Genomic DNA, 108,030 nt, shown 5'->3' on the forward strand with positions numbered 1-108,030 from the left:
TGGTTTCTGGTAATTTTGAAACCATGCTAAAAATGCTTCCAGGCGTTTCAACCAATAACGAACTGAGCGCCCAATACAGCGTTAGAGGTGGAAACTTTGATGAAAATCTGATCTACATAAACGATATTGAAATTAATAGACCGGTTTTGATTAGAAACGGACAACAAGAAGGATTGAGTTTCATTAACTCGGAATTAGTGAGCAAAGCAAAATTTTCTGCGGGTGGGTTTGAAGCCAAATATGGAGATAAATTATCGTCAGTTTTAGACATTAAATATGACAGACCTGATAGCAATCAAACCATTTTAAGTACCAGTCTTTTAAATACTTCTCTGACCACGAAAAGAGTTTTAAATCAAGGTTTTCTTTTAGCCAGTCTTCGATATAAAAATAATACGAACGTTTTAATCAAGCAAGATGAGCAGGGTAGCTATAACCCTAATTTTGGAGATGCACAGGTGATGTATCAATACAATTTCTCGCCTAAATTAAATGTGAGTTTTTTAGGGAATGTTAATCTCGGGCAATTCAAACTGGTACCAACCAATCGTGAAACCCAGTTTGGTACGATAAGTTCTACGTTGCGTTTGGATGTGGATTATACCGGTCAGGAAATAGACGACTACCGAACGATAGGAACAGGGGTTACGGCAAGCTGGTTCCCTCAACCTAATATCGTAGTAAAATTTATAAACAGTTACTTTAATACTATTGAAAGAGAGCGGTTTGATATTAATGGAAGTTATATTTTTGATGAGATCGGTCAAAGTTTGCCCTCAGGAAACACTGGACCTGTGAGTCAAAACCGAAGTATAGGAAGCTATTATAATTACGGAGATAATAGTTTAAATACGCAGATTTTTACTTCAGAAGTTAAGGTAGATCAGAATTTTAATAATCATGTATTTTCCTGGGGCTTGAAATATGACCGCTCGAATTATTCTGATCAGCTAAACGAATATAATTATACCGATTCGTCACGATTTGTCGTGCCGAATACAAGTAAGGATATTGTGCTTCAAAACGTTGTAGATGTTAAAAACCATATCTACATTGAAAATTATAGTGCTTACATCCAGGATAGTTACTCCCTTTCAAATTTTGCAGAGCTTCAGTTAGGTGCCCGGGCAACTTATAATTCTTTGAGTGAACAGCTAACGATTAGTCCGAGGATGTTGATTGCTTACCGTCCCAACTCCAATAATAAAATCTTACGATTTACAGCAGGTGTGTACAAACAACCTCCGTCTTACAGGACTGTTCGAAACTTTTCCGGAAATTTAAATGTTGATCAAAAAGCGCAAAGTTCTTACAACACTTCTGTTGGCTACGATTATGCATTTGATGCGTTTGGTACACGATTAAAATTTACTTCTGAAGCCTATTTTAAATATTCAGATAGGCTGATTCCCTACAAAATTGACAACTTAAGAATTCGCTATCTTGCTGACGAAGTATCTAAAGGATATGCAATTGGAGCTGATTTTAGTATAGGGGGTGAGTTTGTAAAGGATCTGGTTTCCTATTTTCGGATGTCGGTAATGCATGCCAATGAAGATCTTATTGGTGATAGCTATGTTCAAAACGGTAGAACTATTTATCCTGGTTATTTAAAACGTCCGACTGACCAACGGCTGAATTTTTCTGTTTTCTTTCAGGATAGGTTACTCAACAATCCAACTTATAAAGTTCATTTAAATGCATTGTATGGTTCCCGTTTACCCATCGGCCCACCACAAACACCGAAATATTTAGATAAATATTTTATTCCATCTTATAAGCGGGTTGATATTGGCTTTTCTAAAGATTTTTTGGATGATGTCGCTTTACACAAACCAAAATTTTTAGATAAAAACTTTAGCTCAGTGATATTATTTTTCGAAATTTTCAACCTGCTGAATATTGATAATACAGTTTCTTACCTCTGGCTAAAGGACATTAATAATGTACAATATGCTATTCCTAATTACTTAACTGGCAGACAATTTAATCTGAAGTTAATTGTGAAGTTGAAAAATAAACCATGATTGGGTTCTTTAATGACTGAATCGGTGGTTAAGCTATGATTCAAGTTGCAATAAGGCGAGTATGATTTCCTTTTTCAACTGAATCTATAATCATTATGGAAATTAACTCCAATGATTAACATTCCATATTAGATGAAGAACACTGAAGCGAACGCTAAGCGTAATAATCAAAAGCTATAACTTTAGCTTTTTCAACAGTGAAAATAAACCTTTACACGTTGATCAGTTTAATTACAAAAACTGCAACAAAACCACCGAATTAGATGTGATTTTTAACAAAATTTAATTTTTTATGATACGATTTTGTAGTTGGAACTGGCTTAAAAATTTTACATTTACGCCATAAAACATTATATAATAAGATGAAGCATAATTTTGGCGCAGGCCCTTGTATTTTACCTCAAGAAGTGTTTAAACAAGCTGCACAGGCAGTTTTAGATTTTAACGATGGATTATCAATATTAGAAATTTCGCACAGAACAACCGAGTTTGAGGCAGTTGTTGCTGAAGCAGATAAGTTGGTAAAAGAGTTACTAAACGTGCCATCGGGTTATTCCGTTTTATTTTTACAAGGCGGTGCAAGTTTACAATTTGCAATGGTTCCAATGAATTTATTGGGAGATGGGCAAACTGCAAGTTATTTAGACTCTGGTGTTTGGGCAACCAAAGCATTAAAAGAAGCTAAGCTTGTAGGTGATGTAAATGTTATTGCTTCTTCCAAAGATGCCAATTACACTTTCATTCCTAAAGATTTTGAAATTCCTGCTGATAGTGCTTATTTCCATTATACATCAAACAATACTATTTATGGAACAGAGCTTTTTACGGTTCCTGAAACGAGTGTTCCGATCGTTTGTGATATGTCATCAGATATTATGAGCCGCGTAATTGATGTTTCAAAATTTGATCTGATTTATGCTGGTGCGCAAAAAAATATAGGTCCGGCAGGCTTAACTATCGTAATTATTAAGGATGAAATTTTAGGTAAAGTAGACCGTAAAATTCCATCAATGTTGAACTATCAATCTCATATTGACAATGGTTCTATGTACAATACGCCTCCGGTGTTTTCTATTTATGTTGCATTACTAAATCTTCGCTGGTTGAAATCAAAAGGTGGCGTTGCTGATATTGAAAAAGAAAACAAGCAAAAAGCTGAAGCACTTTATAGAGAAATTGATCGCAATCCATTATTCAAAGGTACATGTGCGATAGAAGACCGTTCGAAAATGAATATTTGTTTTGTAATGGAAAATGCAGCGTTAGAGAAACCATTCTTAAAATTTGCTGAAGAGCAAGGTATCATTGGAATTAAAGGACACAGAAGTGTTGGCGGTTTCCGTGCTTCTATGTATAATGCTTTGCCAGTTACGAGCGTACATGCACTCATTGAGGCCATGCAAACCTTTGAAGAAAAACAGGCAAAAGCGAATTAATTTAAATTTTTACCACAGATTTATCGGTGAAATCGCTTAAATCTGTGTAATCATATATAACCATGATTAAGATATTAGCAAACGATGGAATAGACCCTATCGGAAAAGAATTATTAGAAAAAGCAGGTTTCCAGGTGGATACAGAAACCATTCCTCAGGATCAATTGGCTGAGGCTTTGAAAAACTATGATGCCATTACTGTACGTAGTGCAACAAAGGTTAGAAAAGAGTTAATCGATGCTGTTCCAAATATTAAATTAATTGGCAGGGGCGGGGTTGGTATGGATAATATTGATGTAGAATATGCACGTAGCCAGGGTGTTGCGGTTGTAAATACACCTGCGGCTTCTTCTTTGTCTGTTGCAGAATTGGTTTTCTCTCACCTGTTTAGCGGAATCAGGTTTTTACAAGATGCTAACCGAAAAATGCCCGTTGATGGCGCTACACAATTCAACAACCTAAAAAAAGCTTATGCAAAAGGAACCGAATTAAGCGGCAAAACCATTGGTATTATTGGCTTTGGTCGTATTGGTCGTGCAACTGCAAAAGTAGCTTTAGGTTTAGGCATGAATGTATTGGCTTACGATTTATATCCATCAGAATCTGAAATCACTTTAGCATTTCAAGGTGGAAAATCAGTGAGTATTCCAATTAAAACCGTTTCATTAGATGAGGTAATAGCTGGAAGTGATTTCTTTAGCTTACATACCCCATTCGCCGATAAGCCTATTTTAGGTGCTGAAGAGTTTGCAAAGATGAAAAACGGCGTTGGCATTGTAAACTGCTCACGTGGCGGAACAATTGATGAACCCGCTTTAATTGAGGCGTTAAATTCTGGTAAAGTTGCTTTTGCAGGTTTAGATGTGTTTAATAATGAGCCTACGCCTTTGGCAGAAATTTTGACTCACCCAAAAATCTCTTTGACTCCACACATCGGGGCTTCTACAAATGAAGCGCAAGAACGTATTGGTACAGAACTTGCGACTTTAATTATTGAGCATTTTAAGAAATAGTTTATTTTGGCGTTACTAACCTGAAATGTTAGTAACGCTTTTTCTAATCTAAAGCGTTCGTTAATACCCAGTAACGATAACCCAAAATGGCTTTTTGGAAAGTAGTCAACTTATTTGGGTCTTTCTGATATAAGCTTGGCAAAATAATTTTATTTATTCTGGCCAGGATTTTAAATATTCCCTTTTTCATAACGCTGAAGTTTATTATTAAAGAAAAAGAACATCGCTATTATGATCAGAATCAAAACGATGATAATGTATGTTGAAATCCCATATCCATCTTGCTTAGCTTCTTTTTGAAGTGCCGAATTTTGATCCTGAAGTTTCTTAATGGTTTGCATGTAACCTTCAATCCGATCCTGGGAATGATCTGCAACCGCTACCTTTTGCTGGTTTTGCAAATCCTTATATTCCATCAAAATTTTCAACTCTTTAAAAATGTTGTTATCCGTCAAAACTACCTGGCGAAGGATTTCATTTGAATTTTTGATATCCTTCTTCGTTTGCCAACCAAATATCCCGGTTCGTTGATTCAAACTCTCATCATATTGTCCGAACCTTTCACTCCGTTCTGTAAGTAGCGTATTTACTTTAACCCGTTGAGAAGCATAAGCGGAAGTATCTTGTTGCGCAAACGCCTGAAGATGAATCAATAAAACAGCGCACAAATAGATGTATTTTTTCATGTTCTATAAACGTAAAAAGAGTATAAGTTGTTTGGAATGGTTAATTAGTTAGTTCATTAGCCATTGGTTCATTTAACCTGACGCCTATTTATGCTTCCATTATTGAGCGTTGCGAGGCAATGACTAATATTATGTTGAATTTTGCTTTAACCGGCTAATCTAATGACTATTAAGCAAGTGGACCTTTCAGCTTTAATCTTTAGCCTTTAAGTTTGCTTTTTTCAAATGAACTACTGAACCAATGAATTTACTTACGAATGAAATTCTACCCTAACGATATCGCCCAGATGCAGGCCGAGTAATCCGCTGGCTTTACCTTTGTTAATTGCAATTTCCAGGTGGTTACTAATGCCGAACAAGCATAATTTCTCACCTTCCTGAACCTCATTATAATGCCAGCTTAACTGTGTAATGGTTTCACTCTTCCTGAAGTATAGAGTGAAGTCGCGATTTTTTTGAATTTTAGTGAACAGATCTTTTGTGATATTGGTAATTACATTGCAAAAAGTATCAATATAAACTACACTTCCACGAATGATATCACGCTCGATAACAGGATGTAAAAGCATCTTCTGCTCAATTTCTGCTACAGGTAAACCAATGTCTTTTAACCTGCCGCCTTTGGCCAAGTGTGTAGCTGCTTTTACAAAAATATCTACAAGTGGAAAATGAAGATATTTCAAATCCTGCATGATGTTTAATTCTACCACATCTTCAGGTACATCATCAAAAAGCAAAGAAAAAATACCGTTGTCTGCCCCAACGAAATAATGATCACGGTGCTTGATTGCAATGTATTTCGTGTTCTCGCTGTATACCGAATCAATGCCGATTAAGTGTACGGTGTTCTTCGGAAAATAAGGGTAGGCATTTTTTAGAACGAAAGCCGCATAGGAAATGTTAAATGACGGAACCTCATGGGTAATATCAACTAAATTAACATTAGGCATAAGACTTAGCAGACTACCTTTAAGGGCACTCTGGTAAAAATCTTTCGAACCTAAATCTGTTGTTAAAGTAATTATACCCATTAAAAATTCAATATTATTGCTTATTCTTGTGTAGAGGCCTAAGCGTCTGCAAATATTCAAATTTTAATTAATATACCCCGATAACTTTTTAAAATACTACAGTTTGAACGAATTAAAATTAACTCTGGATACCGTAAATCCTGCTCACTTCTGGGGAGCAAACAATGAGAATTACGAAATGATTAAAGGTGCTTTCGCGAAGTTGAAACTGGTTGCGAGAGGGAGTGAGATTAAGGTTCTCGGTGATGAACAGGAACTTAAGGCTTTCGAAGATAAATTCAGTCAGCTGGTTACACACCTCGAAAAATACAGTTCACTTACCAATAATGATGTAGAATCTATATTAGGTGCCAAAGCAAATGGTGTAGTGAAAAAAGATGTTGAACAACCTACCGGAGGAGGTGGAGAAGTGATCGTTTTCGGTACAAATGGACTATTGGTTAAAGCCAGAACTGCAAATCAGCGCAGAATGGTAAGCAGTATAGCAAAAAATGATATTCTTTTTGCTATAGGACCTGCAGGAACCGGTAAAACTTATACCGCGGTTGCTTTAGCCGTTCGTGCATTGAAAAACAAAGAAATTAAAAGGATTATTTTAACACGACCTGCGGTAGAGGCAGGGGAGAACCTGGGATTTTTACCTGGCGATTTAAAAGAAAAGATCGATCCTTATTTGCGTCCGCTATACGATGCACTGGATGATATGATCCCGGCAGAAAAGCTGAAATTCTATATTGAAAACCGAACAATTGAGATTGCGCCGCTGGCATTTATGCGTGGACGAACGCTAGATAATTGCTTTGTGATCCTTGATGAGGCGCAGAATGCAACGGATATGCAGTTAAAGATGTTTTTAACACGTATGGGCCCAACTGCAAAATTTATCGTTACGGGTGATGTTACACAAATTGATTTACCTAAAAAACAAATGTCGGGCTTATTTAATGGCCTAAGAATTTTGGAAGACATTAAAGGAATTGATATTATCTATCTAAGCGGAGAAGATGTTGTGCGCCATAAATTGGTTAAAGATATCTTAAGGGCTTACGGTGATATTCAGTAAAAAATAGTCTTTAGTCTGAAGTCCAAAGTCCAATGTCTTGAGTTGTTTTTTAGAGAAAACAACGAAGACTTTGGACTTTTTCATTTAATAACCGCCTACCGACTTTAGACTAGGGACTCCGGACTTCCGACTTCCCAAGTTTTTTCCTATTTTTATGCCCTCATGAAAGCACTAAAAGAAACTCATTTCAATTTTCCCAATCAGAGCAATTATTATAAAGGTAAAGTACGCGACGTATACACCATATCCGATAAATTTATGGTGATGGTGGTATCAGATCGTATTTCTGCATTTGATGTTGTATTGCCTGAAGCTATTCCTTTCAAAGGCCAGGTGTTAAACCAGATTGCTGCAAAATTTTTATCTGCTACGCAGGATATTGTTCCTAACTGGGTATTAGATGTCCCGGATCCGATGGTTACGATTGGCCGCATTTGCGAACCTTTCAAAGTGGAAATGGTAATACGCGGTTATCTTGCAGGCCATGCATGGCGGGAGTACAGTGCAGGTAAACGCACCGTGTGTGGTGTTTCATTACCGGAAGGTTTAAAAGAAAATGATAAATTACCTCAGCCGATTATTACCCCCACAACAAAAGCATCGGTAGGTCATGATGAAGATATTTCGAGAGAAGATATTTTAGCAAAAGGAATTGTATCCTTAACTGATTACGAAAAACTGGAACAATATACATTTGATTTATACCATAGAGGAACTGAAATTGCAGCGAAAAGCGGATTGATCTTAGTGGATACCAAATATGAATTCGGCAAGGCAGATGGCGTAATTTACTTAATTGATGAAATTCATACACCAGATTCTTCCCGTTATTTCTATGCTGAAGGATATCAGGAACGTCAAAATACTAATGAACCACAAAAGCAACTGTCGAAGGAGTTTGTAAGAAAGTGGTTAATCGAAAATGGTTTTCAAGGGAAAGACGGTCAGGTGATTCCGGAAATGACACCTGATATCGTTAGTTCAATCTCTGAACGGTATATAGAACTTTACGAGCAAATTGTAGGGGAGTCTTTTGTGAAAGCGGATGCCGATGCAATTTCAAACCGCATTGAAACGAATGTTTTAAAGGCCCTTGAAACACTTTAGTATTCGAAAGAAATTTATACTTTAGTAAAATAAAGATTAAAAAGCATGAAATTTTCAGTAGATAAACACGATAAATACGTAACCCTGGAATTAAAAGAACCCAGGTTTACGAATGAGATTGCACCAGGGGTTAAATCGGAATTGTATTTGCTTAATGCAGAAGGGTTTAAAAATATTATTGTAGATCTAAGCCATATTAAGGAATGCAATGATGCTCAAGATTTGAGTTGTCTGTTAGTTGGGGATCGGCTTTGCAAATCGGCAGGTGGGTTATTTATCGTAACCGGGATTAATGATGAAATTGCACCTATTATCGAATTGTCAAACATATTCCAATCTGTAATGTTTGTTAATACATTAGAAGAAGCTACCGATTTTATCTTTATGGATGAGTTGGAAAAGGAATTCAGAGGCGATAAATAATCAATATTTTTTTACAGCACTATAGCCTCGTAGTTTTTAAAATCTACGAGGTTTTTTATATCATACCATTATGAAATTTGAAGTTACAATTCTTGGAAGTAGTTCAGCAACGCCTGTTTTTAATAGGAATCCATCTGCTCAGCTTTTGAATTGTAACGAAAAATATTACCTGATTGATTGTGGTGAGGGAACGCAGCAACAGCTTACCAAGTATAATCTCAAGGCCGCCCGCATAGATCATATTTTTATCAGTCACTTACACGGCGACCATTATTTTGGTTTGATTGGATTACTTTCAAGCCTCCACCTAAACGGCCGGATAAAGCCCATGCATATTTTTGGGCCGAAGCCTCTTTTAGAAATTCTCGAAATTCAGTTTAAATATTCAGATACGGTTTTAAGATACCCAATTGAATTTACGCCAATTGAAGCTGATGAATCACGACATATTTTTTCGAACCAGGACCTGGATGTTAAAACTATTGTTTTGAATCATCGAATCCCAACTACCGGATTTGTATTTGAGCAGAAACCGAGACAGCGGAAATTAGTTAAAGAGAAAACTGACGAAATTCCGATGGCTTACTATGCGGCATTGAAAAAAGGTATAGATGTAGAGCAGCCCGATGGAACCATCCTGAAAAGTGGAGATTATACCACTCCTGCTGATGCGCCGAGATCATATGCTTATTGCTCTGATACGATGTACGATGAGCGTTATTTCGAGACCATAAAAGGTTGTGATACGTTATATCATGAAGCAACGTTCATGCACGAGCTTTTAGATCGGGCGAATGAAACGCACCATACAACGGCCAAACAGGCAGGTGAGATCGCCAGAGACAATGGAATTACTAAACTGTTGATCGGACATTTTTCTTCGCGTTATAAAACCTTACAAATGCTTTTAGAAGAAGCACAGTCTGTTTTCGAAAATACAGAATTAGCAGTCGAGGGTAGAACTTTTCAGCTTTAGATTATTTCATTTTTACCACAAGTACATAGAGAAAAGCTACAGTGGGCACACCGTTGGGTGCAGATTAATTATTTACATATAGTCTGCGTTTATCTTCTTAAATCTGGGGAGCTCCCATGGCTAAGTTATCCCCACTGATCGCGCTAATCAAGCAGGGTTAATTTCATCGTTCAAAGATTCTTCATTGCATTCAGGATAACAAAAGAACTGAGCTAATATTTCCATAAAATCTGTTTTTCCGTGGTAAAAGAAACTACGCACTAGAATTCTTGTCACAAAAAAAGCCTTACAATTTAAAACTGCAAGGCTTTCAGCATATATAGAAATTTCTATTACTTATCTTTTTTGTTCCCTCCACCAAAAACGGAGAAGTGTACATAACGTTTAGGATTTGCTTTTAAATCGATCATCAACTCATCAAGATTTTTAGATGCACTATTAAGATTATTATACATCTTATCGTCGTTAAGCAGTAAGCCTAAACTTCCTTTACCTTCTTTAATGCCTGAGATAACGCTTTGCAGATCACCAATTGCACTATTTGCTTTATCTAACGTCTCCTTGAAATTCGCAGCTGCAAATTTGTCTGTTACCGTGTTAATGTTGGTTAAGATATCGCTGATTTTTTTATTGTTGTTATTTAAATTAGCAGTGATGCCTTCAACGTTTTTAAAAATCGCTTCAATGCGCGCACTTTCAGATCCTACTAAACCATCTACTTTCTTTGATGTTGTTTCTAACGAAGCAAGAGTCCCGGCAATGCTGTTGAAACTTTTGTCTACGTTTTTCTGGAAGTTCGGATTCAGAATGGAATTAACACTACTTAAAATAGAATCCATTTTACCAATAATAAGTTCTGCTTTCTTTTGCACTGGCTGAACCTGCTCCATTAAACCTTTCTCCACATTTGCATTTAAGGTATAGCCATCTTCTGCAATCTTCTTTGAATTACCTAATGACATTACAATCGCTTTACTACCTAAAAGGTCTGTACCTTCTAATCTGGCGATACTATTTTCCGGAATGTCATATTTGCTGTTGATGCTTAGCGTAGCTAAAATTGTACCGCTCGGCTCTAACTGCAGCTTCGCAACACGACCAATCTGATAACCATTAATTAAAATAGGTTTAGAAACGGTTAAACCGTCAACACGTGTGTATCTTGCAAAAAGTGTAGTTTCACTAGAGAAAATGGAATTGCCTTTTAAAAAGTTATATCCAATAATTAATAAAGCAATGGCAAATGCAGCTAATATACCTACTTTGGTTTCGTTCTTAATTTTCATGTGTTTCTATTTATTGGCCGCAAATTTGTTTGTGATTCAAGATTTGGCAGAGCGCTATCATTTTTATTGTGCAAAGGTATTATAATTACATAATGTTTGCACCAACGATTTTGTTTGGTATTTGTTATAATTTTTCAATTATGAGCAAAACAACATTTATAATGCCAAATTAATTTACTTCCACATCTTTCTTATACCTTTTAATAGCGGCGAGTATAGATTCGGCAATTTCGCTTTGTCCGGTACTGGAATTGATATATTTTTCTTCTTCTTTATTAGATATGAAACCAACTTCTGTTAAGATAGCTGGCATTCCGCATCGTTGTAATACTAAAACTCCCTGTTCTTTAACGCCTCTGCTCGCCCGTTTATCCCTGCTGATATAGCTATTCTGAACAAATTTGGCAAATTTAATACTTTTATCCCGAAAGGTGTTTTTCAATAAAGACATCAATATAAAGGTGCCAGGTTTATTTGGGTCGTAACCATCATACTTGCTTTTATAATTCTTTTCCAATTTTATATCTGCGTTCTCCCTAATCGCTGCATCCTGTTCTTTTAAGCGATGAGACCCTGCAACCAATGTTTCTGCTCCCTTAATATGTTTATTTCCGGGAGGCATAGAGTTACAATGGATAGAAATAAATAGATCGGCATTGGCATTATTCGCAATTTCTGCCCTGCGGTACAGGTCAACATCAACATCTTTTGTTCTGGTGTAAATTACTTTTGTGCCAGGTATTTCTTCCTGGAGTTTAGCACCTAATTTTAAAGCAACTTTAAGTGCGATGTCTTTTTCTTTCGAAAAACTTCCCGAAGCACCAGGTTTTCTACCTCCATGCCCGGGATCTATTACGATGGTTTTAACTTTATATCCTTGAGCAAATAAAACCTGACCTGAGAAGAGTGTTAAGATAAAAACTGATGTGATTAGAAGTTTAATCTTCATTTTTAGGGTATTAGGATAATATTTCTGCTATCATGAGCAATTAAAATGAGGTTTCTGCTATTCGTTTATAATTTTTTATTGCTTTAATAATTCCATCCACAATCTCTTTCTGGCCTTCCGGCGAATTCATGTAGTCTTCTTCCTCCGGATTACTTACAAAACCGATTTCGGTTAAAACGGCTGGCATTGCTGCTCTTGCCAATACGGCCAGACTTTTCTCTTGTACGCCCCGGTTAATTCTTCCGGCAGCTACATATTCCTGCTGAAGTAACGATGCGAATTTTAAACTCCTGTCCCGGTTGGTTTGCTTCATTAAAGATAGCATAATATCATTTTCAGGGGTATTGGCGATAAAACCCTCATAATTTTTCTGGTAGTTGTCTTCTAAAAACATAGCAGCATTCTCGCGTTTAATCACGTCATCCTGTTCTCCAAGTCGCCGGGTGCCGGATACAAATGTTTCAGTTCCTTTTGTTGATGTACTTTTAGCCACAATGGATCTATAAACCGGAACACTTCTTCCTTTTACCTTTTTATAATAATCCACCACACGAGATACCCTGACAGGCATATCATTTAAGTGGATGGAAATGAAAAGATCTGCTTTCGCATTGTTTGCAATATTTATCCGCTCGTATAGAGGAATAAAAATATCAGTCTCTCTCGTATAAACAATTCTGATATCTTTTATACTATCCTGAAGTGCTTTTCCTAAATTTAATGCCGTTTTCAGTGCAACATCTTTTTCTTTCGAATACACGCCATGAGTGGCGCCGTCTTTCCCCCCGTGGCCAGCATCTATAACAATTGTTTTAATTTTATATTCTTGTGCAAAGGCTTGATTATCAAATGTATTGCTAAGTGCAAAGCAAATAATAAAGGTTAAAATGGTTTTAAGATACATCAATGGTATATTTTTCACTAATTTTGAACGTTTTTGATTAAACATCTGTGCAAAAATAACATTCAAATACGAATTTGAAACTTCTTAAGAGCTCTATTTTACTAATTTCTGTCATTTTATTAACACTTGCTGTTGGTAAAGCTAACGCGTTTTCCCGTTTTTCATTGCAGCAGATCATCCAGCAAGACACTTCTAAAAAGGATACTTCCAAAAAACAATCCAAAAATACCAGTGGTCTGGATCAAAAAGTGGAGTATAAAGCCGACTCGGTGAAATACAGTAAAAACAAGAGTATCATTTACTTATATGGCAACGCCAGGGTACTCTATGGTGATTTTGAACTGGATGCAGATTTTATTCGATACGACTCTGAAAAAAAAGTAATTTTTGCCAGTGGAAGGACGGATCCTAAAACAAATAAATATGTAGGCAAGCCGATTTTTAAGTCTGGTGCCGAAGGATCAGCAATTGCAGATTCGATTTATTATAATTCGGAAACCACTCGTGCAAAAGTTTTTGGTGTGTTTTCCGAGCAGGAGGGAGGTTTCTTCTCTGGCGGGCAAAGTAAAAAGCAAATTGATGATGAACTGCACATTAAAAATGTAATGTACAGTACTTGTAATTTACCACACCCGCACTTTGGTTTAATGATATCCAAAGGTGTGGTGACCGAAAAGCAGATCATTACTGGTCCGGTTTATATGATTATCGAGGATATCCCTACGCCACTGGGCCTGCCATTTGCCTTTTTTCCCAAACCGAATAAAAGAACCTCTGGTATTATTCTACCTTCACCGGGGGAAGATGCCACAAGAGGATTTTTCCTTCAAAATGGCGGTTATTATCTTGGATTAAATGATTATTGGGATGCAAAACTTTTAGGGAGTATCTACACCAATGGTTCCTATGAAACCAGTGTAAACTCGCAGTATATCAAGCGATATAAGTATTCGGGTAACATTGGTATCAATTATGCTAGTGTCAAAAACGGCCTCGAAGGTACAGAAGCGTTTGAAAATCCGAATAAAGATTTTAGTATCCGGTGGTCCCACTCTCAAAATGCAAATGCAAACCCGGGAACAACTTTTAGTGCGAGTGTAAACATTACATCAAGCAGTTATTACACCAATACAGCAGCCAACCAAACTTACGATATCAGGGCTATTGCAAACAACACTACTAATAGTAGTATCAGTTATGCCAGAACATTCTCCAACAATATGAATTACTCGTTATCCATGACGAGTAACCAAACGTTGAGTACCAGAGATGTTTCCATCAGATTGCCGGAAGCTACATTTAACGTTCCAACATTTAGCCCCTTTGATTCAAAAACAAGGGTTGGAGAACAAAAATGGTATCAGAAAATTACCGTTGGGTATGCCTTATTAGGAACGAACGCAATTGATACCAAGGATAGTTTATTATTTCAAAATGATGGATTGAAGCGATTACGATCGGGTTTCTCTCATAACATTCCCGTAAATATGTCTTTCACGGCATTGAAATATCTAAACTTTTCACTCGGTGGTACCTATAATGAGGTTTGGAATTTTCAGTCTATTCGTAACCGCTACACCAGGTTTGCCGATGATACTTATACAGCGAGAACTGATACCATTAGTGGTTTCAAAAGGGCAGGTAGTTATAATCTATCGACCAGCATGTCGACTAAAATTTACGGTTTGAAGGTTTTCAAAAATCTTGGAAACATTAAAGCCTTGCGACATGTAATGACACCGAATGTATCTTTCAATTATTCTCCGGATTTTACCAGAGCAGGAAAGGGACCGTTTGAAGCTATAATCGATCAGAATGATCGGCCTATTGTTGATGCCAACGGTATTCCACTTACTTATTCTACTTTTCAGGGAATGGCTTATCAAGGATCTTTTTCCGGTAAAAGCGCTTCAATAGGATTTGGCGTAGATAATACTGTTGAGTTAAAAGTGAAATCGAGCAAAGATACAACAGGTACAGGAGAACGAAAAATTCCGATTATCCAGGGGTTGAGCATTAACGGCTCTTATAATTTCTTAGCAACAAGAAATAAACTTTCTACCCTAGGTTTTAGTGGACGCTCACAGTTTACAGATAAATTGGGTATAAACTATAATGGTACATTTGATCCTTACGACATTGAAGAATCAAGAGATGCGGCCAATAACATCATCAGAAATGCTGATGGAACTCCCGTATACATTAGAAGTAACACCTATCTGTTAAAAAGAGGCAGATTGGCCAGATTAACATCGATAGGCTTCTCGTTTGATTACAGTCTAAATCCGGAAGCATTAAAGAAAAAAAATGAAGCAAATGATAAATTAAATGAAACAGCCAAGAATAAAGGTTTATCTCCGCTACAGTCTGAGCAACTTTCTGCTATCAGCCGTGATCCAAATGCCTTTGTTGATTTTAACATTCCCTGGAATTTTTCATTTTCTTATAGCTTTCAGTATTCCAATGATTTAGGCGTAAGCAGGACAAGTAATACACTTAACTTTAATGGCGATTTAAACCTGACACCCAAATGGAAGGTGACTTTCAATTCGGGATATGACTTTCAAAATAATGGTTTAACGCCAATGAACATTGGAATTTACCGTGATTTGCATTGCTGGGATATGAGTGTTAACTGGGTACCATACGGAGCTTATAAAAGTTATTCGTTAACACTTAAAGTAAAGGCATCAATTTTGCAAGATTTAAAACTGAGCAAGAGACAAGGTTTTTACAACACATATCAATAAATTTATGTTAGCTGAAATAATAACCATTGGTGATGAAATACTCATTGGCCAAATCGTTGATACCAATTCTGCCTGGATGGCTAAACAGCTAAATCTAATTGGTGTTTCTGTCAAACAGATTACCTCAGTTTCTGATGATGAAGCGCATATCCTGTCTTCACTTGCGCAGGCAGAGGAAAGGGCCGATCTGATTTTGATTACCGGAGGTTTGGGGCCAACAAAAGATGATATTACGAAAAAGACGCTGGCGAAGTATTTCGGTATGGGTTTTCGCAGTGATGCAGGTGCACTGGAAATGGTCACCTCTATTTTTAAAAAATACAATAGGCCATTAATAGATATCAATATTCAGCAGGCAGACGTTCCTGATGGTTGCGAGGTCATTGTAAACAAGAACGGAACCGCGCCATGTATGTGGTTCGAACAAAATGATAAAATATTCGTTTCAATGCCAGGTGTTCCATTTGAAATGATGTATTTAATGGATGATGAGATTTTACCCAGAATCAAATCCAGATTTACATTACCATCAATTGTTCACAAAACTATTTTAACCGCGAACATTGGAGAATCTTTCCTGGCAAAGGAAATTGAAGAAATCGAAGATATCCTTCCAGATCATATTAAACTGGCTTACTTACCGAAATTAGGACAGGTGCGTTTGCGTTTATCTGCCAAAGGAACTGACGACACAACTTTGAATCAAGAGGTTGAAGTTTATGCAAAACAAATCATATCGAAAATTCAGAAGTTTGTTGTTGTTGATGAAGATGTTCCGTTTGAAAAAGCGATTTTAAATATAATGAAAGATCGTGGAGTGACACTATCGACCGCAGAAAGTTGTACAGGTGGTTATATTGCCCATTTGATTACACAACATCCTGGCTGTTCATCAGTTTATTGGGGTGGGGCAGTGGCTTATGCTTACGCATTAAAAGAATCTATTCTCGGGGTTCAGGAAAGTACGCTGAATCAGTTTGGTGCCGTGAGTGAGGAAACAGTAAAAGAAATGGCAGAAGGTGCTATAAAACATTTCAAAACAGATTACGCCATTGCGGTAAGCGGCATAGCAGGGCCGGATGGTGGAACAGATGATAAGCCGGTGGGCACAGTTTGGATTGCCATTTCAAATAAAAATAAAACGGTAGCTAAAGTGTTCACCTTCAGCAACAAACGTATTCAAAATATCGAACGTTCTGCTGCATCGGCATTAACGATGCTCTTAAATCTACTTAAGGAAGACGGGTTGAAAGAATAAAAACTGTATTTTTGTGGCAATACCAATATAATATACTTTAGTTTAATATGGCTCAATACGAATTATTGTTACCAAAAATGGGTGAGAGCGTTGCCGAAGCAACGGTAATTAAATGGGTAAAACAGCCTGGTGATACTATTGATTTAGATGATACTATTTTAGAGATTGCAACCGATAAGGTTGACTCTGAAGTACCGTCGCCTGTTGCTGGTAAATTGGTCAAACAACTATTTCAGGAAAATGACGTTGCGCAAGTAGGTGATGTGATTGCAATTATAGAAACTGAGGGAACTTCTGAATCAAAGGCGGAAGACCAGGCAACTGCCCCCGCCACTCCTGAAGAAAAGCCAGCGCCTATTCCAGGTATTGCACAACTTCCGGTAGAAAATGTAACTGCACCAGCTAATTTTTCAGCCTCAGACCGGTTCTATTCTCCATTGGTTAAAAGCATTGCTTCTCAAGAAAATATCCCGGTTTCAGAATTGGATGCAATCAAAGGATCTGGTGCTGATGGCCGTTTAAACAAGGATGATTTATTAAATTATATTGCGAATAAAAATGGAGGTAGTCAAGTTCCTCCATCGCCTGTATCTGCTTCAACTTCTGTTCCTGTGGTCGAAATGCCTTCGCCGCCTAAAGTTGATCCTCCTGGTGCAAGTAAACCATCCACAACATCGGTTTCCGGTGGGGATGAGATTATTGAAATGGACAGAATGCGAAAACTTATCGCAGATCATATGGTGATGAGTAAAACGACTTCACCTCATGTAACTTCATTTGTAGAGGCCGATGTAACCAATATGGTACTATGGCGCAATAAGGTGAAAAATGCTTTCGAGAAGCGCGAAAATGAAAAAATTACTTTTACCCCGATTTTTATAGAGGCAGTAGCAAAAGCAATTAAAGATTTCCCTATGATTAATGTTTCTGTTAACGGAACACAAATTATTAAGAAGCGGGATATTAATATCGGCATGGCTGCTGCTTTACCAAGCGGTAACCTTATTGTGCCTGTAATTAGAAATGCGGATCAATTAAACCTGGTTGGTTTAACTAAGGCCGTAAACGACCTTGCTTTAAGGGCAAAAAATTCCAAGTTAAAACCTGATGAAACTCAAGGGGGAACATTCACGTTAACAAATGTTGGTTCTTTCGGGAATGTAATGGGTACGCCAATCATTAACCAACCTCAGGTAGCCATTTTGGCTGTTGGTGCCATTAAAAAGAAACCTGCAGTTTTAGAGACAGCACATGGCGATGTAATTGCTATTCGCCACATGATGTTTCTTTCACTTTCTTATGATCACAGAGTGGTTGATGGTTCTTTAGGCGGGATGTTCGTTCGCAGGGTTGCAGACTATCTGGAAAACTGGGATTTTAATAGAGAGATTTAAAAATAAAATTCACGAGGCCGAGGCTCATAAAAACGTTATCTACGCTCCGATTCATATTTTATGGATTGGAGCATTTTTATTTCAAGCGTAACTTCTCCAAACCATTCGAATTGCTTATTGTTTTTAGTAAATAGTAAATAGTAAATAGTAAATAGTAAATAGTAAATATGTCTAAATTTTCGGAATTAATAAATAGCGAAAAACCTGTTCTAATCGATTTCTTTGCCGAGTGGTGTGGCCCTTGCAAAATGATGAAACCAATTTTGGAGCAATTGAAAAGTCAGGTTGGCGATGCTGTTGCCATCATCAAAGTTGATATCGATAAGAATCCAGGTGCAGCATCGGCATATAATGTACAAAGTGTTCCTACCTTAATGTTATTTAAAGGGGGTAAACAATTATGGAGACAAAGTGGGGTGGTACAGGCAGCACAGCTGAAGCAAGTTATAGATTCGAATCGGTAGCTAAACTTCTAATACATTACCAGGCGTTACTGCAAAAATTCTTTCTTTTGTTTTAGGGTAAATGTTGTATAGTCCTGTGAATAAGCTAAATGCGGGCAAGACTGCATATTCATTGCCAAAATAAAAACAAGGGAATTTTAGGCGTTGTTTTGCTTTTCCAACAATGGTTACCCCCGGATGGATATGGCCACTAATGGGATAAAGTTCTTCTTTAGTATTTTGCGGAGCATCATGAATAAAACAAAAGGGACCTAAGCAAAAACTTGGTTCATGAATTTCAATATGCATGGCTGCATAATCTGCAGAAGTTAGCCGGTCGTGATTTCCTTTTACCAGTAACAGATGGAGGTTCTGATATTGCTTTTGCCAAACTGCAAAGTCATCAATATCGGCGTTTAAGCCATGATGAAACATATCGCCGTTGATCAATAACGTTTCTGGCTTATATTTTTCGATAAGTAAACTTAAGCGATGTAAATCGCTTTGTGCTATGGTAGATGGCACCTGAACACCTGCTTGCCGAAAGTGAGCAGATTTACCCAGATGCAAATCGCTAATGGCTAAAAGTTGGTGTTTTGGTAAGTATAAAGCCCTTTCCTTATCTAAAATCAGTTCTTCCCCGTGGCTTGTTATGGTCATTGTATTTTTTCCTATTGTCATCCTGAGCTTGTCGAAGGACTTTTGAGGTGTTTCGACAAGCTCATCATGACAGGTGATTTATATAATTTTCTCTGATTCGGCTTTCATTCTGGCGATTCGTTGTTCCAATTCTTCCGAGCTCATATTTTCTCTTAAACTATCAACTTTAATTGGAAAAGATAATGGCGTGAAACTTTCAGGATTGGTAATTATAATTGCTCCGTTCTGAATCCGGTCCAAAGCAGCGGCTAATCTTGGTTCTTCCAGTTGTTGGTAAAATACTTCATCGTATGCCTGGCGCAAAAGTAAATTATGTTTGTCGTAATCACTAAAAACATTAAAAAATAAACCTGCAGATGACTGGAGGTGTTTATTGGCTACGTATTTTCCCGGATAACCCTGGAAAACCAAACCAGATATACAGGCAATATCCCGGAATTTCCTTCGGGCCATTTCTGTTGAATTAATACTTAAAGTAATATCGTCTGTTAAATTTTTGGGCGAAAATACTTCGTAAGCGATGGATTCATCCATAGGGATTTCAGTTTCACTTAAGAGTTCAAAGCCATAATCGTTCATTGCGATGGAAAAGCTAATTGGTAGTAATTTACTTAAACGATAAGCGACCAAAGCTGCTAAAACCTCATGAACCAATCTTCCTTCGAAAGGATATGCAAAAAGGTGAAACCCTTCTTTATTGTTAATTAATTCGATCAGTAATTCATCATTTCTAGGTACATGCGATCGTTTTTCCTGCAGTAAAAATAGCGGATAAACGGAGTCAAGTTCCTCATCCTGATGGGTTTTGTCAAGTGCTTCATTGTATTTTCTACGTAAAACAGCACCCAGATTTGATGAGAGTGGCAATCTGCCCCCATTCCAGCTTGGAGAGATGGCATTTTTCTGTTTACTGTTTCTAACAATAACAGTCATGTCTTTCACCTGAACAAATTCCAATACCCGCCCGGCTAATCTGAAATTATCGCCAGCTTTCAGGCGGGTAACAAAATATTCTTCAACCATGCCGATATAACCACCAGAAAGAAATTTGACTTTTAACATGGCATCACTTACAATGGTACCGATATGTAATCGATGACGCATCGCTAATTGCCGGCTTTTAACTTTCCAAAGTCCATCTTCATCTTTCGTAACCTTTTTAAATTCATTATAAGCGCCTAAGCTATCGCCACCTGAAGTAATGAATTGCATTACCCATGACCATTCTTCCGGCAAAATCAGTTTGAAGGCATGGGTATTTTTGATTTCCTCAAAAATAATTTTATCATCAAAACCGTCTCCAATGGCAAGCGTAACCAGGTATTGAACCAAAGTATCAAATACCATAATAAATGGTTCACGGCTTTCTATATTATTATTTTTAGCGGCTTCTTTAATCGCTGCTGCTTCGACTAATTCCAAAGCATGCGTTGGCAGGAAATAAATTTTAGAAACTTCGTGAGGGGAGTGACCTGAGCGGCCGGCACGTTGCAAAAACCTGGCGACCCCTTTTGGTGATCCTACCTGTACAACTGTATCAACAGGTTTAAAATCTACTCCTAAATCTAACGAAGAAGTTGCGATTACGGCTTTTAATTGCCCGGTGTGTAAGGCATCTTCGATCCAGTTTCGGAGTTCAAAATCAATGGAGCCATGGTGGATGGCAATCCTGCCTGCAAGTTCTGGTTCGAGGTTTAGTAAATGTTGATACCACATCTCAGACTGCCCTCTGGTATTGATGAAGATTAAGGTTGTTTTGCTTTTTTCGATGATGGGTAATAACTTATAAGCTAATTTCAAACCCAGGTGGCCGGCCCATGGCAAGGTTTCAATATCATCAGGTATGATGGATTTGATAATGATTTTTTTTTCTAAATCTGCTTTTACAATAATCCGTTTAGCTTCCAGGTTTGGTTCTAAAACATCAAGTGCTTCTTCAATATTTCCGATGGTTGCAGAAATTCCCCAAACCCTTAAAAATTGGTTTTTCTCTAATTTTTGTAATCCTTTTATTCTCGATACAGCAAGTTCTACCAATACACCACGTTTACTACCTAGCAGTTCATGCCATTCATCGGCAACAATACATTTTAAGTTCTTGAATAGGGTAGAGGAACCTTTTTGTGCCAGGAGTAGATGCAGACTCTCTGGTGTAATTAATAAAATTTCGGGCATTGACTTCTTCTGCTGAACCTTTTCTGCCTGCGAGGTATCACCATTTCTTACGCCTACATGCCAGTCTAAATCCAGCTCGAGTAAAGTTTCTCTCATGGCTCTGGCTACATCTTTCGCCAACGATCTGAGCGGCGTAATCCAGATGAGTTGTAAACGATCTTTTGCTTTTTTGTTATTTATTTCGGATGCATTTAAAGCCTCAATAACCACTGCTAAAAACAAAGAAAACGTTTTACCAAAACCAGTTGGGGCATTTACCAAACCGCTGTAACCATTGAGATAGTATTGCCAGGCATCCTCCTGAAATTGAAAAGGCTTGCGCTTATTTAATTTCAGCCAGGATTTTATCTTTTTATAACCTTTGGTTTTGGTTTGATCCATGTTGATATGGGGAACTAATTTAAATCGTTTTTATGAGATTACTAAATCGCTAATGTTGTAGGGTGTTTCTTTCCTTTCATAATAAAGTTTTTAAAACGTAGATTCTAATAGCTGCCTCAAGTCTTCCAGTGTGTTAATTTCATCAGCCTTTTTATCTTTTCTCCAACGTAAAATGCGTGGAAAGCGAAGTGCTAATCCTGCTTTATGCCTTTTACTTTCGGCAATTCCTTCGAATGCAATTTCGAAAACTAATTCTGGTTTCACAGTACGTACCGGTCCAAATTTTTCAATGGCATTTTTAGTTACAAATGAATTTACTTCTTTAATTTCTTTATCCGTTAATCCCGAATAAGCTTTTGCAATGGTGACTAAATTTTCTCCATCCCGAACGGCAAAGGTATAATCTGTAAAGAAATTTGCTCTTCTGCCGCTCCCTTTCTGGGCATAAATCATTACCGCGTCTACGGTATAGGGGTTAATCTTCCACTTCCACCAATCGCCACGTTTTCTGCCGCTGTGATAATGCGAGCTCAGCTTTTTAAGCATAATCCCCTCGCTATTAATGGAGCGTGAGGTTTGCCTCAACTCTGCCAGTTCTTCCCAGCTTTTGCAGTTAATTACCGGAGAAAGTATTACAGCGCTTTCTTCTAAATTTCCAATTAACTGTTCTAAGACTGCTCTTCTTTCGCTTAAAGGGTGTTCACGAAAATCTTTAGCTTCAAACTCTAAAATATCATAAACAAAAAAGCCTATAGGAGCATCTTCCAATTGCTTTTTGTTAATTGTTTTACGATTTAAACGTTGCTGTAAAGTGCTGAAAGATAAAACCTGTTTATCTTGTACGGCGAGGATTTCTCCATCAATTACAACGCCGTCAGGTAAAACATCAATTAAAAAATATAACTCAGGAAACTGTTCTGTTACCAATTCTTCTCCACGACTCCAGATAAAAAGTTCACCATTTCTTTTCACAATCTGTCCGCGGATGCCGTCCCATTTCCATTCTGCTTGCCATTCTGAAATATCGCCTAACTTTTCGGGTTCCTGTTCCAGCGCATAAGCGAGGCAAAAGGGGTAAGGCCAGGAATTATCAGTATTCACGTGAACACCGTTGATCAGTTCATGAAAGGTAATTTCATATGGATTCCACTTACCCATAATGCTATGCATGATCTGAGCACTATCTAAACTGCTTTGTTTAGCCAAAGCATTCACAAGCATTTTATTGGAAACCCCTATTCTGAAATTTCCTGAAATGAGTTTATTAAAAATAAAGCGCTCCTGTGTTTCCAGGTGATTCCAGGCATTTAAGATGAATTCTTTTTTTGTTTCATCATCTTTCCCTTCTAAATCGTGCAGCTCTTCAATCCATTTATGTAATTGCAGATCTGATGTATTTTCGGCAGGCGGCAGGAGCAGGGCAATGGTTTCACTTAAATCGCCCACGTTAGCGTAACTTTCAGAAAATAACCATTCGGGTGTTTGTGTAATATCGATGGCCCAATATTTAAGTAATGCTGATTTAATCGGGCGTTTGGGTTTTTTACCCGTAAAAAGTGCAATTACCCAAATTTTATCTTTATCATCTGCATCGTTAAAATAATCTACCAATGCAGTGATTTTATCATTCGTTTTATTGCTCTGTTCGAGCTTTTGAATTAACCTGGCGAAACGTTTCATAATCTATTTATTATCGTTTTGTTCGGCTAAATCTACTTTATTCTCTTCATCGTCTTCCTGGCCAAATTTGGTCATCACTTCTTCTGATTCAATACCGCTGTCGTTTAAAAACCGACTAAATGCGGCAGTAAAGCCATGCGTTACATAAACCTTTTCTGCTCCCGTTGCTGTAATAGCATCCATTAATCCGGGCCAGTCTGCATGATCACTTAAAGCAAAGCCCGCGTCTGCACTTTGCCATCGTCGGTGTGCACGAACCTGCATCCATCCTGAGCAAATGCCAGTTACAGGATGTGATAAGTTTTTAATCCAACGGCTATCTCTCATCGCCGGAGGAACAATTACAATCCCTTTTTGTAACTCATCTTTGGTGGTTTCTGGCATAATGCGAATGGTGTCAGGCAAATTAACACCAGCATTAATAATCACCTCATTTAAGTTTGCAATGCTGTTGTGCACGTAAATGGGTACATTACCAGCAAGGTTTTTAATCAGTCGTTGTGCTTTCCCTAAGCTATAAGCAATTAATACACTTGTTTTTTGTGCGTCTATATTATCACTAACCCAGTTTTTGATACCATTGAAAACAGCATCTTGTTTTTGCCACTTATAAACAGGCAAACCAAAAGTGCTTTCAGAAACAAAAGAGTGGCATTTAACAGGCTCAAATACATCACTAATACCATCATCTTCCGTTTTATAATCACCGGAGATAACACATACTTCCCCTTTATATTCTAAACGAACCTGTGCAGAACCAATGATATGACCAGCAGGATAAAACGATATATCTACACCATTGCGAACAATACTTTCACCGTAGTTTAAAGTTTCTACGTTTAAATCTTCGCTAATGCGGCGTTTAATAATAGGTTTGGTGAGTGTATGGCATAGGTAATATTTGTTGCCAAACCTAACATGGTCGCTATGCCCATGTGTAGTTACGGCATAATCTACCGGCCACCAAGGGTCTACATAGAAGTCTCCTTGCTTACAATAAATGCCTCTTTTGGTAAATTCGATTAATGCCATGCATAGTAAACAACAAATCAGGCTTTAAGTTTTATAGTAATATCGGGTAATTAGCCGATAATCTTAAATATCGGGTAATTAGCCGATAATCCTAAATATCGGGTAATTAGCCGATAATTTTTGTATAATTAGAAATTTAAGGATATCTTAGTAAGATGATTTGCATTATAACAGGTGATATTGTAGGATCCAGAAAATTGAAGGACAGCTGGTTAGCTGATTTAAAAAGTGCCTTAAAGCTAGTCTCCAGGCAGAATAGCAAATGGGAGATATATAGGGGGGATAGCTTTCAGGTGGAGGTTGAACCCGAAAATGCGATTAAGACCGCTGCTTATTTAAAGGCATGTATCAGGATAAATAAGCCAGCTGATGTGAGAATGGGCATAGGTGTTGGAGCTATTAAGAGTAAGCGGAAAAAGCTTTCAGAATCTGATGGAGATGCTTTTGTGAACTCTGGTGCTGCATTTGATAGTTTAAAACAGGCAAAAGTTAATTTGGCGATCAAAACTGATTTTCCTGATTTTGATGAAGAAATTAATATAATGATCAGGCTTGCATTGATTGCAATGGATAGTTGGGGAATTGTAGCAGCAGAAATGGTAAAGCTTGCGTTAGAACACGAGAATTTATTGCAAAGTGAACTGGCTGCTATTTCGGGAAGAACACAATCGTCTGTAAGCGAGGCTTTAAAGCGTGCGCATTATTCAGAATTGATAGATATGGATAGGTTGTTTCGTAAAAAATTGAACCAAATATTAACCAAATAATGGATATTATTTTAATTAAACTTGTAATTGCCCATTTAATTGGAGATTTTTTTCTTCAACCAGGTTCCTGGGTAAAAGACAAAGAAACTAAGAAGCTAAAATCAGGCAAACTTTATTTACATGTACTGGTTCATGTGGCATTGATATTTCTAGTGTTTCTAGATTTTGGTATTTGGAAGGTAGCCTTAAGTATCGGTATAATTCATTTAGGGATTGATGCTTTAAAATCTGTATTTCAGACTAAAAAGAATGCCAGAATCTTATTTTTTGCTGATCAGGTTTTACACTTTGGCTCCATGATATGGATATGGCATATTTTTTATAATGGGTATTTAGATAGCAGTTATTTAAATGAAACTAAAACCTGGATTTTAATTTCAGGTGTGTTGTTTTTAACTATGCCTACGTCAATAATGATGAAAGTGATTATTGCGAAGTGGCTACCCGAAAGTAATGATGAAAGCCCTAAATCGTTGCAAAATGCAGGAAAATATATTGGAATTTTAGAACGTGTGTTAATTTTCGTTTTTATATTAACCAATCATTTTGAAGCTGTTGGGTTTTTGCTTGGAGCGAAATCTATTTTCCGTTTCGGAGATTTAAAAGAAGCGCACGACTTAAAACTAACAGAATACGTATTAATCGGAACCTTACTTAGCTTTGGCATTGCGATAGTTGTTTCATTGCTTACAGCTGGCATAACAGGAAATAAGCTTTAAGAAATTTGCATAGGCATTTAGCGATACAAACTTAAATAGCAGCACATGTTTTGCGTTCTAAACCCGATTGAAATGGAAATACTTTTTTAGTAAACCAGTAGTAGGGTTGAAAAAGATTGAAATGAAAAGCGGGGCTATCGAATCCGATTCCCCGCTGAAATTGCTTTACAGATATATATTATCTTGCTCCCGGAGGACAATTGTCTTTTAAGAACTTAGTATAAGTAAGCGACAGATGTTCACTAGTGCCTTCGCCTTCAGAAATGCTATGGGTGCGGTTTGGGTAACTCATCAATTGAAAAACCTTTTTGTTTTTAATTAATTCATTGATTAACATCTCCGCATTTTGGTAGTGAACATTATCATCTCCTGTACCATGAATGTATAATAAATTACCTTTTAAGTTTTTAGCATAGGTAACAGGAGAACCCTTAATATAAGCTTCTTTGCTTGGAAATGGCGTACCCATATAACGTTCCTGATAAATATTATCGTAAGTTAACTGGTTGCCTACTGCTGCAATGGATATCCCTGTTTTGTAAATTTCAGGGTATTGGAACATCAGGTTCAAAGTAGATGAACCACCACCGCTCCAGCCCCAAACGGCAACACGGTCTTTATCCATAAATGCATTGGTTGCCAATAGTTTTTTAGCCGCCATTGCCTGATCGCGAATATTTAGCACACCAATATTTTTATAAATACTTTTGCGCCATACTGCACCTTTTGGAACAGGTGCACCACGGTTATCCATTGAAATATAAATGTAGCCATCTTTCGCCATATCTCCGGCGTATAAACCATTTCTACCTGCACCATAAGTATCGGCAGCAGTTTGCGAAGCGGGTTCGCCATAAACATAGAATACAACCGGATATTTCTTATCAGGATTAAAGTTATCTGGTTTTTTCATCCAGCCATCTAATTCCACACCATCTTCTGTAGTTACTTTAAAAAATTCTACTTTATTTTTTGTAGTTTCTTGCTTAGATAATTGTGTGCTGATGCTTCCATCCATAGTGAATGGATTGCCGGTTGTAAAATTCATCCATTCCGTAATTGGTCTTACAACCGAACTGTTGTAAGTATGACGGGCAAATGCGGCATTCGGAGATATGTCATAATTGTGCGTTCCTGGTAAAATAGAAGGGGTTACTTGTTCTAATTTGCCTTTCCCATCCAACTTTGTTTTAAACAAATACTTCTGTGTTGCATTGGTTGGTGAAGCAGTAAAATAAACGTAATTGTTCTTCTCGTCTATTAATTTCACATCAATTACATCGTAATTTCCTTTCGTAACCAAAGTTTGTTTCTTACCATCGCGACTCATTCTATATAAGTGATTCCAGCCATCTTTATCCGATAGAATGGTAAACTCTTTATTGTCTGCTAACCATTCCCATTCATCTTGTGCATCTATCCAGGCTTTGGCTTTTTCGGTATAAATTGCTTTTGCTGTGCCAGAGTTAGCATCACAAATAAAAACTTTACTCTCGTTCTGCTCACGGCTTAATTGCTGTAAAATGATCTCATTGCTGTTTGGAACCCATTGCATCCGTGGAATGTAATGCTGAACATTATCTCCGGGAACATTTAGCCAGTTTGTTTTTGCTGATGCGATATCTACAACGCCTACTTTGCAAGCTGATGGATTTTCGCCAACTTTAGGATATTCTACAGGAATGGTATAAGGATAGATAGAATCGGTATTGTTGATCATCAAAAAGTTTTTAATTTTTGTAGCATCTATTTGCCAGTAAGCAATTGTTTTGCTGTCTGGACTCCATCTAAAACCATCGCGACAATTAAACTCTTCTTCGTAAACCCAATCAAAAGTTCCGTTAATCATTCGATCAGTTCCATCTGTTGTTAATGCTTTGGAACCAGTTCCATTAACATTTTCTACATATAAGTTATGTTTGCTTACATAAGCGACCTTTGTTCCATCGGGTGAAATTTTGGCAAACATTAAAGAGGAGGCAGGTCTGTCTTTTCCAATTTGAGTAATTTTATTGTTGGTTAAATCTGCTAACCAGTAGTCGCCACGGGTATCATAACGCCAAACCTTTTTACTATTGGTATAGATTAAGGCTTTTGTACCATCTGTAGAAAACTGAAAACTTCGTACGGCTATTGCGTTACTTTTTCCTGATGGAGTTAACAAGGTTTTTGAAACCACCGTTTTCTTATCATTTTTAGGAAGTGTTACTGAAATAATTTCTCCGCTTGAGATCTGATAATAAGAATTTCCATCTTTTGCCCAGTTTATACCTTGTGCTTTTGAGTCAAATACCGCAAAAACAACTATGGAAAGAAGTGATAATTTGAATAATAAGTTTTTAATCATATAAATTTTGGTCATAAAAAAAGCTTTTTAACTTTTCGGCTAATTTAGATAAAAAGCCGGCAGTTAAAAAGCCTTATATTAATTGAAAGTGGTTAATTATTCACCACCACCTTGCATTTTAGCCAGGTCCTCCATAGTAACTACTTCGTAACCACTTGGAACATCTTTAGAGATTGCCCCAACTTTACCTTCTGCAATAGATTTAAGGGTAGTAGTGGTTTCAATACCTCTTTGCACTAAAGTATATTTTACAGGGAAAGCTGCAAGACCTGGAAAGTAGTTTTGCGAACCAACGTTTGGTAAATCTACTTCTTTAGTAGCCCAAAGCTCATGAGCACCACCTTTATCATCTTTGAAAGTGTATTTTTCTGCGCTAAAACCACCAACAGTTTGTTTCTCGCCAGTACCTTTGAAATCTGAATATTTTGGTAAATCGCCCATTACTTTTGCAACATCTTCTTTAGATTGTTTAACCGCAAATTGTTTTTGAGCAACTGGTACATCAATTAAAAGTAAACCAGTTTTATCATTATTGTCAGAAACAATTCCAATCAATGCCGGCCCTTGTTCCATTTCTATTTTAGTAAGGCCGTTATTAAATTTAACCTTCAACTCTGCAGGTGGTTCCTGACCGCCCATTGCAGATTTTTGCTCGTCTGTTAATTTATATTCCAGACCGTAAGTAAGAGTGCCTTCAGTTATTTTTTTTTGGGCGTGAGCGATTACAGCTGTACCTACTAATATAAAGGCTACAACACTTGTTTTAATTGATTTGAACATGTTTTTATTTCAGTTTTAGTTATTTACCAGTTAATTTTTTCTTTGTTTAGAAATGCGGAAATACCCCTTTTAAAGTCGTCACTTTCACGAACGCGGGCATTAATCTGGACAGCAGTTTCTAAAGTTTTTTCTAAAAGTGGCTTCGTGGTTTGACTAATGAGTTGTTTTGTAATCATTAGCGAGTTCCCCGAACTCTCTTTACACAAACTTAAAGCAAATTCTTTAACCTTTTGATTAATTTCGGATGAATTTGTTACAAAATTTATCAGGTTATATTTTAGCGCCTGTTCTGCAGGGAAGATTTTTCCTGTCAGTAAAATTTCTCTGGCAATTGTTTCATTAACCTTTTGCATTAAAAAGCAAGAAACAATCGCAGGTACAAAGCCGATTTTAACTTCAGGATAACCAAAGCTACTTTCTGGCGTTGCGAAGATAATGTCGCAAATAGTTGCCAGGCCACAGCCACCAGCAATGGCATGTCCTTCTACCTGAGCAATGACAATTTTAGGTAAGTAGTAAATGGTGGTAAAAAGTTTCTTCAGGCGATTGGAGTCTGCAACGTTTTCTTCAAAATTATTTTTCTGAAGTTGTTGTAAATATTCTAAATCTGCTCCTGCGCTAAACGTACCACTATTGGCATTTAATACGATCACTTTTACCAATTCATCTTCTTCTGCCTGAAGAAAAGCTTCTGTTAGTGCTCCGATTAAAGCTGGATTTAATGCGTTACGTTTCTCAGGCCTGTTTATGGTTATTGTAGCGATTCTTTCATTTACGCTGTATAAAACCAGGTTTTCCATCAGTTTATAGTTGTTCTTTAAAGGTGATGAAGCTATCATCAGCATATTTATCCCTGTTTTGGGCGGTTTGCTTATGATGGTTCCATATCATTCGGTTAATAGAACCAAATATGCAGGATTTTTCTTTAAAACCTGAATAGGAATTTTATTATTTTTCGCGATTTTCCTAAACCATTCGATTTTGTAATCTTTGTTGGTAGCATCAATAATGATGTTTTGATATTCAAGTTCCTTCGGGAGTTTTTCAATTTTGAATTTTGGATTCCCGGTAAACCAGATGGCATTAAACTTCCCTCTGGACGCTAATTTTTTATCATTCCATAATTTATCAATGATCAGGATTTTATATTGATCAAAGATGATCTGCCCGTCTTTCAAAATGAAATGAGACGTCGTTAATGTATTGTTTGTAAGACTGATGATCCTGGTACGATCAACTTGTGCCTGATCTAAAGCAGGCTTAACAAAGAATTGGAAAGTTTTATCTTCCGGTTTTAGATCTGTGAGTAATATAGTTTGATTACCCCGAATAAAGGCCGCAGCATAATTCTTCCGAAGGCTAAAAAAAATGATTTTCTTCTGCCTGGCAGATAACCAGCTGTCATAAACAATCATAGCCTGATAAATAATGAAAATGGAAATTGATAAAAATAGCAAGCGTTTATTGTACTTAACTAAGGCAAAGACAAAAAACACAAGAGAAATACCAAGGAGAATTAGTTCCTGTGAGTTGATCCATATTGATGAAAAAGTAGCATAAGGCAAATCAGCTATCCATTTAAGCCCTTGATTTGTAGAAACGATTATCCATTCAAAAATTGATGAAAGTTGATCTAACGGGGGAATAAGTACAGCAATTCCTAAAATCAAGATTAGGACTAAAGGAATGGAAATAAACAAATTCCCTAAAAGGAAATAAACAGGGAATTGGTGAAAATAATAAATGCAGAGGGGAAAAGTCGCAATTTGCGCAGCAATGGAAAGCGCTATCAATTCCCATACTTTATTTATCCATTTATTTTCAATATACACCCAGCCATAAATTTTTGGTTGAAGATAGATAAGTCCCAAAACAGAAAAATAAGAAAGCTGAAAACCCACGTCCCATAGCAAGTAAGGATTGTAAACTAATTGACAAAAGGCCGCACAGGCCAAAGTATTATAGCCGTTTTTGTTTTTTGCAAAAGTTTTGGCGGTAATAAAAACGGTGATCATGATTGCCGAGCGAACAACGGAAGGGGACAGCCCTGTAATTAGTGCATACGACCAGATTAAAATGCAGATCAAGGCAAATTTTAATACCTTGAATGATCTTTTTTTATCAAGAAACTTTAATATAAAATCAAGAATAAAGAAAATGATGGCCACATGGCTTCCGGAAACTGAAAGCGCATGGATTGTTCCGGTTTTGGAATACGAGGCCAATGTTTCCTTGGATAAATCAGCACGGTAGCCCAAAATAAGCGTAGAGGCTACTGCGAAGGCCTCATTATCTTGAATAAGCTTTCTGTATTTATCCACTTGTGCCGCCCTTAAATTTAAGGCGAATTTTATAACAGGATTTCCAAGATTTCGATTCGTTTTTACCAATTGTTTTTGATTGATAAACGCCTGCTCATAAATATTTTGCAAGCCCAGCCAATGTTTGAAATCAAACTCTCCGGGATTATAAGGCGGCTCAACAGGTAAAATCCTGGCAATAACTACGAGTTCATCTCCATATTTAAGTTTTAAAGGATAAACGCTATCGAGCTTTATCGCGACAAGGATTTGACCACTTAGTTTGGTTTGTGTGCTCTTGCTGTAACCAGAGAGAACCTTCGCTTTAAATCTCAGGATACCATTTGCTTTGCTGGGATCATCATTTATACAAATCTTTAAGTAATCAACATGCTTTTTTGTAAAATAATCCGTTTTAAATTTTTCGTTATTTGTAAGGCAGATAATGCCGCCTAGCAAGAAACACAGCAGGTAAATTACCATACCAGTTAGTCCTTTGAATTTGTAGGCATTTAGTTTTCTGTAATAAATATTGATAAATAATATCGTCAGAAATAGAACGATAGCTATTGAAATAATAGTGGAGATGATATCATTTTCACTCAGAAAATAAAAAATTCCGATTCCCGCAATGAACGGGACTAAAATTCTTACGAAAACATATTCTTCCTTAAACATAATTTAGAATTGATACCGTAATTGAAGCTTGATCTCCGATTTTTTATTTCCTTCAATCTCATCCAGGTAGGTGCCAACAGTTTCTACATTGCGATAATAAAACAGGGCATACCTTGCCCAGAGATTTAGCTTCTTTGCCAGGTTATATTTCAGATTCAGGTAGGTTCTGAATCCTTTGCCACTGTACATCCCAAAGGCGAAACTGTATAGTACGTCATCTTCATAAGCATAGATCCGACTGTTGTAACTCGGAGTATTAAAGTAGGCAACTCTGATGTTCCCGGTAATTTTTGAGAAAAGGGGTGAGTAATCTACATCCTGATAAACCAGATAACCAAATTCTGCCTTTGCTTCTCCTTTTTTATATTGAGAGATTTCCACTCGGTTTTGAAACCGCCACCTTTGATTTGCCTGCCAGTTAGATTCAATTCTATAACCTTCTCTTTTTACGTTATCTAAAAAATTAATAGGTACGTCAAGATCTGTGTTTTGTTGTTTGTTTTCTGTTTTGAAACGAAGCAATATTTTGAATATTTTATTCGGTGTATAGATCGCCTGGCTTAAAATTTCATAGCCCGCAGATGGCGCATCTACTCTGAATTTAAGCCACGGGAAACGAAAATAATCGCCATAAAAAGAGAAGGCCCAACGCTTATTTGGAATGATGTTTAACCCTGCATAAAGCCCTTTTTCGTTTATAGCCTCACTTGATTCGGATACACCCTGATTGAAAAAGTTATGGTAGTTTTTGGCATAATTCCGATAGGTAACGGCGGCAGAAACTGTAGGAGATAAGCTGATTAATAACCCGCTTAAATAAGCCGAACCGCTAGCGAGGCTTTTCCCTCCCTCGCCATAAAAATAAATATTTCTAAAGGTGTAGTTATAGTAAAGGTCCAGGTTGGTTAACGAATTACCAGTAAAGCTAAATCGGTCGTACAAGGCAGATTGCGTGATAAACCTGTTCCCATATTTGCTGTGGTAAGCAATTCCTCCAACCGCAAACTCATTTTTAGCGTATTGTAATACGCCTCCATATACCTGTTGGCTCAAGCTATTCTTGTTTTTGATTTCAGCCGGTGTTCGATGTAAGCCTGTTTGATTTATCGTAGACTGCACTAAGTTTCCTTCAATATCTAAACTCTGGCTGGCATCCAGATTTCTAAAAGAGACAAAAGGCGTAAAGTCAAAACCGTTATACAGATTAATCGTCGCAGACGCTCCCCTGAAGAAAGAATATTCGTTGGTAGAGTTATAAGGTCGCAAACCCAAATCCTTTTTGGCTACGCTGGTAACATCCGGTCCTTTACCAAAAGAAAATCCCGACCATAACGTTAACCCCTGGCCAAATTGCATCGTATAATCTCCAACCACCAGCTTTTTGATTTTACCCAATTTAGAGATGGCAATGTTTCCGGAATAGAAGTCGAAAGGTTTACCGATAAACTTTTCACCAGCATCCTTATCCAAAGTAATTGCTGCTGAAACGATGGAACCATAAAGATAACGATATCTGGTTTGAAAGCGCTCAGGAGAACCTAAATACCTATTTCCTGGCAAGTCTGTAAACCCTTTTTGCTTCTGCAAAGTCTGGGCGAAGCGTAACATCAGGTCGTTTTCTCCTAAATTAAGCATGTTCCTCCATGTTAATTTCTCATACTCAGTATTTCCATTCAATGTTACAAAAGGTAAAAGACTTTGAACGGTTTTCATATCGAAGCCATCAATTGACTGGAGTTCTAAAACGTCTGCAATATTTCCACTTTCTTTAATTCTGGTAAAGAAATTACTAATTTGTAATGGAGAAAGAAATATGAAAGTCTTCAATTCTTCCGGAGTTGTTTTATTAAGATTAACAGGATGTTTTTTGTACCGGACAAGGATGTCAATCAATTCCGTAATATCATAATCGTCTGGCAGATTTTCAGCAACGCTTTCCAAAATGTCTTTAATTTCGAGTTGCTGTTCGGGTGTTTGTGCATTTGCGATGAATCCTATCATCACAAAAAACGTAGTGAAGAATTTAAAACGCATATCCTATGGCAATTTGAGGGGCATATCCTAAATTCGTATCATACGTTGTCGCCATATCCATTGCGAACTTTTTATAATTCAGTCCGAAGCCGAGATGTTGCTTAAAGGGCTTGGTGCTTAAGCCACCCCTGAGACTTAGTAAATCATAAAGCTTATATTCCAGGCCCAATCTGAAATCTATCGACTGGTCTGAAACCTTCGAAACGGTTGTGGCAATTAACACTTGGTTTGTTGCCAGATAACTGGCCCCAAAATTAAACGATGTGGGGATTTTCGCAGCAATTAAATCGCTGTTAAACTTCTGCGCGGATGGATTATTAGTAAATGCACCAATACTAAAGTTATTGCTTAACCTATAGAAAATACCAAAATCTATCGAGAAGCCGGTTGAAGAACCATAACTGGAAATTTTCAGCTCGTGATAATTTCCGTTAAGTGCCAGCGAAAACTTTTCTCCAAATCTTTTTGAATAGGCAAAACCAACTTTACTTTCATCGTAGGCGGAAAAACCATAACGCTGGAAACTTGTACCAAGGTAATTCTTCCCGAAAGGAATAACGGCAACTATACCTTGCGAACTTATGTCTTCACTTAAAAGGTGTCTGATATAATTTAAGGAGATTGCTGGTTGATCAAGAAAGGCGATTCCTGCGGGGTTGGCTTGCAAAGACCATATATCAACAACTGCTGTACCATTATCGGCCATTGAAGAGAGCCGCGGACCGAGGTTATTTTGTGCGTAAACACATGAAGTTAATAGCAATATCGATAAACAATACAATATTTTCATAATCAGGTATAAGACCGGGATGTATAAAAATAGGGTGATTTGCTTTCGTGCTAAATGTAGTAAATTATTTACAACTTATACGTTTAAATCATTGTCTTTTTGTAGTTGCTATTGATGCTAATTCATTTTTGCTGTGAAAACTTCCTGTTGATTAGAAACCATGCTCGCTGCCAGTGTTTCATTCAAAAATTGTGAATTGTAATTTTGATTAGAGCCGTTAATAAACAAAACAGTTCTACCAGCGATTATTTTGATAATTTCATCTGAAAGTTGCGAAGCAACAGCAGGACAACCTTGACTGCGCCCCAGTCTTCCGAGTTGATCAATTGTTCCCTGGCTAACATAATTAGCGCCATGCATTACAATAGCTCTTTCTCTTGCTTTATCATTGAAGCCAAGGTCCATACCATCTAATTTCAATGACCGGCCATGTTTGCCAGCGTAAATTTCTCCGGTGATATAGAAACCCAAACTGCTTTGATTTGAATTTGGCGTGTTAGAAAAGTAGGCTGGCTTATCTCCGCCACTATTTTGCCCGTGAGCCACCCAGGTATTCACCAATAGTTTATTGTTTGCCAGATCAATAATATAAAGACGTTTCTTACAGCTTTCCTGATCGAAATCAGCAATTGTCAGGATAGATTTTTCCTGAACTAAGCCGGAATATTTTAAATTGTAAAAGCCAGTTAATGCTTTCTCAAATACAGTTTCACTTAAGCCTGTGGAATCAAGTTGAGCCGCATGATAAATATCAGATATATAATGGCTATAAATGCTGTCTCTGGCAATTTTAAGGCTTGAATTTTGTTTTGAATGTGAATGCTCTACAGCCTTCCAACTCGTACCGACAATGCTCATACCCATCAAAAAAATCGTAGCAACGCCCAGGATGTTTCTTCTCATCAAGTAATATTTGGTAAATTCTAAAAACTAATACGAAAGATAAAAAGATTTGTTGTCTATAGAGAATAAGTAAATGTTTAATTACAAAGTGTTTTACTTTTCAGTGACTTAAGCTTTTTGATTTCCAGGAATTGCCTTGAAAAAGATTGTCGCGCTATAATCTGTAACAAAGCAGGCAGATAACTGTTAATCATTAAATAACAGCCAGATGAAAATTTTATTGACAGGAGCAAACGGATACATCGGTACCAGACTACTACCCTTACTTTTAGAAGAAAATCATGAAGTGGTTTGTATGGTGCGAGATAAACGAAGATTTATTTCACATTCTGATGCTGCTGCCGAGGTTACGGTAATTTCCGGCGACCTGTTAAACCTGGATTCATTATCAGAAATTCCAGAAGACATTGATGCTGCGTATTACCTGGTTCACTCCATGTCTTCCAGCGACCAGGGATTTTCAGACCTGGAACGAAAGTCTTCTGAAAATTTTTCTGCTGTGATTCAAAAGACGCGTTGTAAACAAATTATCTACCTAACTGGAATTGCCAATGATGAGCGTTTATCTAAACACCTGGGTTCCAGGTTAGCAGTAGAAGATGAATTGAAATCATCGAACATTGCCTGTACCATTTTGAGGGCCGCAATTATTATAGGTTCCGGAAGTGCCTCCTTTGAAATTATAAGAGATTTAACAGAAAAAATACCAGTAATGGTGGCCCCGAAATGGGTGAAAACACTTTGTCAGCCTATTGGAATCAGAGACGTTCTGGCTTATCTAATCGGCGTTTTGGAAAATGCCAGGGCATATAATGAAACTTTTGATATTGGTGGGCCGGATGTTTTATCCTATCGGAACATGCTATTGGGTTATGCTAAAGAGAGAGCCCTGAAACGTTGGATTATCACTGTTCCGGTATTAACGCCAAGGCTATCATCTCTCTGGCTTAACATGATTACACCGGTTCCTTATTCTTTAGCAAGAAGTCTGGTTGATAGTATGAAAAATGAAGTAGTTTGCAAGGATAACCGCATCCAGCAGGTAGTCCCCAGAAAGTGTTTAACTTATGCCGAAGCTTTGCACCTGGCGTTCGAAAAAATTGATCAGAATTCTATCGTTTCAAGCTGGAAAGATGCGCTAAACAGGGGATACCTGCAAACGGACTTTATGGATCAGATTAAAGTTCCTCAGAACGGCACTTTAGAATATAAGGTGAAAATGCAGTTTGAGCGTAAAGCGGAAGAAGTTTTCGAAAATATCTGGAGTATCGGTGGAAACAGGGGGTGGTATTATATGGACTGGCTCTGGCATTTCAGGGGCTTTCTGGATAAAATGTTCGGTGGGGTAGGGACGAGGCGTGGAAGAACCAGTAATACCGATTTACAGGCTGGAGATGTTCTCGATTTCTGGCGCGTTTTATTGGCCGATAAAAAGAATAAGCGATTGTTGCTATATGCGGAAATGAAGGTGCCCGGAGAGGCCTGGCTGGAATTAAAATTATTCGATTTCCATGGGAAGGCCTATTTATCTCAAATTGCTACATTTAGGCCCCGGGGACTATGGGGAAGAATGTATTGGTACGCCATGTGGCCATTTCATTTGGTGCTCTTTAAAGGTATGGCTAAACAGATTACAAAATATCGACCCGATAATTAATGAATTTAACTATTTTTGCTTTTCTAAACCTGCAACATGCCGAATCAAGAACACGATTATTCTTTCTGGACAAAATATAAACGCTTTGCATCAACCGAGATTCTGATGTACCTGATTATGATTATCGGAATTGGAATCGGAATTATTATTTTAAGTTAAGTACTAATTTAAGGTGATCAGCAATGTTAACGTCATTGATGAACTTTGAAAATTCAGCATATTTTTCCGGGGGGAACGTACCATCGTTCAAAACCAGTTTGCGGTAATAGGTTAGCTTTCTGCCTTGCTTACTTACACTTCTTTTGTATTCTCCGAATGGGTTTTTAAGGTTTTTATCTTCAATTAATATCAATTCAGTTTTTACGTTTTCGGGTAATTCATACTCAATCGTGTCTTCATCAGTAAATCCACGATTAATATAAACTGGCAACATCCGGCTGTTTAATTCCTGAATAGTGGGTTGAATGTTAAATGCATTCAGCTGCAAATACATTTTCGTGCCATTTATGGGTGCATAATTTCTTATACTGAGTTTAAGATCTTCCGTAAGCTGTGGACTGATTTCCTTTTTTTGAGAAAAGCCAACGTCTGTAAAATCTATATTATCAACGTTATAAGCCGTTTTCAGCAATTTGCGCTGTTCTGCCAGCGGGTGATCAATAATTATTTCCCGGTTATCATATTGCGCACCTGAAAATAGAGTATTTATCTTTCCCGTAATGTCGCCATCCTGACTGATATTTAATTCCGCCTTGCGAATTTGCAGGTTATTTTGCGCGCTTAATTTTGGGGTTTTAAGCAGTTTTCCGCCTGTAGGTGTACAGGCGAACACAATTCTGTCATCAGTAAAATCGCTTAGAAAACCAAAAGGAATTTTTTGATTGGTACATTCCAGCCAGGTCGTATCCCCTTTAAGTGGCAGGCATAAAATGATGTGATTACCTTGCGCCATGCTGGCAAAAGCCGGATCAATGTTTTTTTTAAGGGAACCCGCCTCTACTACGCAATAATATGATTCAATATCCGCTGCTTTAAGCAGGCTTTGCATATAGTTTACCAATGCTTTACAATCACCATAACCTAAGCGGTCAATTTCACTTGCAGCAACGGGCTGAAAACCGCCAATACCGATCTGTACGCTGATATATCTCGTTTTTTCCTGTAAATATTTATAAATTTTTCTCGCCTTTTCTTTCTCATTGCTATCATCTTTAACCAAAATTTTTATTGCCTGTAGCGTGGGTATCGGTAATGCCGTGCGCTCTTTTAACAAGTCGTCATATACCCATTTTCCTAAATCCTGCCAGTTGGAATAACTTCCCGTTCGGCCATAGTAATAGAATTGTTTTGGAGCAATTTGCACTTTGGTTAGATAATGTTCCGGATCTGGACTATATGGTTCTGACCTGGTGGCTGCAAGATTACTGATTAGCCATACTTGTTTTTTCTGTTTTTCATCAATAGTTTCTACAGGTTCGCCTTTATAATTCTGCATTTGAATCCGAACCTGGTCCGCGGGCTTACTAATAAAAGTATAACTGCTTTTTTCAACGGAAATGTTGTTCTCCAACGCAGGCACCCAGTCTCTGATAATCAGATTTTGTTTATTTCTAGTTTCTATTTCATAAGAAACGGTATAGGGGTATTGGTTAACCGATGGCCTAAAATATTTTAGCCTGCTATCTATAAATAATGAAAATCCATCGGCAGCACTTACATCAGAAAAATTATTTAGATTAAATTTACTGGTTAATATTCCTGCAGCATTGTAAATTTCACCTTTAATACTCTTAATCGATGTATTTTTGTCATAGCCGATAACCATTCGGGCATCATCATCTCCATTTTCGTTGAAAACGGTAATCACCTTTTTTTGTAAACGGATCACATTATCTGGTGCCCTCATATCAACCGTAATCTCCTCGTTCCTGATACAGGCATTTGCCCGGCTGCGCAATTGAGGTAAAATCAGGTCTGCATCGTAGTTTACTTGTGCGAATGTAAAAGTTGAAAGCAATAAAAGGGTGAGAAGCGATATAACGGAAATAACAGATTTCATTTAGTTTACTTTTTTAAGCAAAAATTCACTTTTTTGATTTTGAATAATTTTGCTGTAAAACTCTTTCAAATAGAGATACAATTCTGGCTCATAAATCGCATTGTTAAACTGCAAAGCCTGATTCAGTGATAAAGTATTATTTTCAAAAGTCGTATTCAGTAAGTATTTTCCGCCTGAATTAGGGAGGCCTATTGCCATATTTTTAGGTTTCTCCAGTAGTTCATACTTTTCTGGCAGGACAATATTAATCGAGATTCGCTCATCAGTTGCTGCACCTAAATCAACAGGATAGGTTCTTTCATCCAGATTAAATGGATTTTTCGTTATGGCATTAATGAAAAACGGACTCAAATAGAACTGCTTATTATTAGAACCATCATTCACTGTAAATTCAACCTCGAACACTTCCGTCAGCACATTCTCAATACTGTCAATGTTACTGATTGACTGATGTAAAATTTTTATCCTTGGCAAACGTTCATCTATTTTTTCGACATATTCTTCTACCGATCCATATTTTTTAATTTCTCTTCTCCTGTTAAAAGCTGAATAACCCTGACTATGCGTAGTAAGTGTTCCGGTTAGTTTCCCATCATCATTCAATTTTCCAAACAATATGTAGCTTGTAACTGCCTTTTGGCTGGCTTTCAGGTCAATCCAGTAAGATGCTTTTTTCAAATTAATTACCCTTCCTTGGTCATTTATACACCTTAAAGGCAGCAAGCCGAAAGGAAGTAGCGGCTCAGAAGCATCTAACAGGTAGCTTTGATCACCTATATTTACTTTAGCAACTATATAGTTAAAATCCGAAATAATAGGATAGAGCTTATTAAGTGTTCCGTTTTCTCTTGTTGATAAAATTACGGCTTCGGCATCAAGGTTTGCCGCTGATAGCGCTGCAATCAGGTTAAAGTTAATGTCCGCAATATTCCCAGACCTGATTTCCAACGCTTTTTTAACGCTTTCTTCTGAGAAAATACCATAGTAATTATTCCACTTAATCTGTTTTTTAATGTAGGCAAAAACCGCTTTCGCCTTTTGCAGATCATCTGTTGCATCTTTTGTTATCCCTGCAATGAGATCTTTATAGAGGTCTTTTCGCTTCATTTGTGCACCAAAAGATTTATCCAAGGTAAGCTCATAATCTACATCTTTCCAGGTTTTGGTATAAGAGGTTTTGCCTCCGTTAGGGCTGGTATAATCAGATAATTCGAAATAAATGGCTGATTTGAAATTACTTGCTGCTGTCATGTTCTCTTCTTCGACAAATGCCGGAACATTCTTCATCAGATAACTGATTTTCGAGCAATCTATCTTCACACCATTTATTCGTAAACATTCTTTTGAAATTTCAGATTTCTGATCAGTAAGTTTTAAATAGCCCCTTAAAGATACATTGTAGTTGTAAATGCCAGGAATATACACGAGGTATTCGCTCGATACTTTTGGCAGATCAGACTGAAATTGCCAGGTTTTAAAATTGAAAAGTCTGGGAGATCTTAATTTATAGGAATATTCGATTATGGAGCCTTCTTTCAAGTTTGGAAGGGTGAATTTAGTTAAGCGGGTGTATTTCGATTTATTTTCGATGAACACAGCTTTTTTATCCATAATCGTTTCAGCAAAATTGTCGTTAATGTAATTAAAGGTAGAAGCTTTCAAATCTATTATGTTTTCCTGGCGGCTATCATCCTTATAAGTGGGTATTACAACATTAGCGGCATTAAAACCATTTTTGTTGTAGATTTTAATTTTTGTATGGTACTCGAAAACTAGTTCAAGCTGACCCGTTGCATCATCAATTTGAATAGATGCAGTTCCAAATTCTTTAAGTACAACGGCATTAGCGTTGCTATCTATTTTATTTTTATCGAATTCCAGGTCATCATAAGTCGCCTGTCCAAAAGGAAAATTTTGAGCGAAAGAAGATAGCGTCAGAAAGCAAAGAGCAAGCGGTAATAATAAGATTTTCATTTAAAGCGTAATTTCCTGCAATTTAATGCTCGTTAAGATAAGTATGAAATATTTTGAATTAAATAAATGCGATGTACAAACAAATCAATCCTTTTTAGCACTTTTGAATAAATATATATTAATGGATGTAGCTCAAACAGCTTCGTCTAAATCTGATATTAAAAACCGATGAAATTAAATTTAAAGCGCCCTTTAGCATTTTTCGATCTTGAGGCAACTGGTATAAACGTAGGTGCAGATAGAATAGTAGAAATTGCAATTCTTAAGGCAATGCCCGATGGAACCGAAATTGTTAAAACCTGGCGTGTAAATCCTGAAATGCCCATTCCATTGCAGACCTCTTTAATTCACGGCATTTATGATGAGGATATTGCAAACGAGCCCACCTTTAAAGTTTTAGCGAAAGAAATTGCTGAATTTATTGGCGAGAGCGATTTGGCGGGTTACAACTCAAATAAATTCGATATTCCCATGCTTTTAGAAGAGTTTTTAAGAGCAAATATTGATTTCGATATGAGCCAGAGAAAATTTGTCGATGTACAAAATATCTTCCACCAGATGGAGCAACGTACGTTAAAAGCGGCATACAAATTTTATTGTCAGGAAGATTTGGTAAATGCACATGCTGCCGAAGCAGATGTTATTGCAACCTATAAAGTGCTTTTAGGTCAGTTGGAAATGTATAAAGAAACTGAATTTGAAAGCAAACAAGGTGTAAAAAGCGTTCCTGTTGTAAATGATATAGATGCGCTACATGTATTTACAAATATTAACAAACCGGTTGATTTTGCTGGTCGTATGGTTTATAACGATCAGGATGAAGTTTGCTTTAATTTCGGGAAGCATAAGGGCAAAACAGCTCAGCAGGTTTTTGCAGTGGAGCCAAGTTATTATGCCTGGATGAAAAATGGCGATTTCCCACTTTACACCAAGAAAAAACTAGATGAAGAGTGGGCAAAATTTAATGCTAAAAAGAACGAAAACAGGGCACCGAAGCCGCAAAATAATGCTCCACAAGATCGCCCAGCATTTAAGAAACCACAACCAAAACCGGAGAAACCTGCACAGCCGATCAATACCGACATGCTTGAGCAGTTAAAGATGAAATTTGGTAAATAAATAAAATTCTAATCAGAAAGGCACAGGGCGATATTACTATTCCTTGTGCCTTTTTTAGTTAATAACAAGATGAAAATAGTAAAACTTATTGCCTGGTGTATGCTCATTGGCAGTTCAATTCAGGCACAAACTCAGTTACCTATATTACCCGTTTTTCAGCATACTTATCAGAAAGCTACAAGAAATGTAAATGGAAAGCCGGGCAAAAATTATTGGCAAAATAGCGCTAAGTATAACTTGAAGATAGATTTTAATCCCGCAAGCCGGCTATTAAAAGGTAAAGTTGCGGTGGTTTATACAAATAATAGTCCTGATACATTAAATGAAGTCTGGTTTAAGTTATATCCAAATCTTTATCAAAAAGGTACGCCGAGGAAATCGAAAATAGCAGAGTCAGATTTAAGCGAAGGTGTAGCGATTGAAAAGCTGAGTGCAGCAGGAAATGCAATAAGTAATTACCAGATCGATGGTACGAACATGACTGTTAAGGTTCCTGCGGTGTTGCCTGGTAAAACTATAAAATTCGACATTGATTACCATTATACGCTCAACAAAGGCTCACACCTGCGCACAGGGCAAGTAGATGAAGGTTCACATTTCGTAGCCTATTTCTTTCCAAGAATTGCTGTTTATGATGATGTAGATGGCTGGAACAAGTTTCCTTATACCGGTGCAGAAGAATTTTATAACGATTTTGATCAGTTTAATGCTGAAGTAACTGTGCCTGGTGGATATGGAGTTTGGGCAACCGGAGATCTTCAGAATGCAAGTGATGTTTTCCAGGATCAGATCGTATCCAGGATAGCATCGGCAGAAAAAAATGATGCAGTAATTGATGTGATTACCACGCAGGATTTGGCTGATAAAAAGGTGACGAAAAATAATGCCTTCAACACCTTCAAATTTGAAGCGACTAATGTTACCGACTTTGTTTTTGCTTTAAGCGATCATTATTTATGGAAGTCTGCCAGTTTAGTTGTTGATCCAAAAACAAAAAGAAGAACAAGGGTAGATGCAGTCTTCAATCCGAAACATAAAGATTATTATGAAGTGATTGATTTTGCCCGTAAAACGGTATCCTCGATGAGCTTTGTCTTTCCAAAATGGCCATTCCCATATAGTCATGAAACCATTTTTGATGGACTGGATCAAATGGAATATCCAATGATGGTGAATGATAATCCGGTAGACAGCCGTGAAGACGCAATAACCCTTACTGATCATGAAATTTTCCACACCATGTTCCCGTTCTACATGGGTATAAATGAAACAAAATATGGTTGGATGGATGAAGGCTGGGCCACGATAGGTGAGTGGCTTATTTCACCCATGATCGATTCTACGATGGTTGACGAATATGGAATTCAGCCAACAGCTTCCTCTTCAGGAAGTAAAGATGATTCGCCGATAATGACCTTGACACCTGATTTGAAAGGTTCGGGATCATTTACAAATTCCTACCCAAAACCGGGTTTAGCGTATCTTTTTGTTAAAGACTATTTGGGTGATGAGTTATTTACTAAAGCCCTTCATACCTACATTAAGAATTGGAATGGAAAACACCCCATGCCACACGATTTCTTTAATAGCATAAATGAGGGAAGCGGAAAAAATTTAAACTGGTTTTGGAAACCATGGTTTTTCGAAGGTGGAATCCTCGATTTAGGGATTAAAGCTGTAGATAAAACGAATAGCGGATACACCGTAACGGTTGAAAATAAAGGGATAAAACCTCTTCCAATAGACCTGACTTTAACCTATAGTGATGGCTCGACTGAAAAAAATCACAGCACGATCGGCGTGTGGGAAAAAGGAAATAAATTGGTTACTATCAAAATCAAAACAACCAAAAAGCTTAAAAAGGCAGTAATGGGAAGCAGCCATGTTCCGGATAAATCTAAGGGTGATAATACTTTTAATGTGAACTAGCAGCTACCTGATAGTTAAGGCCTTCCTTTTATGGTGAGGCCTTTTCACATAAACTATTCGGGCTTTAGAAAATCTATGTTTCTTTTTAGTCCATTATATTTTGTTCGCTTTACAGCAGACCCTTTAAATACCTTTTTAAAAACCTCATCGGTGATTTCGGTCAGGTCTTTTGCTGTTAAATCCAATAAGCCATTCTCAGGCTTAAAGGCGTCTTCATTATGGGCTTTAGAAAACCTGTTCCAGGGGCAAACATCCTGGCAAATGTCGCACCCAAACATCCAGTTGTTCATTTTATCTTTGAATTCTGAAGGAATTTCGTTCTTCAGCTCAATGGTTAAGTAGGAAATGCACTTCGTTCCATCTACCACCTGAGGAGCAATAATGGCATCTGTAGGACAAGCATCTAAACAACGCGTGCAAGTGCCACAGTGATCAGTTTGAAACGGATGATCGTAATCCAGCTCTAAATCGATTATGAGTTCAGCAAGAAAGAAAAAAGAGCCTTCCGTTTTGCTAATCAAATTAGCGTTTTTACCGATCCAGCCGATGCCGGATTTTTTTGCCCAGGCGCGATCCAAAACAGGAGCGGAGTCTACAAAAGCCCTGCCGGAAACTTCGCCTATATTTTCTTCTATAAAATAAGTTAATGCTTTTAGTTTGTCCTTTATTACGGTATGATAATCTTGTCCGTAGGCATATTTTGAAATTTTTGGGGCATTAGGGTCTAGTTGCTTCTCGTCAGTATAATAATTTAAAGATAAAGAGATTACTGATTTAGCGCCATCCACCAGAAGCCTCGGATCAAGGCGTTTATCAAAGTAATTTTCCATATACTTCATCTCGCCATGATGATTTTGATGCAACCATTTCTCCAGTCTAGGTGCTTCATTTTCCAGAAACTCTGCTTTAGAAATACCAACATCCAGAAAGCCAAGGCGTTTGGCTTCATCCTTTATTAATTGACTATATTTTGCAGCATTATTGTACACAGATATGCAAAGATAAGGCTTAGGATTTAAAACATTTTCATTAATCCCGTGTTTTCATTACAGAACTAAATTAATTAATTGTGTTGCTTACAGAATCAGTAATTGATGGTGTGAGGACTTCACTCAACTAAGACATATGGAAGATATAGATCCAAAGCATACGGAATCAGGAGAAGCTCCTAAACCGATTGAACAAGATTACGAAAGTCATAAAGAAGACCCGGGACCGGCAAAGCCAGCGGTAACAGAAAAAGATGAAAACGGGGCAGGTTCTGTATTAAAATGGATTTTGCCAATTGCCGTAATCATTGGGATTATCGTATGGTTTGCATTAAGGAAATAATTAGCTTTAGATTAGAATGAAATGCCGGTTGTTGATGCGACCGGCATTTTTTTATGTTTATTTTTACATCCTATTAGATAAGAAACTTTATCTATTTCAATAATTTAGTTTGGTACAAATCAGTACGTCTATCTTTCAAAACCTTAACAGTTCCATAGTGGTGTAATTCATCTAGAAGGTGGAGATCAACATCAACAACTAATACCATTTCCGTATTAGGTGTGGCTTCTGCCTTTACCGCATTAGTTGGAAAAGCAAAATCTGATGGTGTGAAAACTGCAGATTGGGCAAATTGAATATCCATATTATTAACTTTTGGCAAGTTACCCACGCAACCTGCAATAGCCACATAACATTCATTTTCTATTGCCCTGGCTTGTGCGCAATGTCTCACCCTTGTATATCCGTTTTGGGTATCTGTTAAAAACGGAACGAATAAAATTTGCATGCCTTGATCAGCGTATATTCTGCTCAATTCAGGGAACTCCACATCATAGCAGATCAAAATCCCGATTTTACCACAGTCAGTATCAAAAACCTGCACCTTATCGCCACCGATCATTCCATAGTATTTTTGTTCATTAGGCGTGATGTGAATTTTTCTATACTCATCTATTTTACCAGTTCTATGGCACAGATAGGTAGCATTGTATAACTTTCCATTTTCTAGTAAAGGCATACTTCCGGTGATGATGTTCACATTGTAGCTCAATGCATATTCATGCATTCTATCTACAATCTCCTGTGTTTTTTCCGCCAATTTACGCATCGCTTCAATTTCAGGAAGGTGATTGTAAGGTTGGAGTAATGGCGTGTTAAACAACTCGGGGAACATGATGAAATCGGATTTGTATCCACTTAGCGCATCAACGAAGAACTCCACCTGCTCATAGAAAACATCCATATCCGGAAACAATCGCATTTCCCATTGTACCAATCCAAGTCTGATCGTCATTGCCGACCTTGCGGAAGCATCTACCCCCTGGTAATAGATATTATTCCATTCAATTAGCGTGGCAAACTCTTTTGATTCTTTATCACCTGGGAGATAATTTTTCAAAACTTTACGAACGTGAAAGTCATTGGAAATTTGAAAAGTTAAGGTTGGATCGTAAATTTCTTTCGCTTTAACTTTATCGATGTATTGTCTGGGTGTTAAAGTTTCAGAATAGGTGTGGTACCCCGGGATTCTTCCCCCCGCAATAATACTTTTTAAATTTAAGCTTTCACAAAGTTCTTTTCTAGCTTCATAAAGTCTTCTTCCCAGTCTTAATCCGCGAAAATCAGGATGTACAAAAATTTCGATCCCATATAATGTATCTCCATTTGGATCATGAGTAGAGAAAGAATAATCACCCGTAATTAATTTATAGGTATGGCGATCGCCGTATTCATCATATTCAACAATTATAGCGAGTGAGCAGGCAACAACTTTATCATCTACAGCAATACAAAGCTGACCTTCAGGAAATATATTTAAGAGTTTTGCTATACTCGATTTTGGCCAGATTGAGCCACCCATGCTGTCATAGGCCTGGAGCATCGATTCTTTTAAGTCAGCATAATCCTCAAGGGTTAGCTTACGTAATTCAATATTCATAATTTGTTGGTTTTACCCTTACTGAACGGTTTAGGGTGTTAAATGTTTGGTGAAATTAAAAGAATCTTCGATGACTTCTTAAAGATGTTTCACTTCTTTTAAGGATATCATGTATTTAGTTAATGTCAAAAAATCAAATCAGCTGTCATCAGGGGCTTAACCTTTAGGGGTTAAAATACATTAGATCTAAAATTGTTAGAATCGGTATATGAATGAGCATTAAAATACGAATCCAAAAGTTGGGTTTATTGGTAAAAAGTCAGGTAGTTTAATGATTTGGTGGATTAGGTTTCCCTGCAGATTTAAAACGGTAAACAGGCGGTTTATTAAAGCCTAAAATAGTTTTCCGGTTTGCGCTGGATAATTCTTCTTCAAATGCTTGTATGCGGCTTCTGTAACTTCACGGCCACGAGATGTACGCATAATAAAGCCTTCCTGAATTAGAAAAGGTTCGTAAACCTCTTCAATGGTTCCTTCATCTTCACCAACTGCAGTCGCAATGGTTTTTAAGCCCACTGGTCCGCCTTTAAATTTGTCGATAATGGTTGTCAGGATCTTATTATCCATTTCATCCAGACCATGCTCATCCACATTAAGGGCATTCAAAGCGTAATTGGCAATATCGGGATCTATACTTCCGGTACCTTTTATCTGTGCGAAATCTCTTGTACGGCGGAGCAGTGCATTTGCAATACGAGGTGTACCACGACTCCGGCGAGCAATTTCAAATGCTCCTTCATCACTGATAGGTGTATTTAAGATGTCTGATGATCTAAGAACAATCGTAGTTAATAGTTTTGCATCATAATACGCAAGGCGACAATTAATTCCAAATCTGGCTCTCAATGGAGCGGTAAGTAATCCAGATCGGGTAGTGGCACCAACTAAAGTAAACGGGTTTAATGAAATCTGAACGGAACGTGCATTTGGCCCGGTTTCAAGCATAATATCAATCTTGAAATCTTCCATTGCAGAGTAAAGATATTCTTCAACAACAGGGGACAGGCGATGAATTTCATCAATAAAAAGAATATCACCTTCATCGAGACCAGTCAAAAGGCCAGCCAAATCACCGGGTTTATCCAGAACAGGACCTGAGGTTACTTTTATCCCCGCGCCCATTTCGTTGGCAATGATGTAAGAAAGTGTGGTTTTGCCTAAACCCGGAGGCCCGTGCAACAATACATGATCTAAAGCTTCGCCACGAAGTTTTGCTGCCTGAACAAAAATCCGCAGGTTTTCCATCACTTTTTCCTGACCTGTAAAATCCTCAAATGCCTGCGGCCTTAATACCCTTTCAATATCGCGATCGATAGGGGTGAGGTTGTTTGCATCCGGATCAAGATTTTCGTTCATAACGCAAATATAAAATAAAATGCTAAAAAAATTAGGATTTTTTGAATTTATCTGAAACGATTAAATCCTTAGATCCCGCGGTATAGCGATAAAATCCTTCGCCGGATTTTACACCTTTCCTGCCGGCGGCAACCATGTTAATTAATAACGGGCAGGGCGCATATTTTGAGTTTCCAAATCCATCATGTAATACTTTCAAAATAGCCAGGCATACATCAAGTCCGATAAAGTCTGCCAGTTGCAGCGGCCCCATTGGATGGGCCATTCCAAGTTTCATTACCGTATCGATTTCATATACTCCGGCAACGCCTTCATACAAAGTGTAAATGGCTTCGTTAATCATCGGCATTAAAATCCGATTGGCAACAAAACCCGGATAATCATTTACTTCTACAGGTGTTTTTTCCAGGCTTTTTGAAAGTTCCATGATGGTATCGGTCGTTTCGTTGCTGGTTTGATAACCACGAATGACTTCAACCAATTTCATCACGGGTACGGGATTCATGAAATGCATCCCGATCACCTTTTCGCCACGAGACGTAACCGCAGCAATTTGGGTAATTGATATGGACGAGGTATTGGAAGCTAGAATTGCACTTTTAGGGGCGTGAAGATCTAAATCCTTGAAAATTTTTAGTTTCAGATCGATATTTTCCGTTGCCGCCTCTACAATTAAATCTGCAGTTGCCACGCCTTCACTAATTACGGTAAAGGTACTGATATTTTGAAGTGTAACCTGCTTTTGATGATCGGTAAGTGTACCTTTTGCTACCTGTCGATCCAGATTTTTTTCTATCGTCTTTAATGCCTGGTCAAGCGCGGTTTGATTAATGTCGATCAGGTTCACCTGATAATTAAATTGAGCGAACACATGTGCGATGCCGTTCCCCATGGTTCCTGATCCTATAACTGCGACGTTTTTAATCATGATAATTTCTTTGGTTAGCGTAAATAACTTTAGCAACCCTGGTTGTTGCTGTTAAAATCTGTTAAAAAAACTCGGTTTTAGTTAAATAAAATCTTTAACCGATTCAAAGCCTGCTTTCATCGACGAACGTGTTTTTAAGCCTGGTTTTTTGAATAAATTTGATCATCAAGCAAACAAAATTAGATTTTAATTGCTTTTAAGAAATGAATTTAGCCGTCGGATTTTAAAATCTGACGTTTTTATAAAATACTTCCTTCAATTTAGGTTAGTTAATGATTAGTTAGAAATAGAGATCGGGCTGGATAGCGGATCTCTATTTCATTTTTATATCAAACTAAGGCGCTAATCTTGATTTCACCCACTCGTTTTTCATCCATTCAAAATTCACACGATCGTGCAATCTGCTTCTTCGGCCCTGCCAGAATTCAACTCGTGTTGGTTTTACCACATAACCACCCCAATGCGCTGGTTTAATGATCGTTTTATCTTCACTCTTAGCTCTTAAATCTTCGAATTTTTCTTCTAAAAAAGACCTGTTTGGAATGACCTGACTTTGCGGTGAGGCAATGGCACCAATCTGACTTGCAATAGGGCGGGTATTGAAATACTCTTCGGAAGTTTCTTTATCAAGTTTTTCTACCGTGCCTTCAATTCTAACCTGTCGTTCTAATTCTGGCCAGAAGAAGACCAAAGCTGCGTAAGGATTTTTTTTCAATTCTTTTCCTTTGGCACTTAAATAATTGGTAAAGAATCTAAACCCTTTATCATCAAAGCCCTTTAATAACACAATCCTGGCATCCGGACGGCCAGATTTGTCAGCTGTGGCTAATGTCATTACATTTGGTTCATGAATCTGCGCTTCAACAGCGTGTTCAAACCATGTTTTAAACTGAGTAATAGGATTGTTATCTACGTCAGACTCATCTAACGTGGCGCTTTTATATTCTTGGCGCAGGTTTTGTAGAAATTCATTAGTAACTTGCATTTAACAAAAATAGGCATCTTTTATGGTGCTACAAATGATAATCGTCATGCTAAACAATATAAAACCGAAAACTGGCCGTTTATTGATCTCTGAACCCTTCATGTCTAATCCAAATTTTAAGAGATCTGTTGTATTATTGTCCGAGCATGGTGCTGACGGATCTGTAGGTTATATCTTAAACCAGGTTGCAGATGTTATTTTAAAAGATGTGATGCAGGATTTATGGCAGGCAGACAATCATATTTATTTTGGCGGTCCTGTGGCTGCTGATACCTTACATTTCATCCATCGTGCTTACGATAAATTGCAGAGCGGTGAACCCATCGGAAACGGGCTATACTGGGGAGGTAACTTTGAAACCCTTAAAATTCTAATCAATACGAATGCGATTGATGAAAGCGAGGTTAAATTCTTTATGGGCTATTCCGGCTGGGAAAACGGGCAACTGGATCAGGAGTTGGCGCAAAATGCCTGGATGGTAAGTGAGGTTTCATATCTTGATCTTATTTTTGGAAATGATGATGAGAAGCTTTGGAGAGACGTTATTGTAAACCTGGGTCCGAAATATGCTCACGTAAGCAATTTTCCCATAGACCCAAGTTTGAATTAGTTTCAGTTAATGGCTGTACCTGTTAAATGAAAATTTTACTTTGGTTACAACCATGCCACTTTTTGGATGCTTTTATGCGGTTTACCTATAATTTCTGCATATAGTTCAGGCTTTCTGGCTTCCAGATAACGGTGTCCACCAGCATTAATAAGGTGCGCTTTATTTAATTCTGCAATTGTAAAAGAATCTTCAAGTGACCTGCATTCGGCAACAACATCGCCATAAGGATCAATTATCATGGCACAACCATTCTTCAGCTGATCATCGTCCATACCAATGGGGTTGGAGAAAATTACATAAATGGCATTATCATAGGCCCTTGCAGGTAGCCACTTCATTAGCCATTGCCTTCCTTTTAAGCCATCAAACTCTTTACGCAACTCTATTTCATTTGCTTTTTTATCTTTCCATAATTCAGGATCTACAAAGCCAGCGCCTGGCCTGGTAGATGGCGTACACATGGTTACATGGGGCATAAATATAACCTGGGCACCAAGCAAAGTTGTAGCACGAACGTTTTCAATAATGTTATTGTCATAGCAAATCAAAATACCACATTTCCAGCCATGAATATCAAAAACGGTATAACTCGTACCTGGGGAAAGGTGTGGGTTAATAAAAGGGTGGATTTTTCTGTGCTTTGCCAATAAACCAGTTTCATTAACACAAACATGTGCTTTGTACAAATTTCCATCTTCATCCTTTTCAAACAGACCGGCTAAAATGGTAATCTTGCATCTCCTGGCAATACTAATAAGTGCTTTTATGCTCGGCCCGTCAGGAATAAGTTCTGCAAGATCAAGCATTTGCTGCCGGTTTAAATTTCTTGCAAAAGTATATCCGGTAATGGAGCATTCATGAAAATTAATTACGTTAGCGCCTGCTTCTGCAGCTTTCATGGATAGTTTTTCAATAATACCGAGGTTATATGCCTTATCGCTATTTTTGTTCTCAAACTGTGCCGTGGCAATTTTTAAGTTTTTCATCTGGATCATCTTTAATTGATGATACAAAGATGAGATGAAGCCTTTTCTGAAAATTGGAGAAAACCGACAATTTATGATCCCAGCAGGAGGAAATTAACCGCGAGCAAATTGGCATTTGCCTGATATTGGAGAGGTGTTAAACCCGTGTTTTTTTTAAAAATGTTATTTAACTGCGATTGATCGTAATAACCACAATGGTAACTGATTTCGGAAATATTTGTAGTGGGATTTGCTGTTTTGAGACATTTAAGGAAATATTGAAGCCTGATAATACCCGCAAACTTTTTTGGACTTAAACCAATATGCTCCAGAAATTTTCTTTCCAATTGTCTTTCTGTTGCCGGAATATCTTTAAATATTTTTGTCGGGCCTTTCATTCCCTTATGGGCATAAATTTGTTTGACAGATGTAGATACGATATCATCGTGATAGGTCTTTTTAATGGCCCTGTTGAATAAAAAATCTTCAATCAAACTAATCGCGACTGCGTTGTCAGGTTGTTCCTGAACGCTTTCTATCAGTAACCGGCCTGAATGACCGGTAAGATCCGCAAAAGGGATGGTTTTGTCGTTAATTTCAAAGGCGGCAATGTTGAATAATTTTAGTAGAGCCGAAGGCTGTAATACAATAATCAGCATATCCATCTCTGCGGTAGCAGATATGGTGTTGAATTGGGTAATCTGCCCATATACAAAACAGTTGGGCTGTACGTCAAAACAACCATTTTTGTCGCTTATTTGAATAAAAGGGGCCTTTCTATGGAAAACGATTCCGGGGCTACCATCAGAGAAAATCCGAAAATCAGGATGGCTACAGGCATTACTTGATAGCACCAAATAATGCCTTACAATGCCCTGCAAAAAAGGAGATGGCGCTATTTGCATAAATGAAATCTAATTTTCCATCTCTTCAGCACTTTCTTCCACTTTTCTTCTCAGCTCATCTTTATAAGCCTGCATTTTAACCGTTAAAGATTCATCGGCAGTGGCTAAAATTTGCGCAGCCAGTAAACCAGCGTTTTTAGCAGCATTAAGGGCTACAGTTGCCACAGGAATACCATTTGGCATTTGTAGAATAGATAAAATACTGTCCCAGCCATCAATAGAATTTGATGATTTTACAGGTACACCAATTACAGGCAATGTGGTAATGGAAGCAACCATTCCAGGTAAATGCGCAGCACCACCAGCACCCGCAATAATCACTTTTAAACCTCTTCCCTGGGCTTCCTTTGCATAATTAAACATGCGTTCCGGCGTTCTGTGGGCAGATACAACGGTGATTTCGTAGCTGATTCCAAATTCTTTTAATACATCAGCAGCATCCTGCATTACAGGCAAATCAGATTTGCTTCCCATAATTATTCCTACTTTTGCGCTCATATTTTTTGCTCTTATATCTTTTATCTTTGTTCTTATATCTTTGTTTTTTATTCTTTTACGCAATAACTCTTAAAGTTTTTTGAACATATCTCGCCTTTTCAATGGCTTTATCTCTGTCTATATCAACAATGGTTACGTGGCCCATTTTCCGGAACGGTTTGGTATATTTTTTACCATAAAGGTGAACAAAGACGCCATCGATGGCAAGAATCTTCTCCAGATTTTCATATTTAGCTACACCTTCTGAACCCTTTTCGCCCAGCAAATTAATCATAACGGCATTGGTGATACTAGTGGTATCGCCTAATGGCAAATTATAAACAGAGCGTAAATGCTGCTCGAATTGAGAAACATAATTTCCTTCAATCGTGTGATGACCACTGTTATGCGGACGAGGAGCAACTTCATTTACCAATATTTCTCCTTCTCTGGTAACGAACATCTCTACTGCTAAAATACCGGTAATATTCATTGCTGATGCAATATTTTTCGCAATATTCTCTGCTTTTTGCTGCAAGCTTTCTGCGTAGGTAGAAGGCGAGATCAGGAACTCGACTAAATTTGCTTCGGCATTAAATTCCATTTCAACCATTGGAAAGGTTTTCATATCGCCTTTAGCATTCCGCGCTACAATTACGGCAACTTCCTTTTCAAAATCTACCAGCTTTTCAATGATACAAGGTGCATCGAAAGCGTCTGCTAAATCTTCTGCACTGTTTATCCGCATTACACCTTTGCCATCGTAACCATCTTTACGTAATTTTAAGATGTATGGAAAGTGGAACGGACTATTTGCAATATCCTCTTTGGTATTTACAATTTGAAAAGGAGAGGTTGGGATATCATTTTCTTTAAAAAATTGTTTTTGAACGCCCTTATCTTGAATTAAACGGATTACCCTCGATTGCGGGAAAACTTGTTTTCCTTCCTTCTCCAGTTGCTCTAATGCCTCAATATTTACTTTTTCTATTTCGATTGTAATCACATCTGCTTTCTTTCCGAAATTATAAACGGTGTCGAAATCGGTAATCGAACCGTTTTCAAAGTAATTTGCAAGGTGTTTACAGGGAGCATCCGGATCAGGATCTAAAACTAAAGAAGTTACGTTGTAGTTGATCGCCTGCTGAATAAGCATTCTGCCCAGTTGTCCACCACCTAAAATACCTAATTTTAATTCGCTTATCTGTTTTGCCATGAGGGGTTGAAAATTATGCTAATTTTGTACAAAAGTAACAATTTTAGGTTTAATGATGGATGCAGATGCGATTATTATTGGTGCCGGTGCCTGTGGATTAATGTGTGCAGTACAGGCTGGCTATCTTGGCAAAAAGGTTATCGTACTGGAAAAGAACGAAAAACCCGGAGCAAAGATTTTAATTTCCGGTGGTGGTCGCTGTAATTACACCAATCAATTTACTACAGCTGAACAATTTATATCTGCAAATCCGCATTTTATAAAATCGGCTTTCAACCAGTGGACGGTGGAAGATACCATTGGTTTTTTCGAAACTTACGGCATATCGGGTAAAGAAAAAACCTTAGGTCAGTTGTTCCCAGAGGATAAAAATGCTAAAGATGTGGTGGAAATGTTTACCGCTGCCTGCGCCGATTTCGGACAGGAAATCAGAACCAAAGCTGATGTTAAAGACCTTGATGTGCTACCGAATGGCTTTAAAGTTGCCTATGAAAAGAATGGCAAAACAATTTCGTTAACTGCTGAAAAGTTGGTGATTGCTACCGGTGGTTTACCAATTCCTAAAATGGGTGCTACAGACTTCGCTTTGCGTTTCGCCCGGAAAAATCATTTAAACGTTATAGAAACAGCTCCGGCCCTGGTGCCCCTAACCATTACCGGAAAGGATGAAGAGTGGTTTGCGCAACTTTCTGGTAATTCAGTTTTTTGCGAAGTGAGTAACGACGAGATTTCTTTTGAAGAAAATATATTGTTTACACACTGGGGGTTAAGCGGACCTGCGATATTGCAGATTTCTTCATTTTGGCGAAGGGGAGAGGTGGTTAATTTGAATTTATTACCAAGCGAAAATATCGTTTTATTATTGGATGAAGAGCGTCGATCAAATGGAAAAACATTAGTGTCTACATTATTAAACCGTTTTTATACCAAAAAATTAACAGATGCATTAGGCAAGTTTTTACCATTGAGTAAACCGGTAGCCTCGTTAACCAGCGCCGAAATTCAATTAATAGATCAAACCATTCATAGGTTTAAAGTTAAGCCGGCCGGCGATAAGGGTTATGACAAAGCTGAAGTGATGCGTGGCGGAATTGATACCAATGATATTTCTTCCAAAACGCTCGAATGTAAAAAAATCCCCAACCTGTTCTTTGGTGGTGAGTGTTTAGACGTTACCGGTTGGCTTGGTGGTTATAATTTCCAGTGGGCCTGGGCAAGCGGCTTTGTAATTGCACAGAATTTATAAATAATTCCGTGATTGCTGAGTTTCCTTGGCAAAAAAACCAAACTTAATCCAAATAATTGCTACAGAAGCAAGAACTATACAGAAAAGATAAAATTAATTCTGTAATTTATTTAGAGAAGAATCCTACAAATACACGTTAGGCATAATTTCCCATGCCCATGGTTTTTTGAAAGTTTTAAAAGTTCTTAACTGAGAAAAGTAAAGTACTTCACTTGTTCTGCGATTAGCAATATCCCTGCGGTGCAGATTTCCAACTGTGGTAAATAATTCACGGGTATTAAAGTCGTAAATTCTTTCCGTCATATCGCCGGTATTCTGGTTAAAATAAAGGTTAATTGCATTGGTGAGAAACCAGTCTTGCTTCTGGAATTTAAAGGTATACCCTAATTCCCAGCGCCATTCACTTCCACCTCTGAATCTTAGAAACAATTGGTGCTCTTTTATCTCAATTTGTTGTAAAGGATCGCCTAGTTTCCCGCCTTCTTCAGAACGTAAGATAAAGTCGTTGTTTTGGGCAGACAATTGATAGTTTCCAGTTGATTTGTTTTTAAAATAAATAGCTAAAATGCGCGGTTTTTGGGTTTCTTTGATAATCTCAGAATTATTATCGCCATATGTTCTGGTTTCATCAACTGTTTTCTCTGATTCAAAAACCAGTGCCAGGTCATCATTTCCGTCATTATTTAAATCTCCTGTCGCGGTTTTAATTATGTTCCATCCGGCAGGCGTAAGTTGTGCAACGGAGGTGCTTTGCAGTTTTACTTTAGGAAAAACAAATGATTTTTGAGCAAAAGACGTTTGTACAAAAAGTATAAAAAAAAGGTATAGCAAAAATCTCATTGGTAGTATTAGGCGGATGTAGGTATAAAACGTGGTTTTAGAAGTTTTAGTTTGCAGAATTTGTTATGCCGAAATAATTCAGCATAACGAACGTGTAATCTACAAAATCCCGTACTTTTGCATTTTAAGTATTTCGTTTGAAGACAGAACTTTTTATCATCACGCCGCCTTTTACTCAACTGAATACACCGTATCCAGCTACGGCGTATATAACAGGCTTTCTAAACACAAAAAATATAAGTTCTACACAGGCCGATTTAGGTATTGAAGTCATTCTTAAGATATTTTCGAAGAAAGGATTAACAGATCTTTTTACGGTAAAAAGCCCGAAGCCATTAAGCACTAATTCAAAGCGGATTCTCGCACTGAAAGATGAATATTTAAAAACGATAGATTCGGTAATTGATTTTCTTCAGGGTAAAAACCCGACTTTAGCCCTGCAAATCTGTGGTGACGATTTCCTTCCTCAAGCCTCCAGGTTTGCACAGCTGGAAGAATTGGACTGGGCTTTCGGGGCGATGGGCACCCAGGATAAAGCCAAACACTTAGCGACCCTTTACCTGGAAGACATCTCTGATTATATAGTAGAATGCGTAGATGAAAACTTTGGGTTTAGCCGCTATGCAGAGCGTTTAGGTAGAAGTGCCAACTCCTTTGATGAACTCCACCAGGCTTTGGAAAAGGAACCCAGTTATATTGATAAGATTCTGATCTCCGTTCTGGAAAGTTACATTGAAATAGTCCAACCTAAGTTATTTTTGATTTCAGTTCCTTTTCCGGGCAATTTATATAGTGCCTTCCGATCGGCACAATGGGTAAAAAAACATCACCCGGAAATAAAAATTTCAATGGGTGGAGGATTTCCAAATACAGAATTGAGGTCGCTTTCTGATCCCCGTGTTTTCGATTTTTTCGATTTCATCACTTTAGATGATGGGGAACTGCCGATAGAGTTGCTCATTCAAAACATCAGCGGAGCGGTTCCTGCAGAGATGCAGATGTACAAACGTACATTTATGCTTCAAAATGGTGAAGTGGTGTATAGAAATGACTCGTTCAGAAAAGATTACAAACAAGCTGATGTAGGTACGCCAGATTATTCTGGTTTGCTTTTAGATCAATACATTTCCGTAATTGAGATCGTTAACCCCATGCACCGGATGTGGAGCGATGGCCGTTGGAATAAACTGACCATGGCGCATGGTTGTTATTGGGGCAAATGTACTTTTTGCGATATCTCTTTAGATTACATTAAGGTTTATGAGCCGGTTCAGGCGAAGCAGATTGTAGACCGGATTGAAGAGTTATCCTTAAAAACAGGACAAAACGGTTTTCACTTTGTGGATGAGGCTGCACCGCCGGCTTTAATGCGAGAGGTGGCTTTAGAAATTCTTCGACGGAAATTAGCCGTAACCTGGTGGACAAATATTCGTTTTGAAAAAAGTTTTACGGCCGATTTATGTTTGCTGTTAAAAGCATCGGGTTGTATTGCGGTTTCCGGTGGATTGGAAGTGGCGTCAGATCGTCTATTAAAGCTGATCGAAAAAGGAGTGACGGTGGAACAGGTTGCTCGTGTAACCCGAAACTTCACTGAAGCAGGCATTATGGTGCATGCCTATTTAATGTATGGCTATCCTACACAAACCATTCAGGAAACGGTTGATAGCCTGGAAATGGTTCGGCAATTGTTTGAAGCGGGGATTTTGCAGTCGGGTTTTTGGCATCAATTTGCCATGACGGCACATAGTCCGGTAGGTTTGTACCCCGAAAGGTTTGGCGTAGTTAAAGAAACCGAAGCCATTGGAACATTTGCAAATAATGATATTAATTACATAGATAAAACGGGTATTGATCATGATAAATTTAGCTTTGGTTTGAAAAAATCGCTGTTTAATTTTATGCATGGCATCTGTTTCGATTATGAACTTCAAGACTGGTTCGACTTTAAGATTACAAGAACCAAAATTCCAGCAGATTTCATTGAGAAGGCATTAAATGAAGATCAGAATTTCAATACCAAACCCACTGCGAAAGTAATTTGGTTAGGCACCAGCCCGGAAGCTGAATACTTTATCAAAACTAAAAAAGGAAATTCATGGGAAATGGCGACGCTAACTTTCCAGGATAAAAAAGAAACTTTTACTATCCAAACCAACAAGAATGAAGGAGCGTGGCTGGTTTCGATTTTAGATAAGATCAAGGTGGCTTCAGATCAGACTTATTCTTTTCAGGATGTTAAAACCGACTTCGAATGTGAAATGGAAAATTTCGAATTGTTTTGGTATTCCAAACCCATAAATACGCTAAGAGATTTCGGGTTATTAGTACTTTAACGCAATAGCGCTACACTTATATTTATCTGTGGAGAGCTTTAGATCCCTGAAACAATAGCTGCCATAACAATTGGAGCCATGCGTTTACGTTAACACTTATTTAATAAAGTGAATGTATATGTCTGATTTAAAAAATCTAAAATTTCATCTTAAAACTCGCTAAGAAGAAAATGATACAGAATACGATAAGGGAATTCAAAATAAACAATAACCAGCTAAGTGTTGATTTTTTGTCCTTAATTAGGGATATAATAGCACTCATGTAAGCCATCGCCATTATTACTAAAAACAGGTTAACTGTTGGGATTCCAAGCAGATCATATCCGCTATGAGAAAAAACAAGGCATCCTAAAACAAGAAAACTTGCAGAGGCAATACGATATAATTTGCTGTTATTCATGTGAGTTTATTAACCACATAAGAAATTAGATCATGACGGATCATTTCTCAATTCTTATGTGGCGAAATTTAAGTAATTAACACCATGCAGGAACAATAATAGTTCAGATCATTAAAGCTTTAACAACTTTAATATGCGCTTGGCTATAAAGTTGTCAAAGCTGAAAAACTAGTCACAATGCGGAACAGTGAAAGTCCAGGTTTCAGATTCGCCGTTTGGAACGATATAGCCATTTCCCCTGGCGTTTTCGAACCATAACTTTCCTCGAAGCTTTTCTCTTGTTCCCACTTCGTTCATGGTTGAACTGTCGTATAAACGCCCGTTAATCATTACATATTTAATTTTTTCTGAATTACGGATGTCATCCAGAGGATTTGCATCCATAATAACTAAATCCGCCAGCTTACCAACTTCTAATGAACCCAGTTCCTTGCTCATTCCTAAATATCCGGCACCGTTTAAAGTCGCATTTCTAATGGCTTGTAAAGGTGTAAATCCTCCCTGAACAAACATCCACAATTCCCAGTGTGCACCCAAACCCTGAATCTGTCCATGCGCTCCTAAATTTACTTTTGTGCCACCCTCGGCAATTTTTTTAGTTGCCTTTGCGATATCGATGTGGTTGTAGTCGCTATATTCTGATGTTGTTCTGCGTCTCGCTCTAGAATCAATAATTGAACGGGGGGTGTAGGTCATTAATTTTTCATTCTCCCAAACATTGGTGCGATCATACCAGTAATTCTCTCCCCACTGACCGCCATAGGCTACAATTAGAGTAGGCGTGTAGCCAACTTCGGTATTGTTCCAGAGTGTAGTTACATCTTTGTAAACCGGTAAAACCGGAATGCTATGCTCAATCCCGGTATGTCCGTCAGCAATCATATTCATGTTGTGAAAGAAAGTAGATCCACCTTCGGGTACAACTTCCATTTTAAGCTGACGCGCAGCCTCTAAAATCTGCTGGCGCTGTTCTCTACGGGGTTGGTTATAAGACTTTACTGAAAACGCACCTACAGCTTTTAACCTTTTTAAATTCGCCAGCGCATCATCCAAACTGTTGATCGCTACCTTAAAATCACCATCAGCGCCGTATAAAATAGATCCGGTAGAATAAACCCTCGGGCCAATCATTCTGCCTGCTTTCAGCATTTCACTCTGACTGAAAACCATCTCGGTGTTACTCGAGGGATCATGAGAGGTGGTTACTCCAAAAGCCAGATTTGCCAGGTAACTCCAATCGCTTTGCGGCGAAATGCCATCCGGGCTGGTGCGTAAATGTGCATGAACATCCACAATGCCGGGCATAATGGTTTTGCCGTTCACATCAATCACTTTCGCATTGGCCGGAATCGTTATGGCATCAGCTTTACCGATGGCAGAAATCTTATTGCCATCTGTTAAAATCACACCGTTTTCAATCACTTCATCACCTTTCATGGAGATAATTCTTGCACCTTTCAAGGCCACAATTCCAGTTGGCTTATCTGATTTTAAAACCAAATTGATATCAATTGAAGTTGCTGGTGCTTTATGCATGCCTGCTTCAAAGTTAAAAGCACTGTTTACATCAATAGTGAAATATTTTGGTCCCAATGTCCAGTGAAGGTTCTTACTGTCGGCACTCCACTGAATATATGTTCCGCCGTCGGTAGTTACTTTTGCAACTGGAATAGCTTTATTTCCTGCTGATGCATCTTGCGCTGTACCAACGTTGATCATTGGTGTGATATAAACGTTAAATAATTCGTTGAACGCAACCCATTTATTGTCAGGACTAATCACAAACTGATTGGCATATTGCGAAGTGAAATGTGTTCTTTCGTTTCCGCCACTTAAATCGATACTTTTTAATGCTTTCTTGCCATCAGCATAACTCTGGAAATAGATTCGGGTATCGGTATTGTTAAACTGCGGACGGATGCCATTTTCAGAAACCAATACTTTTACGCCACCATTTGCACCCATGGTATAAATTCCAGTACCACGTCCGTAGTTGTAACCCAAAACGTCATTTCCACTTCCTTTTCTAAAAACAATTTTGTCGCCTTTAGTAGAGTATTGTGGTGAGTAATAAAATCCTTTTTCATCACTTAACGTGATGGTTTTTCCAGATTTAAGATCCGTTCGCTTAATTGCGCCCCGTAGTTCGTCGCTCCAGGTGGTGTAGATCACAAACTTTCCATCAGGACTAAACGCAGGTTCAAATTCGAAATCCTGGCCGTTGGTTAAACGTTCAGGTGTTCCGCTTGGTAATTCTTGTCTATACAAATATCCGGCAGCATTAAAAATAACAATTTTGCCATCAGGCGAAGTTGTCAGTTGTCTTAGCATCTTAGCAGAAAACTCATTATCGAATACTTGTTGTTCGAAATGTAGCGCTTGTTGCACCGTTTGAACAGTATTGGCCTGGAATGGAATGGTGGAGTTGATGAGTGTTCCAATTTCTGTTTTCCTGATTTTTCCTTTCGCGTAGAATACAAGACTTTTGCTGTCTGGTGTCCAGGCGAAGTTTGGATAAACCCCAAATATAGCCCATGTTTCTTGCTGGTCGTGAGATAAATCTTCATTTATCGGCCACTCTTCTCCGGTTTTAATGTTTTGAACGAAAAGTGTCGATTTTAAACGCACCCGTTTTACAAAAGCAATCAATTTTCCATCAGGCGAAACCTGTGGCCGGCAAGCACCACCTTGCTCATTAATTAATGTAGTTAATTTGCCAGTGGTTAAATCCAGCTGGCGGATGGCATAAATAATTCCGTTTGGGTCTTTACTGTATTCAAAATCTGGTCCGGGTGTAACATCTTCACTAAAATAAACATATCTTCCATCTGGTGAAACATTGGGTTCGCCAGCATCCTGCTGATCATTCTTGCGTTTAGTAAGTTGAACACCTTCACCACCGTTAATATTGTACATCCACATTTCGCCGGCACCAAGAGAGCGACCAGCGGTATAGTGTTTACGGGCAACGAGGTACTCGCTGTTTGGCATCCAGGTGGCATTGTTCAATAGCCTGAATGTTTCTTTGGTTACCTGTTTTTTGTTCGATCCATCCCGGCTCATGATCCAGATATTATCTCCACCGCTTTTATCACTGGTGTAAGAAATGTATTTTCCATCAGGACTAAACCTGGGCTGCACATCATATGCAATGCCACCGCTGATTAATTTCGCCTGACCACCGCTCATCGGCATGGTATAGATGTCGCCGAGTAAATCGAAAACGATTTCCTGCCCGTCAGAGCTCACATCCAAATTCATCCAGGTACCTTCATCTGTATTCAGTGTGAAATTTTTAGTCGTGCCCTGATATTTTTCTACATCCCATTTTTTTTCCTGGGCATTTAAACTAAAAAAGAGGAGAGAGAGCGCAGAGAGAAAGTAGAGGTTTTTCATTTATTGGTTATTAACGGAATAATTCGTGTATTTTTTGTTGTAAAATCATTTTATCAGGAAGTTGAGTTTGGTATTCAGAAACCATAGTTGGCGATAAACTTCTGCTTAAAGCGTATTCAACAACCTCGTTGTCTTTATCCTTGCAAAGCAAAATACCAATGCTCGGATTTTCGTGTTCCTTTCTTATATCTCTATCTAACGCTTCCAGATAGAAATTTAATTGACCCAAATGTTCGGGTTTAAATTTGTCAGTTTTTAATTCAAACGCAACCAAGCACTGTAAACCCCGGTGATAAAAAAGCAGATCTATATAGAAGTCACTGTTTCCAACCTGAACTTTGTATTCTTCTCCAATAAATAAAAAGTCTTTTCCAAGTTCAAGAATCAGATTTTTCATTTGTTTTAAAAGTTCTTTCTGCAAATCGCTTTCATTAAAAGTTTCGGGCAGGTTTAGAAATTCAAAGACATAGCTATCTTTAAATGTATTTTCTGCACGAACTTGTAATTCTCTCAACACTGTTGAGAGTTTTGTATTTCCGATTATTGTTCTTTCAAAAAGACTTGATGAAATCTGTCTGTCAAGTTCTCTAAACGAGTAATGTTCTTGTTTACAAAGATTTAAATAGAATTCCTTTTCCTCTGAAGTTTTACATCTTGAAAAAATAGCTAGATTATGAGACCAGCTAATTTCTCTTAACAGTGATGAGAGTTTTGGAGTATCCTGATAAGTTTCATAAAACTGTTTCATTCTCCAAAGATTTTTATCAGAAAATCCTTTTAAATCTGGTTCATTACGCTGTATATAATCAGCAAGTTGTTTAACAACCGATTGACCCCAGTCAGAGTTACTGATGCGATTATTGATATATTCACCAATACTCCAATACAAATCGATAAGTTCCTTATTTACAGCTTTAAGAGCATGGTTTCTTGATTTTTTAATCAAGCCGATAATTTCTGTAAACTGTGGTTCTAGCATGTAAGTATAGGTATTGGCCAAATATAATAATCTTTTGCAAAGATGGTTTTCTACCAATTGTAAATATACTATTGCTTTACACATAAATTTTATAGTTTTGGTACGCCCGATTTATGACAGCAATAGAGATTTTACAAAAATACTGGGGCTACCCAGCTTTCCGGCCTTTACAACAAGATATTATCAATTCCGTTTTGGAGGGAAAAGATAGTCTGGCACTTTTACCAACCGGTGGTGGTAAATCCGTTTGCTTTCAGGTTCCTGCCCTGGTAAAAGAGGGGATTTGCATTGTAGTTTCACCGTTAATTGCTTTGATGAAAGATCAGGTGGAAAACTTGAAATCAAGGGGGATCGAAGCCATTGCCATTTACGCGGGGATGGGAAAGCGGGAAATTGATATTCTATTGGATAACTGCATCTATGGGAAAATTAAATTCCTATACCTGTCTCCCGAGCGATTATTATCTGAATTGGTTAGGGTTCGCATATCTTACATGAACGTAAACCTGATTGCTGTTGATGAGGCGCATTGCATTTCTCAATGGGGATATGACTTTCGGCCGCCTTATCAGCAAATTGCAAAGCTAAGGGAAATTCATCCTTTGGTACCTGTTCTGGCACTAACTGCCACTGCTACCGCTTTTGTTCGGAGAGATATTGTGGATAAGCTGGAAATGAAGGATCCTCAGGTTTTTGTTAAAAGCTTTGCAAGAGATAACTTAAGCTATGTGGTTTTTAATAAAGAAGATAAGTATAAAAAGCTAATTGAAATCTGCAGGAATGTAAAGGGAACCGGATTGGTTTATGTACGGAATAGAAGGGAGACTGCAGAAGTATCAAATTTCTTAAACCGCAATCAAATTAAAGCAGATTTTTACCATGCCGGCCTGGAACGCGACGTCCGTTTTCAAAAACAGGAAGACTGGAAATTAAATAAAATCCGCTTCATGGTGGCCACGAATGCTTTCGGAATGGGAATTGATAAAGCTGATGTTCGAACGGTTGTACATTTAGACCTGCCGGAAAGTTTAGAAGCGTATTATCAGGAAGCCGGACGGGCAGGCCGCGATGAGCAACGAAGTTACGCTGTGTTGTTGGCCAACCAGTCAGATATCATGAACCTGGAAACCCGCTATATCGATAGCTTTCCATCGCCAGAGGAAATTCGAAAAATTTACCATTACCTCGGTAATTATTTTCAACTCGCTTTTAGTGCAGGCGAGGGGTTAACCTTTACTTTCGATATCGCTGACTTTTGTAAACGGTTTAATATTAGTGTTTTAAAAACAATTTCGGGCCTGAAATTTCTGGAACATGATGGTTACCTAACGCTATCAGAAAGTATTTTCCTTCCCTCCAGAATGATGTTTATAGCCAGTAATGAAGATATTTACCGTTTTCAGATTGAGAATAAGGCTTATGACAGCATTATCAAAACCATCCTGCGGTCTCATGGGGGAGCTTTTGATGGCTTTGTAAATATTAAAGAGGCTGACTTAGCCAGGAAAACCGGACTCTCGTACAAGGAAATTGTTGCCTTGTTGAACAAGTTACAATCCATAGAATTGCTTACTTATATTCAACAAACTGACCAGCCGCAATTGCAATATATTCGCCCTCGGGTGGATATGGATCACTTTGATTTGGACGTGAAATACCTGGAACTGCGGAAAGAAATCCTGCTGAAGCAAGTAAACGCCGTAACTGCCTATGCTTCTACAAAGATCTGTCGCAGTATTCAGCTATTGTCTTATTTTGATGAAGAAAATGCTTCGAAATGTGGCGTTTGCGATGTTTGTCTTGCCGAAAAGAAGGCGGAAAATGATCAGCAGATTGATGATGAAATTGACTATGAAATCATTTCCTTACTTCAACAGCAACATTTAAACCTGGATGATCTGGTAAGTGGAATCAAAATCGGAACTGAAAATGAACGGATTGATGCCATTCGCGAGTTATTGGATGCCGGCAAAATTAAAACTGATGGCAAGAAATATTATCTTTAGGGCTAAACGATTGTTATCCAATTGATCAATTAAATATTACTTTTGTTTTGAATCATTAAATAACTGCAATCAAACAAACCGTCTAATCATCCGCGAAGCGAAAATAAAAATGATAGAAAAAAATAATAAGAAAACCATTCGTTCCTGGGCTTTCTTCGATTGGGCTAACTCGGCCTATAATCTGGTCATTACGTCAACGATTTTTCCTGCCTACTATACCATTATTACCACCACAAAAGAACATGGTGATCAGGTTACTTTTTTTGGAAGAAGCTTCGTAAACACTTCACTATCCAATTATGCGTTGTCTTTTGCCTATTTGATTATGGCTTTAGCGCTACCTGTGCTGTCGTCGATTGCTGATCGGCGGGGCAACAAAAAATCGTTCATGAAATTCTTTACCTACATGGGCGGTGTGTCTTGTATGGCACTTTATTTTTTCAAACTCGATACCTTAGAAATGAGTATCATCTTCTTTGCACTGGCTGCAATGGGCTATATAGGTGGCGTGTTATTCAGTAATTCTTATTTGCCAGAGATTGCAACGGAAGAACACCAGGACAGAGTAAGTGCGCAAGGTTTTTCCTATGGCTACATCGGTTCTGTGCTTTTGCAGCTTGTTTGCTTCCTGTTTGTGCTAAAGCCGGAATGGTTCGGGATTTCAGACGCATCGTTTCCACCCAGGTTATCTTTTTTATTAGTAGGCGTCTGGTGGATTGCCTTTTCGCAAATACCCTTTTCCGTTCTTCCCAACGGAACACCTCAGGTTGATAAAGTTAAAACCAACATCATCAAAGATGGCTTTAATGAATTATCAAAAGTATGGCAGCAGCTAAAACAGATTAAAAGATTGAAGGGGTTTTTGCTTTCGTTCTTTTTCTATTCCATGGGCGTTCAAACCATTATGCTGGCTGCAGCGGGTTTCGCAGAAAAAACTTTAAAACTTGGAACGGCAAAACTGATCGCTGTAATCCTAATCATTCAGTTGGTTGCAATTCCCGGCGCCCTGCTCATGTCTTATCTGGCTAAGAAAATAGGCAATATAAACATCTTAATTATGGTGGTGCTGGTTTGGATCGGCTGCTGTATTTATGGATATTACATCACCAATGAGATTCAATTCTATTCACTTGCAGCAATTGTGGGTCTTATTATGGGAGGAATTCAATCGCTATCCCGCTCAACATATTCTAAATATCTACCAACAAATACGCCTGACACCACATCATTCTTTAGCTTTTACGATGTAACAGAAAAACTGGCCATCGTAATTGGATTATTTAGTTTTGCCTACATCGAAGATTTAACGGGAAACATTCGCTATTCTATTATTGCTTTGGCATCATTTTTTATCGTTGGCTTAATCTTTTTGCTAATCTTACGGAAAAACGAAAGCAAAGAAGTAGTAAAGTTGTAAGTTTGTGGCGTTAAGATATTATGAAAGTAGAATTATTTATCCCTTGTTTTGTTGATCAGTTATACCCGGAAACCGCATTTAACACCATGAGGTTACTAGAAAAATCTGGCTGTAAGGTGGAGTACAATTCGAAACAAACCTGTTGTGGTCAGCCAGCCTATAATGCAGGTTATTGGGACGAGGCAAAAGAGGTAGGGACAAAATTCTTAAACGATTTTTCAGAAAACACATATGTGGTTGCACCTTCAGCATCTTGCGTTGGCATGGTAAAAGGAGGTTATAACGATTTGTTTACCAATACGATAGTCCACAATAAGTGCCGGAATTTACAATCCAATATCTGGGAACTTTCAGACTTTTTAGTCAACGTAGCAAAGAAGGATTATTTCGGGGCAGAGTTGGAGGGGAAAGCCGTTTATCACGATTCATGCAGTGCGCTTCGGGAATGTAAAATTAAAGATGAACCCCGTCAGTTACTTTCAAAAGTTCACGGCCTGGAAATGTTAGAGATGCAGGATACCGACATGTGTTGTGGCTTCGGCGGAACTTTTGCCGTTAAATTCGATGCGATTTCTTCGGCAATGGCGGAGCAGAAAGTAAATCATGCCATGGCTCAAAATGCCGATTACATTATATCTACCGATCTATCATGCCTGCTACATCTGCAAGGTTATATTGAGAAAAATAATCTACCAATCAAAACCATGCATATTGCTGATGTTTTGTGTAACGGCTGGCTGGAAAGCACAGAATATTAGCGAACTCACTGATTCCTAATTATCTACAAATTTCAATAAATCTGTCATCTCTTGATTAAACCTTTTAGACGCAATCATCTCTAAAGGCTAAAGAATAAAACATGAAAAAGATAATTTTCGCACTTCTGAGCGTTTTCTCTATAGTATCCGTTGCAGATGCACAAAAGAAAACATCTGGCGCCATTCAGTTTGAAACCACTGTTGATCCGGCTGCAATTGCTGCCGCAAGCGGAATGCAAATTCCAGAACAGATGAAAGCAAGGATGCCATCATCCAGTAAAAGTAATTTCGAATTGTTATTTACCGCTACAAATGCAAGTTACATGCCTGTTGAAGATATGGAAGACAGCAACGGTGCAGGTGGCAGCGGTGGCGGAATGGGTAGAATGATGATGCGTTTTGGTGGTGGCGGTGGTAACCGCGAATACTATTACAGCTTTGCCGATCAAAAGCTTACAGAAGTTTTTGATCTGAGTGACACGACATATTACATGCCAGGGAAGTTAACCTTATCTACTTCGGGTCCTTTGGGGTCATTTAGGATGGGTGGTGGAAAGTCAAATGATACTACTAAATCAAAGCCTGTTGCGGCTCCAAAAATTGAAATTGTGAAAACAGATGCAACTAAAAAAATAATCGGTTTTGATTGTAAGGAAGTAATTGTTAAATCTACCAGATCAGTAAAGATTCTGGACATGGACAAAGAAGTAACGGAAGAGACTCACATCTGGTACACCAACGATTTAGGCTTCAATTTCTCTCCAAACCCTAAAATGTGGACGGAAGGTACCGTATTGGCAATTGAAGGTAAAGGCAATTCAAGCATTGCAAAAAGCATTGAATACAGAGGCGTGAGCAGCAAAGACGTTACACCACCGAAAAAAGCGAAGTTAATTACAGAAGAAGAATATAAGGTTAAAATGGATAATATGATGAAACGTTTCAGACAGAACAGACCGGGTGGCGGGGTTCAGCGAATCGTTGTTCCAGGTAATTAAACTTTAATATTTAGTATTTAAAGGGCCTTTCGGATTTATTTTCGAAAGGTTTTTTTATAAACAGATGCAACCTTGCATCTTCGTCAAGCTGCCTGAACTTATTTCAGGATTTTTTTGAGGAAGGACTGAAGCGAAAAGGCTAAAGCCGGGTTTTCTGATCGCTACGCCAACAACGAAAAACGACAGACTAAACATTTCAAAACAAACGGCACTATTCTTCATTAACGCTGCCTAGATTTTATCCATGCGTCGTCCTGAACCAGTTCCGGATCAATTTCTAATAACAACCTTAATCCAATCAGCTAAAAATATTTACTGTTGGAAAATAACGGTGAGATAAATTTTCTTATCTTCGCGACAATAAAAAATCACTTTGTATGTGATTTAGAATTCACTTTATTTTTAAACCGTTCCGACGCTAATTATAGCATAAGGAACAAATCATAGTTGTAGATGATTAATATTACTTTACCTGACGGCTCCGTTCGTCAGTACGAACAGGGCACATCTGCCCATCAAATTGCCTTATCAATTTCCGAGGGCTTAGCCCGTAACGTTTTAGCAGCTGAGGTTAATGGCGAAGTTTGGGATTCAACACGCCCAATTGAAGCTGATTCTTCCGTAAAATTATTAACCTGGAATGATGCTGCTGGGAAATCAACTTTCTGGCATTCATCGGCCCACTTAATGGCTGAAGCTTTGGAAGCATTGTATCCGGGAACGAAATTTGGTATCGGTCCGGCAATTGAAACCGGTTTTTACTACGATGTAGATTTCGGCGATAAAGAATTTTCTTCGGATGATTTCAAAGCCATTGAAACCAAAATGATTGAACTCGCTAAGCAGAAAGAAACTTTTACCCGTGAAAGCGTAAGCAAGGCTGATGCCATTAAATATTTTACTGAAAAAGGAGATGAATATAAATTAGATTTAATTGACGGTTTAGAAGATGGAAAAATCACCTTCTATTCTCAAGGTCAGTTCACTGATTTATGTCGTGGTCCACACCTTCCAAATACTGGTTTCGTAAAAGCAGTAAAACTGATGAATGTTGCTGGTGCTTACTGGCGAGGTGATGAAACTAAAAAACAGTTAACACGGATTTATGGTGTAACTTTTCCAAAGGCAAGCGAGCTTACTGAATATCTTGCAATGATCGAGGAAGCTAAAAAGCGTGATCACCGTAAACTAGGAAAAGAGCTTGAATTGTTTGCCTTCTCAGAAAAAGTGGGAATGGGCTTGCCATTATGGTTGCCAAAAGGAGCTGCTTTACGTGAGCGTTTGGTTAACTTTTTGACAAAAGCACAGGCAAAGGCTGGTTACGAGCAGGTAATTACACCTCACATCGGTCATAAAAATTTATATGTAACTTCTGGTCACTGGGAGAAATATGGCAAGGATTCATTCCAGCCGATTAAAACGCCGCAAGAAGGAGAGGAGTTTTTCTTAAAACCGATGAACTGTCCGCACCATTGCGAAATCTACAAAACAAAACCACGTTCTTACAAAGATCTTCCGGTTCGTTTTGCGGAGTTTGGTACGGTCTATCGTTACGAACAAAGCGGAGAGTTACATGGATTAACCCGTGTGCGTGGTTTTACCCAAGATGATGCGCATTTGTTCTGTATGCCAGAGCAAGTGAAGGAAGAGTTTAAAAAAGTGATTGATTTGGTACTTTACGTATTTAAATCATTAGGATTTGACAACTACACTGCCCAGATTTCGTTAAGAGATCCGGAAAATAAATCGAAATATATCGGTTCAGATGAAAACTGGAGGTTATCGGAAAATGCAATTATCGAGGCTGCTGCTGAAAAAGGATTAAATACAGTTGTAGAATATGGCGAGGCTGCTTTTTATGGTCCGAAGTTAGATTTTATGGTGAAAGATGCTTTGGGTAGAAAGTGGCAGTTAGGAACTATTCAGGTAGATTATAATTTACCTGAGCGTTTTGAACTGGAATATACCGGAAGCGATAACCAGAAGCACAGACCAGTGATGATTCACCGTGCGCCGTTTGGTTCGTTGGAAAGATTTATTGCCGTTTTAATTGAGCATTGCGCCGGGAATTTCCCTTTATGGTTAAGTCCGGAGCAATTTACAATTCTTCCTATTTCAGAAAAATATGAAGAATATGCAAAAAAAGTTTTAGATGAGCTAAATAATTCCGATATTCGCGGGCTGATTGACTTTCGTGATGAGAAAATCGGACGTAAAATCCGTGATGCCGAAGTTAAAAAGATCCCTTATATGCTGATTATCGGTGATAAAGAGATGGCAGAAGGAAAGGTTTCTGTACGCAAGCATGGTGAGGGAGATTTAGGTGAAATGACGTTGGAGGAGTTCAACGATTTATTAAAAAAAGAAATAACAGTTTAAATTAAAATAGTTACACATTTGGCATTAGGAAGACCAGGATTTAACAGGGGACCACGTCCACCTTTTAAGAAAAAAGAAGCAGAGCATAACATTAATCAGTACATTAAATCGCCTGAAGTGCGTTTGGCTGGCGATAATGTTGAACCAGGGATTTATCCTTTGGCAAAAGCTTTGGCGCTTGCTGATGATTTGGAATTGGATTTGGTAGAAATTTCTCCAAATGCTGTACCACCAGTTTGTAGAATTATTGATTACAGCAAGTTTGTTTACGAACAAAAGAAAAAGCAGAAAGAAATTAAATCCAATGCTAAACAAACTGTAATTAAGGAGATTCGTTTTGGTCCGAATACGAATGATCACGATTTCCAGTTTAAATTAAAACATGCGGTAAGCTTTTTAGAGAGCGGTGAAAAAGTTCGTGCTTATGTGCATTTTAAAGGTAGAGCAATTGTTTACAAGGAACAGGGAGAGATTTTGTTATTAAAATTTGCCCAGGCTTTGGAAGATGTAGGTAAAGTAGAATTATTACCTAAGTTAGAAGGTAAACGGATGTTCTTAACAGTTGCGCCTAAAGTAGCAAAAAAATAAAAATAGGTTTATAAATTAAAAAACAGGTTATGCCAAAAATGAAAACCAATTCCAGTGCTAAAAAGCGTTTTTCGCTTACTGGAACAGGTAAAATCAAAAGAAACAAAGCATACAAAAGTCACATCTTAACAAAGATGAGTACTAAACGTAAACGTGCTCTTGGAAATGCAGGAATTGTAACAGATGCAGATTCAGGTAACGTTAAACGCATGCTTTGCATCGGAAAGTAATTTATTAATTCACCAGGTATCAGGCCTTAAGTTTCCGGAAAAAAGGAACGCCGCTTACCAAAAAACAACAACAACATGCCACGTTCGGTAAACGCAGTAGCTTCGAGAAGAAGACGGAAAAAAGTCCTTAATATGGCCAAAGGCTATTGGGGCTCAAGAAGTAAAGTTTTTACGGTTGCTAAAAATACAGTTGAAAAAGGTTTGCAATATGCATACCGTGACCGTAAAGTTAAGAAAAGAGAATTCCGCGGATTATGGATCCAACGTATTAATGCAGGTGCTCGTCAGCACGGTATTTCTTACTCTCAATTAATTGGTAAACTTGCTTCAAAAGAAATCGGTTTAAACCGTAAAGTATTGGCTGATTTAGCAATGAATCACCCAGAAGCTTTTAAAGCTGTAATTGATGCAGTAAAATAGAAATTCTCGCTCAGGCGACAATCATATTTTAAAAAGAGTTCCGGTTTCCGGAACTCTTTTTTTTGTATTTATACTTTTTGAAGAATCGTCACCCTGAATTTATTTTAGGGCCTTTATATCACCAAAGATGCTGAAACAAGTTCGGCAAGGCGACTGCCTTAATTCAGGCTATTGGTAAACTTCATTCTAATTCCACTCTGAAAATCCTGAATAATTTTGAAAATTTCAATCAGCGTAACTTTTTCTATTTTAGAAAGAGAATCAATGTCGATAAAGTTATTAGGGATCGCCTGATCATTGATAATCAGATTAGCCTGGTGTTTTAATCGCAATGCCATAAGGTAATAGTATGAATGGGAAAGTTCACTAAACTGCTTTTCGCTAAAAACGCCTAACTCTTTAAGTGCCTTCAACCGTTCACCTGTGTTTTCTTTTTGGAAAATTCTGTTTTGTAGCGCATAAACCCTGGCAAGATCCACAATTGGTGTCATCGCTGTTTTAATATCAAACACTTCCCGCTTTGCTATTTTTTGGGTTCTGATGTTTCTGAAATAGGTAAGTGGTGGCTCATAAAGCAAGGCATTCTTCGCCAGGTAAACATAGAATTTCTCACTTGGCTTCTGAAGTTCTTCGTCTACGAAAGTTCTTAAGCCAGTCATCAGGGATAAATCACCATAAATGGCTCTGCAGTCAAAGAAAGCAGCGAATTTTACTGCTGTTTCAGGCAGTGCTTCTTCAATCCAGTTTTTATAATTGTATTTCCAGTGCTCCAGTGAGTGAGTCCAGTTTGGATTTGTTGCCATGTAATCACCGTCGCAGTACACAAAACCAACGTAATTTAGTTTATCTGAAACCTGGGTTGCAAAATCGAGGAAATAGGAGCGTACCGCAGGACGGCGGTCTTCATCTGTATCCTCATATAAAATAGCATTATCCTGATCAGTTTTTAAACTCAGTTCTTTTCTGCCCTCACTGCCCAGCACCATAAATACAAATTTCGCGGGTGGCTGCCCGAGCTTATCTATCACCTCTTCTATTATTTTAAGGGATATGGTATCTGCAATCGTGGTAACTACTTCATTCACGATTTTCGCGTGAACGCCTCTATCTAAAAGCTGTGCAACGATGTGTGGCACCTTTTGCCATTTAGCTTTTAAATCAGCGGTGTTTACTGCAGATTTTACCGACTGGATAAAGACCAATGGCGACTCAGCCTGTTCGCTTAAAAGCCTGTTCCGACTTAGAAAACCAACAAAATTTCCGTGATCATTTACCAGCAAGTATCTTGATTTTTTGCTGAACATCATCAGGATCGCTTCGTACACAAATGCCTCTGGCGAAATGGTCACAATGTTCGGATCCATCACTTCACTAATTGCAATCTGTGGATCCAGCTGTTTTGCAATAACTTCATCCCGTAGGATAATATCAGTTACAAAGCCTACGAAATTACCCAGATCATCTTCAATAAATAAACAACTGGTTTTGTTTTCAGCCATCTTTGCGGCAGCTTCGAAAACAGGTGTTTCCGGAGAACAGCGCACGATTTTTTTAAACGTGATATCGCCAATCCTGGAGGTATAAATTTTATCTGCTAGCTTATTGTCCATGGGAATAGTCGCTGTAAGATACGTTTAAATGGTGAAATCTCTAAGCCATCTGATACTTTGATGAAAGTATGCTCCTGATTATAAATGGATGTTAAACTTATTTTTTTATCCTGTAACAGGTGAAAGAAAATTTTTGATGTATTCAATGCATCGGCTAACGCATTGTGGTTTTCTGCCGGCTCTTCGTTAAATAAAATGGTGTAGAATTTGTCAAGCTTTAAGTGGCTGATGATGGAGTTGGTTACATAATCTGCACTGGTCTTCATTGTACAGTAAAAAGTTGAAGACCCAAAAATACTTTCTATACCTAAACGGCAGAGCTCAACATTAACCATATGGAAATCCAGTTCGATAAAATGACCAATAACTAAGGGATTGAACTGGTTCATATCATCGCGAAATGAACGCATGACAGGATCAATGGGTTCACCATTAATTTTCAGAAACTCGTTGGTTATGTTGTGGATCTTTTGCGCTGCCTTATCAATAGTAAATCCATTATTTTCGATGTAATGATTTTCTCTTTTAACCTCCACATAGTTGCTATCAAAAATAATCCAGGCGATTTGTAAAATGTGCGGCCAGTTATTTTCTTTAGAATAGGGCGCGCGCCAGTTCTTAGGTAAGCCGGAAGTTTCGGTATCTATAAAAAGAAAATAATCGTGCAAGGTCTGATATTTAGGTTAGTCGAAGCAATTTAATGGAAATCGCTGTCTTATCCCAAAGGTAATAAAATTTGACTGTGCTAATCTGTTAATCTATAACATATTCGATTCTGGAATTGATGGAGTACTTACTTGAGTAAAGCCATATAAAGCACGGCGGCCAGTGCAGCGCCGATTACCGGACCAACAATCGGCACCCAGGCATATGACCAATCGCTGCCTCCTTTTCCTTTCATCGGAATGATGGAATGAATAATCCGGGGGCCCAAGTCTCGTGCCGGGTTAATGGCATAACCAGTCGTTCCGCCGAGGCCCAATCCAATTACCCAGACTAAGAACGCGACCGGTAAGGCGCCTAATGAGCCTAATCCGATTGGCGTTTTATCGCTTCCCATTTCTGCGTTGGTGAAGTAAAATATCACAAAGATAAGTACGAAAGTTCCGATAATTTCAGAGAAGAGATTTGATTTTAGGTTTCGGATGGCCGGTGAGGTGGCAAATGGCGCAGCCTTTAAATGCTTTTCGTCCGTTGCATCGAAATGGTCTTTGTAAATGATCCAAACGAGGAAGGATCCAATCATGGCGCCACACAATTGTGCCAGGATATAATAAGGCACTTTAATCCAGTCGAACTTTTGCGCTATCGCCAAAGCAATGGTTACCGCAGGATTTAGATGTGCACCGCTGTATGGCGCCGAAATAACAACACCGACAAAAACAGCGAGTCCCCAGGCGGTGGTAATAACCATCCATCCACTATTATTTCCTTTTGTACCCTTAAGCACAACGTTTGCTACCACACCGTTTCCCAATAAAATGAGTAGGGCAGTGCCGATTAATTCTGCAACAAATTCTGTCATAATCGATATTTGGTTGGTCTATTTGAATCGTTGATTTTGTTTAGTCACCGGCACTAATGCGTGCGGCTTTGATTGCCCGGTTCCAGCCTTTAATCCTTTCGGTATTATCAATTCCTTCTTCAGCTTTAAATGTTTTGTCAATCTTCCATTGCGATCTGATCTGATCGATACTATCCCAATAACCTGTAGCCAGACCGGCAAGGTAAGCAGCGCCGAGTGCGGTAACTTCAGTAACTTCGGGCCTTACCACAATACTTTTTAAAAGATCTGCCTGAAACTGCATTAAGAGATTATTGGTCGTTGCCCCGCCATCTACGCGTAATTCGGTAATTTCTATGCCTGCATCGGCCTCCATGGCTTTTAATACGTCCATGGTTTGATAAGCAATACTTTCCAGTGCTGCCCTGGCAATATGCGATTTATTTGTGCCACGCGTTAAACCGGTAATGGTACCGCGGGCATGCTGATCCCAATGAGGAGCGCCTAAACCGGCAAAGGCAGGTACCACATAAACCCCGTTGGTATCTTTCTCACGCTGGGCCAGGGTTTCTACATCAGCAGATTTTGAGATCAAACCCATTTCATCTCTTAACCACTGTACAACCGCACCGCCAATAAAGATACTTCCTTCGAGGGCATAGTTCACCTGTCCGTTTATTTGCCAGGCAATGGTAGTTAGCAGGTTATTTGAAGATATTTTTGGTGTGTCACCAATGTTCATCAGCATGAAACAGCCTGTTCCATAGGTATTTTTTACCATTCCAATTTCGGTGCACATCTGTCCGAAAAGAGCAGATTGCTGATCGCCTGCAATGCCTGCGATTGGAATTTTTGCTGCCAGAATTCTACCAGCAGTTTCGCCATATACTTCACTGGAAGATTTAACTTCCGGTAACATACTTTTCGGAATATTGAACAAATCGGTTAGTTCATCATCCCAAGCAAGGTTATGAATGTTATAAAGCATGGTTCTGGAGGCATTGGTAACGTCAGTAACAAAGGTTTTTCCGGCCGTTAATTTCCAGATCAGCCAGGTGTCTATTGTTCCAAATGCAAGTTTTCCTTCATTAGCTTTATCTCTCGCTCCGGCAACGTTATCTAAAATCCATTTCGCTTTAGTGGCGGAGAAATAAGAATCTATAATTAATCCGGTTTTCTGTTGGATTTTTTCTGATAAACCCTGTGCCTTTATCTCGTCACAATAATTTGATGTCCGCCTGTCTTGCCATACAATTGCATTATAAACCGGTTGGCCGGTTTCTTTATCCCAAACCACGGTTGTTTCCCGTTGATTGGTAATTCCGATAGCCTGGATATCTGAAACAGATAGGCCGGCTTTTATAATGGCCTCGGTGGCTACTGTTAATTGAGTCGACCAAATTTCAAGCGGATTATGTTCAACCCAGCCCGCTTTAGGATAAATTTGGGTAAACTCTTTCTGTGCAATGGCTACGATTTCGCCATTATGGTTAAAAACGATTGCTCTCGAACTTGTGGTTCCCTGATCGAGAGACAGAATGTACTTGCTCATATTTTTTGGTTTTGCGATCCGGCCAATTCTATTTTTTGCGGTGCATATAAATATCCATCTGCCAGGTTATTGAAGGTTTCAATTTGTTTGATTTCCCAGTCTTGGTCGTGTTGAAGTTCTGTCGCTAAAATTGCCGCAACCCTTGGTGCCATTTCCTTCGCTGCCAACGCATCAATAAATAGGATTCTTAACCGCCTGCTCAGCACATCTTCAACGGTTTTTGCCATTTCATACCTGGCTGCCCATAATACCTGGATTGCTAAATCAGGGAAATCCGGATGCAGTTTCTGATTAAATTCAGGTAGTTCGGTACTGAGTTTTTCGATGGCTTCACGGTCTGATCCATACAGATCTAAGAAATGATTTCCTTTAAAATCGCTGCAGCCATGTATTTTCAAATGCTGCGTTCGGCAGGCGGTAGCTTTTAATTGTGCATGACTAATTGCTAAATCAATGGTTTCTTCGGCCATGCTCCGATAGGTTGTCCATTTCCCGCCTGTAATCGTAATTAGTCCTTTTGCAGAAACGATTAATTTATGGTCGCGACTGATTTCTTTAGTACTGTTTTTATCGCCCTTTGTGGGTGCAGCAAGCGGTCGTAATCCAGAGAATACACTGAGAATGTCTTTTTCAACTGGTGCACGTTCAAAATAATCGCTGGCAGTATTCAGGATGAATTTAACTTCTTCTTTCAAGGCCCTCGGCTCTAAGTCATGTTCGTCTAAAGGAGTATCGGTGGTGCCAACCAATAAATGCTCATGCCAGGGAACGGCAAACAGTACGCGGCCGTCTGATGTTTTCGGAATCATTAATGCAGATTCAGATTTTAAAAATGCTTTATTAAGCACGATGTGTACGCCCTGGCTCGGCCTTACCAGTTTCTTGGACTGTGGATTATTCATCTGTAAAATATCATCTACAAATACACCTGTAGCGTTAATCACTACCTTTGCTTCAGCCTTTGCCCGTTTTCCCGTTAGCGTATCTATAATTTCGACACCTACTACATCGCCATTATCATTTTTAATGAGGTTAGTAACTTTCGTATAATTGCAAAGTTTTGCGCCTTGTTCTATTGCCGTTTGAGCAATGTTAATGGCTAATCTGGCATCATCAAACTTCCCATCGAAATACCTTATGCTTCCTTTCAGTCCTTTAGATTTTATACCAGGCATCAATTTCGAAGTTTCGTTTTTAGAGAAAAACTTCGATTTTCCAAAGCTGAATTTTCCTGCGAGCCAATCATAAAGCGTTAAGCCGGTAAGGTATTTAGCAACTGAAAACCAATTATAGCATGGAATGATAAAGGATTCTTTATTTACAAGGTGGTTAGCATTTAATTGCATTAATCCCCGTTCTTTCAGTGCGCGTTTAACCAGACCAATATCACCTTGAGCCAGGTATCTCACCCCTCCATGTACGAGTTTAGTGCTTCGGCTTGAAGTTCCTTTTGCAAAATCTGATTGCTCTACTAAAAGTGTTTTCAAACCACGAGTAACTGCATCAAGTGCCGTACCCAATCCTGTAGCACCACCCCCAATAATGATGATATCCCATTCGGAATCTGGAGGTAAGATATAATCGGGTTCTTTTTTCACTTTGTGTTAATAAATAATAAAATGAAACAATACGCAAGTATAAGTAATCAGTTGCGAAATCATATAATATCTGTATTAAAAAAATATTAAATATTTCCACAAATCAATTTTATAGCGTTTTTTATTTGCTATTTTGCAAAATACTTAACAAACAAAGTTTATGATGAATTTGGCTGAGAGGCACCAGTTTATTTTAAGTCGCTTGCAAAAAGATCAATATATCAATGTTATTGATTTATGCAAGGAGTTGAAAGTGTCTTCTGTAACGATAAGAAAGGATCTAAAACTCTTGGAGGATAAGAGCTTACTATTCAGAACGCACGGTGGTGCTACCGTAAATAACCCTTATACTGTAGACCGGCCTGTAAACGAAAAAGAGAAAATTCAATCTACAGAAAAGAATAAAATTGGCATTGCTGCTGCTGCTTTACTTAACGAAAACGATTCAATCGTAATTGCTTCAGGAACTACGGTTTACTATTTTGCAAAGAATATTACTCCATCAACACATTTGACGGTGGTTACCTCTGCGCTTAATGTAGCCCTGGAACTGATGCGTGAACCTAATATAGACGTGATTCAATTAGGTGGAATTCTAAGAAAAAGCTCTTCATCTGTAATGGGGGCTTACGCTGAGCAAGTTCTGCAGGACTTTTATTTCAATAAACTTTTTCTAGGCGTTGATGGGATTGACTTAGACTTCGGTTTAACTACCACAAATGCAATGGAAGCCCATTTGAACAGAAAAATGATTAATGCTTCGCAAAAAACAATTGTGCTGGCAGATTCTACAAAATTTGGTAAACGAGGCTTCGGGAAAATCTGCGGATTGGAAGAAATTGATCATATTATCACTGACAAGGGGATTTCTGAACAAATTGTAAAACATTTAGAGGGTTTAGGTGTTACTGTAACTATCGTATAGAATTTATTTTTATGCAAGAAACCAAAACGAGATAATTTGAATATGGAAACTAAACGAATACACATTTTAGAGGACGATCAGGAAATCAGAAATGTAATTGAAATTCTTTTGAAAGAGGAGGGGTTTGAATTACAATTATCATCTTCTTTCGCTGAATTGAAAAAAAATATCCAGGATGCAATGCCAGATTTATTTTTATTAGACGTCATGCTGCCAGATGGTAATGGTGCCGAAATCTGCGAAGATTTAAAAACCGATATGTTTACCAAGCACATTCCTATTATTGTAATGTCTGCACAAAATAATAGCGAACAAAAAGCTATCGCAGCTTTCGCTAATGATTACATCAGCAAGCCTTTCGACATCTATGATGTTTTAGATAGAATTAACGCTCAATTGAAAATCAGTAAAGCAAATAGCCCTGCAAAAGCTTAATTTAACTTAGTAGGTTAATTTAGATATACAAATTGCAAAATAGAAGGCTGGAAGAGATTCCGGCCTTTGTTGTTTAAAAAAATCTCAGTCAGACTTTTCAATATTTAGGCACTTAAACATTGCTACAATCAGAAAGCAAAAAAAGCCGGTAGATTTCTCTGCCGACTTTACAATACCTGATTTCGATTAATGTCTTCCGTGCTTTCCTCTGTGTCCTCCACCTTGGGAATAGTTCATCTTGCGGTCGAAATGTCTGTTGTCTCCTTTATAAACTTTATAATGATTTCTTCCAGGAGCGTTATAACTTACCCGATTTCCGCCACCGTATGAGGATCTGTAAACCCTTGAATGGTTTGCATACTTTATGCGGTGGGTATTATAGCTGTGATACGGACTATTACCATATACTACCACTTTTCTACCCCGGTTTAAATCATAACTTCTATATCGGTTCGGTAGGTTTCTTGATCTTGTCCATCGGTTTCCGTTTAGGTAAACAAATTGTCTTTGCGGAACATAGTAATAGGAGTTAACCTCTGGTAAGTAATAATAATTTACGTCTTGATAGCCAGCAGGAACCCAGGCTGGCTGTGTTCCAATATTTACGTTTAAACTTACCTGAGCTTTAGATTGATTTGATGTTAACGAAACGATACCTACAATCGCGGAGATGATTAATAACTTTTTCATAATAATCAGATTTAATTTGTGTGTATTGATTGAAATTCAAATGCTGTGCCAAGATTTAGTTTGTAACAAAGATATAGGATTTGAGGATTGATAAAAGATGATAAATCCCTCAGATTTTATATCGGATTCCGAAATTCACATAGGGTTAATTGACCTCACAGAAATACGTCTAAAGCGAAAGACTAATAAATTTAGTTTTTTAATAATTATTAAACGATTGATATATAATACTGTATAAACTTTCAAAAGGTTGACAAATCTTTTTTGCTATTATATTTAGTATTTATCGCTTATATTTGAAATCTTTTCACATGGGTTTTTTTGATATGATTGAGTTGGAATATTTTTTATCGCACGCAGAAGATGAGGTTTTGATGTATCAGGTGATCCAGTTTTCTCCAGACGACCCCTGGCGTGTAGTACTCGATGGCGAGTTGCTTGGTAGCCTGGATAAGGTTGAAGGACAATGGATGCAAATCAGCGGGAAGGACTTTTCCTCCAAGTTTTTTAAAGATATTGTCGGCTTTATTGATAAACAGTATTTCAATGATTTACCAGCTGCGTTGATGTCGAGGTGGAACAAGCAAATTCATGAAGTTTTACCCAGATCTGATCAGGAATATTTAGTGGTTTGTAAAGATGGAATTGGATTCAAAAGTTTTGAAGGTATATTTTCAAGGTTTGTGTCCGGATTATTGAAAGATGAATGGCCAATTAATTTTCGGGTTTTTAGTCATGATTTTTCAGAAGATTTTACCCTTTTAGCAAAACCTGCACAATCGAAAAAGAATACAGTTGGTTGGGATTAATGATCTTCGATTGGAAGAACATAGGTTAGCTGTTAAATGTCAGATCGAAAATAAAAAAACCGCAACCCAAATTACACTGAAAACTCCGCCGAAATAAACCATTGGTAAATTTTGTTTTAAATTTTTCTTGATTAGTCCAGCATAAATTAACCAGCTTATAAAGACAATAAGGTATAAAGGAACGGCGTAAAATAACATAATTTTAAATTTTATTTGAGCGTTGATGAATCACAAATTCAATTATAAATATACTGTGTTTTTTATAAAGTTCAAATCAAATATAGCTGGGTGTTGCCATTTATTGGTTCGGCTTTATCAAAACCGTATATACAGTTTTTTGTTAGTAAAGCAAATCAGTTTACTTATGAAAAAAATAGATCTACCTAAATGGACAATATTCATCCCGATCCTGGCAATTGTAGCTTACTTTTTAACCGTGGTAGAAGTAAGTGTATGGTTTAGCATATTATTAGCCTGCTTATTGATTGGTAGTGTCCTCGCATCGGTTCATCATGCTGAAGTAATTGCCCACCGGGTTGGAGAACCATTTGGTACCATTATTCTGGCTTTAGCCATTACCACGATAGAAGTTGGCCTGATCGTGTCGCTGATGCTGGCTGGCGGGGAAGCGACCAAGGCTTTGGCTCGTGATACTGTTTTCGCTGCCGTGATGATTATCCTTACCGCGATTGTCGGTATTTGTCTTTTACGTGGCGGAATTAAATTTAAAGAGCAATTATACAAGCTTCAGGGCGTAAATGCGGCACTAATTACCCTTGCATCAATTCTTGTGCTAACATTAATTTTGCCTAACTATACCATTAGTGGCGCTGTTGGCGAATATACGGTGAGCCAGTTAATTTTTGTGTCTGTTGTATCTCTGATTTTGTATGGTGGCTTTATTTTTAGGCAAACTGTTAGGCACCGGGATTATTTCTTGCCTAAAGATTCTCATTCTGAAGAGGATCACGTAGCGGCACCAAATATGATAACTACATTAAGCAGTTTGGCACTATTAATTGTTAGTTTGTTTACGGTGGTGTTATTGGCAAAATACCTTTCAAAAGATATTGAGATAATGGTTCACGCTATGGGAGCGCCTCAATCAGTGGTTGGTGTTATTATTGCTGCTATAGTATTATTACCCGAAGGTTTGGCTGCCTATAATGCGGTAAAGGCTGACCGGCTACAAACCAGTCTTAACCTCGCTTTGGGTTCCGCATTAGCCAGTATCGGATTAACAATTCCCGCGGTTGCGGTGGTATCAATTGTTTTCGGAATGCCAATTACATTGGGAATTGATATGAGCTCAACTGTTTTACTGCTCTTATCTATGATTACCATCATGTTTTCTCTGGCAACAGGAAAAACCAACGTACAGCAAGGGGTGGTGCTATTGGTCATCTTCGCATCTTACCTTTTTTATACGGTAGTACCATAGCCATTGCGATTAGTTTTATGTTAATGGATACCTGTTCAGGATTTTTAAAAGAGGATTCCTGATTTTTTTGCCCTGGCTGAGTTGATCAATATTAATTTATCTGCGTTCGATACTTAGCTTTCTTTTGCTTTTTTCAATGGTATCCAGAGATTCTGAGATCTCCTTTAAAAAAACTTCACACTGTGTTTTGGCTAAAAAGTTGGAAATTTTCTGTTTGATCTGATCCGTAAAAAAGACTTGAATAACAATCAGCGAAATCAGGAACACGAAATGAGAAAAGATCAGCCGGGTATTACCCTTTCCATTTAAACCCAGAAGAAAAGCGATGTAGTCCAATACAATAGGTACAAGTAGCATAATCACCATTGAAAAAATTCCAGTACGGGATGTATTTTGCTTTTCGGCAGCAGCCACCTGTAAAAGTTGTCTTTCCAGTTTCGCTTTCAGTGGAAGATCGCGATTTGATTTCGACTGATCTAAAGCAGCTAGTTTTTTTCCGTAACTGATATCACTTCGACTCATCTTTTCCATCAGTGCAAGTTCGTTTTCGTTCAGTTCTTCCTGATCAGCAACAATTGCTTCCTGTTCTGCGATCAGGCGGTCCATTTCAGCCAGATCATCAGGGAGGCCTAAATAAAGTTTTTGTTCTACAGTCAGAATTCGATCATCAATCGCTTTGCGAACACTTTTTAAGGTAGAATGCTCATTTCTGAAGCCGTCTTTTTCAAGATCGTGCTGCGCTTGAATTTCGGATAGTGCAGCTGCAAATTGTAAAGCTTCCAGTTCCTCTTCATTTACGGCTAAACGCACATAGAGTTCGGTGATAGAAGAAAAGCTTTTTTTGGCGCTGGTTGATGCTGAAAGCGCTTCTTGATATTCGGAGAAATTTTGTGACGAAAGTGAACTGACAGGCATGCTGGAATATGGTATTAGGCTTTAAAATTAAAAAAAAAATTATCAAGACATCATTAATTCTTTTGCATAATTTAAAGTAATGTGCTGTTTATGCTGTTATACTAATAGATTAGTTGCGAATAACACTAACTAACTACTAAGCAAGTGGTACCAGCAACAAATAATGAGGCTTTAAATTATTAACAAAATTTAGTTTATTTTTGATCTATAACCCTATAATATGACACAAAAAACAGAAGTTTGGCAAAGGGGGGCTTTGCCAGAAATTCCACCTTTGCTTCAGCCAGTGGCCCATGCTTTATTACAGGCGAGGGAAGAACTCAATGAATATTTGTATGAATTTCCTGAGGAACTGCTTTGGGTTCGCCCGGCGGGTATGGCTTCTACAGGATTTCATCTCCAACATTTAAGTGGCGTACTCGATCGGGTGTTTACTTATGCGCGTGCTGAAGGGCTCTCGGAATTTCAATTCAGTCAATTATATGAGGAAGGAAAAGACACCGCCGGGCAACTTTCAGTTGCTGGCTTGCTTAACCGGTTTAATATTCAGGTAGACCATGCAATAGAACAAATCAAACTTACTGAAGCATCAACTTTGACTGAATACAGGGGCATTGGTAGGGCAGGGCTTCCATCAACAGTTATTGGTTTACTTTTCCATGCTGCAGAACATACGATGAGGCATTTGGGACAACTTATGGTTACTGTAGCTGTTGTTAAAAATAATTGAATTTAATTATTGTAGGATTGTTTTTTAAATGAATGGGTTGAAGTCACTTATCCTGAATGGTACGGTTATGTCGATGGAAAAAATACCAGGTTGCCGTTCCCCAAACGAGCAAAACAGTAGAGATTCCCAATTCCGGTGCTGCAATTGTATTAGAAAAAAAGGCAGACGCTGTTGATATCAGACAAGCTACAATGAAAATCGAGATATTTTTCATAACATTCTGATTAATTGGTGATTAATAATGTGAATTTAATGAAAAAAAATTTATTTATCAAGATATAAGTGAAAATTTATTTTACAATCGGTAATTTTTATGATTAAATAGCTGAATTTTTGATTTTTATATCTTAATTTCTAATCAGAATGACTGAAAAAACAAAACTCCTGCAAACTGCGGAAGTTTTGTTCTTATCATGGTGTGTGATTAACTGAAATGATTAAGGGAAATGACCTCAGATAGCATTTTTGTATGATCTGGCCATAAATAGTAGCATTAAGATGCCCGACAAGAAGGTAAAGGAACCAATCTGTTGAAATCATCAATTATTTAGTGTTTCCACCTTAATTTATCGATGTATTTTTTAAAGGATTAATAAATACAATCTATATTTATTTAGATAAGTTTCTTAATTCTTACCCATAGAAATCATACAACCCCGATTATTTAATTAAATATTCCTGGTCAACCTGCTAATTATTGCCAGGTGGATCACGAAAAATTAGTTAAGGTTGCTTGAGGTAACTTTTAATCATATTGTGAATATCCTCACTTACGGCGTTCACATCATACTTCATCAGTTTATGCTGAGCAGAATTATACTTTTCGATAAAGGTAGCTTCTCTCACATTGAATTTCAGGTAGCCTTGTTCAAAGAATCGTTCTTCAATATCGGCTGATGAATCCAATGATCGAAACCAGAGTTTAATGAGTGACTGAGACTGTTTTTCGAGATAAAGCCAATGGAAAATTTCAGCTAAATCTGCACCTTCAGGCATGTCATTTCGCTTTAGCTCCATGATCACTAATCCTTCGCCTTCAAAATAAAATAAGATTTGGTATTGTGACAACATTCCCGCAAAAGTAGTTTCCTGATTTTAATTTATCAGACTTTATTTTCTAACATTTCAGTGGAATTTCTAACGTTCATAATTTAGGGATTGAAAACCAATAAGTTAACGTTCTTAGTTTTGTTATCAGGATTGATTTAAATTTCATCCATTCAAAAAAAACAGCATTTCTTTATGTTCACTTATCCTTGGCAGGTTTACCAGATTTTTTTGAAAAAATGCTAAAGAAGGTGGGTTAATTCTGTTAAAAAATAAAATGAACGATCATCAAACTCACTCTCATTTTTATTTAAAAAGTGCCTTGTAGTTGTTTTTTTACACTTGTTGCGAGAAATACGCGTAAATATACTCATAAGCCAATACTGAATTATCTATAGATTTGGGCTTTTAAATTATGCATCTATTTAAACATTTATTGCTTATCGATAATGATGAGCACATCCATGAGATGATTCCATTTACTTTTGATCAGCGGAACTATCTTATTAAGACTATTGCCGGTATCGTTTCTATCAAGACTTTGATCAGTGAATTTATGCCAGACATTATGCTCTGGGCAGAAGATGGTCAGGAAATCTGTCGAAATCTGAAGCGTTTGCCAGCGCTTGCTCATATACATGTTATTTATTTTCTGCAGCAATTATTAATGAAGACGATTTCAACCGCGGTTGTTATCTATTGATTACCAGTCGTTTATATATATCTTGTCTAGAAAGCATGGTAAAGAAATTGATTTTGGAGTGCCAGAAGTGCTCGCCCAATCTGTTAGCGTAAACATTTTTTGAAACTGATTGTTTGGTCTATGCCTTTCGCTTATATGTAAGTTGAAGACATCTTAACCAAAACAATAATGTAATGCCACAAGATCTTTTTTATCAGCTAGGTGCACAATCATCTGATGGGTATTTTGTTTATGACCTGATTGATTGCAGGTTTCTGTATTTAAACACTGCTTTAGCGGATATCTGGGATTTAACACCAGACGATATTCTGCAATCGCCTACCATTTTGTTTGATCAGGTACATCCTGATGACCAGGTTTTAGTTGGTTATTGTTTTCAGGAAATCTCATCAGATAAGGTTTATAAAAAATATGAGTTCAGGTTGCTGCTCAATGGTAAAGATGAAAGGTATTTAAAAGTAAGCATCGGACCTGTAGAAGGTGTTGGAAATGATGCTTTGTGTGGGATAGTGGAAGACATTACCATAGAAAGACACAATAAGATTCACATCGAACAGATAAATAACAGAAAAAATATTGCGCTTGAAGTGCTTTCGCATGATTTAAAGGAACCTTTCGGCATGATGAAGCTTACTGCGTCATCGCTGGCGAACGGCATACAGCAGAAAAGTGAGGAATACCTGGCGGAAGGCTTAGCATTTATTATTGAAATGTGCGAGCGTAACATGAAAATGGTGCGCAGTTTAATCAACAAAGAATTTCTGAAATCTTCTGAGGTTGAGATTAAAAAGGAAAGAGTTGATCTGGTTTGGGAATTTCGTGACCTGATTCGTTTTTACCGACGCTCGCGCTTAAATGAGGTTAAACACTTCTCGTTCAAATGTGAGTCGGAACGGATCTACCTTCGCCTGGATAGTATGAAGTTTTTACAGGTGTTAAACAACTTAATTTCTAACGCCATTAAGTTTACGGCGGCGCAGGGTGAAATTACGCTTACGGCAGCCGAACAGGAAGACACTGTATTAATCACTGTGGCCGATAATGGTAGCGGGATTCCGGTAGAATTACGCTCGTCTCTTTTCGATCGGGCGGAGCAGGGGCTGAAACGTGGCTTAATTGGAGAAGAATCTCACGGGCTGGGAATGGGAATTATCAAAGCAATTGTTGATTTACATGGTGGCGATATTTGGTTTGAAACTGAATTAAACAAGGGGACAGTGTTTTACATTACGCTGCCAAAATAACATTCGCAAGAATGTTATTCGCCTGGAGGGGTTCCAGGCTTTAATAAACATATATGATTAAGATTATACTAGTAGAAGACCATCAAATTGTACGGAGATCTTTACAGGTGTTGTTAAAACAGCACGCTGATTTAGAAGTCGTTGCCGCAGTTGATGGGGCGCATAAGGTTCTGGAACTTTTAAAAAGCGGAACCAACGCAGATATTGTGCTCACAGATGTGAATATGCCTGAAATGGATGGAATTCAGATGATTTCAGAAATTAAGTTAATAAAACCAAAAATTAATGTGGTAATGCTTTCTATTCTTGAAGATGAAAAATATGCCGCAAAATCTTTTGTATCAGGTGCTAGGGCTTATCTATCTAAAGATGTAGATGAAGTAGAATTGCTTTTTGCACTTCGTCATGTAGTGAGTGGAAAACGTTATTTATCATCAGAATTAAGTATTGGTGTACTGGAACGCTTTAATCACCAGCTTACCAATATGCCAGAGAAAGGCGCACAACGTTTGGCGCTGTCAGAACGTGAGCAACTGGTTTTAGGGCTTATTGCAAACGGAATGACGAATCAGGAAATTGCAGAACAGGTTTTCCTCAGCAGAAGAACTGTTGAGGGTATCCGCCAGGTCCTGATTGATCGAACTGGTGCCAAAAATTCTGTTGCTTTAATTCGCTATGCGGTATTAAATGGCTATGTGAGTTGATGTTTCAGTAGAAATCCACGTACTTGTAGCATCAACAACTTTATGCGTGTTGTGTTTAATGATAGGATTAGACCTATCTACAAATGGAAAGACAAGTTGATTTTAAAGATGAAATTTATTGCTTTAGAAAAGTACTCACCGAAAGGGCCTTGGCCTACACGCACGACGATGATATTGCAAATGATTTAGTGCAGGAAACTTTCATTAAAGCCTTTCGTTTTGCAGGGCGATTAAAAACAGAAAGTAATTTACGTGGCTGGTTATTTACTATTTTAAAGAACACTTTTCTTAATCACTACCACAGGGAAAAAAATAAAGGTGCTATATCGCTGGAAGATAATCTGGATGCGGTTAATGCTGAAGCACCAAACGGCGCAGAAAATACGGGCAAGGCGAGATTTTTATTAGATGATATTAATAAAGCGTTAAGCTTAATTCCGCCCCAATCTTCTTATTGCTTTAAAAAGCATTTTGAAGGTTACAAATACGAAGAAATAGCACAAGAACTGGGAATTCCCGTGGGAACAGTGAAAACCAGAATCTTCGTAGCCAGAGAAATGCTGAAAAAAATGTTGCACATGCACCGGTCTTAGCAAAAAAAATCCTGAAATCCTTTCAGGATTTTTTTTTGCTCTTCATATTTAATCATCAAAATCAAACTTTAAGCAGTTAAGTTGGTTTCTTGAATATGGAATTTACACGTGAGCTTAGGGAAGTTTATCCAACCGAAATTATCGAGGTGAGGGGCAATGCCGATGCGCTCGCTATTACCCTGGTAAAGGAAACGAATTCAAAAAGTTTTATTGCCAAGCTCAAATCCCGCTTCAAAAACTTAAGCCATCCGAGAGTACTCTTTATCCGTTGTGAAGATGCAGGCGCCGTCGAAAAGATTGTACTCGTTTAAAAATAATAACGCTGCCGAACGTTAATCCCTAATAAAATTTGACCGTATATTAAATAAATCCTACAGCCAAATGAGCTTACCTAAACACCACAGCGTTTTCGAAACCATTAAATCTACCATTCTATATATTACAGGATTAACTTTACTGCTGTTTTTTACGTTTAAAATTATCTCTATTGTTCTGCTGGTAATTTTTGCGCTGGTATTGGGGATTATTATCAGTGCACCGGTAAGCAAATTTGAGAAGAGGGGAATGAAACGCTGGCTGGCAAGTCTCATCATTTTCATTCTTATTTTTGGCGTAAGTATTGGTTTAGGATGGTTAATTGTACCGCACATTACGAACCAGCTGGATGTATTAATTAGCAACTTGCCAAGTTATTATACTTCTGCCTCCAATCACATCGCTTCCATTTTGAAAAATTATCCGGAGTTTAACCGTGAAATTCAGAATAGCGGCGTTTCAATCGGATCAGCAATGCCATCTGTAGGCAAAACTATTATTGGGTTAGGTAATTTCTCTTTTGGCCTGATTGGAGGGATATTTTTATTTATTGTATTCGTTTGTCTGGTTGTATTTTATGTAAGCCAACCTAAACCGATAGTAGAACTATATTTATCTCTTTTTCAACCCCGGAAACGTGAAAGTGCAAAAAACGCATTGCAGCATACCACCGTTATGCTGGTTGGCTGGATGAAATCTAACCTGATTGGAGGAGCAATCCAATCTGTTCTGGTATACACATTTTTAAGTATCGTTAATGTACCCGGTGCGTTGGTCTGGGCGGCACTCGCATTCTTTTCGGAGTTAATTCCAAAGCTGGGATTTTACATCATGGCAATTCCACCAACATTGGTAGCACTCTCTATAAGTCCGCTAACTGCCTTCTGGTGCTTGCTATTTTTCTTATTGCTGAATGAATTAGTGTCTGATTTTTTAATGCCAAAACTCCGTTCATCTACAATGAATATCCATCCGGTTTCATCGCTTGTCATGCTTTTGGCAATGGGTGCTGCATTTGGCTTAACCGGTGCACTTTTAGCCACACCAATGGCCGCGATTATCAAAGCATATTATGAAGAATTTTACCTCAAAAAGCTACCGGAAGACCCGGAAATGGATCATAGAATAGAAGAAATTATTTACACAAAATAGTTTAAGTAGCATCATTAAAAAGAATAAAATGGAACGTTTTAAAAATAAAATAGCATTAGTTACCGGAAGTAGTCAGGGAATTGGTGAAGCTTGTGCTTTGCGCTTGGCGAAAGAAGGGGCAGATATCATTTTAAATGGTAGAACATTTGATGAACGTGGTGAGGAGCTCATTAATGAGATTAAAGCAATGGGCCGCAGAGCCGAATTTTTAGAAGCCGACGTAAGCAAGACCAAAGAGGTGATTAAGCTCGTTGAAGATGCGATTAACGTTTTCGGATCTTTAGATATCCTGGTTAACAATGCTGGCCTGGAAACCAAGGCAGACTTTTGGGATGTTACCGAAGAAGATTATGATCTGGTGATGGATACCAACTTAAAGGGAGTGTTTTTCGGTATTAAAACCTTCGTTAATTATTGCAGAAAAGAAAAGCGCCAGGGAGCAGTCATCAATATGAGTTCGGTTCATGAGGAAATTGTTTTTCCCCATTTTGCTGCTTATTGCGCCAGTAAAGGCGGTTTGAAAATGCTTACCCGCAACCTGGCCAGTGAACTTGCGCCATTGGGAATTAGGGTGAACAATGTGGCACCAGGTGCAATTACAACACCAATTAATAAAGATCTGCTGGAAAATAAGGAGCAACTGGAAAAAGTTATTGGAAATATTCCGTTGCGGAGAATGGGGACCGTAGAAGATGTTGCAGGTGTGGTTGCATTCCTGGCATCAGATGAAGCTGCCTACGTAACGGGATCAACCTATTACGTAGACGGCGGACTAACTTATCATTATGAGGAACAATAAGAAACTGGTTTTTAAGCCTTTCCAGTTTGCCTGCTAATCTGTTTATTTAACTCTACGGCTGCGCTGATTAAAGCTAAGTGAGTGAATGCTTGGGGGAAATTGCCTAAATGCTCGCCTTTTTTACCCAGTTCTTCGCTAAATAAAAGAAGGTGATTGGAATAGCCAATCATCTTCTCAAAATATTCTACCGCTTTATCTAGTTCACCGCTCTTTGCTAACGACTCTATAAACCAGAAAGAGCACATGTTAAACGTTCCTTCTTCACCTTCCAAACCGTCTATTTTTTTGAAGCCGTTTTGATACCGATAAACCAAAACATCAAGCAGTAGCTCTTTTTCTATTACTTTCATTGTTGATAACCAGCGAGGTTCCATAGGCGATATGAAGTGTGTTAGAGGCATTAGTAAAGCACTTGCATCAACATGGCTGGCCCCCTTGTATTGCACCCAGGCTCCTAGTTTCTCATTCCAGAAGTTGTTGTAAATGTCGTTGTAAATCTCACTTCTGATTTTATGCCATTCCATTTCAGGGTAAGGGAAGGAGCGGTGCTCTGCTATTTTGATTGCCCTATCCATCGCTACCCAGCACATTAACCTGGTATGTAGAAACTCTTTTTCTTCACTCCTTATTTCCCAAATTCCATGATCTGGCTTTTTCCAGTTTTTAATTACCTGGGCAATCTGCTTTTCAATCAAGGTCCAGAATTGGTAGGTGATGGGTTTATATGATTTGTTGTAGATATAAATGGTATCAATCAATTCGCCATAAATATCAATTTGAACCTGGGTTGCTGCTGCATTTCCAACCCGTACCGGTTGAGATTGGCGGTAACCTTCAAAGTGCTTCAGTTCTTTCTCTTCGATATTTGGGTTGCCATCTATCTGATAAATAAGCTGTAAATCAATTTTTTGGCAAAGCCCAAAGATCCAGTCAATAAAAGCTGTTGCCTCATCGTAAAAGCCGAGCGATAAAAAGGCATACATGGTAAAGGCTGCATCCCTGATCCAGGTGAAGCGGTAATCCCAGTTTCTATCGCCGCCAAGCGCTTCGGGCAAACCGAAAGTCGGGGCGGCTACCGCTGAACCAAATTCTGCTGAAGTAAGGAGCTTAAGTGTAATGGCCGAACGCCTGATTAACTCACTATATCTACCATTATAGCTGGTTTTGTTAATCCATTTAACCCAAAAATCTTTCGTTTCATGGTAGGCATCATTCACATAGAAAGGAAGCTCTCTGCCCGCTTCGTCTGGTTTTAAAAACTCCAACACAATCGTTACCGTTTCCGATTCTTCGAGTGTAAACTCTGCATATCCATTCTGTTTTCTTACCACCAAAGGCACATCCGCAGAAATTTTGATCGTTAATTCCTCCTTCTCACAACTGAAAATGAGTTGATCATGCTCCTGACTTACTTCATAATCACTTTCAGAATAACCGAACCTTGGTACACAACTAAATTTAAATTTTATACTTCCCCTAATGGTTTTGACTTGCCTGACGATGGCACTTGTTAACGACTTATTGCCTTTGGAAATGGGCATAAAATCTGTTAATTCAGCAATTCCAGCGTCTGAAAAAAACCTGGTAAGCAATATAGCTGTTCCCGGGAAATAGAGTTGCTTGGTTGTAAAATCTCCCAACTCTGGTTCTACTGCGCAAAATCCACCTCTCTGTGTATCCAGCATCGTAGCAAATACGGAAGGCGAATCGAATCTCGGTGCACACATAAAGTCGATAGAACCATTTAACGAAACCAGTGCTACAGTTTTCAGGTTTCCGATAATGCCATAGTTTTCTATAGGTTGAAATGGTCTTTTGGTGTGATTCATACGGTGCAAAAAATTAAATAAGTATATCTAGTAAAGTAACTTTTAAGCCATTTGTTTGGCGTTATTACGAATAGGAGTAAACAAAAAAATCCCGGCTATTTACTAACCGGGATCTGTATGTTTTTTATTTTTATTTAAACCAAGAAACCGCCGCCCAATAAATCATTTCCTTCGTAAAAAACAGCCGATTGGCCAGGTGCAATTGCAGAAACATTGTGATCAAAAACCACACGCATGCTATCTTTCTCCTGAACAATGGTACTCAACATACCAGCATCTTTATAACGGATTTTGGTAATCACATCGTTCATTGGTTCTTCAATGCTCGCATATTTAATCATATTGATGTTGCGAACCATCGCTTCTTTGCGCTCCAGCTCATCAGCTTTACCTAAAACTACTGTATTGCTTTCTGGTAAAATTTGAGTAACAAACATCGGCTCGCCAAAAGCTACACCTAAGCCTTTCCGCTGACCAATGGTGTAGAATGGATAACCTTTGTGCTGACCGACAATCATTCCATTGCTCAAGATGAAATTTCCACCCGCTACACGATCTTCTAAATCTTCAACTTTATGTTTTAAAAAGGCACGGTAATCATTATCAGGCACAAAACAGATTTCGTAACTTTCTGATTTTTTTGCCAGTTCTTCCTGTCCCATGTCCAATGCCATTTGTCTGATATCAGATTTCGCAAAACTTCCAAGCGGAAACTTTGTACGGGAAAGATTTTCTTGAGAAACGCCCCAAAGTACGTACGATTGATCCTTATTTTCGTCTTTGCCTTTAGAGATCACGTATCGTCCACTGTCTTGCTGACGGATGTTAGCGTAATGCCCGGTTGCAATAAATTCGCAGTCGAGTTTATTGGCCCGTTTAAGTAATGCTTCCCATTTAATATATGTGTTGCATAATACGCATGGGTTTGGTGTTCTTCCCGCCAGGTATTCATCCACAAAATTATCAATTACATAATCGCCAAACTCATCGCGGATATCCAGGATATAATGGGGGAAACCATAATTAACGGCAAGTGTACGGGCATCATTAATGCTATCTAATGAGCAACAGCCAGTTTCCTTGCTACTGCCACCAGAAGTTGCATAATCCCAGGTCTTCATGGTTAATCCAATTACTTCATAACCCTGCTCATGCAGCATTACAGCCGCTACCGAACTATCAACCCCGCCACTCATGGCAACCAGAATTCTACCGTGTTTACTCATTTTTAAAATATAGATTGCAAAAATAAGGTTTATTTACCTTAAATTATTTAAAGCAAGTCAGTTCGTTGTCAAAAGCTATTCAGGCCAGCAACAGATAACAGAAAAAACCGAGTGCCAGCCAGGTTTGCCAAATTTTACTAGGTGTTATTTAATTTTTGGGATTGATTAAACGTTTTAGTTGATATTTTATGCAGATTTACAAATTAATTTCTACCTTAGAATTTTCGTTGATAACGTTAAATGTTCACACAAACTATGATTAAAAAATTTATCCTGCCTTGTTTTCTTTTTTCAGCATTTCTGGCCACTGCACAAGAAAATTTAGTGCAATATGTTAAGCCCATTATTGGCACTTCCAAAATGGGGCACACGTATCCGGGTGCAACGGTACCTTTCGGCGCTGTGCAGTTAAGTCCGGAAACCGATACCTTATCTTACGAGGTAAACGGGAAGTACAATGGCGATGTTTATAAATATTGCGCCGGCTATAAGTATGAAGATAAAACGATCGTTGGATTTAGCCATACCCATTTTAGCGGAACCGGCCATTCAGATCTTGGCGATTTCCTGATCATGCCCACCCAAGGTAAGCTGCAATTAAATCCCGGCACCGCCGATAACCCCAATAGCGGATACCGCTCAGCATATAGTCATGCCAATGAAACGGCAGAAGCAGGTTACTATAAGGTGAAGTTAGATGATCATAACATCACCGCGGAGTTAACATCTACTAACAGGGTTGGAATGCACCAGTATACTTTCCCAAAATCAGATCAATCGCATATCATTTTGGATTTGATGGCTGGAATCTATAATTATGAAGATAAAACCGTGTGGACTTATGTGCGGGTGGTAAATGATACCTTAATTACCGGATATCGCCAAACCAATGGCTGGGCCCGTACCAGAACGGTTTACTTCGCGATGAGCTTTTCTAAACCTTTTAAAAATTACGGCAGAAAAAGTTATGATGCGAAGCAGGCTTACCGGGGTTTCTGGGGCAAGTTTAATCAAGATCAAAACTTCCCGGAAATTGCCGGAAAGAAAATCAAAATATTCTTTGATTTTGATACCAATGAAGGGGAGCAGATCAAAATTAAATTTGCATTATCTCCGGTTAGTCAGGAAAATGCCCTTCAAAACATGCGTACCGAAATATCGGGTTGGGATTTTAACCAGGTTAAAGCCCAGGCACAATCCACCTGGAATAAGGAGTTAAATAAAATCCAGGTGACGACTTCAAAAGACAATAAGATCAATTTCTACACGGCATTGTACCATGCGTTTATTAATCCTACCACTTATACGGATGTAAATGGTGAGTATAAAGGTTTGGATCAGAACGTTCACAAGGCAGATGGCTTTACCAATTATACCACTTTTTCGTTATGGGATACCTACCGTGCGCTGCATCCTTTTTTTAATATTATACAGCCTGGCCGAAGCAATGATATGGTAAAATCAATGCTGGCCCATTATGATCAAAGCAGCCTGCATATGTTACCGATTTGGTCGCACTATGCGAACGATAACTGGTGCATGAGCGGCTACCATAGTGTTTCTGTAATTGCAGATGCGATTATTAAAGGTACTTACAACGGCGATGCAAATAAAGCTTTGGATGCTTGTGTAGTAACCGCGAAACACCGCGACTATGAAGGGATCGGATATTATATGGATAAGGGTTATATTCCTGCCGAAAGGAGTGGAGTATCTGTTTCGAATACCTTGGAATATGCTTATGATGATTGGGCGATAGCACAATTGGCGAAAAAATTGAACCGTAAGGATGTTTATGATGAATTTATCAAACGTTCGCAAAACTGGAGAAATAACTATGATACGGCATCTGGATTTATGCGTCCAAAGCTGGCTGACGGAACTTTTAAGAAAGCTTTCGATCCAAAAGATACAGAAGGACAGGGCTTTATAGAAGGTAATAGCTGGAATTACAGTTTCTTCGTTCCACATGATCCAACTTCGCTAATTGAGGTGATGGGTGGAAAAAAGAAATTTGCTGCCAGGTTAGACTCTTTATTTAGCATGCACCTGCCAGATGAGTTTTTTGCCCATACCGAAGACATTACCCGCGAAGGGATTATTGGTGGTTATGTTCACGGTAACGAACCTGCCCACCACGTAGCTTACCTGTACAACTGGACAGATGAAGTTTATAAAGGGCAGGCGCAGATTCGACACATTTTAAATATGCAATACAAGCCAACGGCTGATGGATTGGGTGGAAATGACGATTGCGGACAGATGAGCGCATGGTATATGTTCTCTGCAATGGGATTTTATCCGGTAGCACCAGGTGCTGATGTTTATTCTTTGGGTAGTCCGCTGGTTAATAAAGCCGTGGTTAACCTGGAGAATAATAAAACGTTTACAGTAGAGGCATTAAACCAGAGCGCCAAAAATGTTTATGTGCAGAAAGTGATGTTGAACGGGAAGGAGATCACCAATCACAGCATTAAACACTCAGACATTACCAACGGTGGTAAACTTACTTTTTACATGAATGCAAAACCAAAAAAATAATATCTCAACTGTCTCGTTTGTGGTATTAAACCGCTGGGTTTTCCCAGCGGTTTTTTTGTGCGCGTTTTGGTCAACTTCGCTGGTTTTCTAATATAGGAGGGTTGTGGTTTAATTTATTTGCCGCCAGAACTGAGACAAAAATCGATCATTGCGCTTACTGTTTATCTGCATTTAACAGGCATCAAGCAGATATGCCTGACGATTATAATATTCTTTGTAATAAATTGAATAGGAAGAGAAAAAACGATTTAGGAATGGCGTAATTAGGCTTTTTGATTTTGATGTTAGCAGAATTTTATTAATATTTGTCTACGTGCTAGCCAAATGATGATCAAAGTCTTTTCCATTATATGGATATACGCTATTATTCATCGAACAAAAATATCTTATGCACTTTTAATCAGATCACTCATTTACATCTATGCGAAATCAAATAGCCAGGGTAATCCTCAGCCTGATTTTTATGTTAACGGTATGTAGTTGTTTAGCGCAAACTACCAAACAGGAATACTTAAAAAGAATTGATGTTATTGAGCAAAATATACAGAAGTATTTTGTTGCCGGAGAACGCGGATTATACCTAGAAAACATCGGGAAACACGAAAAACCATTCTCTTATTTATGGCCGCTTTGTGCACTTATCCAGGCAAAGAATGAAACGGAAGGGCTCAAGAAAAACAGCGGTATGCAGCCTGTAATTAAGGCGATAGATCAATATTATACTACAGCACCTCCTGCACCTTCCTATCAATCGTACATAGAGAAAAGTTCCCGTTTTTATGATGATAATCAATGGATTGCAATTGCCTACCTCAATGCTTACACCCGCACCAAAAAGAAAATCTATTTTAATAAGGCGAAGGAAATTTACACCTGGTTACTAACGGGCTATGACAATAAAACGGGTGGGGGTTTGTACTGGAAGGAAGATGAGAAAACTTCTAAAAACACCTGTTCGAATGGCCCTAATATTTTAGTATCGCTTGAACTTTATAAAGCGACCAAAGAGAAAAAGTACCTTGATACAGCTTTGTTAGTTTATAACTGGACAAATAAAAATCTAAGGAGGAAGGATGGAATTTTTTATGATGCGATTAATGTGTCGTCTTTAAAGATAGATTCGGCAGCTTATACATATAATACAGGCACTATGCTTGAGTCGAATGTGGTGCTTTATCAAATTACAAAGGATGTTAAGTACCTCCATGAAGCGAAATTAATAGCGACTGCAGCTAAAAAAAGATTTTATAAAAATGGAAAATTACCAGATCATTATTGGTTTAATGCAGTATTATTGCGCGGCTATTTGGCGTTGTATGCTGTAGAGAAAGATGCATCCCGTTTAAAGTTTTTTATTGATGATGCAGATCGTGTATGGAATGATGAGCGTGACGAAAGAAATCTTTTAGGAAGGGAAGCTGATAAAACATTGCTGTTGCAAGCCGGGATTTTAGAGATATACGCCAGGCTGGCAACTTTAAATTTAACCAAATCATAAAAATATATATTTAATGAAAAGAAGAACATTCATTCAAAATACCGGATTGCTTGGTGCAGGTATGGTGGCATCGAAGTTTTCATTTGCGGCAGAATTGGCACCTGAATTTCCTGTGGTACGGGTCGCGGCCGGAAAAAGACATTTCCAAAGTAAGGCCGTAAATTCAGCCATCAAGACCTTTCAATCTAATGTTAAAAATCCTGAGCTGGCATGGCTATTTGAAAATTGCTTTCCGAATACCTTAGATACCACCGTGTATTATTCTGAGAAAAACGGTCGCCCAGATACCTATGTAATCACCGGCGACATCGATGCCATGTGGTTACGGGATAGTTCTGCTCAGGTTTGGCCATATCTTCAATTTGTAAATGAGGATGAGCCGTTAAAAAAATTAATTGCCGGCGTAATTAATCACCAAACCAAATGTGTATTAAAAGATCCGTACGCAAATGCATTTTATGGAGATGCAAATAAAGTAGGTGAATGGAAAACCGATGATACGGCCATGCAGCCGGGGGTGCATGAGCGCAAATGGGAAATCGATTCGCTTTGTTATCCCATTCGTTTAGCTTACCATTATTGGAAAAAAACTGGCGATAAAGCGCCTTTTGATGCCGATTGGAAAAAAGGAATTGAAACCATTCTCAAAACTTTTAAAGAGCAACAGCGTAAAACCGGTCATGGTCCATATCACTTTCAACGCCAAACGAACAAACCCACAGATTCTTTGCCGATGGCAGGATATGGTTTTCCCGTAAATCCGGTAGGACTAATCTGTTCAGCATTCCGCCCGAGTGACGATGCAACAATTTTTCCTTTTTTAGTGCCTTCTAACTTTTTTGCTGTATCAAGTTTGAAGCATGCCGCTGAAATGATTAAAGCACTTCAGCCAGATAAAACTTTAGAAAGTAATTTGCTTAATCTAGCTGATGAAGTAAATGCTGCCTTGCAAAAACATGCGATTGTTAATCACCCTAAATATGGAAAAATTTACGCTTTCGAAATTGATGGCTTCGGAAGTAGCTATTTAATGGATGATTCAAACGTACCTAGTTTATTAAGTTTACCTTATTTAGGCGCAATGGATGCTGAAGATCCTATTTACAAAAACACAAGGAAATTTGCCCTTTCCGCAGACAATCCATACTTTTTTAAAGGTAGTGCTGCAGAAGGAATTGGCGGACCTCACGTGGGTCAGGATATGATCTGGCCAATGAGTATCACAATGCGGGCGTTAACCTCTAAAGATGAAGCAGAAATTAAATACTGCATCAGTACCCTGCAAAAGACACATGCTGGTAAAGGGTTTATGCATGAATCGTTTAACAAAGACAATCCTGCAAACTTTACCCGGGCCTGGTTTGCATGGTCGAATACCTTATTCGGCGAATTATTATGGAAAACTTACCACGAGAAACCAGCTTTGCTAAAAGCTTAACTTAATTTTAAAGGCCGTCAGATTTGATGGCCTTTTTTATGCCATATAAAGATTTCTTACTCATCAGACTGATCTGAAAAATCCAGATAAATCATCCGATACCGCTCTCTTCCCGTCGTCGTTTATCTGCAAGATTCTTGTGGGGTATACTTTGAAATACCCCTGCATTCAAATCAATTTTTTTAAGTTGTCGAAATGTATCTTTAATATGATATGAAATAGCGTATTCACTGCAATAAAATCTATGCTTTTGTAAAACATGTGACACATCATGCGAATGTTTTTTTTCAATGTTTTAAATTTAGTACTTTGCTGAAAAATAAAATTAAGATTTGCAAAACTCTCAGAATAACATCCTGAATGACATTGAGGCAATCGGAAAAATCCCTGCTGTTGCACATATTCTCGAAATTGTTTGTAACATCACCGGCATGGGCTTTTCAGCTGTAGCCAGGGTTACAAGCGATAAGTGGATTGCCTGCGAGGTTAAAGACAGCATCAACTTTGGGCTGGTAACCGGGGGCGAGTTAAAATTAGAAACCACTATCTGTAACGAAATCAGGCAACACCAAAATCCGGTGATAATTGATGACGTAGCAACAGATTTGCATTTTTCGCACCACCAAACCCCAAAGATGTATGGCTTTAGAAGCTATATTTCTATGCCTATCATCTTGAAGAACGGTGATTTCTTTGGTACCTTATGTGCCATAGATCCTTCGCCTGCAAAAGTGAATACACCATCTACCATCAGCACCTTTCGAATGTTCGCCGATTTAATTGCCTTTCACCTGGATGCAGTTGAGCAATTGGCAGCGTCAGAAGAAAAGCTTCAGCAGGAATTGGAAACCGCCGTATTAAGGGAACAATTTATTGCCATCCTGGGGCATGATTTACGTAATCCCCTCAATGCCATTTCCAGCAGTGCGCAACTTTTAGATCGACTAAATCATGAAGATCGAAGCCATCGTTTGGTCAATATCATCAGGGATTCGTCTTACAGAATAAATGGTTTGATCGAAAATATGCTCGATTTTGCCAGTGGCAGATTGGGAGGCGGGATCTCTATTTCATTAAATCAGGATGAAAACCTCGAGAAAATCCTTATTCAGGTAGTTGATGAAATGCAGGCGGTATGGCCTGACAGAAATATTAAATTAAATTTTGACTTTCAATCACCGGTTATTGCGGATGGTAAACGTGTAGCACAGTTGTTTTCTAACCTATTGGGAAATGCATTGAACTATAGTCCGCCGGAATCTACGATAGAAGTAACCGCATTTAGCAACGCCAAAGAATTTAACCTTTTTGTTGCAAATGAAGGGAAGAAAATTCCGGATGCAGCAATGGAACGCTTATTTCAGCCGTTCTCCAGGGGAGAAGTAGAACCGAATCAAAAAGGTTTAGGGTTAGGCTTGTATATCGCCTCAGAAATTGCTAACGCACACGGTGGTGAACTTTCTGTAAGTTCTACCGACGATAAAACTTGTTTTACATTAATTATACCAACAAATGATAGTAGTAAATGATAATCTGCCCACTTCAATGCTTTTAGAAATAAAAGTTGGCGATACCATAGGGAATGACGAGGGAATATCTGGAGTTGTAGTTAATATTGCCATTCAGGAAACCGATGATTTTTTAATGCTGATTTTCGGTCTTCAGGAAGGTGGACAAATCATGACGAAGAAGTTACGTCAGGTTTGTTAGATCAGAATTTAAATGAAAACTAGACTTTTTACCTTCATCTTTGCCATAATCGGGATTATCCATTTATATGCAGAGGCTGTTGAAAGTGTTGCACTCCGTCATTTTTCAAAACCGCTTATTGTAATTACGTTATTTGCATGGCTTTACAGTGCAACAAATCTTAAAGGCCGTTTTCATAAACGCATTTTCATTGGTTTGATCTTTAGCTTAACAGGCGATGTAATACTGATGTATTCTGCTAGTAGATCAGGCTTTTTCAGCTTGGGTTTAGTGGCATTTTTACTCTCCCATATTTTATACATCAGGGCATTTACCCTAGACCACAAGTCTAATCTGAATGCAAAGAATCCTTTTTTTTTATGGGGAACTGGTGCCCTGATTATTTTTTGTATTGGATTGTTTTTCTATCTGCAGCCAGTTCTTGGTGCAATGCAGTTTGCTGTTTTAATCTATGCTATCGTGATCACATTTATGGCGATTATGGCGCTGAACCGGTATGGTAAAGTTAATGTATCCAGTTTTCAACTGATTTTAGCAGGTGCTTTGTTTTTTCTTTTATCTGATAGTGTGCTGGCAATAAATAAATTTAGCCGACCAATCCCCCAGGCCGGCATACTCATAATGGTAACTTATATGATTGCACAATACTTGATTGTTTATGGAACAGTAGTGAGGGAACTGGTAGTAAAGCAAACGGAGGTATAGGTTACTTTTTGACCGCAAAGGAAATGAGTTTGCTTGTTTTAGTATATTAACCACAGAGAACACTGAGAAAGGGCACAGAGCGCATTGAGCTAAAGGGTCAGTCTGTTATGCTGAGTAAGTTTCAACAATGATTCCTAACCGCAAAGCACGCCAAGTGAAGGCGCAAAGAAAGGGAAGTAAGTTAGTCGCTTATGCGAGAATATAAACTACAGAAAACGTAAAGCTATGTTTTTTTTATTTCACTCTGTGCAAAACGCTGTGACCTGTGTGGTAAATTTTATTTTAAGGCCTAACCGCGAAGGCGCAAAGAAAGGGAAGTAAGTTAGTCGCTTATGCGAGAATATAAACTACAGAAAACGTAAAGCTATGTTTTTTTTATTTCACTCTGTGCAAAACGCTGTGACCTGTGTGGTACATTTTAATTTAAGGCCTAACCGCGAAGGCGCAAAGAAAGGGAAGTGAGATAGTTGCTTATGCGAAAGTATAAACCACAGAAAACATAAAGCTATGTTTTTTTATTTCATTCTGTGCAAAACGCTGTGACCTGTGTGGTACATTTTAATTTAAGGCCTAACCGCGAAGGCGCAAAGAAAGGGAAGTGAGATAGTTGCTTATGCGAAAGTATAAACCACAGAAAACATAAAGCTATGTTTTTTTATTTCATTCTGTGCAAAACGCTGTGACCTGTGTGGTACATTTTAATTTAAGGCCTAACCGCGAAGGCGCAAAGAAAGGGAAGTGAGTTAGTCGCTTATGCAAAAATATAAACCACAGAAAACACGAAGAAGAAGCACAAAGATCACAAAGCTGTGTTTTCTAATTTTAGCTCTGTGTAGAACGCTGTGAACCTCTGTGGTAAATTTTGGTTTATTTAGTTTAATACCTACAGCACCAGAGTATTGTACTGGTAAACGTCTAATTGCCAGGATCAAATTTAAATTTCAAACACAGTTACTCACGCCTGGCTCATCTTCCTGCTTTTAACGGTGCTATAACGTTTTCCATGGAAACTTTCTTTGCGTACTTTGCGAAAATCTTTGCCCTCTTCGCGGTTAAATAAAGATCAATTCCTACGCTTATTTTCTTTATCTAAAACAGTAAAAACCTGCACCAGTCTTTCCCCATTTTCATCTACAAGCGTCAAAGTGTGCCTGCCTGGCGGCGGACTAACTGCTATCTGATGATAGTTATTGGTTGTGGCGAAATATTCATTATCAATATGCCAATATATTTTTGAACTCTGATTTCGATGTGCGGCATTCAGGATTATTTTTCCCCTTGTTCCATCCAGTTCCAATGGGATATATACAGTTGCATTGTTTTTCGGATAGATCAATTCCATCACACTATTTCCGCCAGCATTTTCGCAACCAGTCATAAATGGCGGTAATACCTTATAATCGCTGTTTTTGATCTTGTAATAATACTCCATCGCCGGCGGCAATATAAACCAGTTTTTATGTTGCATACTCGTAACAGTCTCGCATTGATCAGTTACCCGATAACTCCCCGTTCTATCTAAATGAATAAGTTTATGAAAAGGACAGATAGCGGTTTTTTCTCCGGCAGTAGGTACCCATTCATCTATCACATCAGAACAATACTCTCCGGCTTTGTAACCACTTTGCTTACAAACTTTAAGCTTTCTTAATTTAGTTTTTGGCGTTTCAAACCACTTTCCGTTCGGGAGTAATCTAAAAATATCAAATAGGACAGGAGCTGCCGCCTCGATTCCGACTAAACCCGGCCGGCCTTCACCATCTGCATTGCCAACCCATACACAAACAACATAATTTGGTGTTAAACCTACGGCCCATGCATCGCGGAAACCAAAACTTGTTCCGGTTTTCCAGGCTACTCTTTGAGAGGATGAAAATTGCTCCCATAAACCTTCGTCGCCGGGACGCATTACCTCTTCCATGGCGTTAAAAGTCGCCCAAATCGCACCATGATCCAGAAATGAGTTGCGCTGATAATCTTTTTCATTTTTAGGTTCTGTACGATAATAAGTAGCTTGTTTATAGTCATTAGGATCATATAATCCTTTGTAAGCGTTGAAGTGGTTCAAGGTTTTCACCATTCCCATATAGGTATTTGCCAAATCCCACATGGTAACCTCACTACCACCAAGAATTAATGATAATCCGTAATGATCTGCAGGCTGGTTTAACGTTCCAATACCTAGTTTTTTAAGCTTATCGTAGAACCTTTCATACTTATATTGCTGCAACATTTTTACTGCTGGTATATTTAAAGAGCGGCTTAAAGCTTTATCGGCAGAAATTGCGCCATCATAACCCAGGTCATAATTTTGCGGCGAATACCCGGCTATTTGTGTAGGTACATCCGGAATTAAAGTATGCGGAAGGATGAACCCATCGTTGAGCATACTGGCGTAAAGCAGTGGCTTTAGGGTACTCCCCGGACTTCGGGGTGCCTTAATCATATCTACATGACTCAGTAATCCAACGTTTTCGGGTTGATAGATATTCCCAACGTAACTCACTACTTTGCCAGTCTTTGCATCCAAGATCAGTGCAGAAATATTATTAATATCATTAGCCCGATATCGGTTATTGTAACGTTTTAAGATCGAGTTTACCTTCAGTTGAACATCTTCATTCAAAGTTGATGTTATTCGGGTTGAATTAATATCCAGACTAAGTCTTTCTGCTTTAAATCGATTCAACAGGTGAGGTGCGTTTTGGGGCAAGGGGAGTGGTTTCCCGGGAATCGGTTCGAGTTTAGCTAGATTGGCTGTGTTTTGATCAATATATTTCAACCTGACTAATTTGTCGAGCAAATCATTTCTTTTTTTTATTAGCCTTGTGGCATTTTTTCCAGGATGAACCAGTGAAGGGCTATTTGGTAAAACCGCTAATGTTGCCATTTCGCCCCAGGAAAGCATTTTCGCATTCCGACCGTAATATCGCCAGCTCGCTGCTTCCAAGCCTACAACATTACTCCCAAATGGTGCATTTGCAGCATATAAACCCATAATGTCGTCTTTGGCATATCTAAATTCTAATCTGAAAGCAAGTAAGATTTCATACAATTTTTGCCAGATGGTCCGATCCTGTTTCCTTGATAAACGAATTACCTGCATGGTTAATGTACTTCCACCGCTTACTACGCCTTTAGCTTTGATATTCTGTCGCATTGCACGGCTCATGGCTAAAAAATCTACACCAAAATGGTTGTAAAATCGCTTATCCTCGAAAGCAATGATGCAGTCTTTAAATTTTACAGGAACAGAATCTGCCACCGGGAAACGCCATTGTCCGTCGGAGGCAATCGCTGCGCTAAGTAAATTACCATTACTAGCCTCAATTACAAATGATGTTGGTGACTTAAAAAGTTTGGTTGGGAGTAGAAATAGAAAAACCAAAAGCAACGCAAAACAGATGAGATCAGAAATCAGGAATGCCTTTGGTATTTTATGCATTATCATTTTTTTCTAAAATATTAAGCAATTTATAGTTGAGATACAACTTCTCCTTACCAACTCTCGTTGATTTTAGAAAACCATATTCTTCTAATAAAATCAGATAATTACCTACGGTTTTAGGTGTTCCTAATTTTGCATTAATCAAGGATTGTCGTTTAGTATAAGGGAGCTTGAATAGTTCAGACACTTTCGGTGAAAATTTCATTAATTAGTTAATGCGTGTAATTATAGCGAAAATTTACCCTCGTTTTAATCTCAAGTGTAAATTTTACCTTTGTTTTGATTTAGTGACAGCTTTTACAAATTCGAGTTAAATTCCTTATTAAAACAGCAATTCTCAATCTTGGAGAAATTTATTATTTTAAATGAACACTACATTTCAGATCTTAAGTCTTTTAAAAAGAGATAGTCAGTTTGATTATTTTCATAAAAACTTGCTGATGAATATAGATAATCAACGGGTTCTGTCGCTAGCTTCCAGCGCTCGCTTATCGGGATTATCATGTAAATAATCCAGCTTTTGACACATCACCTCTGGTGAATACAAATGAATCGCGACAGGGTCTCTTTGCCAGAATTCATAAGATTTGTTCACAGCGTTTACATAAAATTTGGATAATGCTTCAGCGTTCAATAATTTTTTAAATTCATGGGCTGTATATTTCAAGAATGAACCTTGAGGCATTTCTTTGCCATTAAGTTCGTTGATTCTCCAGATCAGGTGAATATGATTAGGCATTATCACAAAAGCGAAAACATCGATTTTCTTTCCTTTTGTCAGGTAAACTAATGAATTAATTACGACTTCCTTAAACTTGTCTTCAAGCAATAATTTTTGCCACTTATTGATTGTTGCTGTCCAAAAATATATTTGTCCTATCTCGATATAACTTTGGCGCTTTTGCTGAAATAAATCATCCATAACATAACAGGTTACTATTTAGTTCCCACTTATATTTCGGTTCGTGAAGACACGAACCGAGGCAAAGTAAATCTACCAATTTCACAAAATGTATCGTAATTATTTAAATTCGTTGTAAAACAATTTTTGCCATTTACTGATTGTTACTGCCCAAAAATATATTTGTCCTATCTCGATATAACTTTGACGCTTTTGCTGAAATAAATCATCCATACATAACAGGTTACTATTTAGTTCCCAGGTATATTTCGGTTCGTGAAGACCCGAACCGAGGCAAGATAAATCTACCAATTTCACAAAATGTATTGCAACTCTTTAAATTCGTTATAAAACAATTTTTGCCATTTATTGATTGTTGCTGTCCAAAAATATATTTGTCCTATCTCGATATAACTTTGACGCTTTTGCTGAAATAAATCATCCATACATAATAGGTTACTATTTAGTTCCCACTTATATTTCGGTTCGTGAAGACACGAACTGAGGCAAGATAAATCTACCAATTTCACAAAATGTATCGCAATTTTTTAAATTCGTTGTAAAACAGTTTTTGGCACTTACTGATTGTTGCTGTCCAAAAATATATTTGTCCTATCTTGATATAACTTTGACGCTTTTGCTGAAATAAATCATCCATACATAACAGGTTACTATTTAGTTCTCACTTATATTTCGGTTCGTGAAGACACGAACCGAGGCAAGATAAATCTACCAATTTCACGAAATGTATTATACTTCTTTAAATTCGTTGTAAAACAGTTTTTGCCATTTACTGATTGTTGCTGTCCAAAAATATATTTGTCCTATCTCGATATAACTTTGGCGCTTTTGCTGAAATAAATCATCCATAACA

At 38.1% G+C, this 108,030-nt stretch carries 92 protein-coding genes (1 of these 92 cut by a window edge); 46 read left to right on the plus strand and 46 right to left on the minus strand.

Annotated elements, in window-relative coordinates:
- The 3 genes from GJU39_RS07195 to GJU39_RS07205 form a co-directional block, all read left to right on the plus strand.
- On the plus strand, positions 1–2,027 hold the 3' portion of the coding sequence (locus GJU39_RS07195) for a TonB-dependent receptor (protein ID WP_154280080.1). It extends 400 nt beyond the left edge of the window; only the last 2,027 of its 2,427 coding nucleotides appear in the window; the start codon falls outside the window, past its left edge; the stop codon is at positions 2,025–2,027.
- A gap of 362 nt (positions 2,028–2,389) precedes the next feature.
- Entirely contained in the window at positions 2,390–3,463 is a 1,074-nt protein-coding gene (serC, locus tag GJU39_RS07200) for a 3-phosphoserine/phosphohydroxythreonine transaminase (protein WP_154280081.1), read from the plus strand.
- Between the two features lie 62 nt (positions 3,464–3,525).
- On the plus strand, positions 3,526–4,476 hold the full coding sequence (locus tag GJU39_RS07205) for a D-2-hydroxyacid dehydrogenase (protein ID WP_154280082.1): 951 nt from the start codon (positions 3,526–3,528) through the stop codon (positions 4,474–4,476).
- Between the two features lie 43 nt (positions 4,477–4,519).
- On the opposite strand, the gene GJU39_RS23540 is transcribed toward GJU39_RS07205, so the two are convergent.
- From GJU39_RS23540 to GJU39_RS07215, 3 genes are all read right to left on the minus strand, one after another.
- A complete protein-coding gene (locus GJU39_RS23540; RefSeq protein ID WP_209437601.1) occupies positions 4,520–4,666 on the minus strand; it encodes a hypothetical protein in 147 nt (48 codons plus the stop codon).
- Positions 4,647–5,162 (minus strand): hypothetical protein, encoded by a 516-nt coding sequence (locus tag GJU39_RS07210; RefSeq protein ID WP_154280083.1) that lies wholly within the window; start codon positions 5,160–5,162, stop codon positions 4,647–4,649. The genes GJU39_RS23540 and GJU39_RS07210 overlap by 20 nt, the downstream gene beginning before the upstream one ends.
- A 251-nt stretch (positions 5,163–5,413) precedes the next feature.
- The gene (locus tag GJU39_RS07215) at positions 5,414–6,193 is read right to left on the minus strand and encodes an SAM hydrolase/SAM-dependent halogenase family protein (RefSeq protein ID WP_154280085.1); all 780 of its coding nucleotides are present in this window, start codon (positions 6,191–6,193) and stop codon (positions 5,414–5,416) included.
- A 103-nt stretch (positions 6,194–6,296) separates the two neighbouring features.
- Here GJU39_RS07215 and GJU39_RS07220 point away from each other — a divergent pair, with 103 nt between their 5' ends.
- From GJU39_RS07220 to GJU39_RS07235, 4 genes are all read left to right on the plus strand, one after another.
- A complete protein-coding gene (locus GJU39_RS07220) occupies positions 6,297–7,256 on the plus strand; it encodes a PhoH family protein (RefSeq protein WP_154280087.1) in 960 nt (319 codons plus the stop codon).
- 162 nt (positions 7,257–7,418) lie between these two features.
- The gene (locus GJU39_RS07225; protein ID WP_154280089.1) at positions 7,419–8,363 is read left to right on the plus strand and encodes a phosphoribosylaminoimidazolesuccinocarboxamide synthase; all 945 of its coding nucleotides are present in this window, start codon (positions 7,419–7,421) and stop codon (positions 8,361–8,363) included.
- Between the two features lie 45 nt (positions 8,364–8,408).
- The gene (locus GJU39_RS07230; RefSeq protein WP_154280091.1) at positions 8,409–8,786 is read left to right on the plus strand and encodes an STAS domain-containing protein; all 378 of its coding nucleotides are present in this window, start codon (positions 8,409–8,411) and stop codon (positions 8,784–8,786) included.
- Positions 8,787–8,856: 70 nt separating this feature from the next.
- On the plus strand, positions 8,857–9,762 hold the full coding sequence (locus GJU39_RS07235; RefSeq protein ID WP_154280093.1) for a ribonuclease Z: 906 nt from the start codon (positions 8,857–8,859) through the stop codon (positions 9,760–9,762).
- A 332-nt stretch (positions 9,763–10,094) separates the two neighbouring features.
- Here the strand turns inward: GJU39_RS07235 and GJU39_RS07240 are convergent, their stop codons facing one another.
- The 3 genes from GJU39_RS07240 to GJU39_RS07250 form a co-directional block, all read right to left on the minus strand.
- Complete coding sequence (locus GJU39_RS07240; protein ID WP_154280095.1) at positions 10,095–11,048, minus strand: MlaD family protein; 954 nt, start codon at positions 11,046–11,048, stop codon at positions 10,095–10,097.
- Between the two features lie 169 nt (positions 11,049–11,217).
- Positions 11,218–11,997 (minus strand): N-acetylmuramoyl-L-alanine amidase family protein, encoded by a 780-nt coding sequence (locus GJU39_RS07245; RefSeq protein ID WP_154280097.1) that lies wholly within the window; start codon positions 11,995–11,997, stop codon positions 11,218–11,220.
- Between the two features lie 40 nt (positions 11,998–12,037).
- On the minus strand, positions 12,038–12,901 hold the full coding sequence (locus tag GJU39_RS07250; RefSeq protein ID WP_154280190.1) for an N-acetylmuramoyl-L-alanine amidase family protein: 864 nt from the start codon (positions 12,899–12,901) through the stop codon (positions 12,038–12,040).
- A gap of 74 nt (positions 12,902–12,975) precedes the next feature.
- Between GJU39_RS07250 and GJU39_RS07255 the strand changes: the two genes are divergently transcribed.
- The 4 genes from GJU39_RS07255 (at position 12,976) to trxA (ending at position 18,767) form a co-directional block, all read left to right on the plus strand.
- Entirely contained in the window at positions 12,976–15,651 is a 2,676-nt protein-coding gene (locus GJU39_RS07255; protein WP_154280099.1) for a putative LPS assembly protein LptD, read from the plus strand.
- Positions 15,652–15,655: 4 nt separating this feature from the next.
- Positions 15,656–16,909 (plus strand): competence/damage-inducible protein A, encoded by a 1,254-nt coding sequence (locus tag GJU39_RS07260; protein ID WP_154280100.1) that lies wholly within the window; start codon positions 15,656–15,658, stop codon positions 16,907–16,909.
- A 47-nt stretch (positions 16,910–16,956) separates the two neighbouring features.
- Positions 16,957–18,303 carry a dihydrolipoamide acetyltransferase family protein gene (locus GJU39_RS07265; RefSeq protein WP_154280102.1) on the plus strand — a complete coding sequence of 449 codons (1,347 nt, stop codon included), beginning with the start codon at positions 16,957–16,959 and terminating at the stop codon, positions 18,301–18,303.
- Between the two features lie 167 nt (positions 18,304–18,470).
- Positions 18,471–18,767 carry a thioredoxin gene (gene trxA / locus GJU39_RS07270; protein ID WP_154280104.1) on the plus strand — a complete coding sequence of 99 codons (297 nt, stop codon included), beginning with the start codon at positions 18,471–18,473 and terminating at the stop codon, positions 18,765–18,767.
- Here trxA and pdeM read toward each other — a convergent pair whose 3' ends face one another.
- From pdeM to GJU39_RS07290, 4 genes are all read right to left on the minus strand, one after another.
- A complete protein-coding gene (gene pdeM / locus GJU39_RS07275) occupies positions 18,768–19,406 on the minus strand; it encodes a ligase-associated DNA damage response endonuclease PdeM (protein WP_154280105.1) in 639 nt (212 codons plus the stop codon).
- A 78-nt stretch (positions 19,407–19,484) separates the two neighbouring features.
- A complete protein-coding gene (locus GJU39_RS07280) occupies positions 19,485–21,962 on the minus strand; it encodes a ligase-associated DNA damage response DEXH box helicase (protein ID WP_154280106.1) in 2,478 nt (825 codons plus the stop codon).
- Between the two features lie 90 nt (positions 21,963–22,052).
- Positions 22,053–23,642, minus strand: a complete 1,590-nt coding sequence (locus GJU39_RS07285) for an ATP-dependent DNA ligase (RefSeq protein ID WP_154280107.1) — start codon at positions 23,640–23,642, stop codon at positions 22,053–22,055.
- Between the two features lie 3 nt (positions 23,643–23,645).
- A complete protein-coding gene (locus tag GJU39_RS07290) occupies positions 23,646–24,674 on the minus strand; it encodes a ligase-associated DNA damage response exonuclease (RefSeq protein ID WP_154280108.1) in 1,029 nt (342 codons plus the stop codon).
- A 155-nt stretch (positions 24,675–24,829) separates the two neighbouring features.
- On the opposite strand from GJU39_RS07290, the gene GJU39_RS07295 reads away from it, so the two are divergent.
- Together GJU39_RS07295 and GJU39_RS07300 are read left to right on the plus strand one after the other, a co-directional pair.
- Positions 24,830–25,441: a SatD family protein gene (locus tag GJU39_RS07295; RefSeq protein WP_154280109.1), complete on the plus strand. Its 612-nt coding sequence runs from the start codon at positions 24,830–24,832 to the stop codon at positions 25,439–25,441.
- Positions 25,441–26,160, plus strand: coding sequence for a DUF3307 domain-containing protein (locus GJU39_RS07300; RefSeq protein ID WP_154280110.1), 720 nt, complete (start codon positions 25,441–25,443; stop codon positions 26,158–26,160). The genes GJU39_RS07295 and GJU39_RS07300 overlap by 1 nt, the downstream gene beginning before the upstream one ends.
- A 178-nt stretch (positions 26,161–26,338) precedes the next feature.
- On the opposite strand, the gene GJU39_RS07305 is transcribed toward GJU39_RS07300, so the two are convergent.
- From GJU39_RS07305 to GJU39_RS07335, 7 genes are all read right to left on the minus strand, one after another.
- A complete protein-coding gene (locus tag GJU39_RS07305) occupies positions 26,339–28,522 on the minus strand; it encodes a S9 family peptidase (protein ID WP_245227716.1) in 2,184 nt (727 codons plus the stop codon).
- An 81-nt stretch (positions 28,523–28,603) separates the two neighbouring features.
- Positions 28,604–29,287: a hypothetical protein gene (locus tag GJU39_RS07310; protein WP_154280112.1), complete on the minus strand. Its 684-nt coding sequence runs from the start codon at positions 29,285–29,287 to the stop codon at positions 28,604–28,606.
- Between the two features lie 23 nt (positions 29,288–29,310).
- Positions 29,311–30,126, minus strand: a complete 816-nt coding sequence (locus GJU39_RS07315; protein WP_245227717.1) for an enoyl-CoA hydratase/isomerase family protein — start codon at positions 30,124–30,126, stop codon at positions 29,311–29,313.
- Positions 30,127–30,174: 48 nt separating this feature from the next.
- Positions 30,175–32,265 (minus strand): ComEC/Rec2 family competence protein, encoded by a 2,091-nt coding sequence (locus GJU39_RS07320; RefSeq protein WP_154280113.1) that lies wholly within the window; start codon positions 32,263–32,265, stop codon positions 30,175–30,177.
- 3 nt (positions 32,266–32,268) lie between these two features.
- Complete coding sequence (locus GJU39_RS07325) at positions 32,269–34,299, minus strand: helix-hairpin-helix domain-containing protein (RefSeq protein WP_154280114.1); 2,031 nt, start codon at positions 34,297–34,299, stop codon at positions 32,269–32,271.
- On the minus strand, positions 34,289–35,089 hold the full coding sequence (locus GJU39_RS07330) for a PorV/PorQ family protein (protein WP_154280115.1): 801 nt from the start codon (positions 35,087–35,089) through the stop codon (positions 34,289–34,291). Before GJU39_RS07330 ends, GJU39_RS07325 begins: the two co-directional genes overlap by 11 nt.
- A 117-nt stretch (positions 35,090–35,206) precedes the next feature.
- Positions 35,207–35,992 (minus strand): murein L,D-transpeptidase catalytic domain family protein, encoded by a 786-nt coding sequence (locus GJU39_RS07335; RefSeq protein WP_154280116.1) that lies wholly within the window; start codon positions 35,990–35,992, stop codon positions 35,207–35,209.
- Between the two features lie 208 nt (positions 35,993–36,200).
- Between GJU39_RS07335 and GJU39_RS07340 the strand changes: the two genes are divergently transcribed.
- Positions 36,201–37,649 carry an SDR family oxidoreductase gene (locus GJU39_RS07340; RefSeq protein WP_154280117.1) on the plus strand — a complete coding sequence of 483 codons (1,449 nt, stop codon included), beginning with the start codon at positions 36,201–36,203 and terminating at the stop codon, positions 37,647–37,649.
- A 36-nt stretch (positions 37,650–37,685) separates the two neighbouring features.
- Complete coding sequence (locus tag GJU39_RS24085) at positions 37,686–37,808, plus strand: hypothetical protein (protein ID WP_280790409.1); 123 nt, start codon at positions 37,686–37,688, stop codon at positions 37,806–37,808.
- Here the strand turns inward: GJU39_RS24085 and GJU39_RS07345 are convergent.
- Entirely contained in the window at positions 37,795–39,708 is a 1,914-nt protein-coding gene (locus GJU39_RS07345; protein WP_154280118.1) for a DUF3857 domain-containing protein, read from the minus strand. The two genes, GJU39_RS24085 and GJU39_RS07345, sit on opposite strands and share 14 nt — an antisense overlap.
- Positions 39,709–41,682 carry a DUF3857 domain-containing protein gene (locus GJU39_RS07350; RefSeq protein WP_154280119.1) on the minus strand — a complete coding sequence of 658 codons (1,974 nt, stop codon included), beginning with the start codon at positions 41,680–41,682 and terminating at the stop codon, positions 39,709–39,711.
- 168 nt (positions 41,683–41,850) lie between these two features.
- Here GJU39_RS07350 and GJU39_RS07355 point away from each other — a divergent pair, with 168 nt between their 5' ends.
- Together GJU39_RS07355 and GJU39_RS07360 are read left to right on the plus strand one after the other, a co-directional pair.
- Complete coding sequence (locus tag GJU39_RS07355) at positions 41,851–42,801, plus strand: 3'-5' exonuclease (RefSeq protein WP_154280120.1); 951 nt, start codon at positions 41,851–41,853, stop codon at positions 42,799–42,801.
- A 69-nt stretch (positions 42,802–42,870) separates the two neighbouring features.
- Complete coding sequence (locus GJU39_RS07360) at positions 42,871–44,730, plus strand: M1 family metallopeptidase (RefSeq protein WP_154280121.1); 1,860 nt, start codon at positions 42,871–42,873, stop codon at positions 44,728–44,730.
- Between the two features lie 53 nt (positions 44,731–44,783).
- Here GJU39_RS07360 and queG read toward each other — a convergent pair whose 3' ends face one another.
- Positions 44,784–45,719, minus strand: a complete 936-nt coding sequence (queG, locus tag GJU39_RS07365) for a tRNA epoxyqueuosine(34) reductase QueG (RefSeq protein WP_342448185.1) — start codon at positions 45,717–45,719, stop codon at positions 44,784–44,786.
- A gap of 136 nt (positions 45,720–45,855) precedes the next feature.
- On the opposite strand from queG, the gene GJU39_RS07370 reads away from it, so the two are divergent.
- Positions 45,856–46,062: a hypothetical protein gene (locus GJU39_RS07370; protein WP_154280123.1), complete on the plus strand. Its 207-nt coding sequence runs from the start codon at positions 45,856–45,858 to the stop codon at positions 46,060–46,062.
- A 91-nt stretch (positions 46,063–46,153) separates the two neighbouring features.
- Here GJU39_RS07370 and GJU39_RS07375 read toward each other — a convergent pair whose 3' ends face one another.
- The 4 genes from GJU39_RS07375 to pdxH all read right to left on the minus strand — a co-directional run bounded on the left by GJU39_RS07375 (position 46,154) and on the right by pdxH (position 50,931).
- Complete coding sequence (locus tag GJU39_RS07375; RefSeq protein ID WP_154280125.1) at positions 46,154–47,662, minus strand: carbon-nitrogen hydrolase family protein; 1,509 nt, start codon at positions 47,660–47,662, stop codon at positions 46,154–46,156.
- Positions 47,663–47,995: 333 nt separating this feature from the next.
- Positions 47,996–49,018, minus strand: coding sequence for a Holliday junction branch migration DNA helicase RuvB (ruvB, locus tag GJU39_RS07380; RefSeq protein WP_154280127.1), 1,023 nt, complete (start codon positions 49,016–49,018; stop codon positions 47,996–47,998).
- A gap of 31 nt (positions 49,019–49,049) precedes the next feature.
- On the minus strand, positions 49,050–49,946 hold the full coding sequence (locus GJU39_RS07385; RefSeq protein ID WP_154280129.1) for a 3-hydroxyacyl-CoA dehydrogenase family protein: 897 nt from the start codon (positions 49,944–49,946) through the stop codon (positions 49,050–49,052).
- 334 nt (positions 49,947–50,280) lie between these two features.
- Positions 50,281–50,931 (minus strand): pyridoxamine 5'-phosphate oxidase, encoded by a 651-nt coding sequence (pdxH, locus tag GJU39_RS07390; protein WP_154280131.1) that lies wholly within the window; start codon positions 50,929–50,931, stop codon positions 50,281–50,283.
- A 46-nt stretch (positions 50,932–50,977) separates the two neighbouring features.
- Between pdxH and GJU39_RS07395 the strand changes: the two genes are divergently transcribed.
- Positions 50,978–51,541, plus strand: coding sequence for a YqgE/AlgH family protein (locus GJU39_RS07395; protein ID WP_154280133.1), 564 nt, complete (start codon positions 50,978–50,980; stop codon positions 51,539–51,541).
- A gap of 44 nt (positions 51,542–51,585) precedes the next feature.
- Here GJU39_RS07395 and GJU39_RS07400 read toward each other — a convergent pair whose 3' ends face one another.
- The 4 genes from GJU39_RS07400 to GJU39_RS07415 form a co-directional block, all read right to left on the minus strand.
- Entirely contained in the window at positions 51,586–52,527 is a 942-nt protein-coding gene (locus GJU39_RS07400) for a nitrilase family protein (protein ID WP_154280135.1), read from the minus strand.
- A 71-nt stretch (positions 52,528–52,598) separates the two neighbouring features.
- Positions 52,599–53,411 (minus strand): helix-turn-helix transcriptional regulator, encoded by an 813-nt coding sequence (locus GJU39_RS07405; RefSeq protein ID WP_154280137.1) that lies wholly within the window; start codon positions 53,409–53,411, stop codon positions 52,599–52,601.
- A 9-nt stretch (positions 53,412–53,420) separates the two neighbouring features.
- Positions 53,421–53,909, minus strand: a complete 489-nt coding sequence (purE, locus tag GJU39_RS07410; RefSeq protein ID WP_154280138.1) for a 5-(carboxyamino)imidazole ribonucleotide mutase — start codon at positions 53,907–53,909, stop codon at positions 53,421–53,423.
- Positions 53,910–53,964: 55 nt separating this feature from the next.
- Complete coding sequence (locus tag GJU39_RS07415) at positions 53,965–55,104, minus strand: 5-(carboxyamino)imidazole ribonucleotide synthase (RefSeq protein WP_154280139.1); 1,140 nt, start codon at positions 55,102–55,104, stop codon at positions 53,965–53,967.
- A 55-nt stretch (positions 55,105–55,159) separates the two neighbouring features.
- On the opposite strand from GJU39_RS07415, the gene GJU39_RS07420 reads away from it, so the two are divergent.
- A complete protein-coding gene (locus GJU39_RS07420) occupies positions 55,160–56,350 on the plus strand; it encodes a BaiN/RdsA family NAD(P)/FAD-dependent oxidoreductase (protein ID WP_154280194.1) in 1,191 nt (396 codons plus the stop codon).
- Positions 56,351–56,473: 123 nt separating this feature from the next.
- On the opposite strand, the gene GJU39_RS07425 is transcribed toward GJU39_RS07420, so the two are convergent.
- On the minus strand, positions 56,474–57,190 hold the full coding sequence (locus tag GJU39_RS07425; RefSeq protein WP_154280141.1) for a hypothetical protein: 717 nt from the start codon (positions 57,188–57,190) through the stop codon (positions 56,474–56,476).
- A gap of 137 nt (positions 57,191–57,327) precedes the next feature.
- On the opposite strand from GJU39_RS07425, the gene GJU39_RS07430 reads away from it, so the two are divergent.
- On the plus strand, positions 57,328–59,523 hold the full coding sequence (locus GJU39_RS07430; RefSeq protein ID WP_154280142.1) for a B12-binding domain-containing radical SAM protein: 2,196 nt from the start codon (positions 57,328–57,330) through the stop codon (positions 59,521–59,523).
- Positions 59,524–60,091: 568 nt separating this feature from the next.
- Here GJU39_RS07430 and GJU39_RS07435 read toward each other — a convergent pair.
- Together GJU39_RS07435 and GJU39_RS07440 are read right to left on the minus strand one after the other, a co-directional pair.
- Positions 60,092–63,319, minus strand: coding sequence for an amidohydrolase family protein (locus GJU39_RS07435; protein ID WP_154280144.1), 3,228 nt, complete (start codon positions 63,317–63,319; stop codon positions 60,092–60,094).
- 10 nt (positions 63,320–63,329) lie between these two features.
- Positions 63,330–64,382 carry a PDDEXK nuclease domain-containing protein gene (locus GJU39_RS07440; RefSeq protein ID WP_209437602.1) on the minus strand — a complete coding sequence of 351 codons (1,053 nt, stop codon included), beginning with the start codon at positions 64,380–64,382 and terminating at the stop codon, positions 63,330–63,332.
- A 29-nt stretch (positions 64,383–64,411) separates the two neighbouring features.
- Here GJU39_RS07440 and GJU39_RS07445 point away from each other — a divergent pair, with 29 nt between their 5' ends.
- The 8 genes from GJU39_RS07445 to rplT all read left to right on the plus strand — a co-directional run bounded on the left by GJU39_RS07445 (position 64,412) and on the right by rplT (position 73,094).
- Positions 64,412–66,304, plus strand: a complete 1,893-nt coding sequence (locus GJU39_RS07445; protein ID WP_154280145.1) for a RecQ family ATP-dependent DNA helicase — start codon at positions 64,412–64,414, stop codon at positions 66,302–66,304.
- Positions 66,305–66,413: 109 nt separating this feature from the next.
- Complete coding sequence (locus GJU39_RS07450) at positions 66,414–67,721, plus strand: MFS transporter (RefSeq protein ID WP_154280147.1); 1,308 nt, start codon at positions 66,414–66,416, stop codon at positions 67,719–67,721.
- Between the two features lie 20 nt (positions 67,722–67,741).
- Positions 67,742–68,479 (plus strand): (Fe-S)-binding protein, encoded by a 738-nt coding sequence (locus tag GJU39_RS07455; protein ID WP_154280148.1) that lies wholly within the window; start codon positions 67,742–67,744, stop codon positions 68,477–68,479.
- Between the two features lie 101 nt (positions 68,480–68,580).
- On the plus strand, positions 68,581–69,477 hold the full coding sequence (locus tag GJU39_RS07460; protein ID WP_154280149.1) for a hypothetical protein: 897 nt from the start codon (positions 68,581–68,583) through the stop codon (positions 69,475–69,477).
- Positions 69,478–69,930: 453 nt separating this feature from the next.
- Positions 69,931–71,856 (plus strand): threonine--tRNA ligase, encoded by a 1,926-nt coding sequence (thrS, locus tag GJU39_RS07465; protein WP_154280150.1) that lies wholly within the window; start codon positions 69,931–69,933, stop codon positions 71,854–71,856.
- 18 nt (positions 71,857–71,874) lie between these two features.
- Complete coding sequence (infC, locus tag GJU39_RS07470) at positions 71,875–72,444, plus strand: translation initiation factor IF-3 (protein ID WP_154280151.1); 570 nt, start codon at positions 71,875–71,877, stop codon at positions 72,442–72,444.
- A 29-nt stretch (positions 72,445–72,473) separates the two neighbouring features.
- Positions 72,474–72,674 (plus strand): 50S ribosomal protein L35, encoded by a 201-nt coding sequence (gene rpmI / locus GJU39_RS07475; RefSeq protein ID WP_010600880.1) that lies wholly within the window; start codon positions 72,474–72,476, stop codon positions 72,672–72,674.
- A gap of 75 nt (positions 72,675–72,749) precedes the next feature.
- A complete protein-coding gene (gene rplT / locus GJU39_RS07480; protein WP_154280152.1) occupies positions 72,750–73,094 on the plus strand; it encodes a 50S ribosomal protein L20 in 345 nt (114 codons plus the stop codon).
- Positions 73,095–73,252: 158 nt separating this feature from the next.
- On the opposite strand, the gene GJU39_RS07485 is transcribed toward rplT, so the two are convergent.
- The 5 genes from GJU39_RS07485 to GJU39_RS07505 all read right to left on the minus strand — a co-directional run bounded on the left by GJU39_RS07485 (position 73,253) and on the right by GJU39_RS07505 (position 79,358).
- The gene (locus GJU39_RS07485) at positions 73,253–74,704 is read right to left on the minus strand and encodes a DUF294 nucleotidyltransferase-like domain-containing protein (RefSeq protein ID WP_154280154.1); all 1,452 of its coding nucleotides are present in this window, start codon (positions 74,702–74,704) and stop codon (positions 73,253–73,255) included.
- Complete coding sequence (locus GJU39_RS07490; protein ID WP_154280155.1) at positions 74,689–75,372, minus strand: 3'-5' exonuclease; 684 nt, start codon at positions 75,370–75,372, stop codon at positions 74,689–74,691. Before GJU39_RS07490 ends, GJU39_RS07485 begins: the two co-directional genes overlap by 16 nt.
- 125 nt (positions 75,373–75,497) lie before the next feature.
- Positions 75,498–76,229, minus strand: coding sequence for an MIP/aquaporin family protein (locus tag GJU39_RS07495; RefSeq protein ID WP_154280157.1), 732 nt, complete (start codon positions 76,227–76,229; stop codon positions 75,498–75,500).
- Positions 76,230–76,269: 40 nt separating this feature from the next.
- Entirely contained in the window at positions 76,270–77,760 is a 1,491-nt protein-coding gene (gene glpK, locus GJU39_RS07500; protein WP_154280159.1) for a glycerol kinase GlpK, read from the minus strand.
- Entirely contained in the window at positions 77,757–79,358 is a 1,602-nt protein-coding gene (locus GJU39_RS07505; protein WP_342448186.1) for a glycerol-3-phosphate dehydrogenase/oxidase, read from the minus strand. The genes glpK and GJU39_RS07505 overlap by 4 nt, the downstream gene beginning before the upstream one ends.
- Before the next feature lie 160 nt (positions 79,359–79,518).
- On the opposite strand from GJU39_RS07505, the gene GJU39_RS07510 reads away from it, so the two are divergent.
- Both GJU39_RS07510 and GJU39_RS07515 read left to right on the plus strand, forming a co-directional pair.
- On the plus strand, positions 79,519–80,283 hold the full coding sequence (locus GJU39_RS07510) for a DeoR/GlpR family DNA-binding transcription regulator (RefSeq protein ID WP_154280161.1): 765 nt from the start codon (positions 79,519–79,521) through the stop codon (positions 80,281–80,283).
- A 42-nt stretch (positions 80,284–80,325) separates the two neighbouring features.
- Positions 80,326–80,718, plus strand: a complete 393-nt coding sequence (locus tag GJU39_RS07515; RefSeq protein WP_154280163.1) for a response regulator transcription factor — start codon at positions 80,326–80,328, stop codon at positions 80,716–80,718.
- A gap of 186 nt (positions 80,719–80,904) precedes the next feature.
- Here the strand turns inward: GJU39_RS07515 and GJU39_RS07520 are convergent, their stop codons facing one another.
- Positions 80,905–81,408, minus strand: coding sequence for a hypothetical protein (locus tag GJU39_RS07520; protein ID WP_154280165.1), 504 nt, complete (start codon positions 81,406–81,408; stop codon positions 80,905–80,907).
- A gap of 311 nt (positions 81,409–81,719) precedes the next feature.
- On the opposite strand from GJU39_RS07520, the gene GJU39_RS07525 reads away from it, so the two are divergent.
- Positions 81,720–82,217, plus strand: a complete 498-nt coding sequence (locus GJU39_RS07525; RefSeq protein WP_154280167.1) for a hypothetical protein — start codon at positions 81,720–81,722, stop codon at positions 82,215–82,217.
- 364 nt (positions 82,218–82,581) lie between these two features.
- Positions 82,582–83,658: a calcium:proton antiporter gene (locus GJU39_RS07530; protein WP_154280168.1), complete on the plus strand. Its 1,077-nt coding sequence runs from the start codon at positions 82,582–82,584 to the stop codon at positions 83,656–83,658.
- 96 nt (positions 83,659–83,754) lie between these two features.
- On the opposite strand, the gene GJU39_RS07535 is transcribed toward GJU39_RS07530, so the two are convergent.
- A complete protein-coding gene (locus tag GJU39_RS07535; RefSeq protein ID WP_154280169.1) occupies positions 83,755–84,573 on the minus strand; it encodes a hypothetical protein in 819 nt (272 codons plus the stop codon).
- 220 nt (positions 84,574–84,793) lie between these two features.
- On the opposite strand from GJU39_RS07535, the gene GJU39_RS07540 reads away from it, so the two are divergent.
- Positions 84,794–85,303 (plus strand): DinB family protein, encoded by a 510-nt coding sequence (locus tag GJU39_RS07540; RefSeq protein ID WP_154280170.1) that lies wholly within the window; start codon positions 84,794–84,796, stop codon positions 85,301–85,303.
- A 43-nt stretch (positions 85,304–85,346) separates the two neighbouring features.
- Here GJU39_RS07540 and GJU39_RS07545 read toward each other — a convergent pair whose 3' ends face one another.
- From GJU39_RS07545 to GJU39_RS07555, 3 genes are all read right to left on the minus strand, one after another.
- A complete protein-coding gene (locus tag GJU39_RS07545) occupies positions 85,347–85,517 on the minus strand; it encodes a hypothetical protein (protein ID WP_154280171.1) in 171 nt (56 codons plus the stop codon).
- A gap of 509 nt (positions 85,518–86,026) precedes the next feature.
- On the minus strand, positions 86,027–86,374 hold the full coding sequence (locus tag GJU39_RS07550; RefSeq protein WP_154280172.1) for a hypothetical protein: 348 nt from the start codon (positions 86,372–86,374) through the stop codon (positions 86,027–86,029).
- 409 nt (positions 86,375–86,783) lie between these two features.
- On the minus strand, positions 86,784–86,984 hold the full coding sequence (locus tag GJU39_RS07555; RefSeq protein WP_154280173.1) for a hypothetical protein: 201 nt from the start codon (positions 86,982–86,984) through the stop codon (positions 86,784–86,786).
- Positions 86,985–87,226: 242 nt separating this feature from the next.
- Between GJU39_RS07555 and GJU39_RS07560 the strand changes: the two genes are divergently transcribed.
- The 6 genes from GJU39_RS07560 to GJU39_RS07585 all read left to right on the plus strand — a co-directional run bounded on the left by GJU39_RS07560 (position 87,227) and on the right by GJU39_RS07585 (position 91,860).
- Entirely contained in the window at positions 87,227–88,297 is a 1,071-nt protein-coding gene (locus GJU39_RS07560; protein ID WP_154280174.1) for a PAS domain-containing sensor histidine kinase, read from the plus strand.
- A gap of 53 nt (positions 88,298–88,350) precedes the next feature.
- Positions 88,351–89,001 (plus strand): response regulator, encoded by a 651-nt coding sequence (locus tag GJU39_RS07565; RefSeq protein WP_154280175.1) that lies wholly within the window; start codon positions 88,351–88,353, stop codon positions 88,999–89,001.
- An 83-nt stretch (positions 89,002–89,084) separates the two neighbouring features.
- Complete coding sequence (locus GJU39_RS07570) at positions 89,085–89,594, plus strand: sigma-70 family RNA polymerase sigma factor (RefSeq protein WP_154280176.1); 510 nt, start codon at positions 89,085–89,087, stop codon at positions 89,592–89,594.
- 95 nt (positions 89,595–89,689) lie between these two features.
- Complete coding sequence (locus tag GJU39_RS07575; RefSeq protein WP_154280177.1) at positions 89,690–89,905, plus strand: hypothetical protein; 216 nt, start codon at positions 89,690–89,692, stop codon at positions 89,903–89,905.
- Between the two features lie 70 nt (positions 89,906–89,975).
- On the plus strand, positions 89,976–91,061 hold the full coding sequence (locus GJU39_RS07580) for an AI-2E family transporter (protein WP_154280178.1): 1,086 nt from the start codon (positions 89,976–89,978) through the stop codon (positions 91,059–91,061).
- 28 nt (positions 91,062–91,089) lie between these two features.
- Complete coding sequence (locus GJU39_RS07585; protein ID WP_154280179.1) at positions 91,090–91,860, plus strand: SDR family NAD(P)-dependent oxidoreductase; 771 nt, start codon at positions 91,090–91,092, stop codon at positions 91,858–91,860.
- Between the two features lie 11 nt (positions 91,861–91,871).
- On the opposite strand, the gene GJU39_RS07590 is transcribed toward GJU39_RS07585, so the two are convergent.
- Positions 91,872–93,689: a glycoside hydrolase family 15 protein gene (locus GJU39_RS07590; RefSeq protein WP_154280180.1), complete on the minus strand. Its 1,818-nt coding sequence runs from the start codon at positions 93,687–93,689 to the stop codon at positions 91,872–91,874.
- Positions 93,690–93,823: 134 nt separating this feature from the next.
- Positions 93,824–94,915, minus strand: a complete 1,092-nt coding sequence (gene mnmA, locus GJU39_RS07595) for a tRNA 2-thiouridine(34) synthase MnmA (protein WP_154280181.1) — start codon at positions 94,913–94,915, stop codon at positions 93,824–93,826.
- 255 nt (positions 94,916–95,170) lie between these two features.
- On the opposite strand from mnmA, the gene GJU39_RS07600 reads away from it, so the two are divergent.
- The 6 genes from GJU39_RS07600 (at position 95,171) to GJU39_RS07625 (ending at position 102,807) form a co-directional block, all read left to right on the plus strand.
- On the plus strand, positions 95,171–97,456 hold the full coding sequence (locus tag GJU39_RS07600) for a GH92 family glycosyl hydrolase (protein WP_154280182.1): 2,286 nt from the start codon (positions 95,171–95,173) through the stop codon (positions 97,454–97,456).
- Between the two features lie 421 nt (positions 97,457–97,877).
- Complete coding sequence (locus GJU39_RS07605) at positions 97,878–98,954, plus strand: glycoside hydrolase family 76 protein (RefSeq protein WP_245227720.1); 1,077 nt, start codon at positions 97,878–97,880, stop codon at positions 98,952–98,954.
- Positions 98,955–98,967: 13 nt separating this feature from the next.
- Positions 98,968–100,392 carry a glycoside hydrolase family 125 protein gene (locus GJU39_RS07610; RefSeq protein ID WP_154280183.1) on the plus strand — a complete coding sequence of 475 codons (1,425 nt, stop codon included), beginning with the start codon at positions 98,968–98,970 and terminating at the stop codon, positions 100,390–100,392.
- A gap of 332 nt (positions 100,393–100,724) precedes the next feature.
- Positions 100,725–101,921, plus strand: coding sequence for a GAF domain-containing sensor histidine kinase (locus GJU39_RS07615; protein ID WP_154280184.1), 1,197 nt, complete (start codon positions 100,725–100,727; stop codon positions 101,919–101,921).
- Positions 101,905–102,102, plus strand: a complete 198-nt coding sequence (locus GJU39_RS07620; protein WP_154280185.1) for a hypothetical protein — start codon at positions 101,905–101,907, stop codon at positions 102,100–102,102. Before GJU39_RS07615 ends, GJU39_RS07620 begins: the two co-directional genes overlap by 17 nt.
- Positions 102,103–102,114: 12 nt before the next feature.
- The gene (locus tag GJU39_RS07625) at positions 102,115–102,807 is read left to right on the plus strand and encodes a lysoplasmalogenase (protein ID WP_154280186.1); all 693 of its coding nucleotides are present in this window, start codon (positions 102,115–102,117) and stop codon (positions 102,805–102,807) included.
- A gap of 1,063 nt (positions 102,808–103,870) precedes the next feature.
- Here GJU39_RS07625 and pbpC read toward each other — a convergent pair.
- The 3 genes from pbpC to GJU39_RS07640 all read right to left on the minus strand — a co-directional run bounded on the left by pbpC (position 103,871) and on the right by GJU39_RS07640 (position 107,177).
- Positions 103,871–106,252 carry a penicillin-binding protein 1C gene (pbpC, locus tag GJU39_RS07630; protein ID WP_154280187.1) on the minus strand — a complete coding sequence of 794 codons (2,382 nt, stop codon included), beginning with the start codon at positions 106,250–106,252 and terminating at the stop codon, positions 103,871–103,873.
- Positions 106,245–106,460 carry a hypothetical protein gene (locus GJU39_RS07635; RefSeq protein WP_209437603.1) on the minus strand — a complete coding sequence of 72 codons (216 nt, stop codon included), beginning with the start codon at positions 106,458–106,460 and terminating at the stop codon, positions 106,245–106,247. Before GJU39_RS07635 ends, pbpC begins: the two co-directional genes overlap by 8 nt.
- Before the next feature lie 249 nt (positions 106,461–106,709).
- Positions 106,710–107,177, minus strand: a complete 468-nt coding sequence (locus GJU39_RS07640; RefSeq protein ID WP_209437604.1) for a transposase — start codon at positions 107,175–107,177, stop codon at positions 106,710–106,712.
- Between the last annotated feature and the right edge of the window lie 853 nt (positions 107,178–108,030).

It is taken from the genome of Pedobacter petrophilus, assembly GCF_009674725.1.
GTDB classification, from domain to species: Bacteria; Bacteroidota; Bacteroidia; order Sphingobacteriales; family Sphingobacteriaceae; genus Pedobacter; species Pedobacter petrophilus.

Excerpts from the sequence above, each read along its gene's own strand:
- serC (WP_154280081.1), top strand. The coding sequence starts at position 2,390 with ATGAAGCATAATTTTGGCGCAGGCCCTTGTATTTTACCTCAAGAAGTG.
- GJU39_RS07205 (WP_154280082.1), top strand. The coding sequence starts at position 3,526 with ATGATTAAGATATTAGCAAACGATGGAATAGACCCTATCGGAAAAGAA.
- GJU39_RS23540 (WP_209437601.1), bottom strand. The coding sequence starts at position 4,666 with ATGAAAAAGGGAATATTTAAAATCCTGGCCAGAATAAATAAAATTATT.
- GJU39_RS07210 (WP_154280083.1), bottom strand. The coding sequence starts at position 5,162 with ATGAAAAAATACATCTATTTGTGCGCTGTTTTATTGATTCATCTTCAG.
- GJU39_RS07215 (WP_154280085.1), bottom strand. The coding sequence starts at position 6,193 with ATGGGTATAATTACTTTAACAACAGATTTAGGTTCGAAAGATTTTTAC.
- GJU39_RS07225 (WP_154280089.1), top strand. The coding sequence starts at position 7,419 with ATGAAAGCACTAAAAGAAACTCATTTCAATTTTCCCAATCAGAGCAAT.
- GJU39_RS07230 (WP_154280091.1), top strand. The coding sequence starts at position 8,409 with ATGAAATTTTCAGTAGATAAACACGATAAATACGTAACCCTGGAATTA.
- GJU39_RS07235 (WP_154280093.1), top strand. The coding sequence starts at position 8,857 with ATGAAATTTGAAGTTACAATTCTTGGAAGTAGTTCAGCAACGCCTGTT.
- GJU39_RS07240 (WP_154280095.1), bottom strand. The coding sequence starts at position 11,048 with ATGAAAATTAAGAACGAAACCAAAGTAGGTATATTAGCTGCATTTGCC.
- GJU39_RS07245 (WP_154280097.1), bottom strand. The coding sequence starts at position 11,997 with ATGAAGATTAAACTTCTAATCACATCAGTTTTTATCTTAACACTCTTC.
- GJU39_RS07250 (WP_154280190.1), bottom strand. The coding sequence starts at position 12,901 with ATGTATCTTAAAACCATTTTAACCTTTATTATTTGCTTTGCACTTAGC.
- GJU39_RS07260 (WP_154280100.1), top strand. The coding sequence starts at position 15,656 with ATGTTAGCTGAAATAATAACCATTGGTGATGAAATACTCATTGGCCAA.
- GJU39_RS07265 (WP_154280102.1), top strand. The coding sequence starts at position 16,957 with ATGGCTCAATACGAATTATTGTTACCAAAAATGGGTGAGAGCGTTGCC.
- trxA (WP_154280104.1), top strand. The coding sequence starts at position 18,471 with ATGTCTAAATTTTCGGAATTAATAAATAGCGAAAAACCTGTTCTAATC.
- pdeM (WP_154280105.1), bottom strand. The coding sequence starts at position 19,406 with ATGACCATAACAAGCCACGGGGAAGAACTGATTTTAGATAAGGAAAGG.
- GJU39_RS07280 (WP_154280106.1), bottom strand. The coding sequence starts at position 21,962 with ATGGATCAAACCAAAACCAAAGGTTATAAAAAGATAAAATCCTGGCTG.
- GJU39_RS07285 (WP_154280107.1), bottom strand. The coding sequence starts at position 23,642 with ATGAAACGTTTCGCCAGGTTAATTCAAAAGCTCGAACAGAGCAATAAA.
- GJU39_RS07290 (WP_154280108.1), bottom strand. The coding sequence starts at position 24,674 with ATGGCATTAATCGAATTTACCAAAAGAGGCATTTATTGTAAGCAAGGA.
- GJU39_RS07295 (WP_154280109.1), top strand. The coding sequence starts at position 24,830 with ATGATTTGCATTATAACAGGTGATATTGTAGGATCCAGAAAATTGAAG.
- GJU39_RS07300 (WP_154280110.1), top strand. The coding sequence starts at position 25,441 with ATGGATATTATTTTAATTAAACTTGTAATTGCCCATTTAATTGGAGAT.
- GJU39_RS07305 (WP_245227716.1), bottom strand. The coding sequence starts at position 28,522 with ATGACCAAAATTTATATGATTAAAAACTTATTATTCAAATTATCACTT.
- GJU39_RS07310 (WP_154280112.1), bottom strand. The coding sequence starts at position 29,287 with ATGTTCAAATCAATTAAAACAAGTGTTGTAGCCTTTATATTAGTAGGT.
- GJU39_RS07315 (WP_245227717.1), bottom strand. The coding sequence starts at position 30,126 with ATGATAGCTTCATCACCTTTAAAGAACAACTATAAACTGATGGAAAAC.
- GJU39_RS07320 (WP_154280113.1), bottom strand. The coding sequence starts at position 32,265 with ATGTTTAAGGAAGAATATGTTTTCGTAAGAATTTTAGTCCCGTTCATT.
- GJU39_RS07325 (WP_154280114.1), bottom strand. The coding sequence starts at position 34,299 with ATGCGTTTTAAATTCTTCACTACGTTTTTTGTGATGATAGGATTCATC.
- GJU39_RS07330 (WP_154280115.1), bottom strand. The coding sequence starts at position 35,089 with ATGAAAATATTGTATTGTTTATCGATATTGCTATTAACTTCATGTGTT.
- GJU39_RS07335 (WP_154280116.1), bottom strand. The coding sequence starts at position 35,992 with ATGAGAAGAAACATCCTGGGCGTTGCTACGATTTTTTTGATGGGTATG.
- GJU39_RS07340 (WP_154280117.1), top strand. The coding sequence starts at position 36,201 with ATGAAAATTTTATTGACAGGAGCAAACGGATACATCGGTACCAGACTA.
- GJU39_RS24085 (WP_280790409.1), top strand. The coding sequence starts at position 37,686 with ATGCCGAATCAAGAACACGATTATTCTTTCTGGACAAAATATAAACGC.
- GJU39_RS07345 (WP_154280118.1), bottom strand. The coding sequence starts at position 39,708 with ATGAAATCTGTTATTTCCGTTATATCGCTTCTCACCCTTTTATTGCTT.
- GJU39_RS07350 (WP_154280119.1), bottom strand. The coding sequence starts at position 41,682 with ATGAAAATCTTATTATTACCGCTTGCTCTTTGCTTTCTGACGCTATCT.
- GJU39_RS07355 (WP_154280120.1), top strand. The coding sequence starts at position 41,851 with ATGAAATTAAATTTAAAGCGCCCTTTAGCATTTTTCGATCTTGAGGCA.
- GJU39_RS07360 (WP_154280121.1), top strand. The coding sequence starts at position 42,871 with ATGAAAATAGTAAAACTTATTGCCTGGTGTATGCTCATTGGCAGTTCA.
- GJU39_RS07370 (WP_154280123.1), top strand. The coding sequence starts at position 45,856 with ATGGAAGATATAGATCCAAAGCATACGGAATCAGGAGAAGCTCCTAAA.
- GJU39_RS07375 (WP_154280125.1), bottom strand. The coding sequence starts at position 47,662 with ATGAATATTGAATTACGTAAGCTAACCCTTGAGGATTATGCTGACTTA.
- ruvB (WP_154280127.1), bottom strand. The coding sequence starts at position 49,018 with ATGAACGAAAATCTTGATCCGGATGCAAACAACCTCACCCCTATCGAT.
- GJU39_RS07385 (WP_154280129.1), bottom strand. The coding sequence starts at position 49,946 with ATGATTAAAAACGTCGCAGTTATAGGATCAGGAACCATGGGGAACGGC.
- pdxH (WP_154280131.1), bottom strand. The coding sequence starts at position 50,931 with ATGCAAGTTACTAATGAATTTCTACAAAACCTGCGCCAAGAATATAAA.
- GJU39_RS07395 (WP_154280133.1), top strand. The coding sequence starts at position 50,978 with ATGCTAAACAATATAAAACCGAAAACTGGCCGTTTATTGATCTCTGAA.
- GJU39_RS07400 (WP_154280135.1), bottom strand. The coding sequence starts at position 52,527 with ATGAAAAACTTAAAAATTGCCACGGCACAGTTTGAGAACAAAAATAGC.
- GJU39_RS07405 (WP_154280137.1), bottom strand. The coding sequence starts at position 53,411 with ATGCAAATAGCGCCATCTCCTTTTTTGCAGGGCATTGTAAGGCATTAT.
- purE (WP_154280138.1), bottom strand. The coding sequence starts at position 53,909 with ATGAGCGCAAAAGTAGGAATAATTATGGGAAGCAAATCTGATTTGCCT.
- GJU39_RS07415 (WP_154280139.1), bottom strand. The coding sequence starts at position 55,104 with ATGGCAAAACAGATAAGCGAATTAAAATTAGGTATTTTAGGTGGTGGA.
- GJU39_RS07420 (WP_154280194.1), top strand. The coding sequence starts at position 55,160 with ATGGATGCAGATGCGATTATTATTGGTGCCGGTGCCTGTGGATTAATG.
- GJU39_RS07425 (WP_154280141.1), bottom strand. The coding sequence starts at position 57,190 with ATGAGATTTTTGCTATACCTTTTTTTTATACTTTTTGTACAAACGTCT.
- GJU39_RS07435 (WP_154280144.1), bottom strand. The coding sequence starts at position 63,319 with ATGAAAAACCTCTACTTTCTCTCTGCGCTCTCTCTCCTCTTTTTTAGT.
- GJU39_RS07440 (WP_209437602.1), bottom strand. The coding sequence starts at position 64,382 with ATGTGTAAAGCAATAGTATATTTACAATTGGTAGAAAACCATCTTTGC.
- GJU39_RS07445 (WP_154280145.1), top strand. The coding sequence starts at position 64,412 with ATGACAGCAATAGAGATTTTACAAAAATACTGGGGCTACCCAGCTTTC.
- GJU39_RS07450 (WP_154280147.1), top strand. The coding sequence starts at position 66,414 with ATGATAGAAAAAAATAATAAGAAAACCATTCGTTCCTGGGCTTTCTTC.
- GJU39_RS07455 (WP_154280148.1), top strand. The coding sequence starts at position 67,742 with ATGAAAGTAGAATTATTTATCCCTTGTTTTGTTGATCAGTTATACCCG.
- GJU39_RS07460 (WP_154280149.1), top strand. The coding sequence starts at position 68,581 with ATGAAAAAGATAATTTTCGCACTTCTGAGCGTTTTCTCTATAGTATCC.
- thrS (WP_154280150.1), top strand. The coding sequence starts at position 69,931 with ATGATTAATATTACTTTACCTGACGGCTCCGTTCGTCAGTACGAACAG.
- rpmI (WP_010600880.1), top strand. The coding sequence starts at position 72,474 with ATGCCAAAAATGAAAACCAATTCCAGTGCTAAAAAGCGTTTTTCGCTT.
- rplT (WP_154280152.1), top strand. The coding sequence starts at position 72,750 with ATGCCACGTTCGGTAAACGCAGTAGCTTCGAGAAGAAGACGGAAAAAA.
- GJU39_RS07485 (WP_154280154.1), bottom strand. The coding sequence starts at position 74,704 with ATGGACAATAAGCTAGCAGATAAAATTTATACCTCCAGGATTGGCGAT.
- GJU39_RS07495 (WP_154280157.1), bottom strand. The coding sequence starts at position 76,229 with ATGACAGAATTTGTTGCAGAATTAATCGGCACTGCCCTACTCATTTTA.
- glpK (WP_154280159.1), bottom strand. The coding sequence starts at position 77,760 with ATGAGCAAGTACATTCTGTCTCTCGATCAGGGAACCACAAGTTCGAGA.
- GJU39_RS07510 (WP_154280161.1), top strand. The coding sequence starts at position 79,519 with ATGATGAATTTGGCTGAGAGGCACCAGTTTATTTTAAGTCGCTTGCAA.
- GJU39_RS07515 (WP_154280163.1), top strand. The coding sequence starts at position 80,326 with ATGGAAACTAAACGAATACACATTTTAGAGGACGATCAGGAAATCAGA.
- GJU39_RS07520 (WP_154280165.1), bottom strand. The coding sequence starts at position 81,408 with ATGAAAAAGTTATTAATCATCTCCGCGATTGTAGGTATCGTTTCGTTA.
- GJU39_RS07525 (WP_154280167.1), top strand. The coding sequence starts at position 81,720 with ATGGGTTTTTTTGATATGATTGAGTTGGAATATTTTTTATCGCACGCA.
- GJU39_RS07530 (WP_154280168.1), top strand. The coding sequence starts at position 82,582 with ATGAAAAAAATAGATCTACCTAAATGGACAATATTCATCCCGATCCTG.
- GJU39_RS07535 (WP_154280169.1), bottom strand. The coding sequence starts at position 84,573 with ATGCCTGTCAGTTCACTTTCGTCACAAAATTTCTCCGAATATCAAGAA.
- GJU39_RS07540 (WP_154280170.1), top strand. The coding sequence starts at position 84,794 with ATGACACAAAAAACAGAAGTTTGGCAAAGGGGGGCTTTGCCAGAAATT.
- GJU39_RS07545 (WP_154280171.1), bottom strand. The coding sequence starts at position 85,517 with ATGAAAAATATCTCGATTTTCATTGTAGCTTGTCTGATATCAACAGCG.
- GJU39_RS07550 (WP_154280172.1), bottom strand. The coding sequence starts at position 86,374 with ATGTTGTCACAATACCAAATCTTATTTTATTTTGAAGGCGAAGGATTA.
- GJU39_RS07555 (WP_154280173.1), bottom strand. The coding sequence starts at position 86,984 with ATGAGCAAGCGCTGGCAAACGCTTCAGATTTCGACAGATTTCCTGACC.
- GJU39_RS07560 (WP_154280174.1), top strand. The coding sequence starts at position 87,227 with ATGCCACAAGATCTTTTTTATCAGCTAGGTGCACAATCATCTGATGGG.
- GJU39_RS07565 (WP_154280175.1), top strand. The coding sequence starts at position 88,351 with ATGATTAAGATTATACTAGTAGAAGACCATCAAATTGTACGGAGATCT.
- GJU39_RS07570 (WP_154280176.1), top strand. The coding sequence starts at position 89,085 with ATGGAAAGACAAGTTGATTTTAAAGATGAAATTTATTGCTTTAGAAAA.
- GJU39_RS07575 (WP_154280177.1), top strand. The coding sequence starts at position 89,690 with ATGGAATTTACACGTGAGCTTAGGGAAGTTTATCCAACCGAAATTATC.
- GJU39_RS07580 (WP_154280178.1), top strand. The coding sequence starts at position 89,976 with ATGAGCTTACCTAAACACCACAGCGTTTTCGAAACCATTAAATCTACC.
- GJU39_RS07585 (WP_154280179.1), top strand. The coding sequence starts at position 91,090 with ATGGAACGTTTTAAAAATAAAATAGCATTAGTTACCGGAAGTAGTCAG.
- GJU39_RS07590 (WP_154280180.1), bottom strand. The coding sequence starts at position 93,689 with ATGAATCACACCAAAAGACCATTTCAACCTATAGAAAACTATGGCATT.
- mnmA (WP_154280181.1), bottom strand. The coding sequence starts at position 94,915 with ATGAGTAAACACGGTAGAATTCTGGTTGCCATGAGTGGCGGGGTTGAT.
- GJU39_RS07600 (WP_154280182.1), top strand. The coding sequence starts at position 95,171 with ATGATTAAAAAATTTATCCTGCCTTGTTTTCTTTTTTCAGCATTTCTG.
- GJU39_RS07605 (WP_245227720.1), top strand. The coding sequence starts at position 97,878 with ATGCGAAATCAAATAGCCAGGGTAATCCTCAGCCTGATTTTTATGTTA.
- GJU39_RS07610 (WP_154280183.1), top strand. The coding sequence starts at position 98,968 with ATGAAAAGAAGAACATTCATTCAAAATACCGGATTGCTTGGTGCAGGT.
- GJU39_RS07620 (WP_154280185.1), top strand. The coding sequence starts at position 101,905 with ATGATAGTAGTAAATGATAATCTGCCCACTTCAATGCTTTTAGAAATA.
- GJU39_RS07625 (WP_154280186.1), top strand. The coding sequence starts at position 102,115 with ATGAAAACTAGACTTTTTACCTTCATCTTTGCCATAATCGGGATTATC.
- pbpC (WP_154280187.1), bottom strand. The coding sequence starts at position 106,252 with ATGCATAAAATACCAAAGGCATTCCTGATTTCTGATCTCATCTGTTTT.
- GJU39_RS07635 (WP_209437603.1), bottom strand. The coding sequence starts at position 106,460 with ATGAAATTTTCACCGAAAGTGTCTGAACTATTCAAGCTCCCTTATACT.
- GJU39_RS07640 (WP_209437604.1), bottom strand. The coding sequence starts at position 107,177 with ATGGATGATTTATTTCAGCAAAAGCGCCAAAGTTATATCGAGATAGGA.